100 protein-coding genes, 1 other RNA gene and 8 pseudogenes (2 of these 109 cut by a window edge) are annotated in these 114,099 nt (G+C 61.6%); 68 read left to right on the top strand and 41 right to left on the bottom strand.

Annotated elements, in window-relative coordinates:
• On the top strand, positions 1-38 hold the final stretch of the coding sequence (locus PSH87_RS27450) for a YaiI/YqxD family protein (RefSeq protein WP_124526870.1). It extends 418 nt beyond the left edge of the window; the window shows 38 of its 456 coding nt (coding positions 419-456); its start codon lies off the left edge, out of view; it ends in the stop codon at positions 36-38.
• Here PSH87_RS27450 and elbB read toward each other — a convergent pair.
• Positions 35-700 carry an isoprenoid biosynthesis glyoxalase ElbB gene (gene elbB, locus PSH87_RS27445; RefSeq protein ID WP_305431792.1) on the bottom strand — a complete coding sequence of 222 codons (666 nt, stop codon included), beginning with the start codon at positions 698-700 and terminating at the stop codon, positions 35-37. The two genes, PSH87_RS27450 and elbB, sit on opposite strands and share 4 nt — an antisense overlap.
• A 117-nt stretch (positions 701-817) precedes the next feature.
• Between elbB and PSH87_RS27440 the strand changes: the two genes are divergently transcribed.
• On the top strand, positions 818-2,053 hold the full coding sequence (locus PSH87_RS27440; protein ID WP_305431790.1) for a sterol desaturase family protein: 1,236 nt from the start codon (positions 818-820) through the stop codon (positions 2,051-2,053).
• Here PSH87_RS27440 and PSH87_RS27435 read toward each other — a convergent pair.
• Entirely contained in the window at positions 2,034-2,669 is a 636-nt protein-coding gene (locus PSH87_RS27435; RefSeq protein WP_017736959.1) for a DedA family protein, read from the bottom strand. The two genes, PSH87_RS27440 and PSH87_RS27435, sit on opposite strands and share 20 nt — an antisense overlap.
• A gap of 209 nt (positions 2,670-2,878) precedes the next feature.
• On the opposite strand from PSH87_RS27435, the gene hemB reads away from it, so the two are divergent.
• Together hemB and ppk1 are read left to right on the top strand one after the other, a co-directional pair.
• A complete protein-coding gene (gene hemB, locus PSH87_RS27430) occupies positions 2,879-3,892 on the top strand; it encodes a porphobilinogen synthase (RefSeq protein ID WP_017736958.1) in 1,014 nt (337 codons plus the stop codon).
• Positions 3,893-3,910: 18 nt separating this feature from the next.
• Positions 3,911-6,133 carry a polyphosphate kinase 1 gene (gene ppk1 / locus PSH87_RS27425; RefSeq protein ID WP_017736957.1) on the top strand — a complete coding sequence of 741 codons (2,223 nt, stop codon included), beginning with the start codon at positions 3,911-3,913 and terminating at the stop codon, positions 6,131-6,133.
• A 136-nt stretch (positions 6,134-6,269) separates the two neighbouring features.
• Here the strand turns inward: ppk1 and ppx are convergent, their stop codons facing one another.
• The gene (ppx, locus tag PSH87_RS27420; RefSeq protein WP_305431789.1) at positions 6,270-7,772 is read right to left on the bottom strand and encodes an exopolyphosphatase; all 1,503 of its coding nucleotides are present in this window, start codon (positions 7,770-7,772) and stop codon (positions 6,270-6,272) included.
• A gap of 446 nt (positions 7,773-8,218) precedes the next feature.
• On the opposite strand from ppx, the gene PSH87_RS27415 reads away from it, so the two are divergent.
• From PSH87_RS27415 to PSH87_RS27400, 4 genes are all read left to right on the top strand, one after another.
• Entirely contained in the window at positions 8,219-8,881 is a 663-nt protein-coding gene (locus PSH87_RS27415; protein WP_026136810.1) for a DUF1120 domain-containing protein, read from the top strand.
• A gap of 104 nt (positions 8,882-8,985) precedes the next feature.
• A complete protein-coding gene (locus tag PSH87_RS27410) occupies positions 8,986-9,702 on the top strand; it encodes a fimbria/pilus chaperone family protein (RefSeq protein ID WP_157356512.1) in 717 nt (238 codons plus the stop codon).
• A 7-nt stretch (positions 9,703-9,709) separates the two neighbouring features.
• The gene (locus PSH87_RS27405; protein WP_305431786.1) at positions 9,710-12,193 is read left to right on the top strand and encodes a fimbria/pilus outer membrane usher protein; all 2,484 of its coding nucleotides are present in this window, start codon (positions 9,710-9,712) and stop codon (positions 12,191-12,193) included.
• Positions 12,183-12,725, top strand: a complete 543-nt coding sequence (locus PSH87_RS27400) for a hypothetical protein (protein WP_305431785.1) — start codon at positions 12,183-12,185, stop codon at positions 12,723-12,725. Before PSH87_RS27405 ends, PSH87_RS27400 begins: the two co-directional genes overlap by 11 nt.
• Here PSH87_RS27400 and PSH87_RS27395 read toward each other — a convergent pair.
• Genes PSH87_RS27395 through PSH87_RS27380 form a run of 4 tightly spaced genes read right to left on the bottom strand, consistent with a single transcriptional unit; the run spans position 12,706 to position 15,545 of the window.
• A complete protein-coding gene (locus tag PSH87_RS27395; RefSeq protein ID WP_017736951.1) occupies positions 12,706-13,443 on the bottom strand; it encodes an amino acid ABC transporter ATP-binding protein in 738 nt (245 codons plus the stop codon). The genes PSH87_RS27400 and PSH87_RS27395 overlap by 20 nt on opposite strands.
• The gene (locus PSH87_RS27390; protein ID WP_124526860.1) at positions 13,430-14,080 is read right to left on the bottom strand and encodes an amino acid ABC transporter permease; all 651 of its coding nucleotides are present in this window, start codon (positions 14,078-14,080) and stop codon (positions 13,430-13,432) included. The genes PSH87_RS27395 and PSH87_RS27390 overlap by 14 nt, the downstream gene beginning before the upstream one ends.
• Complete coding sequence (locus PSH87_RS27385) at positions 14,077-14,745, bottom strand: amino acid ABC transporter permease (protein ID WP_017736949.1); 669 nt, start codon at positions 14,743-14,745, stop codon at positions 14,077-14,079. The genes PSH87_RS27390 and PSH87_RS27385 overlap by 4 nt, the downstream gene beginning before the upstream one ends.
• A 14-nt stretch (positions 14,746-14,759) precedes the next feature.
• Entirely contained in the window at positions 14,760-15,545 is a 786-nt protein-coding gene (locus PSH87_RS27380; protein ID WP_305431783.1) for a transporter substrate-binding domain-containing protein, read from the bottom strand.
• A gap of 262 nt (positions 15,546-15,807) precedes the next feature.
• On the opposite strand from PSH87_RS27380, the gene PSH87_RS27375 reads away from it, so the two are divergent.
• The 5 genes from PSH87_RS27375 to PSH87_RS27355 all read left to right on the top strand — a co-directional run bounded on the left by PSH87_RS27375 (position 15,808) and on the right by PSH87_RS27355 (position 21,004).
• Positions 15,808-16,503 (top strand): FadR/GntR family transcriptional regulator, encoded by a 696-nt coding sequence (locus tag PSH87_RS27375; RefSeq protein ID WP_305431781.1) that lies wholly within the window; start codon positions 15,808-15,810, stop codon positions 16,501-16,503.
• A 108-nt stretch (positions 16,504-16,611) separates the two neighbouring features.
• A complete protein-coding gene (trxA, locus tag PSH87_RS27370; RefSeq protein ID WP_017736946.1) occupies positions 16,612-16,941 on the top strand; it encodes a thioredoxin TrxA in 330 nt (109 codons plus the stop codon).
• A gap of 234 nt (positions 16,942-17,175) precedes the next feature.
• Positions 17,176-18,435: a transcription termination factor Rho gene (gene rho / locus PSH87_RS27365; RefSeq protein WP_016973082.1), complete on the top strand. Its 1,260-nt coding sequence runs from the start codon at positions 17,176-17,178 to the stop codon at positions 18,433-18,435.
• Between the two features lie 134 nt (positions 18,436-18,569).
• Entirely contained in the window at positions 18,570-20,036 is a 1,467-nt protein-coding gene (gene ubiD, locus PSH87_RS27360; RefSeq protein WP_017736945.1) for a 4-hydroxy-3-polyprenylbenzoate decarboxylase, read from the top strand.
• Positions 20,036-21,004 carry a CDP-6-deoxy-delta-3,4-glucoseen reductase gene (locus PSH87_RS27355; protein ID WP_017736944.1) on the top strand — a complete coding sequence of 323 codons (969 nt, stop codon included), beginning with the start codon at positions 20,036-20,038 and terminating at the stop codon, positions 21,002-21,004. Before ubiD ends, PSH87_RS27355 begins: the two co-directional genes overlap by 1 nt.
• Positions 21,005-21,126: 122 nt before the next feature.
• On the opposite strand, the gene PSH87_RS27350 is transcribed toward PSH87_RS27355, so the two are convergent.
• The gene (locus PSH87_RS27350) at positions 21,127-21,609 is read right to left on the bottom strand and encodes a hypothetical protein (RefSeq protein ID WP_017739545.1); all 483 of its coding nucleotides are present in this window, start codon (positions 21,607-21,609) and stop codon (positions 21,127-21,129) included.
• A gap of 326 nt (positions 21,610-21,935) precedes the next feature.
• On the opposite strand from PSH87_RS27350, the gene PSH87_RS27345 reads away from it, so the two are divergent.
• Positions 21,936-24,323 (top strand): TonB-dependent siderophore receptor, encoded by a 2,388-nt coding sequence (locus PSH87_RS27345; protein WP_305431778.1) that lies wholly within the window; start codon positions 21,936-21,938, stop codon positions 24,321-24,323.
• A 26-nt stretch (positions 24,324-24,349) separates the two neighbouring features.
• Positions 24,350-25,004, top strand: a pseudogene (locus PSH87_RS27340) (gamma-glutamylcyclotransferase).
• Here the strand turns inward: PSH87_RS27340 and glpT are convergent.
• Together glpT and PSH87_RS27330 are read right to left on the bottom strand one after the other, a co-directional pair.
• A complete protein-coding gene (gene glpT, locus PSH87_RS27335) occupies positions 25,001-26,338 on the bottom strand; it encodes a glycerol-3-phosphate transporter (RefSeq protein WP_005792400.1) in 1,338 nt (445 codons plus the stop codon). The pseudogene PSH87_RS27340 and the gene glpT overlap by 4 nt on opposite strands.
• A gap of 291 nt (positions 26,339-26,629) precedes the next feature.
• The gene (locus PSH87_RS27330; RefSeq protein WP_305431777.1) at positions 26,630-27,607 is read right to left on the bottom strand and encodes an NADPH:quinone oxidoreductase family protein; all 978 of its coding nucleotides are present in this window, start codon (positions 27,605-27,607) and stop codon (positions 26,630-26,632) included.
• A 150-nt stretch (positions 27,608-27,757) separates the two neighbouring features.
• Between PSH87_RS27330 and PSH87_RS27325 the strand changes: the two genes are divergently transcribed.
• Positions 27,758-28,165 (top strand): flagellar basal body-associated protein FliL, encoded by a 408-nt coding sequence (locus tag PSH87_RS27325; protein WP_017739078.1) that lies wholly within the window; start codon positions 27,758-27,760, stop codon positions 28,163-28,165.
• Between the two features lie 113 nt (positions 28,166-28,278).
• Here PSH87_RS27325 and PSH87_RS27320 read toward each other — a convergent pair whose 3' ends face one another.
• The 4 genes from PSH87_RS27320 to PSH87_RS27305 form a co-directional block, all read right to left on the bottom strand.
• The gene (locus PSH87_RS27320) at positions 28,279-29,397 is read right to left on the bottom strand and encodes an ABC transporter permease (protein WP_305431776.1); all 1,119 of its coding nucleotides are present in this window, start codon (positions 29,395-29,397) and stop codon (positions 28,279-28,281) included.
• The gene (rbbA, locus tag PSH87_RS27315; RefSeq protein WP_305431775.1) at positions 29,397-32,114 is read right to left on the bottom strand and encodes a ribosome-associated ATPase/putative transporter RbbA; all 2,718 of its coding nucleotides are present in this window, start codon (positions 32,112-32,114) and stop codon (positions 29,397-29,399) included. The genes PSH87_RS27320 and rbbA overlap by 1 nt, the downstream gene beginning before the upstream one ends.
• Positions 32,111-33,076 (bottom strand): HlyD family secretion protein, encoded by a 966-nt coding sequence (locus PSH87_RS27310; RefSeq protein WP_017739075.1) that lies wholly within the window; start codon positions 33,074-33,076, stop codon positions 32,111-32,113. Before PSH87_RS27310 ends, rbbA begins: the two co-directional genes overlap by 4 nt.
• 141 nt (positions 33,077-33,217) lie before the next feature.
• On the bottom strand, positions 33,218-33,667 hold the full coding sequence (locus PSH87_RS27305; protein ID WP_305431774.1) for an EVE domain-containing protein: 450 nt from the start codon (positions 33,665-33,667) through the stop codon (positions 33,218-33,220).
• Between the two features lie 194 nt (positions 33,668-33,861).
• Here PSH87_RS27305 and PSH87_RS27300 point away from each other — a divergent pair, with 194 nt between their 5' ends.
• On the top strand, positions 33,862-34,011 hold the full coding sequence (locus tag PSH87_RS27300; RefSeq protein ID WP_085986534.1) for a hypothetical protein: 150 nt from the start codon (positions 33,862-33,864) through the stop codon (positions 34,009-34,011).
• Between the two features lie 22 nt (positions 34,012-34,033).
• On the opposite strand, the gene PSH87_RS27295 is transcribed toward PSH87_RS27300, so the two are convergent.
• From PSH87_RS27295 to PSH87_RS27280, 4 genes are all read right to left on the bottom strand, one after another.
• Positions 34,034-34,648 (bottom strand): 5-formyltetrahydrofolate cyclo-ligase, encoded by a 615-nt coding sequence (locus tag PSH87_RS27295; protein ID WP_017739072.1) that lies wholly within the window; start codon positions 34,646-34,648, stop codon positions 34,034-34,036.
• A 56-nt stretch (positions 34,649-34,704) separates the two neighbouring features.
• Positions 34,705-34,883: non-coding RNA, 6S RNA (ssrS, locus tag PSH87_RS27290), on the bottom strand.
• 30 nt (positions 34,884-34,913) lie between these two features.
• On the bottom strand, positions 34,914-35,231 hold the full coding sequence (locus PSH87_RS27285; RefSeq protein WP_003176812.1) for a cell division protein ZapA: 318 nt from the start codon (positions 35,229-35,231) through the stop codon (positions 34,914-34,916).
• Positions 35,228-35,437 carry a TIGR02449 family protein gene (locus tag PSH87_RS27280; RefSeq protein WP_003177365.1) on the bottom strand — a complete coding sequence of 70 codons (210 nt, stop codon included), beginning with the start codon at positions 35,435-35,437 and terminating at the stop codon, positions 35,228-35,230. Before PSH87_RS27280 ends, PSH87_RS27285 begins: the two co-directional genes overlap by 4 nt.
• Before the next feature lie 138 nt (positions 35,438-35,575).
• Here PSH87_RS27280 and PSH87_RS27275 point away from each other — a divergent pair, with 138 nt between their 5' ends.
• From PSH87_RS27275 to gcvH, 9 genes are all read left to right on the top strand, one after another.
• Positions 35,576-36,133, top strand: coding sequence for a YecA family protein (locus PSH87_RS27275; protein WP_017739071.1), 558 nt, complete (start codon positions 35,576-35,578; stop codon positions 36,131-36,133).
• A gap of 20 nt (positions 36,134-36,153) precedes the next feature.
• Positions 36,154-37,476: a Xaa-Pro aminopeptidase gene (gene pepP, locus PSH87_RS27270; RefSeq protein ID WP_305431772.1), complete on the top strand. Its 1,323-nt coding sequence runs from the start codon at positions 36,154-36,156 to the stop codon at positions 37,474-37,476.
• Positions 37,473-38,660 (top strand): 2-octaprenyl-6-methoxyphenyl hydroxylase, encoded by a 1,188-nt coding sequence (ubiH, locus tag PSH87_RS27265; RefSeq protein WP_207040403.1) that lies wholly within the window; start codon positions 37,473-37,475, stop codon positions 38,658-38,660. Before pepP ends, ubiH begins: the two co-directional genes overlap by 4 nt.
• Positions 38,653-39,138 (top strand): DUF4442 domain-containing protein, encoded by a 486-nt coding sequence (locus tag PSH87_RS27260; RefSeq protein WP_305431771.1) that lies wholly within the window; start codon positions 38,653-38,655, stop codon positions 39,136-39,138. The genes ubiH and PSH87_RS27260 overlap by 8 nt, the downstream gene beginning before the upstream one ends.
• A gap of 9 nt (positions 39,139-39,147) precedes the next feature.
• Entirely contained in the window at positions 39,148-40,365 is a 1,218-nt protein-coding gene (locus tag PSH87_RS27255; RefSeq protein ID WP_305434374.1) for a 2-octaprenyl-3-methyl-6-methoxy-1,4-benzoquinol hydroxylase, read from the top strand.
• A 160-nt stretch (positions 40,366-40,525) separates the two neighbouring features.
• A complete protein-coding gene (locus PSH87_RS27250) occupies positions 40,526-41,530 on the top strand; it encodes an extracellular solute-binding protein (RefSeq protein ID WP_305431770.1) in 1,005 nt (334 codons plus the stop codon).
• A 180-nt stretch (positions 41,531-41,710) separates the two neighbouring features.
• Positions 41,711-43,327 (top strand): iron ABC transporter permease, encoded by a 1,617-nt coding sequence (locus PSH87_RS27245; protein ID WP_305431769.1) that lies wholly within the window; start codon positions 41,711-41,713, stop codon positions 43,325-43,327.
• Between the two features lie 156 nt (positions 43,328-43,483).
• Positions 43,484-44,566 carry a glycine cleavage system aminomethyltransferase GcvT gene (gene gcvT, locus PSH87_RS27240; protein ID WP_305431768.1) on the top strand — a complete coding sequence of 361 codons (1,083 nt, stop codon included), beginning with the start codon at positions 43,484-43,486 and terminating at the stop codon, positions 44,564-44,566.
• A gap of 53 nt (positions 44,567-44,619) precedes the next feature.
• Complete coding sequence (gene gcvH, locus PSH87_RS27235) at positions 44,620-45,003, top strand: glycine cleavage system protein GcvH (protein ID WP_017739062.1); 384 nt, start codon at positions 44,620-44,622, stop codon at positions 45,001-45,003.
• 140 nt (positions 45,004-45,143) lie between these two features.
• Here gcvH and PSH87_RS27230 read toward each other — a convergent pair whose 3' ends face one another.
• The 7 genes and pseudogenes from PSH87_RS27230 to PSH87_RS27200 form a co-directional block, all read right to left on the bottom strand.
• Positions 45,144-46,286: a DegT/DnrJ/EryC1/StrS aminotransferase family protein gene (locus PSH87_RS27230; protein ID WP_305431766.1), complete on the bottom strand. Its 1,143-nt coding sequence runs from the start codon at positions 46,284-46,286 to the stop codon at positions 45,144-45,146.
• Between the two features lie 156 nt (positions 46,287-46,442).
• Entirely contained in the window at positions 46,443-47,108 is a 666-nt protein-coding gene (locus PSH87_RS27225; protein ID WP_305431765.1) for an outer membrane protein, read from the bottom strand.
• 183 nt (positions 47,109-47,291) lie between these two features.
• Positions 47,292-47,606, bottom strand: a complete 315-nt coding sequence (locus tag PSH87_RS27220; protein ID WP_003176799.1) for a DUF2388 domain-containing protein — start codon at positions 47,604-47,606, stop codon at positions 47,292-47,294.
• Positions 47,607-47,674: 68 nt separating this feature from the next.
• Positions 47,675-48,121, bottom strand: coding sequence for an NfeD family protein (locus PSH87_RS27215; protein ID WP_017739058.1), 447 nt, complete (start codon positions 48,119-48,121; stop codon positions 47,675-47,677).
• Positions 48,122-48,131: 10 nt separating this feature from the next.
• Positions 48,132-49,052, bottom strand: coding sequence for an SPFH domain-containing protein (locus PSH87_RS27210; protein ID WP_017739057.1), 921 nt, complete (start codon positions 49,050-49,052; stop codon positions 48,132-48,134).
• 66 nt (positions 49,053-49,118) lie between these two features.
• Positions 49,119-50,799: pseudogene (locus PSH87_RS27205) on the bottom strand (GspE/PulE family protein).
• Between the two features lie 83 nt (positions 50,800-50,882).
• Positions 50,883-51,221, bottom strand: a complete 339-nt coding sequence (locus PSH87_RS27200) for a hypothetical protein (RefSeq protein ID WP_305431763.1) — start codon at positions 51,219-51,221, stop codon at positions 50,883-50,885.
• Between the two features lie 127 nt (positions 51,222-51,348).
• On the opposite strand from PSH87_RS27200, the gene PSH87_RS27195 reads away from it, so the two are divergent.
• Positions 51,349-51,819, top strand: coding sequence for an Lrp/AsnC family transcriptional regulator (locus PSH87_RS27195; protein ID WP_305431761.1), 471 nt, complete (start codon positions 51,349-51,351; stop codon positions 51,817-51,819).
• Between the two features lie 116 nt (positions 51,820-51,935).
• Here the strand turns inward: PSH87_RS27195 and PSH87_RS27190 are convergent, their stop codons facing one another.
• Positions 51,936-53,303: an inorganic triphosphatase gene (locus PSH87_RS27190; protein WP_305431759.1), complete on the bottom strand. Its 1,368-nt coding sequence runs from the start codon at positions 53,301-53,303 to the stop codon at positions 51,936-51,938.
• A gap of 158 nt (positions 53,304-53,461) precedes the next feature.
• On the opposite strand from PSH87_RS27190, the gene argE reads away from it, so the two are divergent.
• Together argE and argA are read left to right on the top strand one after the other, a co-directional pair.
• Positions 53,462-54,610, top strand: coding sequence for an acetylornithine deacetylase (gene argE / locus PSH87_RS27185; protein ID WP_305431757.1), 1,149 nt, complete (start codon positions 53,462-53,464; stop codon positions 54,608-54,610).
• Positions 54,611-54,746: 136 nt separating this feature from the next.
• Positions 54,747-56,045, top strand: coding sequence for an amino-acid N-acetyltransferase (gene argA / locus PSH87_RS27180; protein WP_026137088.1), 1,299 nt, complete (start codon positions 54,747-54,749; stop codon positions 56,043-56,045).
• A 118-nt stretch (positions 56,046-56,163) separates the two neighbouring features.
• Here argA and tauA read toward each other — a convergent pair.
• A pseudogene (gene tauA / locus PSH87_RS28950) lies at positions 56,164-56,269 on the bottom strand (taurine ABC transporter substrate-binding protein); the annotation flags it as partial.
• A gap of 545 nt (positions 56,270-56,814) precedes the next feature.
• On the opposite strand from tauA, the pseudogene PSH87_RS27175 reads away from it, so the two are divergent.
• From PSH87_RS27175 to PSH87_RS27140, 8 genes and pseudogenes are all read left to right on the top strand, one after another.
• Positions 56,815-58,223 (top strand): annotated as a pseudogene (locus PSH87_RS27175) (OprD family porin).
• Positions 58,224-58,496: 273 nt separating this feature from the next.
• The gene (locus PSH87_RS27170; protein ID WP_192297906.1) at positions 58,497-59,135 is read left to right on the top strand and encodes a peroxiredoxin; all 639 of its coding nucleotides are present in this window, start codon (positions 58,497-58,499) and stop codon (positions 59,133-59,135) included.
• A gap of 308 nt (positions 59,136-59,443) precedes the next feature.
• Complete coding sequence (gene ssuE, locus PSH87_RS27165; RefSeq protein ID WP_017739048.1) at positions 59,444-60,037, top strand: NADPH-dependent FMN reductase; 594 nt, start codon at positions 59,444-59,446, stop codon at positions 60,035-60,037.
• A 95-nt stretch (positions 60,038-60,132) separates the two neighbouring features.
• Positions 60,133-61,101, top strand: a complete 969-nt coding sequence (locus tag PSH87_RS27160) for a sulfonate ABC transporter substrate-binding protein (protein WP_305431755.1) — start codon at positions 60,133-60,135, stop codon at positions 61,099-61,101.
• A gap of 25 nt (positions 61,102-61,126) precedes the next feature.
• Positions 61,127-62,275: an FMNH2-dependent alkanesulfonate monooxygenase gene (gene ssuD / locus PSH87_RS27155; RefSeq protein ID WP_017739046.1), complete on the top strand. Its 1,149-nt coding sequence runs from the start codon at positions 61,127-61,129 to the stop codon at positions 62,273-62,275.
• An 8-nt stretch (positions 62,276-62,283) separates the two neighbouring features.
• Positions 62,284-63,072, top strand: coding sequence for an aliphatic sulfonate ABC transporter permease SsuC (ssuC, locus tag PSH87_RS27150; RefSeq protein WP_017739045.1), 789 nt, complete (start codon positions 62,284-62,286; stop codon positions 63,070-63,072).
• Positions 63,069-63,875, top strand: coding sequence for an aliphatic sulfonates ABC transporter ATP-binding protein (ssuB, locus tag PSH87_RS27145; protein WP_305431752.1), 807 nt, complete (start codon positions 63,069-63,071; stop codon positions 63,873-63,875). The genes ssuC and ssuB overlap by 4 nt, the downstream gene beginning before the upstream one ends.
• 28 nt (positions 63,876-63,903) lie before the next feature.
• Positions 63,904-64,119 (top strand): molybdopterin-binding protein, encoded by a 216-nt coding sequence (locus PSH87_RS27140; protein ID WP_003213899.1) that lies wholly within the window; start codon positions 63,904-63,906, stop codon positions 64,117-64,119.
• Between the two features lie 120 nt (positions 64,120-64,239).
• Here PSH87_RS27140 and PSH87_RS27135 read toward each other — a convergent pair whose 3' ends face one another.
• Together PSH87_RS27135 and PSH87_RS27130 are read right to left on the bottom strand one after the other, a co-directional pair.
• Positions 64,240-64,869, bottom strand: coding sequence for a TetR/AcrR family transcriptional regulator (locus PSH87_RS27135; protein WP_207040417.1), 630 nt, complete (start codon positions 64,867-64,869; stop codon positions 64,240-64,242).
• A 221-nt stretch (positions 64,870-65,090) separates the two neighbouring features.
• Positions 65,091-66,467 (bottom strand): glutamine synthetase family protein, encoded by a 1,377-nt coding sequence (locus PSH87_RS27130; protein ID WP_026137087.1) that lies wholly within the window; start codon positions 66,465-66,467, stop codon positions 65,091-65,093.
• A gap of 278 nt (positions 66,468-66,745) precedes the next feature.
• Between PSH87_RS27130 and PSH87_RS27125 the strand changes: the two genes are divergently transcribed.
• From PSH87_RS27125 to PSH87_RS27090, 8 genes are all read left to right on the top strand, one after another.
• Positions 66,746-67,525, top strand: coding sequence for a gamma-glutamyl-gamma-aminobutyrate hydrolase family protein (locus PSH87_RS27125; protein WP_017739041.1), 780 nt, complete (start codon positions 66,746-66,748; stop codon positions 67,523-67,525).
• A gap of 39 nt (positions 67,526-67,564) precedes the next feature.
• Positions 67,565-68,923, top strand: coding sequence for a glutamine synthetase family protein (locus tag PSH87_RS27120; RefSeq protein WP_017739040.1), 1,359 nt, complete (start codon positions 67,565-67,567; stop codon positions 68,921-68,923).
• Between the two features lie 58 nt (positions 68,924-68,981).
• On the top strand, positions 68,982-70,346 hold the full coding sequence (locus PSH87_RS27115; RefSeq protein WP_017739039.1) for an aspartate aminotransferase family protein: 1,365 nt from the start codon (positions 68,982-68,984) through the stop codon (positions 70,344-70,346).
• A gap of 183 nt (positions 70,347-70,529) precedes the next feature.
• Complete coding sequence (locus PSH87_RS27110; protein WP_305434372.1) at positions 70,530-71,624, top strand: polyamine ABC transporter substrate-binding protein; 1,095 nt, start codon at positions 70,530-70,532, stop codon at positions 71,622-71,624.
• A 241-nt stretch (positions 71,625-71,865) separates the two neighbouring features.
• Entirely contained in the window at positions 71,866-72,960 is a 1,095-nt protein-coding gene (locus tag PSH87_RS27105) for a polyamine ABC transporter substrate-binding protein (RefSeq protein ID WP_026137085.1), read from the top strand.
• A 64-nt stretch (positions 72,961-73,024) separates the two neighbouring features.
• Positions 73,025-74,167 carry an ABC transporter ATP-binding protein gene (locus tag PSH87_RS27100; protein ID WP_057006455.1) on the top strand — a complete coding sequence of 381 codons (1,143 nt, stop codon included), beginning with the start codon at positions 73,025-73,027 and terminating at the stop codon, positions 74,165-74,167.
• Positions 74,164-75,084, top strand: coding sequence for an ABC transporter permease subunit (locus tag PSH87_RS27095; RefSeq protein WP_105697207.1), 921 nt, complete (start codon positions 74,164-74,166; stop codon positions 75,082-75,084). Before PSH87_RS27100 ends, PSH87_RS27095 begins: the two co-directional genes overlap by 4 nt.
• On the top strand, positions 75,081-75,965 hold the full coding sequence (locus tag PSH87_RS27090) for an ABC transporter permease subunit (RefSeq protein WP_017739035.1): 885 nt from the start codon (positions 75,081-75,083) through the stop codon (positions 75,963-75,965). The genes PSH87_RS27095 and PSH87_RS27090 overlap by 4 nt, the downstream gene beginning before the upstream one ends.
• A 149-nt stretch (positions 75,966-76,114) precedes the next feature.
• Here PSH87_RS27090 and PSH87_RS27085 read toward each other — a convergent pair whose 3' ends face one another.
• Entirely contained in the window at positions 76,115-76,753 is a 639-nt protein-coding gene (locus PSH87_RS27085; RefSeq protein ID WP_017736707.1) for an HD domain-containing protein, read from the bottom strand.
• A 247-nt stretch (positions 76,754-77,000) separates the two neighbouring features.
• On the opposite strand from PSH87_RS27085, the gene PSH87_RS27080 reads away from it, so the two are divergent.
• Complete coding sequence (locus tag PSH87_RS27080) at positions 77,001-77,966, top strand: GlxA family transcriptional regulator (protein ID WP_305431746.1); 966 nt, start codon at positions 77,001-77,003, stop codon at positions 77,964-77,966.
• Between the two features lie 110 nt (positions 77,967-78,076).
• On the opposite strand, the gene PSH87_RS27075 is transcribed toward PSH87_RS27080, so the two are convergent.
• Positions 78,077-80,431 (bottom strand): penicillin acylase family protein, encoded by a 2,355-nt coding sequence (locus tag PSH87_RS27075; protein ID WP_305431745.1) that lies wholly within the window; start codon positions 80,429-80,431, stop codon positions 78,077-78,079.
• A gap of 30 nt (positions 80,432-80,461) precedes the next feature.
• The gene (locus tag PSH87_RS27070; RefSeq protein WP_017736705.1) at positions 80,462-81,037 is read right to left on the bottom strand and encodes a DUF6436 domain-containing protein; all 576 of its coding nucleotides are present in this window, start codon (positions 81,035-81,037) and stop codon (positions 80,462-80,464) included.
• 98 nt (positions 81,038-81,135) lie between these two features.
• On the opposite strand from PSH87_RS27070, the pseudogene PSH87_RS27065 reads away from it, so the two are divergent.
• A pseudogene (locus tag PSH87_RS27065) lies at positions 81,136-82,061 on the top strand (alpha/beta hydrolase).
• Positions 82,062-82,181: 120 nt separating this feature from the next.
• On the opposite strand, the gene PSH87_RS27060 reads toward PSH87_RS27065, so the two are convergent.
• Complete coding sequence (locus PSH87_RS27060) at positions 82,182-82,934, bottom strand: DUF2059 domain-containing protein (RefSeq protein ID WP_305431744.1); 753 nt, start codon at positions 82,932-82,934, stop codon at positions 82,182-82,184.
• A gap of 132 nt (positions 82,935-83,066) precedes the next feature.
• Between PSH87_RS27060 and PSH87_RS27055 the strand changes: the two genes are divergently transcribed.
• On the top strand, positions 83,067-83,699 hold the full coding sequence (locus PSH87_RS27055; protein WP_017736702.1) for a 2OG-Fe(II) oxygenase: 633 nt from the start codon (positions 83,067-83,069) through the stop codon (positions 83,697-83,699).
• Between the two features lie 2 nt (positions 83,700-83,701).
• Positions 83,702-84,196, top strand: coding sequence for a DUF523 domain-containing protein (locus PSH87_RS27050; protein ID WP_305431742.1), 495 nt, complete (start codon positions 83,702-83,704; stop codon positions 84,194-84,196).
• Positions 84,197-84,295: 99 nt separating this feature from the next.
• On the opposite strand, the gene PSH87_RS27045 is transcribed toward PSH87_RS27050, so the two are convergent.
• Positions 84,296-84,790 carry a transporter substrate-binding domain-containing protein gene (locus PSH87_RS27045; protein ID WP_017736700.1) on the bottom strand — a complete coding sequence of 165 codons (495 nt, stop codon included), beginning with the start codon at positions 84,788-84,790 and terminating at the stop codon, positions 84,296-84,298.
• Positions 84,791-84,924: 134 nt separating this feature from the next.
• Between PSH87_RS27045 and PSH87_RS27040 the strand changes: the two genes are divergently transcribed.
• Complete coding sequence (locus PSH87_RS27040; RefSeq protein ID WP_017736699.1) at positions 84,925-85,365, top strand: DUF4399 domain-containing protein; 441 nt, start codon at positions 84,925-84,927, stop codon at positions 85,363-85,365.
• Positions 85,366-85,429: 64 nt separating this feature from the next.
• Here PSH87_RS27040 and serA read toward each other — a convergent pair whose 3' ends face one another.
• Positions 85,430-86,659, bottom strand: coding sequence for a phosphoglycerate dehydrogenase (gene serA / locus PSH87_RS27035; RefSeq protein ID WP_017736698.1), 1,230 nt, complete (start codon positions 86,657-86,659; stop codon positions 85,430-85,432).
• A 205-nt stretch (positions 86,660-86,864) separates the two neighbouring features.
• On the opposite strand from serA, the gene PSH87_RS27030 reads away from it, so the two are divergent.
• The 4 genes from PSH87_RS27030 (at position 86,865) to PSH87_RS27015 (ending at position 91,146) form a co-directional block, all read left to right on the top strand.
• Complete coding sequence (locus PSH87_RS27030) at positions 86,865-88,259, top strand: FAD-binding oxidoreductase (RefSeq protein WP_017736697.1); 1,395 nt, start codon at positions 86,865-86,867, stop codon at positions 88,257-88,259.
• A gap of 22 nt (positions 88,260-88,281) precedes the next feature.
• Positions 88,282-88,947 (top strand): fumarylacetoacetate hydrolase family protein, encoded by a 666-nt coding sequence (locus tag PSH87_RS27025; RefSeq protein ID WP_257783803.1) that lies wholly within the window; start codon positions 88,282-88,284, stop codon positions 88,945-88,947.
• A 243-nt stretch (positions 88,948-89,190) separates the two neighbouring features.
• A complete protein-coding gene (locus tag PSH87_RS27020) occupies positions 89,191-90,117 on the top strand; it encodes an SdiA-regulated domain-containing protein (RefSeq protein WP_305431739.1) in 927 nt (308 codons plus the stop codon).
• A 120-nt stretch (positions 90,118-90,237) separates the two neighbouring features.
• Entirely contained in the window at positions 90,238-91,146 is a 909-nt protein-coding gene (locus PSH87_RS27015; RefSeq protein WP_017736694.1) for an SdiA-regulated domain-containing protein, read from the top strand.
• On the opposite strand, the gene PSH87_RS27010 is transcribed toward PSH87_RS27015, so the two are convergent.
• Both PSH87_RS27010 and rpiA read right to left on the bottom strand, forming a co-directional pair.
• Positions 91,147-93,093 (bottom strand): autotransporter domain-containing protein, encoded by a 1,947-nt coding sequence (locus PSH87_RS27010; protein WP_305431738.1) that lies wholly within the window; start codon positions 93,091-93,093, stop codon positions 91,147-91,149. It lies immediately after the preceding gene.
• A gap of 381 nt (positions 93,094-93,474) precedes the next feature.
• Complete coding sequence (gene rpiA, locus PSH87_RS27005; RefSeq protein ID WP_017736692.1) at positions 93,475-94,146, bottom strand: ribose-5-phosphate isomerase RpiA; 672 nt, start codon at positions 94,144-94,146, stop codon at positions 93,475-93,477.
• 138 nt (positions 94,147-94,284) lie between these two features.
• Between rpiA and ilvA the strand changes: the two genes are divergently transcribed.
• Both ilvA and PSH87_RS26995 read left to right on the top strand, forming a co-directional pair.
• Positions 94,285-95,799: a threonine ammonia-lyase, biosynthetic gene (ilvA, locus tag PSH87_RS27000; protein WP_017736691.1), complete on the top strand. Its 1,515-nt coding sequence runs from the start codon at positions 94,285-94,287 to the stop codon at positions 95,797-95,799.
• 41 nt (positions 95,800-95,840) lie between these two features.
• A complete protein-coding gene (locus PSH87_RS26995; RefSeq protein WP_305431736.1) occupies positions 95,841-96,254 on the top strand; it encodes a DUF2269 family protein in 414 nt (137 codons plus the stop codon).
• Between the two features lie 112 nt (positions 96,255-96,366).
• Here the strand turns inward: PSH87_RS26995 and PSH87_RS26990 are convergent, their stop codons facing one another.
• Positions 96,367-97,023 (bottom strand): HAD family phosphatase, encoded by a 657-nt coding sequence (locus PSH87_RS26990; protein ID WP_305431735.1) that lies wholly within the window; start codon positions 97,021-97,023, stop codon positions 96,367-96,369.
• A 143-nt stretch (positions 97,024-97,166) separates the two neighbouring features.
• Here PSH87_RS26990 and PSH87_RS26985 point away from each other — a divergent pair, with 143 nt between their 5' ends.
• The gene (locus PSH87_RS26985; RefSeq protein WP_003176750.1) at positions 97,167-97,646 is read left to right on the top strand and encodes an RNA pyrophosphohydrolase; all 480 of its coding nucleotides are present in this window, start codon (positions 97,167-97,169) and stop codon (positions 97,644-97,646) included.
• A gap of 22 nt (positions 97,647-97,668) precedes the next feature.
• A complete protein-coding gene (ptsP, locus tag PSH87_RS26980; RefSeq protein ID WP_017736688.1) occupies positions 97,669-99,948 on the top strand; it encodes a phosphoenolpyruvate--protein phosphotransferase in 2,280 nt (759 codons plus the stop codon).
• 105 nt (positions 99,949-100,053) lie between these two features.
• On the opposite strand, the gene PSH87_RS26975 is transcribed toward ptsP, so the two are convergent.
• The gene (locus tag PSH87_RS26975; protein WP_305431734.1) at positions 100,054-100,800 is read right to left on the bottom strand and encodes an NRDE family protein; all 747 of its coding nucleotides are present in this window, start codon (positions 100,798-100,800) and stop codon (positions 100,054-100,056) included.
• Positions 100,801-100,920: 120 nt separating this feature from the next.
• On the opposite strand from PSH87_RS26975, the gene PSH87_RS26970 reads away from it, so the two are divergent.
• The 3 genes from PSH87_RS26970 to PSH87_RS26960 all read left to right on the top strand — a co-directional run bounded on the left by PSH87_RS26970 (position 100,921) and on the right by PSH87_RS26960 (position 103,469).
• On the top strand, positions 100,921-101,703 hold the full coding sequence (locus tag PSH87_RS26970; RefSeq protein ID WP_257783956.1) for a sulfite exporter TauE/SafE family protein: 783 nt from the start codon (positions 100,921-100,923) through the stop codon (positions 101,701-101,703).
• 65 nt (positions 101,704-101,768) lie between these two features.
• The gene (lgt, locus tag PSH87_RS26965; RefSeq protein WP_124526802.1) at positions 101,769-102,581 is read left to right on the top strand and encodes a prolipoprotein diacylglyceryl transferase; all 813 of its coding nucleotides are present in this window, start codon (positions 101,769-101,771) and stop codon (positions 102,579-102,581) included.
• A 54-nt stretch (positions 102,582-102,635) separates the two neighbouring features.
• The gene (locus PSH87_RS26960) at positions 102,636-103,469 is read left to right on the top strand and encodes a thymidylate synthase (protein ID WP_071485350.1); all 834 of its coding nucleotides are present in this window, start codon (positions 102,636-102,638) and stop codon (positions 103,467-103,469) included.
• Between the two features lie 141 nt (positions 103,470-103,610).
• Here the strand turns inward: PSH87_RS26960 and cadR are convergent, their stop codons facing one another.
• On the bottom strand, positions 103,611-104,051 hold the full coding sequence (cadR, locus tag PSH87_RS26955; RefSeq protein ID WP_017734745.1) for a Cd(II)/Pb(II)-responsive transcriptional regulator: 441 nt from the start codon (positions 104,049-104,051) through the stop codon (positions 103,611-103,613).
• Between the two features lie 85 nt (positions 104,052-104,136).
• On the opposite strand from cadR, the gene PSH87_RS26950 reads away from it, so the two are divergent.
• The 7 genes and pseudogenes from PSH87_RS26950 (at position 104,137) to PSH87_RS26920 (ending at position 113,127) form a co-directional block, all read left to right on the top strand.
• The gene (locus PSH87_RS26950) at positions 104,137-106,383 is read left to right on the top strand and encodes a heavy metal translocating P-type ATPase (protein ID WP_305431731.1); all 2,247 of its coding nucleotides are present in this window, start codon (positions 104,137-104,139) and stop codon (positions 106,381-106,383) included.
• 16 nt (positions 106,384-106,399) lie between these two features.
• Positions 106,400-107,264 (top strand): annotated as a pseudogene (locus tag PSH87_RS26945) (LysR family transcriptional regulator).
• Between the two features lie 228 nt (positions 107,265-107,492).
• A pseudogene (locus tag PSH87_RS26940) lies at positions 107,493-108,558 on the top strand (putative 2-aminoethylphosphonate ABC transporter ATP-binding protein).
• A gap of 1 nt (position 108,559) precedes the next feature.
• Positions 108,560-110,272, top strand: a complete 1,713-nt coding sequence (locus PSH87_RS26935; protein WP_305431728.1) for a putative 2-aminoethylphosphonate ABC transporter permease subunit — start codon at positions 108,560-108,562, stop codon at positions 110,270-110,272.
• Positions 110,273-110,291: 19 nt separating this feature from the next.
• Entirely contained in the window at positions 110,292-111,314 is a 1,023-nt protein-coding gene (locus PSH87_RS26930) for a putative 2-aminoethylphosphonate ABC transporter substrate-binding protein (protein ID WP_305431727.1), read from the top strand.
• 126 nt (positions 111,315-111,440) lie between these two features.
• Positions 111,441-112,574, top strand: coding sequence for a TIGR03364 family FAD-dependent oxidoreductase (locus PSH87_RS26925; protein WP_305431726.1), 1,134 nt, complete (start codon positions 111,441-111,443; stop codon positions 112,572-112,574).
• Positions 112,574-113,127: pseudogene (locus tag PSH87_RS26920) on the top strand (phosphonate degradation HD-domain oxygenase). Before PSH87_RS26925 ends, PSH87_RS26920 begins: the two are co-directional and overlap by 1 nt.
• Here the strand turns inward: PSH87_RS26920 and PSH87_RS26915 are convergent.
• Positions 113,124-114,099, bottom strand: the 3' portion of a protein-coding gene (locus PSH87_RS26915; protein ID WP_305431724.1) for a DUF3482 domain-containing protein. 392 nt of this gene lie beyond the right edge of the window; 976 of the gene's 1,368 nt are visible here — the last part of the coding sequence; its start codon lies beyond the right edge, outside the window; the stop codon is at positions 113,124-113,126. The pseudogene PSH87_RS26920 and the gene PSH87_RS26915 sit on opposite strands and share 4 nt — an antisense overlap.

Raw genomic sequence — 114,099 nt, 5'->3', positions numbered from 1 at the left:
TGGACCGTATCCTGACCCGATTGATGCGGGCCGGTTAGTCGTTCTCGTGGGTCAACTCCAGCACCCGATCCACCAGCTTGTTGATGCCTGAAGCCACCTCGCTGATGCTCTTGCCCACCATATAGGCCGGCGTGCTCACCAGCTTGCGCGCCTTGTCTTCAACGATATCGTCCACTGCACATTCCTGGTGGGTGGCGCCCATCTTGTCCAGCGCCGCCGCCGTGTCGGCGCAGTTGCCGATGGTGCAGGTCACGCCGGGGCCGTAGATTTTTGCCGCCAGGGCCGGGGAGATGCAGATCAGCCCCACCGGCTTGCCCGCTTCGGCGAAGGCTTCGGCCAACGCCAAGACCTGCGGGTTGACGCTGCAACCGGCGCCTGCCACGGCAAAGTTGGACAGGTTCTTCGCCGCCCCAAACCCGCCCGGCACGATCAGCGCGTCGAAGTCGTCGGCGTTGGCTTCACCGATGTCCTTCACCTCGCCGCGGGCGATACGCGCCGACTCCACCAGCACGTTGCGGGTCTCGGGCATCTCCTCGCCGGTGAGGTGGTTGATCACGTGCAGTTGCGCAATGTCGGGGGCAAAGCATTGGACCTGAGCGCCGCGCTGGTCCAGGCGCAGCAGGGTGATCACGCTTTCTTGGACCTCGGCGCCGTCGTACACGCCACAGCCGGAAAGGATCACTGCAATCTTTTTGCTCATGGGCATTTCTCCTGGGTTCATGGCGTTAAATGTCTACTATATTTGTCACCTGTTGCCAATGGGCTCTTGCGCCGCTACACCTACTCTAGATGTAACAAAAATAGACCGGACTAGCCCATGGACTTCGTGCCTTACGCGGTACCGTTTTTCATCGCCTTGATCGTGGTGGAGCTGCTCGCCGACCGCTGGCGTGGCGAGCGCAACTATCGGGTGGCGGACGCCATCAACAGCCTCAGCACCGGTGTGCTGTCCACCACCACGGGGTTGTTGACCAAGGGCGTGGGCCTGTTGACCTACGCTTTCGCCCTCAAGCACCTGGCGCTGTTTGACTTGCCGGCCCAGAACCCCTGGACCTGGATGTTCGCCTTTGTCTTCTATGACTTCTGCTACTACTGGCTGCACCGCATGGGCCACGAGCGCAATATCCTCTGGGCCGCGCACTCGGTGCATCACCAGAGCGAGGACTACAACCTCAGCACCGCCCTGCGCCAGACCAGCACCGGCTTCCTGCTGAGCTGGATCTTCTACCTGCCGCTGGCCGTGGTCGGCGTGCCGCTGGTGGTGTTTATCAGCGTGGCCTCCCTCAACCTGCTGTACCAATTCTGGGTGCACACGCGCCATGTGCCGAAGCTTGGCTGGTACGAGTGGTTCTTCGTCACGCCGTCCAATCATCGGGCGCACCATGCACAGAACGCTCTCTACATGGATCGCAACTACGGCGGGGTGTTCATTATTTGGGACCGCCTGTTCGGCACCTTCCAGGAAGAAGACGACAACGAACCGGTGATTTTCGGCGTGACCACACCCCTGGCCAGTTGGAACCCGCTGTGGGCCAACCTGCAGTTTTATGCACAGCTGTGGAGTGATGCGCGGCGCACCGAGCGTTGGTGGGACAAGCTGCGCATCTGGTTCATGCGTACCGGCTGGCGCCCGGCAGATGTGAAGGCCAAGTACCCGTTGGCCAAGCACGACTTGAGTCAGTTCCGTAAGTTCGAGGTGGCGCTGGACGTGCGCCAACAGGTGTACATCGCCCTGCAGTTTGCCGCGTATGTGGGCTTTGGCAGCTACCTGATGAATTTCGGCGAGGGGTTGCCCACGGCCGCGCTGATCCTGGGTTGGAGTGCGATGGCGCTGGGCTTGTTTACCTTGGGCGTGGCCCTGGAGAACCGCCCGTGGGCATTGAAGGCCGAACTGGCGCGGCTGGCGCTGAACGTGCCGCTGGTGTGGCTGGCACCGCAGGTGGGGCTGTGGCCGGCCAGCAACCTGGGCTGGCTGGGCCTGCTGAGCTACAGCCTGCTCAGCGTGATCGGCCTCTACTGCTGTAGAAGCCGGCTTACTCGACTGGCGTCTTAGTCGTTTCGACCGGGGCCGGCTCGGCGGCGAGCCGGGCCTTGGCGTCGGCACACGCCTCGCGGGCGATACGCGCGTTCTTGAAGCGGCGACGCAGCCACAGGCCGAAGCCCAGGACCAGCAAGGCGCCCAGCACCCACAGCTCGTACTTCTTGACGCTGCCCAGCATGCCTTCCAGCACCGCGCCGAAGTGGTACGCCGCGGCGCCCAGTGCGGCCGCCCAGATCGCCGCGCCAATCCCGTTGAGGATCAGGTAGCGCAACGGTGGGTAGCCGGACAGGCCAATCGCTACCGGCATGACCGTGCGCAATCCGTAAACAAAGCGGAAGCTCAATACCCAGAGATCCGGGTGCTTGCGGATATGCCCCAGGGCCTTGTCGCCCATCAATTGCCAGCGGGGCTTGCGGGCCAACAATTTGCGCCCGTGCTTGCGGCCCATGTAATACCAAAGCTGGTCGCCGGCGTAGCTGCCAAAAAAGGCAACGACCACCACCAGGTTGATATCCATGTACCCACGGAACGCCAGGAAGCCTGCGAGAACCAGGATGGTCTCGCCTTCAAAGAAGGTGCCCAGGAAGAGCGCAAAGTAGCCGAAGTCATGCAGAAATTGTTGAAGCATGGTCTGGGGGTGCTGGCGAAATGAACGCGCAGCCTACGCCTTCGTGAACATTCGTGAAAGTATCGAGATGTGTCACGAAGTGAACAATTCCTACATAAACCGCGAATGCGGCTACAGGTCGCACCGATAAGCACAACTGTCATTCATTCGTCATAATGCCCGCTTATAACTGCAACGCTCGCCCGTAAACGCGGGCTCAGGAGTCTGTCGTGAGCTTTACCCCTGCCAATCGCCTGTTCCCCGCAACCCGTCTGCGTCGCAATCGCCGTGATGATTTTTCTCGCCGCCTGGTCCGTGAAAACGTGCTGACGACGAATGATCTGATCCTGCCGGTGTTTGTGCTCGACGGCGAAAATCGCCGGGAAGCGGTGGCCTCGATGCCGGGTGTAGAGCGCTTGACCATTGATCAACTGCTGATCGAAGCGGCAGGCTGGGTCGAGTTGGGCATTCCGGCGCTGGCGCTGTTCCCGGTCACGCCGCCTGAACTCAAGTCCCTTGACGCTGCCGAAGCCTGGAACCCCGAGGGCATCGCCCAGCGCGCCACCCGCGCCTTGCGCGAGCGTTTCCCGGAGCTGGGGGTGATCACCGACGTCGCGTTGGACCCGTTCACCACCCACGGCCAGGATGGCATTCTGGACGAAGACGGCTATGTTCAGAACGACATCACCGTCGATGCGCTGGTCAAGCAAGCCTTGTCCCACGCGGCGGCGGGTGCCCAGGTGGTTGCGCCGTCGGACATGATGGACGGCCGCATCCAGGCGATCCGCGAAGCCCTGGAGCTGGCCGGCCACGTCAACGTGCGGATCATGGCCTACTCGGCCAAGTACGCCAGCGCCTATTACGGCCCGTTCCGCGATGCGGTGGGTTCGGCGCTGAACCTGGGCAAGGCCAACAAGGCTTCGTACCAGATGGACCCGGCCAACAGCCAGGAAGCCCTGCACGAAGTGGCGGCCGACCTCGCCGAAGGCGCCGACATGGTGATGGTCAAGCCCGGGATGCCGTACCTGGACATCCTTTACCGGGTCAAAGAGGAATTCAAGGTGCCGACCTTTGTCTATCAGGTCAGCGGTGAATACGCCATGCACATGGCCGCGATCCAGAACGGTTGGTTGAGTGAAGGGGTGATCCTTGAATCCCTGACTGCCTTTAAACGTGCCGGCGCTGATGGCATTCTGACTTACTTCGCCGCCCGCGCTGCCCAATTGCTTAGAGAGCAACAATAGCCCTCACAGGAACACTCGATGAATACCGAAGGACTCACAGAAGTTGCCGTAAAAGACGCTCACCCGGTGGTTGAACCCGTCACCGAGACCCCGCCAGAGCTGGAGCCAGCACCGCCTGCCGTGGTGGTCGAAGCCCCGGCGCCAGCGCCGGTGGTCGCGGTGACCAACCTGGATGACAGCAGCCTGTACATCCACCGCGAGCTGTCGCAACTGCAATTCAATATCCGCGTGCTGGAGCAGGCGCTGGATGAGTCCTACCCGTTGCTGGAACGGCTGAAGTTTCTGCTGATCTTCTCCAGCAACCTGGACGAGTTCTTCGAGATCCGCGTCGCCGGCCTCAAGAAGCAGATCACCTTCGCCCGTGAACAAGCCGGCGCCGACGGCCTGCAACCCCATCAGGCCCTGGCGCGCATCAGCGAGCTGGTACACGGCCATGTGGACCGCCAATACGCGATCCTCAACGACATCCTGCTGCCGGAACTGGAAAAGCATCAGGTCCGCTTTATCCGTCGCCGCCACTGGACCACCAAGATCAAGACCTGGGTGCGTCGTTACTTCCGTGACGAGATTTCGCCGATCATCACCCCGATCGGCCTCGACCCGACGCACCCGTTTCCGTTGCTGGTAAACAAGAGCCTCAACTTTATCGTCGAGCTGGAAGGCATCGACGCCTTCGGCCGCGATTCCGGCCTGGCGATCATTCCGGCGCCGCGTCTGTTGCCACGGATCATCAAGGTACCGGAAGAGGTGGGGGGCGCTGGCGACAACTATGTATTCCTTTCGTCGATGATCCATGCGCATGCGGACGATCTGTTCCAGGGCATGAAGGTAAAAGGCTGCTACCAGTTCCGCCTGACCCGTAACGCCGACCTGGCGCTGGACTCCGAAGACGTCGAAGACTTGGCTCGCGCCCTGCGCGGCGAGCTGTTCTCGCGGCGCTACGGTGATGCGGTGCGTCTGGAAGTGGCGGATACCTGCCCGAAACACCTGTCGGACTACCTGCTCAAGCAGTTCAACCTCGCAGAGTCCGAGCTGTATCAAGTCAACGGCCCGGTGAACCTGACGCGCCTGTTCAGCATCACCGGCCTGGACAGCCACCCGGAACTGCAATACACGCCGTTCACCCCGCAGATCCCGAAGCTGCTGCAAAACAGCGAGAACATCTTCAGCGTGGTGAGCAAGCAGGACATCCTGCTGCTGCACCCATTCGAGTCCTTCACCCCGGTGGTCGACCTGCTGCGCCAGGCCGCCAAGGACCCGCATGTATTGGCCGTACGCCAAACGCTTTACCGTTCCGGCGCCAACTCGGAAATCGTCGATGCGCTGGTGGATGCCGCGCGTAACGGCAAGGAAGTCACCGCGGTGATCGAACTGCGCGCGCGCTTCGATGAAGAATCCAACCTGCAACTGGCCAGCCGCCTGCAAGCGGCGGGCGCGGTGGTGATCTACGGCGTGGTCGGCTTCAAGACCCACGCCAAGATGATGCTGATCCTGCGCCGCGAAGCCGGTGAGATCGTGCGCTACGCCCACTTGGGCACCGGCAACTACCACGCCGGCAACGCCAAGCTCTACACCGACTACAGCCTGCTGACGTCCGACGACGCCTTGTGCGAAGACGTCGGCAAGTTGTTCAGCCAGCTGATCGGCATGGGCAAGACCCTGCGCATGAAGAAGCTGCTGCACGCGCCGTTCACCCTCAAGAAGGGCATGCTCGACATGATTGCCCGCGAGACCCAGTTCGCCCTCGACGGCAAACCGGCGCACATCATTGCCAAGTTCAACTCGCTGACCGATCCGAAGATCATCCGCGCGCTGTACAAGGCCAGTCAGTCCGGCGTGCGCATCGACCTGGTGGTGCGTGGCATGTGCTGCCTGCGCCCGGGCATTGTCGGCGTGTCGCACAACATCCACGTGCGGTCGATCATCGGCCGCTTCCTGGAGCACACGCGGGTGTTCTACTTCCTCAATGGCGGCGAAGAGCAGATGTTCCTCTCCAGCGCCGACTGGATGGAGCGCAACCTCGACAAGCGTGTGGAGACGTGCTTCCCGGTGGAAGGCAAGAAGCTGATCATGCGCGTCAAGAAGGAGCTGGAAAGCTACCTGACCGACAACACCCACAGCTGGAGCCTGCAATCGGACGGCCGCTACGTGCGCAACACGCCAACCGGCAACCAGAACCCGCGCAGTGCGCAGGCGACGTTGCTGGAGCGGTTGGGTAGCCCGATCCTGACGGTGAACTAACCCCCGGCGATAACCCAATGTGGGAGCGGGCTTGCCCGCGATAGCGGTAGGTCAGTCAAAGATGCATTGACTGATACTCCGTCATCGCGGGCAAGCCCGCTCCCACATTTGTTTTTGCAATGTTCGTTCGAGCGTCTCAGCGCACGTTCAGCGTGAACCCCACCCGCGTCAGCCATTCCGCTTCCTGGGCAAAATCCGCCTGGGTCAGCTGGTTCTCATCCAGCCAGCCTTTGGGGAACACCACGTCCAGGCTCTCGCCGTTGGCGCGCAGGGTGACCTGGGGCATTTCCTGGGTGCCACGGATGTGGTGGAACAGGATTGCGAAGCGCAGCAGTACGCACAGGCGGATCAGCTTGCTGCCTTCGTCGCCGAACTCGGCAAACTTGTCCTTGGGGATATTGCGACGATGGCCGCGCACCAGCAGGGCGAGCATTTGCTGGTCTTCGCGGGAGAAACCGGCGAGGTCGGAGTGCTCGATCAGGTAGGCGCCGTGCTTGTGGTAATGGTAGTGGGCGATGTCCAGGCCCACTTCATGCACCTTGGCCGCCCAGCCGAGCAGTTCGCGCCAGACGCCGTCTTCCAGGTCCCAGTCCTCGGCCACTTGGTCGAAGGCGTGCAGGGCTTTGCGCTCCACCCGGGCCGCTTGCTCCAGGTCGACGTGGTAACGCTCCATCAGCGAGCTGAGGGTGCGCTCACGCACGTCTTCGTGATGATGGCGGCCGAGCAGGTCGTAAAGCACGCCTTCACGCAGGGCGCCGTCACAGTGGTCCATGCGTTGCAGTTCGAGGGCGTCGAAGATCGCTTCGAGAATCGCCAGGCCCGCGGGGAAAATGGTGCGACGATCAGGCTTGATGCCGTCGAAGTCGATCTTTTCCGCATCGCCCAGCTTGAACAGCTTGCGCTTGAGCCACGCGAGGCCTTCGGCGTTGACTTCACCGGTGCCATGGCCGCCAGCCTTGAGGGCCAGGCCGATGGCGCGGATGGTGCCGGAGGAGCCGATGGCCTCATCCCACGTCAGGCGGTGCAGGGCGTGTTCGATGCTCATGATCTCCAGCCGCGCCGCCGTATAGGCCTGGGCGTAGCGGGCCGGGGTGATCTTGCCGTCCTTGAAGTAACGCTGGGTGTAGCTGACGCAGCCCATTTGCAGGCTTTCGCGCAGCAGGGGCTCGAATCGTTGCCCGATGATGAATTCGGTGCTGCCGCCGCCGATGTCGGCGACCAGGCGCTTGCCCGGGGTGTCGGCCAGGGTGTGGGACACGCCGAGGTAGATCAGGCGCGCTTCTTCACGGCCGGAGATGACTTCTACCGGGTGCCCGAGGATCTCCTCGGCGCGGCGGATGAATTCGCCGCGGTTGCGTGCTTCGCGCAGGGCGTTGGTGCCGACGATGCGTACGGCGCCCAGGGGCATGCCGTTGATCAGTTGGGCAAACCGCTTGAGGCAGTCGAGGCCGCGCTGCATGGATTCTTCATTGAGCTGGCGCTCGTCGTCGATCCCGGCAGCCAGTTGTACTTTTTCGCCGAGCCGCTCAAGGATGCGGATCTCACCGTTCTGGGCCTTGGCCACGACCATGTGAAAGCTGTTGGAGCCCAGGTCGATGGCGGCGATCAGGGACAGATTCTTGGCTTGGGATTGCGGCATGGTTTGGGGGTCTCGGTCGATAACCTTGCCATCGTGCCACGATCGACCGCTGGAGCCAACGCGTTGTGCTCGGGTAATTTCCCGGGTGCTGTCTGCGGGGAAATACTGTGGGATATGTAGGATGTTGTTTCGCGTGCCGGTTGAGTTTAACTAGTTTGTTGTAAGGAGACTGGTCTAAATCTTCCCTTGTGCAATGAGTAACTTTCCCTACAGGTTAAGGTTTAGTGTTCTATGTGTTATCTGGTGTTGGACTACCTTTGAACTCTACTTGGTTGTCGGTCTATGTTTATCGGTCCCACAATGATTGAGGTGCTGGCTTATTTTTTAGTTGGGCGGCTTGGCGGCAGACTGTCACTCGGCGATTTTGCCGTGGTGTTATTTATTTATGATTTTTATCGATCAACACAAAATAAATGCACCTGAAAACTTTCAGTGATAGGTCGAATATGAAGAAAATTATTGGCTTGACCCTCGGTATCGCATGCTTGGCCGCAGCTCTCGGCGCTCATGCAACCACTGCTGCCGAGCTGAGCGTCAGGGGGACGATCAAACCTGCCGCCTGCAACCTCACCCTGACCGGGGCGGGCGTTGTGAATTACGGCGACATTCCCTCGGGCACGCTGCTGCCGGGAGCGTTCACCCCACTTCAAGAAAGGACCGTTCCCCTGAGTATTACCTGCGCCAGCGGCGCGACCAAGTTCGGGCTGACCTTCAAGGACCTTCAGTCCGCCAGCAAGGTGCCGGGCATTCTGAACGCTCTTGGTACCGGCTATACCGAGGCGCACAACTACGGTTTGGGGATGGTGTCGGCCCGGAAAACCGGCGGTTTTGCGATCACCCTCAGGGACCTCAAGTCGTCGGGTACAACGTTGTTCCCCATCATGCGTGCGAGCGCCAGCACGACCAGTTGGCAAACCAGCGATGGCAAGGCCGCTCAGTCCCCTACCCAGCACTCCTGGCGCAGTGGCACGCCATTTATACCGGCCACCATCTCTCAGTTGAGCGGCACTATCGCCGTGAGGGCGGTTATCAATAGGCCCCAGGACCTGGACCTGAGTCGTGACGTTACGCTTGATGGCCGCGCGTCGCTTGAGTTGAATTACATCTAAGTGATTTAAATACAGCCGATCGAAAACCCAGCGTTTTTTGTCGGCTGTTTTTACGTGGGCGCATGGATGTCAATAGTTCACTCAATGGTCGTGGGGAATACTGAGTGCGTAGTCTTTCAGTTTTAAATAGTGTGCTGCTGTTGAGTGTAAGTGGGTACTTATGTTTTGCCGGTGTAGCGGTCGCGGAGGGCATGTTGCCGGAAACTTCGGTGGTTATACTTCATGAGGAGCAGGGCGAGGCCACGATAAACATCAAAAATACCGATGAGGCCCCCGCGCTGCTTCATTCGGTTGTTGAGAATGTGCCCGAGGACGTTGAGCCGCTATTGATTGTCACGCCGCCCATTACACGGGTGGAGGCGGGTGAAACCCAGCTGGTGCGTTTCATCGCCACGCTGAAGACGCCGCTGAAGACCCAGCGTCTGAAGCGCGTGACGTTCGAGGGCATTCCCCAGGCGCGTGCTGCCGGGGGGGCGACCATTGGTATCACCATTCGACAGAATTTGCCGCTGATCCTGCATCCAAAGGGCCTGCCTCGGCACGACGCGCCCTGGGAATTGCTGACCTGGAGTCGGTCGGGTGAGCGCCTCGCGGTGCATAACGACAGTGCCTATGTGGTGCGTCTGGCGGCAGATGTGCATTTGCTGCCCCAGGGGCGCATGGCAACGTTGCCGCGCACCTACATCCTGCCGGGGGAGACCTTGGCAGCAAGGGTGGAGGGGGCCCTGGGCGACTTGACCGAAGTCGAGATCCAGCCCGCGACGGTCTATGGGTTTTCGGTGGATAGCTACCGGACCTCGGTCAATGCCGATGGAAGGTGATCGAATCATGACCTATCTGTCGAGCAACAGGCTTCCGGTTCCCACGCTGCTCATGGGGTTCGCCACGCTATGGGGCGCCCCGGGCTTTGCCTCCGCGCTGGAGTTGGGGGAGGGTTTTGACCTGGCGGCACTGACCACCTACGGCATTGACCCCAAGGTCTCGGACTACTTCCGCAGTGCAGCGCGTTTTCGCGAGGGTAGCCATGTGGTGGGGCTACGGGTCAATGGCAACCCGCTCGGGCTGGTGGATGCGCAGTTCGATGCGCAGGGGCAATTGTGTTTCACCCCAGGACTGTTGGAAAAAGCCGGGTTGGTGTTGCCCCGGGAGATCGTTCGTAAAGGGGCCACTGCGGACCAGGCCTGCCACGACTTCCTTGGTGCCTTCCCGACAACGATGGTGCGGTTGCGCCCGGGTATCGATGAAGTGGCGCTGGTGGTGCCAACCCAGTCATTTCGAGAGCCGCAATGGGAGGCGGGGCATTTTTCCCAGGGCGGCATGGCGGCCCTGTTCAACTACGACGTGCTGGGCTTCGACAGCCGTTCACGCGGCGGGACCAGTCGGTTTTTGTCGGCCTACAGCGAGGCGGGCTTCAACCTGGGTGATTGGATTGTGCGCAGTCGCCAGTTCTATGTGTCTGACAATGGCGACACCCGTACGGAACACCTGTATGCCTATGCCCAGCGGGATATCGCCACGCTGCATTCGACCTTCCAGGTGGGCCAGATTGCCAGCAACAACCCGTTGTTTGGTGGCGTCCAGCTGTCGGGCGTACAGTTTTCCCCCGATGGCCAGTCACGCGCGCCAGCAGGCAGTAACAATGCCGTGGTGGAGGGGCTGGCCCAAAGTCAGTCACGGATTGAGGTGCGCCAGTCCGGCGTGTTGATCCACAGTACGCTGGTGCCTGAAGGGCCTTTCCGGTTGACGGGGCTGGCGTTGCTCAATGGCACCAGCGACCTGGACGTCAGCGTGATCGATGTACAGGGTGCCAAGCGCAGTTTCGTGGTGCCCGCAGCGTCGTTCGCGGGGGCTGCGCCGACAGCGCCGGGTTACTACTTCTCCCTCGGCAAGATGCGGGAAAACATGGGGGAAGAGGGGCCCTCGCCGGTGGTTGCCATGGGCAGTGGCACGTGGGGCCTGGGGCGCGACTCGTCTGCGGGCTTTGGTTTGTTGAGCACGGATGAATATGCGTCGGCCGGTGGCGCTCTGAGCAGTGTGTTTTTCCAGCGGGTTTCCGTGGGCGCCCGCCACAACCTGTCCCGGGCCAGTCGCAACGCCGTATCCGGGGCACGCAGCAGCGTGACCGTGAGCAGCCCGGTGGTTGCCAATATCGACGTCAGCCTCAGCGCAACCCTGCAGAACCAGGGCTATCGTGAGGTATTCGAGGCGGGCCGTTCGGCCCGGGCCGATGAGCTGGGTTCGCGCTTCAAGCACCAATACACGGCGGGCTTGAGCTGGCTGGACCCTACGCTGGGCGGCTTCTCTGTGGGCTATACCCGCAGCGCCCAATTCGATGCGCAAATGACCGAGCATGTATTTGCCTCATGGAACAAGACGTTCCGCTACGCCGATGTCGCACTGATCGCCGATTCGCAGGTGGGCGGGAGTCATGTTCGCCGTGACACCCCGCCAGCCAGCCGTGGGCGCGACGCCGCGATGGACGAGGACCTGTCGGTGCGCCTGCAAGTCAGCGTGCCCCTGGGCGCGGATCGCCGTGTGAAAAGCTATATCAGTCGTCGTGGCGACCAGTCCCGCGCCGGTACGGCCCTCAGTGAGCGGGTCAATGACTATGTGAATTACGAGGTGGGCGTCGAGCGTGATCTCAGCGCCCAGGAGCAATCGACGCGTGGCCAGATCGACCTGATGCCTCGTTATGCCCGGGTTGGCCTTGGCGTCAGTCGTGCCCCATCAAGCACCAGTTACACGGGGCAGCTGCAAGGTGGTGTCGTGGTTCACGAAGGTGGGTTGACATTCTCGCCCTACCCCGTGGGGGACACGTTCGGCATCGTGTCGGTGGGGGATATCGGCGCCGCAAAGGTCGATACCCCGCAAGGGCCGGTGTGGACGGATTTTACCGGGCAGGCGGTGATTGCCAGCTTGCCCGCCTATGCCAACAGCCGCGTCGAAGTGCAGACCCAGTCCTTGCCCAAGCGCGTTGACTTGAAAAACGGCACCCAGGTGCTCGCCGCGGGCCGAGGGTCTTTCAGTACCGTGGCGTTCGATGTGGTGAAGGTGCGCCGGGTCTTGCTCAATGCCAGCGATCAACAAGGTCGGCAACTGCCCCAGGGCGCCTCGGTGTTTGGCAAGGATGATCGTTTCCTGACCAGCGTGGTGGGCGAGGGCATGATTTTCCTGAACGACGCGAGTGAAGCGCAAACGCTGCGGGTTTCATTACCGGACTCTTCCACCTGCCTGATCAGCCTTGATTCCGGTACCCGGCCTGACAATGACATGTTCTATGAGACTCAATCGGCGGTGTGTCATGGTCGGTAACCTGAAGCGTATGGGCTTTGTGCTGTTCTTTGCGATGGTGACAGCGCCGGGGGTGCACGCCGAGAATTGCCGGTTAACCGTGAGCCAGCCGCGCATCGACTATGGTGTTATCCATCGGGAAGCGCTGGTCGAGAAGCCCAACCTGGCGCTTGGCACTCGCACGGTGCAGTTGAACGTAACCTGCGCAGCGCCTGCGGCAATGGCGTTGCGGTTCATCGGGGCGGCAGACGGCAGAGGTTTTCTGTTCGGTCGCCAGGGGCGTTTCCATCTGAGGCTCAAGCACGCTCAGGTGGATGGGCGCACCGTTGAGTGGCAGGTGGCCCATCTGCCCGGTGAGACGACGGCCAGCGGTGAACTGTTGCCAGGCCAGATCCTGGTGGCCCGGGCCTCTGGAGCCCCGGTGACGGGGCAGCGATTGAGCGCTCAGGTCGAGGTCGAAACCACCCTGCCGTCCGCTGCCCTACAGGTACGCAATGAAGAGCGGCTGGAAGGGCAGGGTACGTTCGAGCTGGTCAGCCCGGCGGCTCCGTAGAGCCGATGAAGTTGGCCAACTCGGCGGTTTGCGGGTTGGCGAACAACACCTTGGGGTCCCCCACTTCATGCACCTTGCCTTGGTGCATGAACACCAGCTTGTCGCCGACTTCCCGGGCGAAGCGCATTTCGTGGGTGACCATGATCAGGGTCATGCCGTCCTGGGCCAACTGGCGCACCACACTGAGCACCTCATTGACCAGTTCCGGGTCCAGGGCCGAGGTGATTTCGTCGCACAGCAGCACCTTGGGCGACATGGCCAGGGCGCGGGCGATGGCAACACGTTGCTGCTGGCCACCGGACAGGCGATCAGGGAAAGCGTCGAACTTCTCGCCCAGCCCTACGCGCTCCAGCATTTGCTTGGCCAACTGGGCGGCCTTGGCCTTGGGCACTTTCTGTACGACTTGCGGCGCGAGCATGACGTTTTCGCCGACGGTCAGGTGCGGGAACAGGTTGAACTGCTGGAACACCATGCCGACTTTCTGCCGCAGGCTGCGCAGGTCGGCGCGGGCGGCGTCGAGGTATTCGCCGTCGACTTCGATCACGCCGTCGTTGATCGATTCCAGGCCATTGAGGGTGCGCAGCAAGGTGGACTTGCCCGAGCCGCTGCGGCCGATGATCGCCACCACCTGGCCTTCTTCAACCGTCAGGTCGATGCCTTTGAGGACGTGGTGATCGCCGTAATACTTATGCAGGGCGGAAATTCTAAGCAGAGGCATGCAGTCTCCTTTCCAGGTAGCGCGCACTGAGGGACAAGGGGTAGCAGAGCAAAAAGTAACCAAGGGCCACCAGGCCGTAGACCATAAAGGGCTCGAAGGTGGCGTTGGCGAGCATGCCGCCGGTCTTGGTCAGTTCGGTGAAGCCGATGATCGAGGTCACGGCGGTGCCTTTGACCACCTGCACCGAGAAACCCACAGTGGGTGCCACGGCAATGCGCAGGGCCTGGGGCAGGATCACGTAGCGCAGCTGTTCCAGCGGGTTCAGCGCCAGGCTGGCCGAGGCTTCCCATTGCCCGTGGGCGATGGAGTCGACGCAGCCGCGCCAGATTTCGGCGAGGTAGGCGCTGGTAAACAGGGTCAGGGCAATCGCGGCGGCGAGCCACGGCGAAATATCCACACCGAGCAGGGCGATGCCGAAAAACACCAGGAACAGCTGCATCAGCAACGGCGTGCCCTGGAACAGTTCGATATAGGTGCGCGCAAGGTTGCGCGCGAAGGCCTTGCTGCTGATGCGCATGGTCATTACCAGCAAGCCGATCACGCCGCCGCCGATAAAGGCTACCAACGACAGCAACAGCGTCCATTGCAGGCCGGTGAGCAGGTTGCGCACGATGTCCCAGAACGAAAAATCACTCATCGGCTATTCCTCATCACGAAGCGGCGGCCGATCCAGTTGAGCAGTTGGCGAATCATCAACGCCATGCACAGGTACACCAGGGTGGTCAGGGCGTAGGTTTCAAAGGCGCGGAAGTTGCGGGACTGGATAAAGTTGGCGGCAAAGCTCAGCTCTTCGGTGGCGATCTGCGAGCACACTGCCGAGCCGAGCATGACGATGATGATCTGGCTGCTCAGGGCCGGCCACACCTTGCCCAGCGCTGGCAGCAGCACCACATGGCGGAAGGCTTCGAAGCGTGTCATCGCCAGCGCCGCCGCGGCTTCCAGCTGCCCGCGCGGGATGGCCTGGATGCCGGCGCGGATGATCTCGGTGGAGTAGGCGCCGAGGTTGATCACCATCGCCAGCACGGCGGCTTGCCACTCGGTAATCTTCAGCCCCAGGGACGGCAGGCCGAAGAAGATGAAAAACAGCTGCACCAGGAACGGCGTGTTGCGGATCAACTCGACGTACACCCCGAAGAACCAGGCGAACGGCTGGATCTTCCACGCCCGTACCACGGCGCCGACAGTGCCCAATGCGACGCCGAGGATGGCGCCGATGGCTGTCAGCTCAAGAGTGAACAGTGCGCCGCGCAACAGCAGGTCGGTATTGGCCAGCACGGGCACAAAGTCGAATTGATAGGCCATGGGTCAGCTCCGCCTCAGAGGTCAGCCGGCAGTGGCTCTTTGAGCCATTGCAGCGCGTTCTTTTCCAGGCTGCCGTCGGCCTTGGCTGCAACGAGGATCTGGTTGACCTTCTCCAGCAGCGCCGGCTCGTTCTTGTTCACGCCCACGTACACCGGCGAGTCCTTGAGTTTCACCTTCAGTGCTGGCACACGTTTCGGGTTGCGTTCGCTGATCGCCACCATCACCACGTTGCCGCTGGCGATCAGGTCGACCTGGCCGGCGAGGTAGGCGGCGATGGTGGAGTTGTTGTCTTCGAAGCGCTTGATCGTGGCTTCCTTGGGGGCGACGGCGGTCAGCTCGATGTCTTCGATGGCGCCACGGGTCACGCTGATGGTCTTGCCCTTGAGGTCGTCGAGGCCGGTGACAGGCGCATCAGGCGGGCCGAACACCGCCAGGTAGAACGGCGCGTAGGCCCTGGAGAAGTCGATGACCTTTTCCCGCTCGGCGTTCTTGCCCAGGCTGGAGATCACCAGGTCGACCTTGCCGGTGGTCAGGAACGGAATGCGGTTGGTGCTGTTCACCGGCGTCAGTTCCAGCTTGACCTTGAGCTGTTCGGCCAACAGCTTGGCGGTGTCGATGTCCAGGCCGCGCGGCTTCATGTCCGGGCCGACCGAGCCGAACGGCGGGAAATCCTGGGGCACGGCGACCTTGAGGGTGCCACGGGCGACGATATCGTCCAGACCATTGGCCTGGGCGGGTGCCTGGCTCAGCATCAAGCTGGCAAACAGGGCAGTGAGCAGGGCGCTGTAGCGCTTGGTCATGGCAACTCTCCGAAGGGCGAAGGAATGTTCTGGATTTGACTCATGGGGTGATTGCACAGCCCATGCCATGACGTGTGGGATTAGCTGGAACCCAGGGTTTTGTTGCGTTGCGGTGGTCTTACTGGTCTGAACAGTGGCTGCATTTTTCGCACCCTTTTCGAGCGCCGCCAAAACCCTGCGAGCCCCTTTGGGGCGTGGCTTGCCGCCCGCTGCGAATAGCTTTACAACTAGCCACTCAGTTGACTGGAACCTTGAGTTTTTTATGAATTCCATCGCCCAAGCCGTACCGGAAGCGGCCCTGCAAGCCATCCGCAAACTGATCAAGGAACAAGGCTTCGGCCCGGGCGATGCGTTGCCCTCCCAGCGCGATCTGGCGGTGCAACTGGGCGTGAGCCGGGCGTCGTTGCGCGAGGCGCTGTCGTCATTGAGCGCCTTGGGCGTGGTCAGCGTGCAGCCGGGCAAAGGCGTGTTTGTACAGGCAGCGGAGGAGGCGCCGGGGTTTGCCTGGCCCTTCGCCGCGCAGGCCACGCCGTTGGATATCTTCCAGCTACGCTATGCCCTTGAAGGTTTTGCGGCGGGGCTGGCGGCGGTGACGCTGAGCACGGCTGAGCTGGACAGCCTTGAGGACAATGTCGAGGCGATGCGCAAGGTGCTCAAGGCCGGCGATTTTGACGCGGCGGCACGGCTGGATTTCGAATTCCACCAGCGCATCCTGCTGGCCAGCGGTAACCAGGCGATGGTGAGCATCCTCAGCGCCAGTGCGGAGGTGTTCCTAGAGAGCCAGAAACTACCGTTCATCCGGCCGGAACGGGCCATGGAAACCTGGCAGGAACATCGCAAGATCCTGCGCGCCCTGGCCCGGCGTGCCAGTGCCGCGGCGCAGAAAACCATGCAGGAGCACGTGCGCAATGCCGCGCTGCGCACCGGGATTGCCTTCGTCACGCCCGTAGCGCCTTGAGTTGGGCTATACCGGTCATAGCAAGACTCAATCAGAGGCGGCTTCCTGAACGGTGGAAGGGCGGCTATGATGGGCCACGTTTTTTTTGCTTACAAACCGGAGACATCCATGAGCAACGATCTTATCAAGCACGTCACCGACGCGACCTTTGAGGCCGAAGTACTCAAGGCTGCTGGCCCGGTGCTGGTTGACTACTGGGCTGAATGGTGCGGCCCTTGCAAAATGATCGCGCCTGTTCTGGACGACATTGCTACTGCTTACGAAGGCAAACTGACCATTGCCAAGCTGAACATCGACGACAACCAGGAAACCCCGGCCAAGCACGGCGTGCGTGGTATCCCGACGCTGATGCTGTTCAAGGATGGTGACGTTGCAGCCACTAAAGTAGGCGCACTGTCGAAGTCCCAGCTGCAAGCTTTCCTCGACGCGAACATCTAAACGTCGTCAAAAAAGCCCCGCAAATTGCGGGGCTTTTTCGTGAAACAGGGCTAGACGCTCCGAAACTCAGGTGGTACATTCGGCCCCGCACTGGTTTCTCCACTGCCCCCTGCATGCCGTCGCCGACGCACTCCTTTTCGATTAGTACGCGATCCTGTCGCCTTCTCTGCGGCGCGGCCTCATTAAGCCAAAAGCTTAATTTCCCCCCTCCATAAATGATTACGTCATTCCTATATGAATCTGACTGAACTCAAGCAAAAGCCGATTACCGACCTGCTCCAGCTGGCCGAAGAAATGGGCATAGAAAATATGGCCCGTTCGCGCAAGCAGGACGTGATTTTCTCCCTGCTGAAAAAGCACGCGAAAAGCGGCGAGGAAATCTCCGGTGATGGCGTGCTGGAGATTCTCCAGGACGGCTTCGGCTTCCTCCGCTCTGCTGACGCCTCCTATCTCGCCGGCCCAGACGACATTTACGTCTCGCCGAGCCAGATCCGTCGCTTCAACTTGCGCACCGGTGACACCATCGTTGGCAAGATCCGCCCTCCAAAGGAAGGCGAGCGTTATTTCGCCCTGCTCAAGGTCGACACGATCAACTTCGATCGTCCCGAGAACGCGAAGAACAAGATTCTCTTCGAGAACCTGACGCCGCTGTTCCCGACCGTGCGCATGAAGATGGAAGCCGGCAACGGTTCCACCGAAGACTTGACCGGCCGTGTGATCGACCTGTGCGCGCCGATCGGCAAGGGCCAGCGTGGCCTGATCGTCGCACCGCCGAAAGCCGGTAAGACCATCATGCTGCAGAACATTGCAGCGAACATCGCACGTAACAATCCTGAAGTTCACCTGATCGTATTGCTGATCGATGAACGTCCGGAAGAAGTGACCGAAATGCAGCGCACCGTGCGCGGCGAAGTGGTTGCCTCGACGTTCGATGAGCCGCCAACCCGCCACGTGCAGGTTGCCGAAATGGTGATCGAGAAGGCCAAGCGCCTGGTCGAACACAAGAAAGACGTGGTGATCCTGCTCGACTCCATCACCCGTCTGGCCCGTGCCTACAACACCGTGATCCCGAGCTCCGGCAAGGTATTGACCGGTGGTGTCGATGCCCACGCCCTGGAGAAACCGAAGCGTTTCTTCGGCGCCGCGCGAAACATCGAAGAAGGCGGCTCGCTGACCATTATCGCCACCGCACTGGTTGAAACCGGTTCGAAGATGGACGAAGTGATCTACGAAGAGTTCAAGGGTACCGGCAACATGGAACTGCCCCTGGACCGTCGCATCGCGGAAAAACGCGTGTTCCCGGCGATCAACATCAACCGTTCCGGCACCCGCCGCGAAGAGTTGCTGACCGCCGACGACGAACTGCAGCGCATGTGGATCCTGCGCAAGCTGCTGCACCCGATGGACGAAGTCGCCGCCATCGAGTTCCTGGTCGACAAGCTGAAAACCACCAAGACCAACGACGAGTTCTTCCTGTCGATGAAGCGCAAGTAATACCGCGTTTCAGGTCCGAAAGAATGGCGCCCTCAGGGGCGCCATTTTTTTTGCGCCCGCTTTTTCAGCGCCCGGCAGCCAAATGCCCCTCGGAGCAGGTAGGATGTACGCCTATTTTACGGGTGGCATGGTTAATGAAATTCAAGGATCTTCGGGATTTCGTGCAGCAACTTGAGCAGCGCGGAGAGTTGAAACGTATCCAGATGCCGGTGTCCCCGGTCCTGGAAATGACTGAGATTTGCGACCGCACCCTGCGCAACAAGGGCCCGGCGCTGCTGTTCGAAAACCCGACCGGCTATGACATCCCGGTGCTCGGCAACCTGTTCGGCACGCCCGAGCGCGTGGCCTTTGGCATGGGCGCCGAATCGGTCAGCGAACTGCGCGAGATCGGCAAGCTGCTGGCCTTCCTCAAGGAACCCGAGCCGCCCAAGGGTTTGAAGGATGCCTGGTCGAAGCTGCCGATCTTCCGCAAGATCATTGCCATGGCGCCCAAGGTGGTCAAGGACGCGGTGTGCCAGGAAGTGGTCATCGAAGGCGATGACGTCGACCTGGCCATGCTCCCGGTGCAGACCTGCTGGCCCGGCGACGTCGGCCCGCTGATCACCTGGGGCCTGACCGTCACCAAAGGCCCGAACAAGGACCGCCAGAACCTCGGCATCTACCGCCAGCAAGTGATCGGCCGCAACAAGGTGATCATGCGCTGGCTGAGCCACCGTGGCGGCGCGCTGGACTTCCGTGAGTGGTGCGAGAAGCACCCGGGCCAGCCGTTCCCGGTATCGGTCGCCCTCGGCGCCGATCCAGCCACCATCCTCGGCGCCGTAACCCCGGTGCCCGACAGCCTGTCCGAGTACGCCTTCGCCGGCCTGCTGCGCGGCAACCGCACCGAGCTGGTGAAGTGCCGTGGCAACGACCTGCAAGTGCCGGCCACCGCCGAAATCATCCTTGAAGGCGTGATTCACCCGGGCGAAATGGCCGATGAAGGCCCGTACGGCGATCACACCGGTTACTACAACGAAGTCGACAGCTTCCCGGTGTTCACCGTCGAGCGCATCACCCACCGGATCAAGCCGATCTACCACAGCACCTACACCGGCCGTCCGCCGGATGAGCCGGCGATCCTTGGCGTGGCGCTCAACGAAGTGTTCGTGCCGATCCTGCAAAAGCAATTCCCGGAAATCACCGACTTCTACCTGCCGCCCGAAGGCTGCTCGTACCGCATGGCCATCGTGACCATGAAGAAGTCGTACCCGGGCCATGCCAAGCGGGTAATGCTCGGTGTGTGGTCGTTTTTGCGACAGTTCATGTACACCAAGTTCGTTATTGTCACCGACGACGATATCAACGCCCGCGACTGGAACGACGTGATCTGGGCCATCACCACGCGCATGGACCCCAAGCGCGACACGGTGATGATCGACAACACGCCGATCGACTACCTCGACTTCGCCTCGCCGGTGTCGGGCCTGGGCTCGAAGATGGGCCTGGACGCCACGCACAAGTGGCCGGGTGAAACCACCCGCGAGTGGGGCCGGGTGATCGTCAAGGATGAAGCCGTCACGGCCCGTGTCGATGCCATGTGGAAAGAATTGGGAATAGATTGATGCGTGTAACCCTGCAACCTTCCGGCGCCATCCTGGAGCTGGTCCCCGGCGAGCGAATCCTCGAAGGCGCGCGGCGCCTGGGCTACGAATGCCCCCAGGCCTGTCGCAACGGCGTGTGCCATATATGCGCCGCGCTGCTGGTGGAAGGCCGGGTGCAGCAAGCCGGTGAGGTGCGCGACCACGGTGAGTTCTACACTTGCATTGCCGAGCCGCTGGAAGATTGCATCGTGCTGTGGGATGGCGTGCTGGCACCGGGAGAGTTGCCGTTGCGCAAGTTGTCGTGCCAATTGAGCGAGTGCGTGGACGTCGGTGGCGACGTGTGGCGCGTGCGCCTGCGCGCGCCGGCCGGCAAGGCGGTGCGTTACCACGCCGGGCAATACCTGATGATCGAGCGGGACAATGGCGAGAAGTCGGCGTTCTCCCTGGCGTCGGCGCCCCACGGCGGGCGTGAGCTGGAACTGCATGTGCTGGCCCGTGAAGACAGCGCCCGCAGCCTGCTGGCGCAGCTGCAGCGCGACCAGATGGCACGCATCGAACTGCCCTTTGGCGACACCCACCTGGCCGAATTGCCGGACGGGCCACTGGTCTTGATCGCCGCCGGCACCGGCATGGCGCAGATGCACAGCCTGATCGAACACTGCCGCGCTTCCGGCTTCAAGCACCCGGTGCACCTGTACTGGGGCGTGCGGCGCCCGGAAGACTTCTACGAGATCGAACACTGGGACCAGTGGCAGCAACTGCCCAACCTGTTCCTGCACAAGGTCGTCAGCGACCTGTGCGGCTGGGAAGGGCGCTGCGGGTTGTTGCATGAAGCGGTGTGCGAAGACATCAGCGACCTCAAGGCCGTGCACGTCTACGCCAGCGGTTCACCGGCGATGATCTACGGCACTCTGGATGCGTTGGTCGAGGCCGGGATGGATGCGCACCAGATGCGCGCCGACGTGTTTGCCTACGCCCCACGCCCCTGAAGCCTACGCTGAACCCCTGTGGGAGCTGGCTTGCCTGCGATAGCGGTATGCCAGCCAACCCATATTTTCCTGACCCACCGCTATCGCAGGCAAGCCAGCTCCCACAGTGATTTGCAGTGTTTTCAGAAACGTACGCCAGTGGTCACCATCGCCGCATTGAACCCCAGCAACACCAACTCCGCCGCCACCGGCCCGTAGTGGGTTCCCACTGACGGAATGATCACCGGCGCCACACCAAAACGGTTCAACGGGATCTTGTCGCGGTATTTGCCGCGATAACCCTGGATCGCCCCGCCTGTCAGCTTCAAGTACACCGGATAGTCGGCCATGTCGTAGCGCTTGCCCGCGTACGCATAGTAAGAGCGCTGCCTGAACGAGTTGCGAAACGTCGCCCCGCCATACACAAAGCCTGAGGCCTCATTGCGCTCCAGGCCAATCAGGTCCTGATTATTGTTGTGCTCGGGGTCGGGCGCGAAGTGCCGGGTGTAGACGCTGGTCTGCGCATACCAGAAGCCTTTGTCATCGCTGGTAACCGGCGCTTCGCCCGCCAGTGCCGTGGTGGCCTGGGCCAGGAACAGCAGGCCAGGCAGTCGGAATTTTTTCATGGGTGCGACCTCGATAGTCGGTTTGAAGGGCGGCTAGGTGGGTCGTTGTGTGCGCTATTTTGACGACTTGCTGCGATCCCAGGCTGAACCGGGGCTGAAAGTAGCGGGATTGGTGGACTCAATCCTGACGAGTGGGGCGGTTTGCTTATGCATTCGCTTATGCTTTAAAGGTATTTAATTTGTTACATAGATATCATTAAGCTATATCGCAACGGACTACCGACTTTCTGCCAACCACCAATAACTGACCGCCACCGCCCGCCAGCCGGATCGATCGTACGCATTCAGGGCATGACGCTCTGAGTCTTGATTCCAAGGGGAGCGGTATGGGGAGCTACAAAAAACACGCGCTGTACTCGGCGATTTTGTCGGCCAATTTGCTGACCGCCGCAGGCTTCAATCCAGTATTCGCGGCAGAAACGTCTGCCACCGACGCACCTAAACTCGACACCGTGATCGTCACCGGCACCCGCGCCCAGGAGCGCACCGCCAGCGCCTCGCTGTCGCCGGTTGATGTGATCTCCGGCGATACCCTGCGCAGCACCGGCTCCGATGAGTTGGGGGCGGTATTGGCGCGCTTGATCCCATCGATCAACTTCCCACGCCCAAGCCTGGTGGATGGCGCCGAGTTGGTGCGCCCGGCGCAGTTGCGCGGGCTGTCGCCGGATCAGGTGCTGGTGCTGGTCAACGGCAAGCGCCGTCACACCAGCGCCTTCGTCAACCTCGGCGGTGCGGTGGGCCGTGGCTCGGCGCCGGCGGACCTGAACGCGATCCCGCTGTCGGCCGTTGACCACATCGAAGTGCTGCGCGACGGCGCCTCGGCGCGCTACGGCTCTGACGCGATTGCCGGGGTGATCAACGTGATCCTCAAGCACGCCGACCATGGCGGCTCGATCTCCAGCAAGTTCGGCCAGTACAAGAAGGGCGACGGCATCCAGCGCAACATCAGCGGCAACACCGGGCTGGCGCTGGGCGACAACGGTTTTATCAGCCTTTCCGGCGAAGGTGCCGACAACGATTACACCAACCGTGCCGGCAAGGATTACCGCGCGGCCAGCATCGGCTCCACTACCTATGGCCAGCAGGTGTTCCGCCAGGGCGAGCCGGCGACCAATGAAGGCAAGTTCCAGTTCAACTCCGAATATGCCTTCAACGATGCCGCCGAGTTCTACAGCTTCGGCGGCTACAGCAAGCGGCGCGGCGAGACGGCGGCGTTCTACCGGGCGAGCAATGCGTCGAACAATATCGCGGCGCTCAACCCCAATGGCTACCTGCCGCTGATCAAGGGCAACCTCGAAGACACCTCGCTGGTGGTGGGCCTGCGCGGGTTGCTGGCCTATGACTGGCATTACGACCTGTCGGCCAACTACGGCAAGAACCAGTACGAACTCAGCACCGAAACCATCAACACCTCCCTGGGCCTGACCACACCGCGCAAGTTCGACAACGGCACCCTGAGCAACGACCAGAAGCAGGTCAGCCTGGACCTGTCCCGTGAGTTCGACGTGGGGTTCCTGCCGTACCCGGTATCCGTGGCGTTTGGCGGCGAATACCTGCGCCAGGGTTATGAAATCGAAGCGGGTGACGCTGCGTCCTACTACCAGACTGGCAGTTCGGGCCTCGGCGGTTTCCGTGAGGCAGACGCCGGCAGCAGTTCACGCCACAACTGGGCGCAGTACCTGGACCTGGAAACCAACTTCACCGAAAAACTCAGCGCCTCCGCCGCCGTGCGGCATGAGGACTACAGTGACTTCGGCTCCAACGTCAGCGGTTCGCTGTCGGCCCGCTACGACTTCACCCCGCAAGTGGCCTTGCGCGGCAGTATCTCCAACGGCTTCCGCGCGCCGTCCCTGGCCCAGCAGAACTTTGCGTTTACCTCGTCGCAACTGATCGGCAGCGAAATCCGCGAAGCCGGCACGTTCCCGGCCTCCAGCCAGGTCGCGCGCCTGCTCGGCGCAGAAGACCTGAAGGCCGAGAAATCGCGCAACTACAGCCTTGGCCTGGTGCTGGAACCCGCCGATGACCTGACGCTGACGGTGGATGTGTACCGCATCGATATTCGCGACCGCATCAGCCTGTCGTCCAACCTCAACCTGAGCCCGGCGACCCAGGCCTACCTGCAAGCCAACGGCGTCGGCAACATCAACTACACCACCGCGCGCTACTTCACCAACGCCACCGACACCAGCACCGACGGCGTCGACCTGGTGGCCAACTACCGCTACCAGTTCGATAACGGCATCCGCTGGAACAGCACGGTGGGCTACAACTACAACCACACCAAAGTCACGGACGTGAAGGCCAACCCGGCGATCCTCGACAGCCTCGGCGCCAACCTGGTGCGCGTGGACCGTCGCGAGAAAAGCGGTTTGCTCGGCGACACCACGCCGGAACACAAGCTGAGCCTGGGCAACGACTTCACCTTCGGCAATTGGGCGCTGCACAGCAATCTGGTGCGCTATGGTGAATTCACCAGCTATCAGGCGGACAAGGTCAACGACCAGACTTTCAAGGCGGCGTGGGTGCTGGACCTGTCGGCGGACTACAAGTTGCAGAACTGGACCTTCACCCTGGGCGGCGACAACGTCACCGACAAGTACCCGGAAAAGGTCAACGCGTTCGCCAGCAGCGGCGGCAACCTCGCCTACAGCACTTTTTCGCCGTACGGTTACAGCGGCGCGTTTTATTACGGTAAAGTTGCTTACAACTGGTAACAAACAGGCGACCTAAGCGATCTGCCATGACCGTTATTGAATCCGATCTTATGCAATTGGCTTACCCTCCGCGGCTCGATCTTGGGCCGCAACTCACTCACGAACAGTTGATGAGCTCGATGCAGGCCACCATGGCCCGGCATCAGGGTGGGCCGGTCTGGCTTTTTGCTTACGGTTCGCTGATCTGGCGCCCGGAATGTTCCTCGACGCAACGGGTGCGGGCACGGGTCCACGGTTATCACCGTGGCCTGTACTTGTGGTCCCACGAGCATCGGGGTACGCCGGAAGTGCCGGGGTTGGTGTTTGGCCTGGATCGCGGCGGCTCGTGCAGCGGGTTTGCCTACCGCTTGCCGGAAGATCAGCTGGAAGCCTCGTTGTACGCTCTGTGGTGCCGCGAAATGCCCTATCCCTCGTACCGGCCACACTGGCTCAGCTGCCGTCTGGAAGATGGCAGTCAGGTGCAGGCGTTGGGGTTTGTGTTGGAGCGGCACTTGCCCAGCTACGCCGGCAACTTGCCGGACATTGTGCTGAACCACGTGTTGCAAAGCGCTTGCGGGCGTTACGGCACTACGCGCGATTATGTCGAGCAGACCGTCAACGCCCTGCGTAGCCACGCCATGCCCAGACAAGAATCTGGAGGCGCGGCTCAAGCGTTGTGCGAAGGATTGTTCAGGCGGTTAACGCGCCGAACTGACGCTGTTGGTGTGCCACAGCGTGGGGATCAGGAACGCAATCGCCAGCACGCACGCGCCGATCAGCAGCACAAAACCACCGTCCCAGCCGAAGTGGTCCACGGTGTAGCCCATGGCCGCACTCGCCGCCACCGAACCGCCCAGGTAACCGAACAAGCCAGTGAAGCCCGCCGCCGTACCGGCGGCTTTCTTCGGTGCCAGTTCCAGCGCCTGCAAGCCGATCAACATCACTGGGCCGTAGATCAGGAAGCCGATGGAGAACAACGCGATCATGTCGACCATCGGGTTGCCCGGCGGGTTGAGCCAGTACACCAGGGTCGCGACTGTCACCAAGGCCATGAACACGATACCGGTCAGGCCACGGTTGCCACGGAAGATCTTGTCCGACATCCAGCCGCACAGCAGCGTGCCCGGAATGCCTGCCCACTCGTAGAAGAAGTACGCCCACGACGACTTGTCGACGGTGAAGTGCTTGGCTTCCTTGAGGTACGTCGGCGCCCAGTCCAGCACGCCGTAGCGCAGCAGGTAGACGAAGACGTTGGCGAAGGCGATGTACCAGAGCATTTTGTTGCGCAGCACGTACTTGACGAAGATTTCCTTGGCGCTGAATTCGTCTTCGTGGCTGGCGTCATAGCCTTCCGGGTAGTCGTTCTTGTACTTCTCGATCGGCGGCAGGCCGACCGATTGCGGGGTGTCGCGCATGGTGATGAAGGCAAACGCCGCCACGGCCAACGCCACGGTGGCCGGCACGTAGAACGCCGCGTGCCAGTCGTTGAACCACGCCATGCCGAGCAGGAACAGCGGGCCGATCAAGCCACCGCCGACGTTATGCGCCACGTTCCATACCGACACCACGCCGCCGCGCTCTTTCTGCGACCACCAGTGCACCATGGTCCGCCCACTTGGCGGCCAGCCCATGCCTTGGGCCCAGCCGTTGATGAACAGCAAAATGAACATCATGGTCACGCTGGACGTCGCCCAAGGTGCGAAACCGAAAATGAACATCACACCCGCTGACACCAGCAGGCCGAAGGGCAGGAAATAGCGCGGGTTGGAGCGGTCGGATACCAGGCCCATGAGGAACTTGGACAGGCCGTAGGCAATCGCGATGGCCGACATCGCCAGGCCCAGTTCGCCACGGGTATAACCCTCGTCGATCAAGTAGGGCATGGCCAGGGAGAAGTTTTTGCGCAGCAGGTAGTAGCCGGCGTAACCGAAGAAAATACCGGCGAAGATTTGCCAGCGCAGGCGTCGGTAGGTGCTGTCTATTTTTTCTTCAGGCAGGGGTGCCTGGTGTGCGGCAGGTCGAAAGAAAGCAAACATTCAAGAGCTCCAAATTTCTTGTTTTGACTGCGGATGCGAATGTTACAGTTTCGTTACCGAAAATAGCATCGCCTCTTATCTGCAAACACAGGAAATGAGCACAAGTGCATGTTCTCTTACGAACATGTCGCGAATGGATAAGTGTGGGTCGTTTGATGCTCTTGAGAATGTAGGAGATCAAATGTGGGAGCTGGCTTGCCTGCGATAGCGGTCCATCAGCAAAACATGTGTTGGCTGACCCACCGCTATCGCAGGCAAGCCAGCTCCCACATTGACCGTATTTCACATGGGCTAGCGGGTTTGGACGACGACTTTCCCGACAGCCCGGCGCTGCCCCAAATCATTGATCGCCTGCGCCGCCTGCTCCAGCGGATACACCTGCGACACCAACGGCTTCAACTTGCCCTCGCCATACCAGGTAAACAACTGCTGGAAATTCGCCGCATTGTCCTGCGGCTGGCGCTGGGCAAACGAGCCCCAGAACACGCCGACCACGGCCGCGCCCTTGAGCAACGCCAGGTTCACCGGCAGCTCGGGAATACGCCCGCTGGCAAAGCCCACCACCAGTAAGCGCCCGTTCCAGGCGATGCTGCGGATGGCCTGGTCGAACAGGTCGCCGCCCACCGGGTCGTAGATCACATCGGCGCCGTTGCCGTCGGTGAGGCGCTTGATCTCGTCTTTCAGGCTGGTTTCGCTGTAGTTGATCAACTCATCCGCGCCGGCCGCCTTGGCCACCGCGAGTTTGTCGGCGCTGCTGGCGGCGGCGATCACGCGGGCGCCCATGGCCTTGCCGATTTCCACGGCGGCCAGGCCTACGCCACCGGAGGCGCCGAGGACCAGCAGGGTTTCGCCGGGTTGCAGGTGGGCGCGCTGTTTCAGCGCGTGCATCGAGGTGCCGTAGGTCATGCTGAAGGCGGCGGCGGTGTTGAAGTCCATGCTCGGCGGGATCGGCAATACGTTGTAGCCCGGCACCGCGACCTGCTCGGCAAAGCTGCCCCAGCCGGTCAGGGCCATGACCCGGTCGCCGACCTTGAGGTGGCTGACCTTCTCGCCGACTTCACTGACCACACCCGCTGCCTCGCCACCCGGCGAGAACGGGAAGGGCGGCTTGAACTGGTACTTGCCCTCGATGATCAAGGTGTCCGGGAAGTTGACCCCGGCGGCATGCACGTCCAGCAGGATCTCGTTCTTCTTGATCGCTGGGCTGGCGACCTCTTCCAGCACCAGGGTTTCGGCAGGGCCGAAGGCTTTGCACAGCACAGCTTTCATCGGACTATTCCTTTGGGCGTCGTGGCCGATAAGTGTAGAAGGGCAGGTCTGTGGGTCAACGAGCATGCTCGTGCCTGATAAGTCGCCATAAGCTTGTGCTCAGCGTTGCTAGCGTTATGCTAGCGCGCAACCGAATGTGAGGAATGAACTGTGAAAGCGTGGATCCTGTTGATGCTGGCCCTGACCCTGCCGATGGCGGCCCAGGCCGAAGAGGCCAAAGAAGGCGAGGCGCCGAAAGTCAGCTATATCAGCCTGACGCCACCGTTCGTGGGCAACTATGGCCTGGACGGCACGGCCAAGCTCAAGGTGTTCAAGGCCGACATCGCCCTGCGCGTGACCGGCACCGAAGCCGCTGCGGCGGTCAAAGCCAATGACGCGTTGATCCGCAACCAGTTGGTGGCGCTGTTTACCCAACAGACCAACGAGACCATGAGCACGGTCGAAGGCAAGGAGAAGCTGCGCCAGGAAGCCCTGAAACAGACTCAGCAAGTGATGAATGACGAGACCGGCAAGCCGGTGGTGGAAGACCTGTTGTTCAACAACCTCATCATTCAGTAACCGCGGCGCGGCCATCGCAGGCAAGCCAGCTCCCACAGTTGACCGAGTTCCAACGTTGGAATGCAGTCAACTGTGGGAGCTGGCTTGCCTGCGATAGCAATCTACCAGTCACCTCAGGATGCCAAGCTCTTTCTGAACCGCCCCAACGCCACCAAGAAAAACACCAACCCAATCCCCGCCAACGCCAGCAAATCCGGCCACACCACCCCAACCCCCGCATCCCGAAACAGAATCGCCGCACTCAAGCTCACAAAGTGTGTGGAAGGCGACCCCTGCATCACCCACTGCAACCACTCGGGCATACTGTCCAACGGTGTGCTGCCGCCGGACAACAACAGCATCGGGATAATCACCGGGATCGCCAGCAAGCCAAACTGCGGCGTCGAACGGGCCAGCGTGGCCAGAAAGATCCCCAGCGCCGTACTGGCAAACAGATACAGCGCCGTCACAAACAGGAACAGACTTAGGGACCCCGCCAGCGGCACGCCGAGCAAGCCCTTGACCACCACCTCCAGCGACACCCAGGTACACAACACCACCACCAGCATGTTGCTCCAGATTTTTGCCAGCATGATCTCCAGCGCCGTCAGCGGCAGCACCAGCAAGTGGTCAAGGGTGCCGTGTTCCCGCTCGCGCAGCAGCGCAGTACCGGTGAGCACGATGGCAAGAATGGTGATGTTGTTGACGATCTGAATCACCGCCAAAAACCAGCCGCCTTCGAGGTTGGTGTTGAACAGCGCCCGCGTCGTCAGCAGCGCCGGCGCCTGGCTGGCGGCGTCGGTCTGGCCGCCGTAGGCCAGCAGTTCGCGCTGGAAGATCCGCCCGATGTAACCGGCGCCCATGAATGCCTGGCTCATCGCTGTGGCGTCCACGTTCACCTGCACGCCGGGCTGGCGACCGGCCAACAGGTCGGCCTGGAAGTTCGCCGGCACGTTGATCACGAAGGTGTATTCGCCGCTGTCCATGACCTTGTCCAATTGGTCGTAGGGCAACGGCGCGGGCGCCTGGAATTCGGGTGGTTGCAGGGCCTCGGCCATCTGCCGCGAGAGTGCGCTGTGGTCTTCATCGACAAACGCCACGCTGGCGTTATGCACGCCAATCACCGAACCGGCGGCGGGCATGTAGATAGCCACGGTGAAGGCGTAGAACAGAAACAGCAGCAACACGCTGTCATGGCGCAGGCTGGTGAGTTCCTTCAGACCCAGGCGCAGGATGTGCGCGAACTTATGCATCAGGCCTCCTGCTTCTTGAGCATGATCAGGCTCAGCCCGGTAAACGCGACAAAGAACCCGAACAGCGCCAGGCATTGCGGCCACAACTGGCGCAGGTCCAGGGCTTTGGTAAAGGTGCCCACGGCGATATCAAGGAAGTGCCCGGCCGGAAACAGCATACCCATCAAGGCTGCCGCACCTTCCAGGGACGAGCGCGGCACGATCAGCCCGGAGAACTGGATGGTCGGCAGGCTGGTGATGATCATGGTGCCGAGGATCGCCGCGATCTGGGTGCGGGTGAACGCGGAAATCAACAGGCCCATGCCGGTGGTGGCCAGCACATACAGCAGGCCGCCGAACGCCAGCGTCAGGCCGCTGCCTTTGAAGGGCACGCCGAACAGCCAGCGGTTCATCGCCACCAGCAGCGCCAGGTTGACCAGGCTCACGGCCAGGTACGGCGCCTGTTTGCCCAGCAGGAACTCCAGGCGCGTCAGCGGCGTGGCGTAGAAGTTGGTGATCGAACCCAGCTCTTTTTCCCGCACGATGCCAAGGGCGGTGAGCATCGCCGGGATAAACGCCAGGATCAGCGCCATCACGCCGGGGCCGATGGCGTTCACGCTGACCACGTCCTGGTTGTAACGAAAGCGCGTCTCCAGCTTGGCGGCCGCCTGGCTGTGTTGCGGCTGGCTGCTCAGTTCGCCCAGTTGCTGGAGGTTGGCCTGGTGCACGGCTTCGACATAGTTACGGCTGGTTTCTGCGCGAAACGGCATGCCGCCGTCGAGCCACGCCGCCACGGTGGGTTGGCGCCCGGCGTAGAGGTCGCGGCCAAAGCCCGGTGGAATCTCCAGGGCCAGTTTGATTTCCGAGCGTTGCAGGCGCCGGTGCAGTTCGTTCGAATCCTGAATCACAGGCTGCTCGGCGAAGTAGCGCGAGCTGCGGAACGCTTCCAGGTAGGCGCGGCTCTGTGGCGTCTGGTCCTGGTCATAGACGGCAAAGGCGAGGTTTTCCACGTCCAAGGAGATGCCGTAGCCAAAGATCACCATCATGAACATCGCCCCCAGCAGGGCAAACGCCATGCGCACCTTGTCCCGCAGCAGTTCCTTGCCTTCGCGGCTGGCCACCGCCAACAGGCGCGTCAGGCTGAAGCCGCGTTTGCTCACGGGCGGCGCGGCGGTTTCGCTGACGGTGGCGGTGGGTGCGCTGGGTTCGGGTTCGCCCTGGGCCTGTTCCAGGCAAGTGACGAAGGCGGCTTCCAGGGTGTCGCCGTGGAATTGCCGTTGCAGCGCGTCCGGCGTGTCGCAGGCGAGCACCTTGCCCGCGTGCATCAGCGAGATGCGGTCGCAGCGTTGGGCTTCGTTCATAAAGTGGGTGGACAGGAAGATCGTCACGCCCTGTTCGCGGGACAGTTCGATCAGCAAGCGCCAGAAATCATCCCGCGCCGCGGGGTCAACGCCCGAGGTCGGTTCATCGAGGATCAGCACTTCCGGGCGATGCAACACGGCAACGGCTAACGACAAGCGCTGGCGCAAGCCGAGGGGCAGTTCGCCGGAAGGTTGCTCGGCCACGTCAACGAGGTCGAATCGCTGGATCAGCTCATCGATACGCGGGCCGCTGGCGGCCTTGGGCAGGTCGAACAGCTGCGCATGCAGCACCAGGTTCTGGCGCACGCTGAGTTCGCCGTACAGCGAAAAGCTTTGTGACATGAACCCCACGCGCTTGCGGGTGGCCAGGTCCTTGGCGTTCACCGGGTTGCCCAGCAGCTTGGCGCTGCCTTCGGTGGCCGGCATCAAGCCGGTGAGGACTTTCATGGTGGTGGTCTTGCCGCAACCGTTGGAACCGAGGAAGCCGAAGATCTCGCCACGACCAATGGCGAAGCTGACCTGGTTTACCGCCGTGAAATCACCAAAACGCAGGGTCAGGTTGTGGGCTTCGATGGCGATGTCGGTGTTGTCGCTTTCCCGTGGCGGGATCACTAGCGCCTGATTGTTGTGGGCGCTGTCGCCCTGGAAGTGGGTGAAGGCCTCGTCCAGTTTGCCGCTGGGGGTGACGGCGGCCAGTTCGCGGCTGAGGCCGTCGGCGATCAGCCTGCCGCGATCGAGCATCAGGCAGTGTTCGAATTGTTCGGCTTCTTCCATGTAGGCCGTGGCCACCAGCAGCGTCAGTTGCGGGCGTTCGCTGCGTACGGTTTCGACCAGCTCCCAGAAGCGGCGGCGCGACAGCGGGTCGACGCCGGTGGTCGGTTCGTCGAGGATCAGCAGGTCCGGGTCATGGATCAGCGCGCAGCACAGGCCGAGTTTCTGCTTCATGCCGCCGGACAGCTTGCCCGCCGGGCGTTCGGCAAAACGTGCGAGGTCGGTGGCCAGCAGCAGGTTGTGCATGCGCTGGTCGCAATCGGCTTTCGACAGGCCGAACAGTGTGGCGAAGAAGCGGATGTTTTCGCTGATGGACAGTTCGGGGTACAGGTTGCCGCCCAGGCCTTGGGGCATAAAGGCGATGCGCGGGTACAGGCTGTTGCGGTGGCGGCGGTCCTGGATCGAACCACCGAGCACCTGCAATTCGCCCGCCTGGAGCTTTTTCACCCCGGCGATCAACCCCAGCAGGCTCGACTTGCCCGCGCCATCCGGGCCGATCAAGCCGCAGCGCGTTCCAGCGGGCAGGCTGAAGGCGATGTCGAGCAGGGCCTGTTGCTTGCCGTAGCGATGGTTGATCCCGGTGGCGTGCAGCGCCAGGCCGGTCATTGCAGGTTGGCCGGCCAGTCGATATCGGCCGTGCGCACGTAGCCGGCGCCGGGCATGCCCGGTTTGGCTTGGGGCACGGCGTCGGGGTGGGTCAGGCGCAGTTTGACGCGGAACACCAGTTTCTGGCGTTCGTCGCGGGTTTCCACTTCCTTGGGGGTGAACTGTGACTTGGCGGCGACAAAGCTGATTTTCGCCGGCAGCGGTTGCTGGGGCAGGGCGTCGAGCAGGATGCGCGCTTCACTGCCGACGGTCAGGCGACCGGTGACGGAGGCGGGCAGGTAGAGGTTCATGTACTGGTCATTCGGATCGATCAGCAGCAGCACGCGTCCGCCTGCGCCGAGCACTTCACCGGGCTCGGCCAGGCGCAGTTGGATGATTCCGTCGATGGGCGCGCGCAGGCTGCTGTCGTCGATTTCGCTGTTGAGCTGGGCGACCTGGGCCTGGGCGGCGCCGATGGCGGCTTTTACCGAATTGACCTGGGCTTGGGCTGCGATCACCGCCGCGTTGCCGGTGTTTTGCCGGGCTTGTTGCTGGTCGATCAATTGGCTGCTGGCGAAGCCGCGTTTGTACAGCTCCTGGGTACGCTTGAGTTCCTGGTTGGCCAGCAACTGCTCGCTTTGGCGCAGTTGCACATTGGCCTCGGCGGCGGCGAAGTTTTCCTTGGCGCGCAGCACTTCGGCTTCGGCCTGGGCGCGCTGGGCTTCGAGGGTGCGGGTGTCCATGCGCGCGAGCAGTTGGCCCTTGAGCACCTTGTCGCCTTCATCCACACGCACTTCGGCCAGGCGCCCGGGGATCTTCGCGGCGATCTGCACTTCGGTGGATTCCAGGCGCCCGTTGCCCATGCTCAGGCCTTCGGGCAGGCGGTCCTGGGTGGAGCGCCAGTAACCGAAGCCGCCGGCGCCGAGCAGCAGGGCGATCAAGGCGATGGCGAAAATACGGGAGGTGTGGTTGTTCTGCGACATGGCGGCTTCCTGCGGCATTAGCGTCCTAGTTTGACCGGGCGGCGCCCGCAGGCGGTTGATACCGGTCAAATGAAGCGCAAGCCTAACGCGCTTGGCGCACAGATGCATGCGCCAGGCGCGTGACCGCCGGGTTCTGCCCCGTTAACCCAGGGCCAGCACCGCCGCCCATTGCTCGGCGGTCACCGGCATCACAGACAACCGGCTGCCTTTTTGCACCAACGGCAACTCGGCGAGGGCGGTTTGTTGTTTCAGGTAACCCAGGCCCAACACCTTGGGAAAGGTTTTGATGTGGGCCACATCGATCGCGCTCCACGGGTTTTTCTCCGGGGTGGCCTTGGCGTCGAAATAGTGGCTTTCTGGCTCTAGCGCTGTGGGATCCGGGTAAGCCGCCTTGATGATTTTTCCGATGCCGGCAATTCCCGGCTCCGGGCAGCTGGAGTGGTAGAAGAAAAACTCGTCATCCTCGGCCATGGCGCGCAGGAAATTGCGCGCCTGATAGTTGCGCACCCCGTCCCAGCGAGCTACGCCGAGCTTTTCCAGGCCCTTGATGGAGAGTTCGTCGGGCTCGGATTTCATCAGCCAATAGGCCATTTTTGCGCTCCTGAAAATGGGATTGGGCAAGTTGTCAGGCAATTAAATGACAAACCGACAGTCGGTTGGCGCCAAGGTTTGCGTGTTGGTTCACGTTACCGCAGAATGCCCGCTTTTAAGCTTGACGCCGCTGCAACGGACTACTTTGGAACGTTGTTGTCATCGTGTACGAGGTGCCTGAAGGGGGGCAATCGATGCAACGTAAGCCGGATTTACTATGGATTTTGGTTATTTTGTTTGGTCTGGGCGTCGTGACCACCGGGTATGCCCAAAGCCTCTGGTCGAACAAGACCGATGCACCCATTGAACTGACTCAGCAACAACCGCAACCGTTCAAGCGCTGACCCTTCTTCCAGACGCCGCTGTTTACTGCGGCGTCTGCGCGATATACCACTGCTTATCCGTGACGGTGCCAGCCAACGGCACATCCCAGCTCGCCTGCGTCAACTTCTCGACCTTCTGACATTCATGGGCCAGGCCCAGCAGCGTCGGCTTGCGCCAGCTTTTGCGGCGCGCCAGGTAAGCGAGGCTGCGGTCGTAGAAACCGCCGCCCATGCCCAGGCGTCCACCCACGTCATCGAAACCGACCAACGGCAATAACACCAGGTCCAGCGCCCAGACCTTGCGCTGCTGGCCGATGTTCACCCGTGGCTCGAGGATGCGGAAGCGGTTGGGCCGCAACTTTTCCCCCGGCCGCACGCGCTGGAACACCATCTTGGTCCGTGGCCACGCGCTGAGCACCGGCAGGTAAGTGGCCTTGCCCCGGCGCTGGGCGGCGCGCAGCAGCAGGCGCGGATCGATTTCACCGTCCGTCGGTAGATACAAGGAAATATGTTTGGCCCGGCGAAACAGCGGCTGCTGTGCCAGTTGCCGATACAGGCCGAGGGCGGCCTTGCGCTGCTCGCTCGGCGAGAGTTCGCGGCGGGCTTTGCGCAACATGCGTCGAAGTTGCGGACGGGAAAGCGGCGCAGGTTCGGTCATGGTTTCGGCTCATAAAACAATGCCAGTCCGAAGACTGGCATTGAGTTTGGGAATTCAGGCTCCCCGACAGAGCCGCTGTCGACTTAGCCCTTGAACCCGAAAGTTCAAGGTGGAAGAAGCAGTAGGCTTTAAGGCTTTCCGTCTAGCGGACATGCACACCAGCCCAACGTGCAACTTCCAGGGTAGTGCGAATCGGCTCAGGGACATCGCCGACTGGCAAACACGCCAGGGAGTGGGGCGAGTATACCTTAAACGTCGGCGGCAATCAGCCCTTGGGTGCGTCTGAATCGCTGGAAAGCACCAGATCCACACGTTCCAGCAGGTCGCGCACCTGCTCGCGCGTCGAGCCGCTGGCCTGTACGTCAGGGCGTTCCTGCTTGTGCAGCAGATCGTGAGTGATGTTCAGCGCGGCCATCACGGCGATACGGTCGGCGCCGATGACTTTGCCGCTGCTGCGGATTTCACGCATCTTGCCATCCAGGTAACGGGCGGCGCTCACCAGGTTGTTGCGCTCTTCCTGGGGGCAGATGATCGAATACTCTTTATCCAGGATCTGCACGGTGACGCTATTGCTTGAACTCATGAGTCTTGCTCCAGGGCCTTCAGGCGCGAAATCATCGATTCGACCTTACGCCGGGCGATTTCGTTTTTTTCAATGAGGTGAGCGCGTTCCTCGCGCCAGGTTTTTTCCTGAGCTAGTAGGAGTCCATTTTGACTCTTAAGTTGCTCGACCCGATCAATTAGCAATTCGAGTCTGGCCATCAGCGCTTGCAGGTCGGTGTCTTCCATTGGGTTCCACTGGATTTGTCTGATGAATGGCAACTGCAGGATAAACGATCTGACGCCCTTGATAGTCTTGGTACGTCTGCCGGTGCTAGGATACAGCGCTCCATTCTAGACATTGCGCCGTCTGGCGCCTAGCTCACCATGCCCATTCAGAACTCCCCGTACGACGCTTTCTCCAAACTGCTGAGCACCAGCGGCCACCCTTGCTCGCCGGCCGAATTGCACGGCGTGTTGCTGGGCCGCAGCTGCACCGGCGTAGGCTTTGATGCCGACAACTGGCTGGCCGATGTGGCCGAGCTGCTGGAAACCGAGCCGACCGAGAACGTGCGAAACGCGCTGATCGGCCTGCAGGAAATGGTCAAGGGCGAGCTGACCGGTGACGACGTCACCGTGGTCCTGCTGCTGCCGACCGACGACGCGCCACTGACCGAACGCGCCGCCGCGCTGGGCCAATGGTGCCAGGGCTTCCTCCACGGTTTCGGCGTCAACGCCGGCGGCCTGGAACTGAGCACCGACGCCAAGGAAGTGTTGCAGGATTTGGCAGCGATCTCCCAGGTGCAAGACGCCCTGGAAGAGTCCGAAGACGGCGAAGGCGACTACATGGAAGTCATGGAATACCTGCGCGTCGCACCGCTGCTGCTGTTCACCGAGACCAAGAAGTCCGCTGAGCCCGCCGCACCCAAGCCGTCGCTGCACTAAGAAAGGACGCCCATCTGCCCATGATTCATATCCCCCGAGCGGAATACACCCGGCGCCGCAAGGCGCTCATGGCGCAGATGGAACCCAACAGCATCGCGATCCTGCCGGCCGCCGCCGTGGCCATCCGCAACCGTGATGTCGAGCACGTCTACCGCCAGGACAGCGACTTCCAGTACCTGAGCGGTTTCCCCGAGCCGGAAGCGGTGATCGTGCTGATGCCCGGTCGCCTGCATGGCGAGTACGTGCTGTTCTGCCGCGAACGCAACGCCGAGCGCGAACTGTGGGACGGCCTGCGCGCCGGCACCGAAGGCGCGATCCGTGACTTTGGCGCCGACGACGCGTTCCCCATCACCGATATCGACGACATCCTGCCCGGCCTGATCGAAGGCCGCGACCGGGTGTATTCGGCCATGGGCAGCAATGCCGAATTCGACCGGCACCTGATGGAGTGGATCAACGTGATCCGCTCTAAAGCGCACCTCGGCGCCCAGCCACCGAACGAATTTGTTGCCCTGGATCATCTGCTCCACGACATGCGCCTGTATAAATCGGCGGCAGAAGTGAAGGTGATGCGCGAAGCCGCGCGCATCTCCTGCGCCGCCCATGTGCGGGCGATGCAGGCCAGCCGCGCGGGGTTGCACGAGTACAGCCTGGAAGCCGAGCTGGACTACGAATTCCGCAAGGGCGGCGCGAAGATGCCGGCCTATGGTTCTATCGTCGCTGCTGGACGCAACAGCTGCATCCTGCATTACCAGCAGAATGACGCGCTGCTCAAGGACGGCGACCTGGTGCTGATCGACGCCGGTTGCGAGATCGACTGCTATGCCAGCGACATCACCCGCACCTGGCCGGTCAACGGCAGGTTTTCGCCGGAGCAAAAGGCGATCTACGAGATTGTGCTGGCCTCCCAGGAAGCCGCCTTTGCCGAGATCGCTCCCAATAAACATTGGAACCAGGCCCACGAGGCCACCGTGCAGGTCATTACCGCCGGGCTGGTCAAGCTGGGCTTGTTGCAGGGCGACGTCGGCGAGCTGATCGCCAGCGAAGCCTATAAAGCCTTCTATATGCACCGCGCCGGTCATTGGCTGGGCATGGATGTGCATGATGTGGGCGAGTACAAAGTGGGCGGTGAATGGCGTGTGCTGGAAGTCGGCATGGCCTTGACCGTGGAGCCGGGGATCTACATCGCGCCGGACAACCAGACTGTGGCAAAGAAATGGCGTGGCATTGGCGTACGCATCGAGGACGACGTGGTAGTGACCAAGCAAGGCTGTGAAATCCTGACCGGCGGCGTGCCCAAGACCGTCGCCGACATTGAAGCGCTGATGGCGGCTGCCCGATGAGCCGGGTCAACCTGGCGATCATCGGCGGCGGCCTGGTCGGCGCCAGCCTCGCGCTGGCCTTGCAGGCCGGGGCGAAGGCCCGTGGCTGGAAGATCCTGATGATCGAGCCGTTCGCCCCGGGCGACAGCTACCAGCCGAGCTACGATGCGCGTTCGTCGGCGTTGTCCTACGGCGCCAAGCAGATCTATCAGCGCCTGGGTTTGTGGCAGGACATTGCCCGCCGCGCCGAGCCGATCAAGCAGATCCATGTGTCGGACCGTGGGCGTTTCTCCACGGCGCGCCTGTCCGCCATGGAAGAGGGCGTGCCGGCGCTCGGCTATGTCGTCGAGAACGCCTGGCTCGGCCAATGCCTGTGGCAAGGCCTGGACAAAGACGTGGTCAGCTGGCGCTGCCCGGCCGAAGTCACGCGCATGGAGCCGCTACCCGACGGCTATCGCCTGACCCTCAACGATGAAACCGTGCTGGAATGCGACCTCGCCGTGCTCGCCGACGGTGGCCGCTCCGGCCTGCGCGAGCAACTGGGCATCGGCGTGAAGACCCGCCCGTACAACCAGAGCGCGCTGATCGCCAACATCACCCCCAGCGAAGCCCACAACGGCGAAGCCTTCGAGCGCTTCACCGATGACGGCCCGATGGCCCTGCTGCCGCTGCCGGACAACCGTTGCGCACTGGTATGGACGCGCATCGGCATGGACGCCCAGCGTCTGGCCAACCTCGATGAACGCAGCTTCCTCAGCGAATTGCAGGGCGTGTTTGGCTACCGCCTGGGCACGCTGAAGCAAGTCGGCGCGCGTCACCTGTATCCGTTGACCCTGGTGGAAGCCGAAGAACAAGTGCGTTCCCACCTGGCGATCCTCGGCAATGCCGCCCACAGCCTGCACCCGATTGCCGGGCAGGGCTTCAACCTGTCGCTGCGCGATGCCGTGGCCCTGGCCGAAGCCTTGCTGGCCGGGCCGCAAGTGCCGGGTGACCTGGCGACCTTGCAGGGCTACCGCGAACGCCAGCGCCTGGATCAGAAATTGACCGTGGGTTTCTCCGACCAGGTCACGCGCCTGTTTGGCAGCGCCCAACCGCTGGTCGCCCTGGGCCGCAACATGGGCCTGCTCGGCCTCGACCTGTTGCCGCCGGCCAAACGCTGGTTCGCCCGTCAGGCCATGGGCCTGGGCACGCGTCCCGATGCGTAAGTGGTTGATCGAGCGCCTGGGCAAGGCGCGGCTGTTGCGTTGGATCATGACCCTGTACCCGCCGTACCTGGGCGCGGGCGTCAGCGTGCAGCAGATGAGCGCCGATTTTCGTCACGTCAAAGTGCGCATGGGCCTGGGCTGGTACAACCGTAACTACGTCGGCACGCAGTTCGGCGGCAGCCTGTATTCGATGGTCGATCCGTTCTACATGTTGATGCTCATGGAGAACCTGGGCCGCGACTACATCGTCTGGGACAAGGCCGCCAGCATCGACTTCATCTCGCCGGGCAAAGGCCCGGTGTTTGCCGAGTTTTCCATCGACGACGCCTTGCTCGACGAGATCCGCCGGCAGACCGAAGGGGGCGAGAAGTACTTGCCCCACCTCAAGGTGCAGATTCATGACGGCGCCGGCACCCTGGTGGCGCGCGTCGATAAAACCCTTTACGTGCGGCGCAAGCCGCCAGCGAGACAGGCTTAAACCATGGACATGCGCGCAGATGTGCTGATTGTCGGGGCCGGAATGGTCGGAAGCGCCCTGGCGCTGGCGTTGCAGGGCAGTGGCCTGCAAGTGCTGCTGCTGGACGGCAGCCCGCTGAGTGTCAAACCCTTCGACCGTGACGCAGCCTTTGAACCCCGCGTGAGCGCGTTGTCGGCGGCCAGCCAGCGCATCCTCGAACGCCTTGGCGTGTGGGACGGCATTGTCGAGCGCCGCGCCAGCCCTTACGGCGAGATGCAGGTGTGGGACGGCAGCGGCACCGGGCAGATCCATTTTTCGGCGGCCAGCGTGCATGCCGAAGTGCTGGGGCATATCGTCGAAAACCGTGTGGTCCAGGACGCCTTGCTCGATCGTTTGCACGACTGCGACCTGGGCCTGTTGGCCAATGCGCGCCTGGAACAGATGCGCCGCTCCGGCGACGACTGGCTGCTGACCCTGGCCGACGGCCGCACCTTGCGCGCGCCGCTGGTGGTGGCGGCCGACGGCGCCAACTCCGCCGTGCGCCGCCTCACCGGCACCGCGACCCGTGAATGGGATTACCTGCACAACGCCATCGTCACCAGCGTGCGCAGCAGCCAACCGCATCAGCGCACAGCCTGGCAGCGTTTTACCGACACCGGCCCACTGGCGTTCTTGCCGTTGGTGCGGGACGGTCAGGAGGACTGGTGTTCGATCGTCTGGTCCACCACACCGGCTGAATCCGAACGCCTGATGGCGCTGGACGATGAGAGCTTCTGTCGCGAACTCGAGCGCGCCTTTGAAGGCCGCCTGGGCACGGTGATCAGCGCCGACCCGCGCGTCTGCGTGCCCTTGCGCCAGCGCCACGCCAAACGCTACGTGGCCGAAGGCCTGGCGTTGATCGGCGACGCGGCCCACGTGATCCACCCATTGGCGGGGCAGGGCGTGAACCTGGGCTTCCTCGACGCGGCGACACTGGCCGAAGTGCTGCTGTCAGCCAACGAACGCGGCCAGCGCCTGGCGGATGTGAAAGTGTTGAGCCGTTATGAGCGTCGGCGCATGCCGCACAACCTGGCGTTGATGGCGGCGATGGAGGGTTTTGAGCGCTTGTTCCAGGCCGACCAACTGCCACTGCGCTGGTTGCGCAATGCCGGGCTGAAGATGGTCGACCAGATGCCCGAAGCTAAAGCGGTGTTTGTGCGTCAAGCGTTGGGTTTAAGTGGCGACCTCCCAGACCTCGCCAAACCCTGACCTTGAAATACAGTCCCTGTGGGAGCGGGCTTGCCCGCGATGAGGCCATCAGCCCCACTACAAATCCCACTCATGCAACATCTGGTAACGCCTCCACCAAGCGCCAGCAAATGTGAGTCCTTATCATTTGCCCTCTTTTTGCAAATGAGAGACCGCCCCCATGTTGGCACCCAAGCGCCTCCTGACTGCCCTGGCACTCACCCTGATCGGCAGCACCACCGTGCAGGCAGCCGACGAAGTGGTGGTCTACTCCTCGCGCATCGACGAACTGATCAAGCCGGTATTCGACGCCTACACCCAGAAGACCGGCGTACAGGTGAAGTTCATCACCGACAAGGAAGCCCCGCTGATGCAGCGCATCAAGGCCGAGGGCGAAAACGCCACCGCCGACCTGCTGCTCACCGTCGATGCCGGCAACCTCTGGCAGGCCGAGCAGATGGGCATCCTGCAACCGTTCACCTCGCCGGTGATCGACAAGAACATTCCCCTGCAATACCGCTCCTCCAGCCACGCCTGGACTGGCCTGAGCCTGCGCGCGCGGACCATCGCCTATTCCACCGACCGCGTGAAACCGGGTGACCTGACCACCTACGAAGCCCTGGCCGACAAGCAGTGGGAAGGTCGCCTGTGCCTGCGCACGGCCAAGAAGGTCTACAACCAGTCGCTGACCGCCACCCTGATCGAAACCCATGGCGCGGCCAAGACCGAAGAAATCGTCAAGGGTTGGGTCAACAACCTGTCCACCGACGTGTTCTCCGATGACATTGCGGTGCTCGAAGCCATCAACGCCGGGCAATGCGACGTGGGTATCGTCAACACCTACTACTACGGGCGCCTGCACAAGCAGAACCCGAAGCTGGCGGTGAAGCTGTTCTGGCCGAACCAGGGCGACCGTGGCGTGCATGTGAACCTCTCGGGCATCGGCCTGACCAAGCACGCACCGCACCCGGAAGCGGCCAAGGCCTTGGTGGAGTGGATGACCACGCCTGAGGCGCAGAAGATCTTTGCCGACGTGAACCAGGAATTCCCGGCCAACCCGGCGGTACCGCCGTCGGCCGAAGTGGCGACCTGGGGCAAGTTCGTCGCGGACACCTTGCCGGTGGAAGTGGCGGGCAAGCGCCAGGCTGAGGCGATTCGCCTGATGGATCGCGCTGGCTGGAACTAAGTACACTCTGTAGGACACCGCAGCTCCAAATGTGGGAGCAGGTTTGTGTGGGAGCTGGCTTGCCTGCGATAGCATCACCTCGGTATCACTGATACACCGAGGTGCCTGCATCGCAGGCAAGCCAGCTCCCACATCTGTTAACGGCGGCTTCAAATCCTTCATTATTCTGAGAGCTTTTCCTTGGCCCACCCCGCCCAACGCCGCTGGTACCTGCCGGTCTTCACCGTCGCCGCCCTGGTGCTGCTGCCGCTGAGCGTGCTGTTGCTGTCCTGGCAAAGCATCGATGCGCAAATCTGGTCCCACCTCTGGGAAACCCAGATGCCGCGCCTGCTGGGCAACACCCTGACCCTGGTGCTCGGCGTCGGTGTCGGCGTGACCTTGCTTGGCGTCAGCCTGGCCTGGCTCACCAGCCTCTGCGAATTCCCCGGGCGACGCTGGCTGGATTGGGCGCTGATGCTGCCCTTCGCGATTCCGGCCTATGTGCTGGCTTTTGTGTTTGTCGGCCTGCTGGACTTCGCCGGTCCGGTGCAAACCCTCCTGCGCGAATGGTTCGGCAGCGGCCTGCGCCTGCCGCGTGTGCGCTCCACCAGCGGTGTGATCATTGTCCTGGTGCTGGTGTTCTATCCCTACGTCTACCTGCTGGCGCGCACCGCGTTTCTCGCCCAGGGCAAAGGGCTGATGGAGGCCGCGCGGGTGCTGGGGCAATCGCCTTGGCAAGCGTTCTGGCGCGTCGCCCTGCCCATGGCGCGGCCGGCGATCGGCGCGGGTGTGGCGTTGGCGCTGATGGAGACCCTGGCGGATTTCGGTGCGGTCTCGGTGTTCAACTTCGATACCTTCACCACTGCCATCTATAAAACCTGGTACGGTTTTTTCAGCCTGTCGAGTGCGGCGCAGTTGGCCAGCCTGTTGCTGCTGGTGGTGATGCTGGTGCTGTACGGCGAGCGCCGGGCCCGGGGCGCCAGTCGGCCGAGTAATGAGCGGCCACGGGGCAAGGCGCTGTATCACCTGCGCGGCTTCAAGGCCGCAGCAGCCAGCAGTTGGTGTGGTCTGGTGTTTGCCTGCGCGTTTGTCATCCCGATGCTGCAACTGGTCGCCTGGTTCTGGCAGCGCGGCCGTTTCGACGTGGATGAGCGCTATTCGGGCCTGATCGTGCATACCCTTTACCTGGGCGGTATCGCGGCGTTGATCACGGTCAGCGTGGCGCTGGTGCTGGCGTTCGCCAACCGCCTGGCGCCGACCCGGGCGATCCGCTCCGGCATCAGCCTGGCCAACGTCGGGTATGCCTTGCCGGGTTCGGTGCTGGCGGTGTCGATCATGTTGGCGTTCAGCTACCTGGACCGCGAACTGGTGGTGCCGCTGTCCGGCTCGTTGGGCGGTGCGGGCAAGCCGTTGCTGCTGGGCAGCCTGTCGGCGCTGGTGCTGGCGTATCTGGTGCGCTTTTTGGCGGTGGCCTATGGGCCGCTGGAAAACAGCCTGGCGCGCATCCGCCCGTCGTTGCCGGAAGCTGCCCGCAGCCTTGGGGTGAGTGGACCGCGACTGTTTTGCAAAGTGTATCTGCCGCTGTTGCTGCCGGGGACGCTGAGTGCGGCGTTGCTGGTGTTCGTCGACGTGCTCAAGGAAATGCCCGCGACCTTGCTGATGCGCCCGTTTGGCTGGGACACCCTGGCGGTTCGGATCTTTGAAATGACCAGCGAAGGCGAGTGGGCGCGGGCGTCATTGCCGGCGCTGACGCTGGTGTTGGTCGGCCTGCTGCCGGTGATCGGCTTGATTCGGCGCTCTGCCCGACAAATCGCTTAGGTGCCAGGCCCACGGCTTGCGGCTACAATGCGCGGCATTCGGTGCGCTCCGTCTTTCTGGTCGGGTTGCGGTATGTGGCTACAGGCCTTGTAACTCAAGGCATCCAGCGCATATGGCAACGCTGCGCACCTTCGCCAAGCCCGGAAGGAGAAACCCATGGGACAGCGTACGCCTCTGTATGACCTGCATCTCGCCCTCGGCGCGAAAATGGTCGATTTTGGCGGTTGGGATATGCCTCTGCATTACGGCTCGCAAGTTGAAGAACACCATCAGGTGCGACGCGACTGCGGGGTGTTCGATGTATCTCATATGACCGTGATCGATGTCAGCGGCCCCCAGGCCAAGGATTGGCTCCAGCACCTGCTGGCCAATGATGTCGAGCGTCTGCATGGCTGCGGCCGTGCGTTGTACAGCGCCATGCTCAACGACAAGGGCGGCGTGGTGGACGACATGATCGTCTACCGTACCGACGCCGGTTACCGGCTGGTGGTCAACGCCGCTACCCGCGACCAGGACATGGCTTGGATGCAGGCGCAATTGGGCGGCTTCCACGTGCAGCTCAATGAGCGGTCCGAGTTGGCCATGCTCGCCATTCAGGGCCCTCATGCCCGGCAGAAGATCGCCGAGCTGGTCACCCAGTCCCGCGGCGCCCTGATTCACCAGCTCAAGCCGTTCGAAGGCCTGGCCGATGGCGATTGGTTTATCGCCCGCACCGGTTATACCGGCGAAGACGGCCTGGAGATTGTGTTGCCTGCCGATCAGGCCCCGGGTTTTTTCAACGACCTGGTGGGCGCCGGCATTTCTCCTATCGGCCTCGGTGCCCGCGATACCCTGCGTCTTGAAGCCGGCATGAACCTGTACGGCCAGGACATCCACCAGGACGTTTCCCCGCTCGCCGCCAACATGGCCTGGAGCATTGCCTGGGAGCCTGCCGGGCGCAACTTCATCGGCCGCGCCGCGCTGGAGGCTGAATTGGCGGCCGGCGTGCAGTTCAAATTGGTCGGGTTGGTGCTGGAAGAACGCGGGGTTTTACGCGCTCACCAGGTGGTTCGTATCGCCAATGTTGGCGAAGGAGAGATCACCAGTGGTAGTTTCTCTCCTACGTTGAGCAAATCCATTGCCCTGGCGCGTGTACCGACGGCGACGGCCGATCGGGCTGAAGTGGAAATCCGCGGCAAGTGGTATCCGGTTCGAGTGGTCAAGCCGACCTTCGTGCGCCATGGCAAAACCTTGATCTAACCTATTTCCGGCAGGCCAATGGCCGCTGACATTACTTCTTGAGGACACAGACTATGAGCGATATCCCTGCCGACCTGCGTTTTGCCGAAAGTCACGAATGGGCCCGTCTGGAAGCTGACGGCACCGTGACCGTGGGTATCTCCGACCATGCCCAGGAAGCGTTGGGGGATGTGGTGTTTGTCGAGCTGACCGAAGTGGGCAACGTGTTTGCCGCAGCGGATCAGGCGGGTGTGGTTGAGTCGGTGAAGGCCGCTTCGGATATCTACTCGCCAGTGGCTGGCGAAGTGATTGCGGTGAACGAGGCCCTGAGCGGCGAGCCTGAGCTGCTGAACTCCGATCCGTATGGCGCCTGGATCTTCAAGCTCAAGCCAAGCAACCCGGCTGACCTGGAAAAACTGCTGGATGCTGCTGGCTACAAGGCTGCCATCGGCGAGTAAACGCTGGCAGTAGAAACAGCAGTAACCCCTGTGGGAGCTGGATTGCCTGCGATGCAGATACCTCGGTGTATTAGTTACACCGCAGTGATGCTATCGCAGGCAAGCCAGCTCCCACATTTGATTGGGGTGAGCCAGAGTTTTCAGTTCGCTTTCAGTACGGCTTTGACTGCCGCCACCGACCGCTCCACATCCGCCTCGGTCATCGCCGTGAACATCGGCAACGACACGATCAAACGCCCAACCTTTTCCGCCACCGGGAACATGCCTTCCTTGAACCCCTGTGCCCGATAAAGGCTGAGCAGGTGGATCGGCGGGTAGTGATAGCCAATGCCGACGCCGTGGGCTTGCATCTGTTCCATGAAGGTGGCGCGGGCCGGCAGGCCGTCCTGACGCTCCGGCAGCACCAGTTGGAACAGGTGCCAGTTGCTGTTTTCGAAATCCGCCGGCGGCAGTTGTGCGCCGTACTGTTCTTCGAAGTCGCTGCCGAAGCAATCGAAGTAATGCCGCGCCAGGTTCTGGCGATGGGCGGTGATCTTCTCGATATGGGCGAACTGCCCCAGGCCGATCGCCGCCGCGATATCGGTCATGTTGAACTTGCCGCCCAACACATCCACATCCAGGCCGTCGAAGCCGGTGCGGGTCACGCCTTGCAGGCGATACTTCTCGGCCAGGCGCGCTTCTTCGGCATTGTTCAATACCAGGCAGCCGCCCTCGGAAGAGGTGATGTTCTTGTTCGCCTGGAAGCTGAACGACACGAAATCCCCGGTGGCACCGATGCGTTCGCCATCCCAGCTGGAGCCCAGGGCCTGGGCGGCGTCTTCGACGATGCGCAGGTTGTACTTGTTGGCCAGCGCGTAAAGCATTGGCATATCCAGCGGCAGGCCAGCCAGGTAAACCGGGATGATTGCCTTGGTGCGCGGCGTGATTGCCGCTTCGACCTGAGCCAGGTCGATATTGCGGGTGACTGGGTCGATATCGGCAAACACCGGCGTAGCACCCACTTCCAGGATCACATTGGCCGTGGCGACCCAGGAGATTGGCGTGGTGATGACTTCATCGCCCGGGCCGATCCCGGCGATGCGCAGGGCGATCTCCATGGTGCAGGTGCCCGAGTTGAAGGTGCGCACCGGCCGGCCGCCGAAATATTCCGACAGCTGGGCTTCGAATGCCTGCACTTTCGGCCCGCTGGTGATCCAGCCCGAGCGCAGTACATCGCCGACTGCCGAGATAGTGGCTTCGTCGATGGTGGGTTTGGAAAACGGCAGGAAGGGCTGTTGGCTCATGACGACGAAGGCATCCGTTTCAGATTGGCGATGAGAAAAGGCTTATCAGAACCGGCATGGTTGCACGGCTCGACTGAATATAGCCTGTCGCCCGTGAATGAATCGTCATGGTGACGATGGAAATGCCGCTTGATGAGCGGCATTCCCTTTGGCAAGTCAGAAGGACAAGCGTGCCTCCAGAAACACATTCTGCTCCTTGAGTTTGCCTTTGAGCTGTTCATCCCGGGCATTTATTCGATTGGCGAAGGTGTTGTAGCCGGTTTCTACATCGCCCATGGCGACGTATCGGTATCCGGCGCCCAGGGTGAGTTGTTCGTTGGCCTTGGCCTCCAGGCCCATGCCCACACTGTAGGCGAAATTATGCTGGCGGTTATTGGCGAAACGGCGGGTATCAATGGTTTGGTAGCCCTTGGCTTCAATCCGTGCAACCCCCATCCCAGCCATGCCGTAAAACGACAGCCAATGGTTGATCGGAATGTCTTTGTAGCCATTGAGCATCAAGCGCTGGCTGTTGACCTGCAGGTTGTTGACGTTGGCATTGAAGGGCGCCCAGTAGGATTTGAACGCGGAGCTGTTTGGCATCGTGTATTCCCCTTCCATACGCCAGCCATCGGTAAAGGCATAACCCATTGCAAACGAGGCGACGAGTGACTTGGTGCTATCGGGGGCTTGCACTCGCTCGGTGACGCGGGGGCTGGTCAGTAACGCACTCGAGAGGTTTTGGCGGGCGCTGTTGAGTTTTGCCGACCCGTACCAGCTTTCTGCTTGCGCGTGAGAGGTTGTGAATGTCGCGAGAAGTATTGCGTAGACAAGCTTTTGCATGGGCAGTGATTCGCTTTGTATAAAAGGAATCCATAGCTTGTGATCTGGCCCCTGCCTGTCACGACAGGACCTATCTCGATCAGTTGGTGAAAAGCAGAATGTATGTGTAGTTATCAGCACTGATGGCTGTAAGAACGAATATAAGAATGCCGCTTAAAAGCGGCATTTTTTATGGGCCGAGTATTACTCGGTGACGGCATTTTTCGCGAGGATGGCGTTGGCCAGCTCCATGTCCGTGGCCTGCAGGCCAGGGTTGTCGGCGCGGACTTTCTGCATCGCGGCTTCCAGGTACGGGCCGCGGATGCCGCCGTCGCTGGCAACAAAGCTGCCCGCGTCATCTTGCGCAGCGACCACCAGCTTGTGGTCCTTGAAGGTCAGGTACGTCGAGCCAGTAGTGGCGCCCGACGAGATGACATTGCGCCAGAAACTGTCGGCCATGGCTGAACCGACAGGGAGGGAAAGCACAGCGAGGGTTGCGACAGCATATTTGAGACGCATGATGGGTGACTCCGGGTGGTTATCTGTACTTTATGATTGTAGTCAGGCCTCCCGAGTTCCATCAGTGACTAAACAGTTTCAACCTTTAAAATCACCCCGTCCTGGCCAACCACCCGGACTTGAGCGCCTGCAGGGCTGTCAGGACCGGTCACCATCCATACGCCATCGCCGACCTTGACCTTGCCCCGGCCATCGATAATCGGCTGATGCACCACAAAGACACGTCCGACAAGCTCCGAACCCCGTTCATTCAGCCCGGGCTGGTCGCTGGGCCTGGCGCTGCTGCGCAGGCGCTTCCACCAGCCCACTGCCGTCAGTAACGACAGCACCGCGAACAGCAGCAGTTGCCATTCCAGCCCCAGGGACGGCACCAGGAACTTGATCACACCCACGGCCGCCGCTGCGATACCCATCCACAACAGGTAACCGCCGGCACCAAAGACCTCAAGAATCAGCAGCACCGTGCCCAGTGCCAGCCAATCCCAAAACGACAGATGCTGCAGGAAATCCCACATGGTGGTCGCCTCAGCCTTTCTTGCTGTCGAAGGTCGCCTTGACGATCTCGCCGATACCGCCGACCGCGCCGATCACCTGGCTGGCTTCCAGCGGCATCAGGATCACCTTGCTGTTGTTGGCCGAGGCCAGCTTGCCGAGGGCGTCGATGTATTTTTGCGCGACGAAATAGTTGACCGCCTGCACGTTGCCCGAAGCAATTGCCTCCGACACTACTTGTGTCGCGCGCGCTTCGGCTTCGGCCTGACGCTCACGGGCTTCGGATTCGAGGAATGCTGCCTGGCGGCTGCCTTCGGCCTCCAGGATCTGCGCCTGCTTCTTGCCTTCGGCCGTCAGGATCGCCGACGCCCGCAGGCCTTCGGCTTCGAGAATCTGTGCACGCTTGATCCGCTCGGCTTTCATCTGGCCGGACATGGCGGCCATCAGGTCTGCTGGCGGGCTGATGTCCTTGATTTCGATCCGGGTGATCTTGATGCCCCATGGCGCGGTGGCTTCATCGACGGTACGCAGCAGTTTCTCGTTGATGCCGTCACGCTGGCTGAGCATCGCATCCAGTTCCATGGAGCCGAGGACGGTACGGATATTGGTTTGCAGCAGGTTGCGGATGGCGTGTTCGAGGTTGTTGACCTCGTAGGCGGCCTGGGCGGTATTGACCACCTGGAAGAAGCACACGGCGTCGATCTGCACGGTAGCGTTGTCGGCGGTGATGACTTCCTGTGGCGGGATATCCAGCACGCTTTCCATCACGTTGATCTTGCGACCGATGCGGTCCATGACCGGGATGATGATGTTCAGGCCGGGCTTGAGGGTGTTGGTGTAGCGGCCGAAACGCTCGACCGTCCATTGGTAGCCCTGGGGCACCACCTTGAAGCCCATGATGAGCAAGGCCACGGCCAAGCCCACGAAAATAAGCAGTACGGTTCCGATCTGCATAGCGATTCCCTATCCGATGTTGTCAGTGAGCGGAGTGTAACGGTGTTGTCACCGATAAAAACGGTTTCACGCCGCAACAATCAAAGGATTTGTTTCTGAATCCCCGGGTGTGACCCGCAACACTTCGGCCACTGTTGTCAGGCCGGCGCTGGCCTTTTTCCGTGGCGGCCATGCGCAGGCTGCACATGCCTTGGGCCATCGCGCTCTGGCGCAAGGCCTGCACGTCGGCGCCGGGGGTGATCAACGCCTTGAGGTGTTCGTCCAGCACCATGATTTCATAGACGCCGGCACGTCCCCGGTAACCACTGTTTCGACATTCCCCGCAGCCAACGGCCTCATGGGCGCCTTCGCGCATGCGTTTGCAGTGGGGGCACAACAGCCTTACCAAGCGTTGCGCCATCACTCCTATAAGGGTAGCCCTGATCAAATAATGAGCAATTCCCAGCTCCTGCAAACGGGCGACTGCACTGGGTGCGTCGTTGGTGTGCAGGGTGGCCAGCACCAGGTGCCCGGTCAGTGCTGCCTGGATCGCCATTTCTGCGGTTTCCTGGTCGCGGATCTCGCCGATCATGATGATGTCCGGGTCCTGGCGCAGCAGGGCGCGGATGCCGCTGGCGAAGGTCAGGTCGATATTGTGCTGCACCTGCATCTGGTTGAACGCCGGTTCGACCATCTCGATAGGGTCTTCCACGGTGCACAGGTTGACCTCGCGGGTCGCCAGTTGCTTGAGCGTGGTGTAGAGCGTGCTGGTCTTGCCGGAACCGGTCGGGCCGGTGACCAGGATGATGCCGTGGGCCTGGTGCGTCATGGTGTGCCAGCGCCGTTGGTCCTCGGTGGATAAGCCCAACTGGTCGAAGTCCTTGAGCAGCACCTGGGGGTCGAAGATGCGCATCACCAGTTTCTCGCCGAACGCGGTGGGCAGGGTCGAGAGGCGCAGTTCAACCTCGGTGCCGGTTGGGCCCTTGGTCTTGACCCGACCGTCCTGGGGTTTGCGTTTTTCCGCCACGTTCATCCGGCCCAGGCTTTTCAGGCGACTGACGACCGCCATCGTCACCTGCTGCGGAAATTGGTACACGTCGTGCAGCAGCCCATCGATGCGCAAGCGCACGCGGCCCAGTTCACCGCCCGGTTCTATATGGATATCGCTGGCGCGCTGGGCAAAGGCGTACTGCAACAGCCAGTCGACGATATTGACGATATGGGCGTCGTTGGCGTCGGGCTCCTGGTCGCTGGCGCCGAGGTTGAGCAGTTCGAAAGGGCCCGGTGCAGCCATCTTTTGATCGGCGCCGCTGACGGACTGCGCCAGCCGATAAAACTCACCGATGCAGCGCTGGATGTCCTGGGGATTGGCCACCACGCGCTTGATCGAGCGCTTGAGGACCTGGGCCAACCCCGCTTCCCAACCGGTGACGAATGGCTGGGCACTGGCGATGGTGACGCTGTGCGCATCCACCGCCACGGCAAGAATGGCGTGGCGTTGGGCGAAGGCGTGGGACATCAAGGGTACGACGGTGGCCGCGTCGATCTTCAGCGGGTCGATGCGCCAATACGCTTGCCTGGCATGTCCGGCCAGCCACTGGGTCAAGCGCTCCAGCGAGGGGCCCAGGGCGGCGATGCTTTCCAGGGGATGCAGGGTGTTGCTGGTCGCAAGCGCAGACAGGCGCTTTGCCATATCGGCAGTCACCAGCCCCGCGTCGATCAGGGGCGGCAACAACAGCTGCAATTCCAAGCGTTTATCAGCAGGCATCAAGGGTTTCCTGGGAGGTGTTGGACGTAATCCCAGGCTAGTCAGCCCCGAAAAATCTTCCTCCCAGGGTGTATTGCAGACTTTTACTGAGCCGCCGCCACCAGCGCCGCAGCCCGCACGGCATCAGCCGGCCACAGTTCCAGCGAACACACGCTGATCAGGTTTCGAATCTTTTCACCGATCACCTGGGCACGGTGCCAACTCAGGCCGTCCAGGGTGATGTCGATCGTCAGCAGGTCCTGTTCGCGGTTCACCGTCACCTGCTGTGGGGTGAGGCATTGCAGGGCGAAATAGTTGAGCACCCGGCACAGCACATCCGGCTCCGCTTCGGCGACGATCTGGTAATGCGCCTGGCAATGGGCGCTGTTGACGGCCCACACATCGGCGCGGGTAACAGAGTGGCTGGTTTCGACGGCGTGCATGGGAATTCTCCAGATTCGACTGGAGAAATTTTTACATTCGCCAGCGGAGATTTCTTATCTAAGATGAGCCTATATTTCGAATTATCGAATCATTCAATTCAAGATAAGCGCCATAGAAGGTATTTATATGCACAGTGAGCTGGACGCCTACGACCGTCGCATCCTGGCCTTGCTGCAAGAGGATTCCTCGCTCTCCAGTGCGCAGATCGCCGAACAGGTCGGCCTGTCCCAGTCGCCGTGCTGGCGGCGCATCCAGCGTCTCAAGGAGGAGGGGGTGATTCGCGCGCAGGTGACGCTACTGGATCGCAAAAAGATCGGCCTCAACACGCAGATCTTCGCCGAGGTCAAACTCAATGCTCACGGGCGCTCCAACTTCACTGAATTCACCGACGCGATTCGTGGGTTTCCAGAAGTCCTGGAGTGTTATGTGCTGATGGGGGCGGTGGATTTTCTGTTGCGCATCGTCACGGCGGATATCGAGGCGTACGAGCGGTTTTTCTTTGAGAAGTTGTCGATGGTGCCGGGGATTCAGGAGGTCAATTCGATTGTGGCGTTGTCGGAGATCAAGTCCACTACCAGCTTGCCGGTTTTGCGCTGACTGGGCTGGCCTCATCGCGGGCAAGCCCGCTCCCACACTTGACTGCATTCCAGAGTTGGAACGCGGTCAAGGTGGGAGCGGGCTTGTCGAATCGTCGCACCGCCGCGATAGCGTCCTTACAGACGCAACAAGGTCTTCCAAGCCCGGTTCTGATACACCGCAATCGCCTGGTGCATGCGCGCATCCAGCGACTCATCGGTGATCGGCTGGTTGGCCAGTTGCGCCAGCTTGTTCAGCTCGCCATACAGACGGTCCATTTCCGGGATGTCCACCACATGGCGGGCATGGTGCAGCCACGCCTGGATGCGTTCGATACGCGGCAGTTGCTCGGCCAGGTCTTCCGGTTGTTGCTGGTAGCGCGGCAGTTGCAGGGCAACGGCATCGTCGGCCAGCAGGCGCGGCAGCCAGTTGGTGATTTGCGCTGCGCCCTGGCGGTTGCCGCGCACATTGCGCTCGGCGGTCCAGGCGCGGGCCAGCAGCCAACGCGAGGTGTTCAGTGAGAACAGGCCCCAGCGCACGTCGTCCAATTCTTCAACGAATTGCTCAGGAGCGGCTTTGCGGATGTCTTCGTCGTCATCACCGGCTTGTACCAGTGGGCGCCAGTCTTCCAGCAGGGCATCCAGGGCGCTGCGCAGTTCGCTGGTGGATTGGCGCGGTGCGGCCTGGCCGAGGCTGCCGATCAGGGCGCGCAGTTCGCCGAGGTTGTCGACCCAGTCTTGCAGCAGGCGCCAGTGGCCATTGAAACGGTATTGCTCGGCCAGGCGCTGGCTGCTGCCGAGCAGGTGCCACATGATCGCGGCGAAGGCGTCGTCCAGCGGCATTTCGGCGTGGATCTGCGGCGCCGGCAGGCTCAGGGAGTAGCTGCTGGCGTCATACAGGCGGTAGCCGCGCTCGGCCTTGCTGATGTCGCACGGCATCAACGCCAGGGTCGCGGCCAGTTCGGCGGCCAGTTCCAGCAGGGCGGCCGGTTCACCTTCGCGCAGTTCCAGTTCCAGCTCGCAGATTTCTTCTTTCTGCTTGCCAACCACCACGTGGCCCAGGTCCAGGGCGGCTTCGATCACCACCTTGGCCTTGCCACGGCCCCAGGCGATTTCGGCGCGTTCACGCACGAAGTCGGTGGTGAAGATCGGCTTGAGGGTCTTTTTGTCCAGCTCGGCCAGTTGCTCGGGCCAGCATTCGCCGTCGAGTTTCTTCACGTCGAGCTTGGCTTTGGCCAGGTCCCAGTTGTACTCGTTGCGTTCCGACAAGCCGGCGACGCTCTGGCCACGGGTCTTGAGGGTCTGGATGATCTCGTCACCGTCCTTGCGCAGGCGCAGGGCGACTTTGGCCTGGGCCAGGTCGCGCTCGGGGGTGTCGAAATACTGGTTCATCAACTCACGGCGTTCCCAGCCACTTTTGTTGCGTTTTTTCAGTAGCGGGTGCTCACGCAGCGCGGCGAGGGTTTCGCGGCTGACGCGGAGCTTGATTTCGGTTTCTTTCTGCATGGCCGGAAAATCCAGGATCGGGAGCGCAGCCGGGAAAAAGAGTGGCTGCCAAGGCCGTGCAGTGTACAGGACTGAGCCCGGCAACGCGCCGCAACGGTTTATTGTGTCGTGCAGATGGCTCTATAGTGGGCTTCATCCGGGAAGTTGAGAGACCGCGCATGCCATTACCGTCTATGAAAGAGCAGTTCGCCGCATTGATTGCCGCGCCGTCGGTCAGTTGCACCCAGGCGTCTCTCGACCAGACCAACCGCCCGGTGATCGATTTGCTCGCCAGTTGGCTGGGGGACCTGGGTTTTGCCATCGACATCCAACACGTCAACCCCGGCAAGTTCAACCTGCTCGCCAGCTTTGGCAGCGGCCCCGGCGGCCTGGTGCTGGCGGGGCATAGCGATACCGTTCCCTATGATGCGGCGCTGTGGAAGACCGATCCCCTCAAACTGACGGAAGTTGACGGCCGCTGGGTGGGATTGGGCAGTTGCGACATGAAGGGCTTTTTCGCGCTGGCGATTGAAGCCGTGCTGCCGCTGCTGGATCAGCCGTTCAAGCAACCGTTGCTGATCCTCGCCACTTGCGATGAAGAAAGCTCCATGTCCGGCGCCCGCGCGCTGGCTGAAGCCGGGCGCCCGCTGGGCCGTGCGGCGGTGATCGGCGAGCCCACCGGCCTCAAGCCGATCCGCCTGCATAAAGGCGTGATGATGGAGCGCATCGACATCCTCGGCCGCAGCGGCCATTCGTCGGACCCGAGCCTGGGCCACAGCGCCCTGGAAGCCATGCACGATGCCATCAGCGAACTGCGCGGCTTGCGCCAGGTGTGGCAGGGCCAATATCGCAACCCGCAATTCAGCGTGCCGCAGCCGACGATGAACTTCGGCTGCATCCACGGTGGCGACAACCCCAACCGCATCTGCGGCCAGTGCTCCCTGGAGTTCGACCTGCGCCCGCTGCCGGGCATGGACCCCGAGGTGTTGCGCGCTGCCATCCGCCAGAAGCTCGAACCCCTGGCCGAGCGCCATCAGGTGCAGATCGACTACGCGCCGCTGTTCCCCGAAGTACCGCCGTTCGAACAGCCTGAAGACGCTGAACTGGTGCGGGTTGCGGAACGTTTGACCGGTCATCGTGCCGAAGCAGTAGCGTTCGGCACCGAAGCGCCTTATCTTCAGCGCCTTGGTTGTGAAACCCTGGTGCTCGGCCCTGGCGATATCGCCTGCGCCCACCAGCCGGGCGAGTACCTCGAAATGTCACGCTTGACGCCTACAGTGCGTCTATTGCGGGAACTGATCGAACATTACTGCCTGAAACCCGCATAAATTAACCCCTGCCTGTTCGTCCATATTGAGGAGAGTGAGCGTGTCGCCAAGCCTGTTCCGACGATAACCATCAGCCCGCTGTGCGCTTTCATGAATGATCCTTTTTCGGCTGCTTTTTATTACAGGCCCAGGTGTTATGCCCGACTACGTTAATTGGCTTCGTCACGCTTCTCCTTACATCAACGCCCACCGCGACTGCACCTTTGTGGTCATGTTGCCCGGCGATGGTGTGGAACATCCCAACTTCGGCAATATCGTCCACGACCTGGTGCTGCTCCACAGCCTGGGCGTGCGGCTGGTGCTGGTGCACGGTTCGCGCCCGCAAATCGAAACCCGTCTTGAAGCCCGTGGCCTGACCCCGGCTTACCACGAAGGCCTGCGCATCACCGATGCAGCGACGCTGGAGTGCGTGATCGACGCGGTCGGCCACCTGCGGATCGCCATCGAAGCACGCTTGTCGATGGACATGGCTTCGTCGCCGATGCAGGGCTCGCGCCTGCGCGTGGCCAGCGGCAACCTGGTAACCGCGCGGCCGATCGGCGTGCTGGAAGGCGTGGACTACCACCACACCGGCGAAGTGCGCCGGGTTGACCGCAAGGGCATCGGCCGCCTGCTGGACGAGCGCTCCATCGTGCTGCTGTCGCCGCTGGGTTATTCGCCCACCGGCGAGATCTTCAACCTGGCCTGCGAAGACGTCGCCACCCGCGCCGCCATCGACCTGGGTGCCGACAAGCTGCTGCTGTTTGGCGCAGACAAGGGTCTGATCGATGAAAACGGCCGCCTGGTGCGTGAGTTGCGCCCGCAACAAGTGCCGGCGCACCTGCAACGCCTGGGCAACAACTACCAGGCCGAACTGCTCGATGCCGCCGCCGAAGCGTGCCGTGGCGGGGTAGGGCGCAGCCATATCGTCAGCTACGCCGAAGATGGCGCGCTGCTCACCGAGCTGTTCACCCGGGACGGCGGCGGTACGCTGGTGGCCCAGGAACAGTTCGAGCAGGTGCGTGAAGCGGCCATCGAAGATGTGGGCGGTTTGCTGGATTTGATCAGCCCGCTGGAAGAGCAGGGCATTCTGGTGCGCCGTTCGCGGGAAGTGCTGGAGCGTGAGATCGAGCAGTTCAGCGTGGTCGAGCGTGAAGGCATGATCATCGCCTGTGCGGCGCTGTATCAGATCGCCGATTCGGACGCGGGCGAGCTGGCGTGCCTGGCGGTGAACCCCGAATACCGCCACGGCGCACGCGGCGATGTATTGCTGGAGCGCATCGAGACCCGTGCACGGGCGCAGGGCTTGAAGACCTTGTTCGTGTTGACGACGCGTACTGCGCACTGGTTCCGCGAGCGGGGCTTTGTGCCGAGCAGCGTGGACCGCCTGCCGTCGGCGCGGGCGTCGCTGTACAACTACCAGCGCAATTCGAAGATCTTCGAAAAGGCCCTCTGATCCAGCCCAGGCCTGGCTTCTGTGGGAGCAGGCTTGCCTGCGATGCTGACAACTCGGTCTTTCAGCAAGACCGAGGTGATGCAATCGCAGGCAAGCCAGCTCCCACAGGTAATCGCGTTTACTCTTGGATAAAGTTGTCGGTCGCAAAGGCCGAATAATCCGGCAGCACCCCCTCAACCTTCCCCCTGTTCCTTCAAGAACTTCGCCGCCCGTCCACTCGCCTTGCCAATGCTTCAGAAGTATTGATCTGCGCCGATACGTTTAGCGCGACGATGGGTAGATTGCGCACAGCGGTCACAACTCGCGGTTCAGTGTTGAATCGACGGCTTGGGTAGCAAAAAAAATATAAGCGATACAAAAACTGTAACAAATTGACGGGAGGATGCGCGTTTGGCCATGATGGCGTCGCCTTTTTGATCGTGGGTGACGTATGAAACCCTACGGCCACACTAAGCGATCTAAAAAAGTGCTAACAAATACCCTTTAGGAATTAGCTTATGGAACGGGGCGTCTACCCTGACCCTTCCGTGCCATGAAAAGGCTTATTCCCAAATCGTATGAAAAAGAATGAAACAATTCTTTTTGGGTGTATGAAAAACTCATTACCCTGCAGGGACCAAATCTAACTGCTGTTAGACGAAGGTAGTAGACACACAAGGTTACGATTGACTTGTCAGTCACTATCCGGTGCTAATCGCGCATCTGTGGATCGAGGGCGTCAGACCCGAGACCAAAGAAATACAAAAATTAGAAATGAGAGGAGCGGTACATGAATAAGTCCACCTTGGCTTTGGCTGTAGCTTTGGGCGCAATCGCCCAGCAAGCAGGCGCTGCCGGTTTCATCGAAGACAGCAAGGCCACTCTGGGGCCTGCGTAACTTCTACATCAACACTGACAACCGTGACGACGCTACCAAAGCGGCCGGCGCGCAGAACAAGCAGGAAGAATGGGGCCAGGCTTTCGACCTGCGCTTCACTTCCGGCTACACCCAAGGGCACCGTGGGTTTCGGTCTTGACGCTATCGGCCTGCTGGGCGTGCGTCTGGATTCGGGCGGCGGCACCAACGGCGCCAGTGGCAAGACTGCTACCAACTACGGTTCCTACGGCGGCACGGTTTTCCCGAGCAAGTCCAACGGCGAAGCTGTTGATAACTACTCCAGCCTGGGTCTGACTGCCAAAGCCAAGATCTCCCAGACCGAGCTGAAGCTGGGCACCCTGCAGCCTAAGCTGCCGGTTATCGTGACCAACGACGGTCGTCTGCTGCCGCAAACCTTCCAGGGCGGCCAGATCACTTCTGGCGACATCAAGGACCTGACACTGGTTGCCGGTCAGATCGAAAAAGCCAAGGGTCGTAACTCCAGCAACAACGAAAACTTGTCCATCGCTGGCGCGAACGGTCGTACCGCTTCTGGCCGTGATAGCAACAAGTTTTACTACGCCGGTGGTGACTACAAGATCACCAAGGACCTGACTGCCCAGTACTACTACGGCAATCTGGACCAGTTCTACAAGCAACACTTCCTGGGCCTGCTGCACAACTGGGCAATCGGTCCTGGCGTGTTGAAAACCGACCTGCGCTACTTCAACAGCCGCGCAGATGGTAACAACAGCAACGACGCGAACTACTACACCAGCGGTGACTACGGTACCAACGCCGCCGGTAACAACATCACCAAAGGTAAAGTCGACAACAACCTGTACAGCGGCTTGGTCCTGTACTCGGTGGCGGGTCACACGTTCGGTGGTGGTTATCAGGTCAGCAACGGCGACAGCGACTTCCCATGGTTGAACCAAGGCGACGGTTCGTCGGCTTATCTGACCACTGACTCGCAGATCTCCAAGTTTGCCCGTGCTGGCGAACGTACCTGGCAAGCTCGCTACGCGTTCGACTTCGCCAAGGTTGGCGTACCTGGCTTGACCGCTGGTGTGGTTTACCTGCGTGGCGACAACATCGACACCCGTGGTGCCGTCGGCGCTACAACACCGCAACGGACTGTGAACTCCAATGGCGCGAACGAGTGGGAACGTGACATCACTGTTGCCTACGTCGTACCAGAAGGCCCGTTCAAGAACGTCGGTGTAGCCTGGAAAAACGCCATGTGGCGCAACGACATTGCTGGTCAGCGCAATCAGGACGAAAACCGCCTGATCGTCAGCTACTCGCTGCCACTGCTGTAAGACTGTAAACCTTGCCCGGCGTAACGCCGGGCAAGGTGTCTTGCATTTTCAAGTCGGGCCAAACCCCCGCAAGCCCTTCCTAAACCCCTCTTTGTACAGCGTCTCAAGGCCTTCTCGAACCTTGAAACGGATGGTGCTCCTCGTCCGTTGTGGCGTCCAATGAACAGATTTTTAATATTCCTTTATCGTCTAGATAAATCGATATTTATTCTTTTTAAATAATCTGCAACCCATGCACAGTAGGCTCCATAAGCACTCACCAGGAGCCACACCATGAGCCTAAGACTGGGCGACATCGCCCCCGACTTCGAACAGGATTCCAGCGCCGGCAAGATTCGTTTCCACGAATGGCTGGGCGATAGCTGGGGCGTGCTGTTTTCCCATCCGGCGGATTTCACTCCGGTGTGCACCACCGAACTCGGCTTCACCGCCAAGCTCAAGGACGAGTTCGCCAAGCGCGGCGTCAAGGCCATCGCCCTGTCCGTCGACCCGGTGGATTCGCACCACAAGTGGATCGAAGACATCAACGAAACCCAGAACACGATCGTCAACTTCCCGATCCTGGCCGATGCCGATCGCAAAGTCTCGGACCTCTACGACCTGATCCACCCGAACGCCAGTGACACCCTCACCGTGCGCTCGCTGTTCGTGATCGATCCGAACAAGAAGATTCGCCTGACCATTACCTATCCGGCCAGTACCGGGCGTAACTTCCATGAAATCCTGCGGGTGATCGACTCGTTGCAGCTGACCGACAACTACAAAGTCGCCACGCCGGCCAACTGGCAGGACGGTGATGAAGTGGTGATCGTGCCGTCGCTCAAGGATGAGGACGAGATCAAGAAGCGCTTTCCGAAGGGTTACCGTGCAGTGAAGCCTTACCTGCGCCTGACACCTCAGCCTAACCGCTGATACCGCCATCGCGGGCAAGCCCGCTCCCACAGGGGAATGCGGTCAACTGTGGGAGCGGGCTTGCCCGCGATAGCGCCAGTCCAGGCACCACCGCCATCAAGCAGGACCCGTCTCACAATGCAGGGGTTTTCAGGCCGTTCTCACGGCCTTTTTTTTCGCCCGGCGTTTCATACAGCCCATATGCATTTAAAGAATAAACACATGAAAAAATAAGATTTAAAGATATATAAATCTGCTGATATGGTCTGTCCCATCTTGGCGCCATCGCCACACAGCGAACCGCCGGCACTAGCTCAAGGAATTCCTGAATGTTGGTCGTAACACTTGGAGGCAGTCCCAGCCAGCGTTCCCGCTCCGGGGTCTTGCTGGAAAAAACCCGTCAGTGGCTACAAGACAAAGGCGTGGAAGTGGTGAGTTACCAGATACGGGACTTCCCGGCTGAAGACTTGCTGCACGCCCGCTTCGACAGCCCCAAGGTCATCGACCTGCTGCAGCAAGTCGCCAACGCCGACGGCCTGGTGATCGCCACGCCGGTGTACAAGGCGTCGTTCTCCGGCGCGCTGAAAACCGTACTGGACCTGCTGCCCGAGCGCGCCCTGGCCCACAAGATCGTGTTGCCAATGGCCACCGGCGGCAGCATCGCCCACATGCTCGCGGTGGATTACGCCTTGAAGCCGGTGCTGTCGGCGCTCAAGGCCCAGGAGTTGCTCCACGGTATCTTTGCCGAAGACAGCCAGATCGCCTACGCCGAAGGCAGCGCCCAGGCGCAGTTGGTGCCGGTGCTCGAACAGCGTTTGCACGAGGCCCTGGAAACGCTCTACGGCGCCATGGCCCGCCGCCCGAAACCGCTGGACCCGAACCTGTTGAATGAACGTTTGTTGAGTGCTCGCTGGAGCATTTAAGCCACATCGAAACCTGGAAGTACTCACCTTACTCAGCCGCCAACGGCCAAGCAGGTGCAGCCAACCCCCTAAACGCATTGATTGGAGAGAGCGCCATGCGCACTGTCATCTTGCGTCGTGGTCTGGTCGCACTGTTTGCTGCGGCTGTGTCCTTCGGCGCCATTGTTCAAGCCCAAGCCGCCGAGACCCTGCGGATCGGTTATCAGAAATACGGCACGCTGGTGCTGCTCAAGGCCAAGGGCACGCTGGAGAAGCGCCTCGCTGCCCAGGGCGTGAACGTGCAGTGGACCGAGTTCCCAGGCGGCCCGCAATTGCTTGAAGGCCTCAACGTCGGCTCCATCGACTTTGGCGTCACCGGCGAAACCCCACCGGTATTTGCCCAGGCGGCTGGCGCCGATCTGCTCTACGTCGCCTACGAGCCGCCGGCGCCGACCAGCGAAGCGATCCTGGTGCCGAAAGACTCGCCGATCAAATCGGTGGCCGAGCTCAAGGGCAAGAAAATCGTGCTCAACAAAGGCTCCAACGTGCACTACCTGCTGGTGCGTGCGCTGGAAGACGCGGGCCTTAAATACACCGACGTGCAGACTGTCTTCCTGCCGCCCGCCGACGCTCGTGCCGCGTTCGAACGTGGCAGCGTGGACGCCTGGGTGATCTGGGACCCGTACCAGGCCGCCGCCGAGAAACAACTGCAAGCGCGCACCCTGCGTGACGGCACCGGCATCGCTGACAACCATCAGTTCTACCTGGCCACCAAGCCTTACGCGGAAAAACACCCGGAAGTGGTCAAGGCCCTGATCGAGGAAGTGCGCGCCGTGGGCGAATGGTCCAAGGCCAACCCGCAGGAAGTCACCGATCAAGTCGCGCCGCTGCTCGGCCTGCCGGCTGACATCACCCTGACCTCGGTGAAACGCCAAGGCTACGGCGCGCTGTTCCTTACGCCGCAAGTGGTCGCCGCCCAGCAAAAAATCGCCGACACCTTCTACCAACTCAAATTGATCCCGAAACCCTTGAGCATCAAGGACGTGATCTGGACGCCACCCGCCGCCGTTGCCAAAGCGCCGTAATCCGACTACTTCAGGAGACAACTCCATGAGCCTTAATATTTTCTGGTTCCTGCCTACCCACGGCGACGGCCATTACCTTGGCACCGCCGAAGGCGCTCGCGCCGTTGATCACGGTTATTTGCAGCAAGTGGCCCAGGCCGCTGATCGCCTGGGCTTCGGCGGGGTACTGATCCCCACCGGGCGTTCCTGCGAAGACTCGTGGCTGGTGGCGGCGTCGCTGATCCCGGTGACCCAGCGCCTGAAATTCCTCGTCGCCCTGCGCCCCGGCATCATTTCGCCGACGGTGGCCGCGCGTCAGGCTGCGACCCTCGACCGCCTGTCCGGCGGGCGTGCGTTGTTCAACCTGGTCACCGGCGGTGACCCGGAGGAACTGGCGGGCGATGGTTTGTTCCTCAGCCACGAAGAGCGTTATCAGGCCTCGGTGGAATTCACCCGCATCTGGCGCCGCGTGCTGGAAGGCGAAACCGTGGATTACGACGGCGAGCACATCAGCGTCAAAGGTGCCAAGTTGCTCTATCCGCCGATCCAGCAACCGCGTCCGCCGCTGTACTTCGGCGGGTCCTCCGAAGCGGCCCAGGATCTGGCAGCCGAACAAGTGGAAATGGTGCTGACCTGGGGCGAGCCGCCGGCGGCCGTTGCAGAGAAAATTGCGCAAGTACGAGCCAAGGCCGAGAACCTCGGACGCACCCTGCGCTTCGGTATCCGCCTGCATGTGATCGTGCGCGAAACCAACGAAGAGGCGTGGCAAGCCGCCGACAAACTGATCTCCCATGTGGACGACGACACCATCGCCCGCGCCCAGGCCTCGCTGTCGCGCTTCGACTCGGTGGGCCAGCAGCGCATGGCCGCCTTGCACGGCGGCAGCCGCGACAACCTCGAAGTCAGCCCCAACCTGTGGGCCGGCGTCGGCCTGGTGCGTGGCGGCGCCGGCACTGCGCTGGTGGGCGATGGCCCAACCGTGGCGGCGCGGGTGAATGAGTACGCGGCGCTGGGCATCGACACCTTTATCTTCTCCGGTTATCCACACCTGGAAGAGTCGTATCGCGTCGCCGAATTGCTGTTCCCCCACTTGGATATCGAACGTCCCGAGCTGCCCAAGGGCGCCGGGTATGTGAGCCCGTTCGGCGAAATGGTCGCCAACGACATCCTTCCCAAAGCTGCGTCGGCGAGCTGAGGCAGCCCATGAACTATGAAAAATTGAGCCATCGCGTGGCGCCTTGGGTGCTGCCGATTCTGTTGCTGGCGATCTGGCAGTTGTCGGTGTCGGCCGGTTGGTTGTCCACGCGCATTCTGCCGGCGCCGAGCGCAGTGATCGCAGCGGGCGTCCACCTGGTCGCCAGCGGCGAGATCTGGACGCACCTGGCCATCAGTGGCTGGCGCGCGGGCCTGGGTTTTGTCATCGGCGGCAGCATCGGCCTGGCCCTGGGCTTTATCACCGGCCTGTCGAAGTGGGGCGAGCGCCTGCTGGACAGCTCGGTGCAGATGATCCGCAACGTGCCGCACCTGGCGTTGATTCCGCTGGTGATCCTGTGGTTCGGCATTGACGAGACGGCGAAGATTTTCCTCGTCGCCCTCGGCACGCTGTTCCCGATCTACCTGAACACCTACCACGGCATTCGCAACGTCGATCCGGCGTTGGTGGAAATGTCGCGCAGCTACGGCTTGTCCGGCTTCAGCCTGTTCCGCCAGGTGATCCTGCCGGGCGCGCTGCCGTCGATCCTCGTGGGCGTGCGCTTTGCCCTGGGCTTTATGTGGCTGACGCTGATCGTGGCGGAAACCATTTCGGCCAGCTCCGGTATCGGTTACCTGGCGATGAACGCCCGGGAATTCCTGCAGACCGACGTGGTGGTGCTGGCGATTGTCATGTACGCCATCCTCGGCAAGCTCGCCGACCTCGCCGCCCGCGGCCTGGAGCGTGTGTGGTTGCGCTGGCATCCGGCGTATCAAGTGAACAAAGGAGGTGCGGCATGACGGCTCAACAACCTCCGCGCCTGCTCAAGGGCATCCCGTTGGCGGTGCGCAAACTGCGCAAGGCCTTTGGTGCGCGGGAAGTGCTCAAAGAGATTGATCTGCATATTCCGGCGGGCCAGTTCGTGGCCGTGGTCGGCCGCAGCGGTTGCGGCAAAAGTACCTTGCTGCGCCTGCTCGCCGGGTTGGACAAAGCCAGTGGCGGCGAGCTGCTGGCCGGCTCCGCGCCGCTGAGCGAAGCGCTTGAAGACACGCGGTTGATGTTCCAGGAAGCGCGCCTGCTGCCGTGGAAAAAGATCATCGACAACGTCGGCCTGGGCCTTAAAGGCAACTGGCGCCCAAAAGCCTTGGAAGCCCTGGAAGCAGTAGGCCTGGCCGAACGCGCCAATGAGTGGCCGGCGGCGTTGTCTGGTGGCCAGAAGCAACGCGTGGCACTGGCCCGTGCGCTTATCCACCAGCCGCGATTGCTGTTGCTCGACGAGCCGTTGGGCGCGCTGGATGCGCTGACCCGCATCGAGATGCAGCAACTGATCGAAAACCTTTGGCAGAAACACGGTTTCACCGTGTTGTTGGTCACCCACGACGTCAGCGAAGCCGTGGCGATTGCCGACCGGGTGATCTTGATCGAAGACGGCGAAATCGGCCTGGACCTGATCGTAGAACTGCCACGCCCACGTGCTCGCGGCTCACATCGCCTGGCCGCGTTGGAAGCCGAAGTGCTCAACCGTGTGCTGTCGCTGCCCGGCACGCCACCGGAACCCGAACCTGTTTCACCGCTGCCTACGCAATTGCGTTGGGCTCAATAACTCACGCGTCCCACGAAGAGAGAACGACATGACTATTAAAGCGATCAACGTACGTAACCAGTTCAAAGGCACCATCAAGGAAATCGTCGAAGGCGACGTGCTGTCGGAAATCGATGTGCAGACGGCGTCGGGGATTGTCACTTCGGTGATCACTACCCGCTCGGTCAAAGAGCTGGAGTTGGTGATTGGCAGTGAGGTGATTGCGTTTGTTAAGTCGACCGAGGTGTCGATTGCCAAGTTGTGATTGGCGGCGTAATTGAGGCCGTCATCGCGGGCAAGCCCGCTCCCACATTTGACTGTATTCACAAATCAAAATGTGGGAGCTGGCTTGCCTGCGATGAGGCCAGCCCAGCCACCACAAGACTCAACGCTTAGGCAGATAAGCCGGCAAATACAGCCCCACGTAAGCATCAAACACCCGCATCCCTTCCTCCGCCATGCGCGGCGTGATCAGCCCATGCTGATGCACCGAGCGCGCGTACACGCGGTCGCTCAGCTCCAGCGCCAGCGCAAACACATCCACATCGCTCGGCAGTGTCGGCACGTCAAAGTGCCGGTTGAACACGGTCAGCATCAGGTCGCCCAATTCCAGATCATGCTGACGATCCGCCTGGGTCACTTCCGTCAGCCCATGCTGCGCCAGGATCAACTGGCGTGCGGCGGCGTCGTGGTCGTAGATGGTCAGCATGCGCTGTTCAACGATGTAGGACAGGTCCCGCCAGTGCTTGAGTGAAGCATGGTCGATGGGGGCCTGGATCGCCGCGCGGAAGGCGGCGTGGACATCTGCCGTCAACGCTTCCAGCAGCGCCGGCACGCTGGCGAAAAAGTGATACACCGACGACGGCGGGATCTGCGCGCGCTCGGCCACGCTGTAGATCGACAAACTGGCCACGCCTTCGGCAGCCAGCAAGGTGCGGGCGGCGTCGAGGATCGCGTCGATCCGTGCCTGGCTGCGGGCACGGGGTTTGCGAGGGGCGGCGGGGCGGGTGGTCATGGATGTCTCCTACAAGGCAGCGGGCATTGTATGAGCAGTAATGGGTGTTGTCTTCAAGGCCGCCATCGCAGGCAAGCCAGCTCCCACACTTGAATGTGTTCACAAATCAAAATGTGGGAGCTGGCTTGCCTGCGATGAAGTCACCTCGGTCTACCTGAAGAAACCCATAAAAAAACGCCCCAGACCAAAAGCCTGCGGCGTTCTTTTAATGCAGCCGCCGTTTAGACGGTATGCAGGTACCAGTTGTACTCAAGGTCGGAGATGGAGTGTTCAAACTCTTCCAGCTCACTTTCCTTACAGGCGACGAAGATATCGATGTATTTAGGATCGATGTACTTGGCCATCACCTCGCTGTCATCCAACTCGCGCAGGGCATCACGCAGGTTGTTTGGCAGGCTCTGTTCGTTCTGCTCGTAGCTGTTGCCTTCCACCGGTGCGCCGGGCTCGATCTGGTTGGTCAGGCCGTGGTGCACGCCTGCCAGGACCGAGGCCATCAGCAGGTAAGGGTTGGCGTCGGCGCCGGCGACACGGTGTTCGATACGTACGGCGTCGGACGAGCCGGTCGGTACGCGAATCGCCACGGTGCGGTTGTCCAGGCCCCAGCATGGCGAGTTCGGCACGTAGAACTGTGCGCCGAAACGACGGTAGGAGTTGACGTTGGGGCACAGGAACGCCATTTGGGCGGGCAGGGTCTCCAGCACACCGCCGATTGCGTGGCGCAATGCGGCGTTCTGCTCGGGATCCTCGCTGGCAAAGATGTTCTTGCCGTCCTTGTCCAGAATGGAGATGTGCACGTGCAAACCGTTGCCTGCCTGGCCTGGGTAAGGCTTGGCCATGAAGGTGGTGTCCATCTCATGGTCGTAGGCGATGTTCTTGATCAGGCGCTTGAGCAGTACCGCGTAGTCGCAAGCCTTGATCGGGTCGGCGACGTGGTGCAGGTTCACTTCGAACTGCGCCGGGGCACTTTCCTTGACGATGGCGTCGGCCGGGATGCCTTGCTCTTTGGCACCTTCCAGGATGTCCTGGAGGCAATCGACGTATTCGTCGAGGTCGTCGATCAGGTAGACCTGTGTCGAGTGCGGGCGTTTGCCGGAGATCGGCGAGCGGGGCGGTTGTGGGCGGCCGTTCACGTTCTCCTGGTCGATCAGGTAGAACTCAAGCTCGAAGGCGGCGCAGATGGTCAGACCGAGGTCGTCAAATTTGCTTACAACTTGGCGGAGCACTTCGCGCGGATCGGCGAAGAAAGGTTCACCTTCAAGTTCGTGCATGGTCATCAGCAGTTGCGCGGTTGGGCGCTTTTGCCAGGGTTCATTGCACAGGGTGTCAGGGATCGGATAACAGATTCGGTCAGCATCACCGATGTCCAGACCCAGGCCGGTGCTTTCCACCGTCGAGCCGTTGATATCCAGGGCAAATAAAGAGGCAGGCAGGTTAATGCCCTTCTCGTAAACCTTGTGGAGGCTGGTGCGTTCGATGCGCTTGCCGCGCACCACACCATTCATATCCGCAATTAGAAGGTCTACGTACAGAACCTCAGGATGATCCTTAAGGAACGCGTTCGCTTCGTTAAGCTGAACGGCACGCGGGGGTACCGACATGATGCAACACCTTTGTTGTTAAAAATATCAATCATTGATCTTTTCTGGTTTCAGTCAACCCGAACGGCATGCCGAAGTCAAGCGAGGCCTTTTTTGCCCTAAAAAAGCGCCGCGAGGGCTTTTTTGCGGCGTTTTGGGGCGGTTTTATCGGTTTGAAGCGAGTAGGACTCGCGGGCTTGAGCGGGCCGTGTAGGATTTTTTACGGGGGTGTTGTGTAAAAAAATGAACAAGGCTAAGCTCGATTCAAACCCATAACAGCAATAATACCGGGGTGCTTCATGTCTCGCCTGCCGTTAATCGGCGTCACCGCCTGCTCCAAACAGGTCGGTCTGCATGCTTATCACATCAGTGGCGACAAATACGTCCGTGCAGTGGCCACCGCTGCCAAGGGCTTGCCATTGATCATTCCGTCCCTTGGGGATTTGTTCGAACCGGCCAATATTCTTGACGGTCTGGACGGCATTCTATTTACCGGCTCCCCCTCCAATATCGAACCCTTTCACTACGACGGTCCGGCCAGCGCGCCCGGGACTGCTCATGATTCTGCACGGGACCAGACCACGCTGCCGCTGCTGCGTGCCGCGATTGCGGCGGGTGTGCCGGTGCTGGGCATCTGCCGGGGTTTCCAGGAGATGAACGTGGCCTTTGGCGGCAGCCTGCACCAGAAGGTTCATGAAGTGCCCGGCATGATGGACCACCGCGAAGACGACACCCAGCCGCTGGCGATCCAGTACGGCCCGGCGCACGCCGTGGCGATTGCGCCGAACGGCGTTTTGGCCAGCCTGGGCTTGCCGCCGACGATTCAGGTCAACTCGATCCACAGTCAGGGCGTTGACCGCCTGGCGCCCGGCTTGCAGGTCGAAGCCACTGCGCCGGATGGCCTGATCGAAGCTTTTTCTGTAACAGCGGGCAAGGCTTTTGCTTTAGGAGTGCAATGGCACCCCGAATGGCAGGTAAGCTCTAACCCGCACTATCTCGCGATCTTCCAGGCATTTGGCACCGCCTGTCGAAAGCGGGCGATGCAACGCGACGCGGATGCTGCGTCAACCAACGCCTGACCTTTAATGGATGTCAGGAAACCCAGCCCAGAGGCATTTATGAGTAACAACCTCGACCAGCTCACCGATTGGTTGAAAGACCACAAGATCACAGAAGTCGAATGCATGATTGGCGACCTCACGGGCATCACCCGGGGCAAGATCTCGCCGACCAACAAGTTCATCGCCGAAAAAGGCATGCGCCTGCCCGAGAGCGTTCTGTTGCAGACCGTGACCGGCGACTATGTCGAAGACGACATCTATTACGAATTGCTCGACCCGGCCGACATCGACATGATCTGCCGCCCCGACCAGAACGCGGTGTACCTGGTGCCGTGGGCCATCGAGCCGACCGCCCAGGTGATCCACGACACCTACGACAAGCAAGGCAACCCGATCGAGCTGTCGCCGCGCAACGTGCTCAAGAAAGTCCTCCAGCTCTACGCCGACAGAGGCTGGCAGCCCATCGTGGCGCCGGAGATGGAGTTCTACCTGACCAAACGCTGCGAAGACCCGGACTTCCCGCTGCAACCGCCGATTGGCCGTTCCGGGCGCCCGGAGACCGGTCGCCAGTCCTTCTCTATAGAAGCGGCGAACGAATTCGACCCGTTGTTCGAAGACGTCTACGACTGGTGCGAATTGCAGGAGCTGGACCTCGACACCCTGATCCACGAGGACGGCACCGCGCAGATGGAAATCAACTTCCGTCACGGCGATGCACTGTCCCTGGCCGACCAGATCCTGGTGTTCAAGCGCACCATGCGTGAAGCCGCGCTCAAGCACAACGTGGCGGCCACCTTCATGGCCAAGCCGATGACCGGCGAGCCCGGCAGCGCGATGCACCTGCACCAGAGCATCATCGACATCGCCACCGGCAAGAACGTCTTCTCCAATGAAGACGGGACCATGAGCCAACTGTTCCTCAACCACATTGGCGGCCTGCAGAAATTCATCCCGGAATTGCTGCCGCTGTTCGCCCCCAACGTGAACTCGTTCCGCCGCTTCCTGCCCGACACCTCGGCGCCGGTCAACGTGGAATGGGGCGAAGAGAACCGCACCGTCGGCCTGCGCGTACCGGATGCCGGCCCGCAGAACCGTCGGGTGGAAAACCGCCTGCCGGGCGCCGACGCCAACCCGTACCTGGCGATTGCCGCCAGTTTGCTGTGCGGCTACATCGGCATGGTCGAAGGCCATAACCCGAGCGCGCCGGTCGTCGGCCGTGGTTACGAGCGACGCAACCTGCGCCTGCCGTTGACCATCGAAGACGCCCTGGAGCGCATGGAAAACAGCAAGACCATCGAGAAATACCTGGGTCAGAAATTCATCACAGGCTACGTCGCGGTCAAGCGGGCCGAGCATGAAAACTTCAAGCGCGTGATCAGCTCGTGGGAGCGGGAATTCCTGCTCTTCGCCGTCTGATGCGCCGGGCGCGCCCTTTAAACGGCGCGCCCTTCACTGAAAAGTCTAGGAGATTGGTATGTCCAGCAACAACCCGCAAACCCGTGAATGGCAAGCCTTGAGCAGTGAGCACCACCTGGCGCCGTTCAGCGACTTCAAGCAATTGAAAGAGAAAGGCCCGCGCATCATTACCAAAGCCCACGGCGTCTACCTGTGGGACAGCGAAGGCAACAAGATCCTCGACGGCATGGCCGGCCTGTGGTGCGTGGCGATCGGTTACGGTCGCGATGAACTGGCTGACGCCGCCGCCAAGCAGATGAAAGAACTGCCGTACTACAACCTGTTCTTCCAGACCGCTCACCCGCCGGTGCTGGAACTGGCCAAGGCCATTTCCGACATCGCGCCTGCCGGCATGAACCACGTGTTCTTCACCGGTTCCGGCTCCGAAGGCAACGACACAATGTTGCGCATGGTCCGCCACTACTGGGCGATCAAAGGCCAGCCGAACAAGAAAACCATCATCAGCCGCAAGAATGGCTACCACGGCAGCACCGTGGCCGGCGCCAGCCTGGGCGGCATGACCTATATGCATGAACAAGGCGACTTGCCGATCCCAGGCATCAGCCACATCGCCCAGCCGTACTGGTTTGGCGAAGGCGGCGACATGAGCCCGGAAGAATTCGGCGTGTGGGCCGCCAACCAGCTGGAAGAGAAGATTCTGGAACTGGGCGTGGACAACGTCGGTGCCTTTATTGCCGAGCCGATCCAGGGCGCCGGTGGCGTGATCGTGCCGCCTGCCACCTACTGGCCGCGCATCAAGGAAATCCTCGCCAAGTACGACATCCTGTTTGTGGCGGACGAAGTGATCTGCGGTTTCGGCCGTACCGGTGAGTGGTTCGGTAGCGATTTCTACGACCTCAAGCCCGACATGATGACCATCGCCAAGGGCCTGACCTCGGGTTACATCCCCATGGGCGGCCTGATCGTGCGCGATGAAGTGGTGGCGGTGCTCAACGAAGGGGGCGATTTCAACCACGGCTTCACCTACTCCGGCCACCCGGTGGCAGCGGCGGTGGCCCTGGAAAACATCCGCATCATGCGCGATGAAAAAATCGTCAGCCGCGTGCATGACGAAACGGCACCGTATTTGCAGAAACGTCTGAGGGAACTGGCGGATCACCCGTTGGTGGGAGAAGTTCGCGGTGTGGGCATGTTGGGCGCCATCGAGCTGGTGCAGGACAAGGCCACGCGCAAGCGTTACGAAGGCCGTGGTGCTGGCATGATCTGCCGCACGTTCTGCTTCGAAAATGGCCTGATCATGCGCGCCGTGGGCGACACCATGATCATTTCGCCACCGCTGGTGATCAGCAAGGCGGAAATCGACGAGTTGGTCACCAAGGCTCGCCAGTGCCTGGACCTGACTTTGGCGGCATTGCAGGGCTAAGTGCTAGGCTCAGGAGGCGCTGCTTCCGGGCGGTTATAAATGTAGGGGCTTTGGTTGAAAGCCGGCCCCTGAACTTGCCAGACTGTCGCCCTGTTTTGTTGCCCTTTAGACGGGCCGCAGAACTTAGTAAGCATGTGGCCCAAAAAAGAAAAATTGGAGCATCACCAAATGAAGGCATTAGGTTTGAAGAACGCTGGCAAGACCCTCCTCGCCTTGTCCCTGATGGGCGCAATGGCGGGCGCGGCCCAGGCCGACGATAAAGTGCTGCACGTCTATAACTGGTCCGACTACATCGCACCGGACACCATTGCCAACTTTGAAAAAGAGTCGGGCATCAAAGTGGTGTACGACGTTTTTGACAGCAACGAAACCCTGGAAGCCAAGTTGCTGGCAGGCAAGTCCGGCTACGACATCGTCGTGCCGTCGAACAACTTCCTCGCCAAGCAGATCAAGGCCGGTGTCTACCAGGAGCTGGACAAGTCCAAGCTGTCCAACTACGACAACCTGAACAAATCCCTGCTCAAAGCCGTGTCGGTCAGCGACCCGGACAACAAGCACGCCTTCCCGTACATGTGGGGTTCGATCGGTATCGGCTACAACCCGGAGAAGGTCAAGGCTGCGCTGGGCGTGGACAAGATCGACTCGTGGGACGTGCTGCTCAAGCCTGAGAACATCGCCAAGCTGAAAAGCTGCGGTGTGAGCTTCCTCGATTCGCCAACCGAAATGTTGCCAATCGCCCTGCATTACCTCGGTCTGCCGACCGACAGCCAGAAGCCGGACGACCTGAAGAAAGCCGAGGAACTGTTCCTCAAGATCCGCCCATCGATCGGCTACTTCCACTCCTCCAAGTACATCTCCGACCTGGCCAACGGCAACATCTGCGTGGCGGTGGGCTACTCGGGTGACATCCAGCAAGCCAAGTCCCGCGCTGCCGAAGCCGGTGGCAAGGTCAAGGTTGCCTACGACATTCCGAAAGAAGGTGCTGGCAGCTTCTTCGACATGGTCGCCATCCCTAAGGATGCCGAAAACGTCACCGGCGCCTACACGTTCATGAACTACCTGCTCAAGCCGGAAGTGATGGCTAAGATCACCGACTCGGTACGTTTCCCGAACGGCAACGAAAAAGCCACTGCCCTGGTGGATAAAGACATCACCAGCGACCCAGGCATCTACCCGCCTGCGGACGTGCAAGCCAAGTTGTATGCCATTGCTGATTTGCCAGCGGCAACCCAACGCTTGATGACGCGCAGCTGGACCAAGATCAAGTCGGGTAAATAACCCGTAGGACCTGTGGGAGTTTCTTTTGTGGGAGCGGGCTTGCCCGCGATAGCGGTGTATCAGTTGATACAGATGCTGGCTGACACACCGCCATCGCGGGCAAGCCTGCTCCCACATAAACCAGCTCCCACACATTAAATGACAGAAAGTTTTGCCGGATCGGTTTATCGAGGGTAAGTTGCGCGCCGGTTTTGTTGCCGGGCAACAACTTCAAGGCCCAACTATTTAAGAGGACCTCCACTTGCCAATTTCTTTATTTCGCCAAGCCATGCTGGTGGGTGCAGGTATCACGCTGACGCTGAGCGTGCAGGCCGCACCGACGGTGCATATTTATAACTGGTCGGACTACATCGGCACCGACACCCTGGCCAACTTCGAAAAGGCCAGCGGCATCAAGCCCGTGTATGACGTGTTTGACTCCAACGAAACCCTGGAAGGCAAGTTGCTGGCCGGGCGCACCGGCTATGACGTGGTGGTGCCGTCCAACCACTTCCTCGGCAAGCAGATCAAGGCGGGGGCGTTCCAGAAGATCGACAAGGCGCAGTTGAGCAACTACGCCAACCTCGACCCGGCGCTGCTCAAGCGCCTGGAAAAGAACGACCCGGGCAACCAGTACGCCGTGCCGTATCTGTGGGGCACCAACGGCATCGGTTACAACGTCGATAAAGTGAAGGAAGTGCTGGGCGTCGACAAGATCGACTCCTGGGCCGTGCTGTTCGAGCCGGAGAACATGAAGAAGCTGGCCACCTGCGGTGTGTCGTTCATGGACTCGGCGGATGAAATGCTGCCGGCGGTGCTCAACTACATGGGTCTGGACCCCAACAGCACCAACCCGGACGACTACAAGAAGGCCGAAGAAAAGCTGCTGAAAGTGCGGCCCTACGTGACCTATTTCCATTCTTCGAAATACATCTCCGACCTGGCCAACGGCAATATCTGCGTGGCCGCCGGGTTCTCCGGCGATGTGTTCCAGGCCAAGGCCCGCGCGGCCGAGGCGGGCAAGGGCGTGAACATCGCCTACGCAATTCCGAAAGAAGGCGGCAACCTGTGGTTTGACGTGCTGGCGATCCCCAAGGATGCCACCAACGTCAAGGAAGCCCACGCCTTCATCAACTATTTGCTGCAGCCTGAGGTGATCGCTCAGGTCAGTGATTACGTCGGTTATGCCAACCCTAATCCAGGGGCGGACAAGCTGATGGAGCAATCGATACGCACCGACGAAGCGGTTTACCCACCGCAGGCGGTTCTCGACCGGACATTTGTCAACTTCGAGCTACCCCCGAAAGTGCAGCGTTTAATGACCCGTAGCTGGACCAAGGTCAAGACGGGCAAGTAAAGCCCAAACTATCCAAGGTTCGCCTGCTTCGGGCGAACAGACATTTTTGTTGGGAGTTTCGTAAATGGCAGTTGCCTCCGGCGCCTATAAGAAAGCCCTCGAGGGCGACCAGACACCTAAGAAGGTGCTGGTCAAAATCGACCGGGTCACGAAGAAGTTCGACGAGACGATTGCCGTGGACGATGTGTCCCTGGAAATCAAGAAAGGCGAGATCTTCGCCTTGCTCGGCGGTTCGGGTTCGGGCAAGTCCACCTTGCTGCGCATGCTCGCAGGTTTCGAGCGCCCGACCGAGGGCCGCATCTACCTCGACGGCGTGGACATCACCGATATGCCGCCCTACGAGCGGCCGATCAACATGATGTTCCAGTCCTACGCCTTGTTCCCGCACATGACCGTGGCGCAGAACATCGCCTTCGGCCTGCAACAGGACAAGATCCCCAAGGCCGAGGTCGATGCGCGCGTGGCCGAGATGCTCAAGCTGGTACAGATGAGCCAGTACGCCAAGCGCAAGCCGCACCAGTTGTCCGGCGGCCAGCGCCAGCGTGTGGCCCTGGCCCGTTCCCTGGCCAAGCGCCCGAAACTGCTGCTGCTCGATGAGCCCATGGGCGCCCTCGACAAGAAGCTGCGTTCGCAGATGCAGCTGGAACTGGTGGAAATCATCGAGCGCGTCGGCGTGACCTGCGTGATGGTGACCCACGACCAGGAAGAGGCCATGACCATGGCCGAGCGCATCGCGATCATGCACCTGGGCTGGATCGCCCAGATCGGCAGCCCGATCGACATCTACGAAACCCCCACCAGCCGCCTGGTGTGCGAGTTCATCGGCAACGTCAACATCTTCGAAACCCAGGTGGTGGACGACGCCGAAGGCCACGCGGTGCTCAAGTGCCCGGACCTGGACCGCGACATCTACGTGGGCTACGGCATCGCCACGGCGGTGGAAGACAAGTCGGTGACCTACGCCATCCGCCCGGAAAAGCTGCTGGTGACGTCGGAAATGCCGACCTGCGAGCACAACTGGTCCAGCGGCAAGGTGCATGACATTGCATATCTGGGTGGCCACTCGGTGTTCTACGTGGAGCTGCCGAGCGGCAAGCTGGTGCAGTCCTTTGTCGCCAACGCCGAGCGCCGTGGCCAGCGCCCAACCTGGGGTGACCAGGTGTACGTGTGGTGGGAAGACGACAGCGGCGTGGTACTGCGCTCATGAACACAAAAAAACTCAAGCGACGCTTGCAGCGCATCGTCCCCAGCGGCAAGCAGGTGGTCATCGGGATTCCGTTCCTGTGGCTGTTCCTGTTCTTCGCCTTGCCGTTTTTCATCGTCCTGAAAATCAGCTTCGCCGAAGCCGACGTAGCGATCCCGCCGTACACCGAGATCTACACCTACGTTGAGCAGAAGCTGCAAGTGGTGCTGAACCTGGCCAACTACAGCTTGCTGGCGGGCGACGAGCTGTACATCGCGGCCTACCTGGGCTCGCTGAAAATGGCGTTCTTCAGCACGCTGCTGTGCCTGCTGATCGGCTACCCGATGGCCTACGCCATTGCCACCGCGCGCAAAGAGATGCAGACCGTGCTGGTGCTGCTGATCATGATGCCGACCTGGACCGCGATCCTGATCCGCGTGTATGCGTGGATGGGCATCCTCAGCAACAACGGTCTGCTCAATGGTTTCCTGATGTCCATGGGGCTGATCAACGAGCCGCTGCAGATCCTCAACACCAACATCGCGGTGTATATCGGCGTGGTCTATTCGTACCTGCCGTTCATGATCCTGCCGCTGTACGCCAACCTGGTGAAACACGACCAGAGCCTGCTGGAAGCCGCGTCCGACCTGGGTTCGAGCACCTTCAACAGCTTCTGGAAGATCACCGTGCCGCTGTCCAAGAACGGCATCATCGCCGGCTGCATGCTGGTGTTTATCCCGGTGGTGGGCGAGTTCGTGATCCCGGAACTGCTGGGCGGCCCGGAAACCCTGATGATCGGTAAAGTGTTGTGGCAAGAATTCTTCAACAACCGTGACTGGCCGGTGGCGTCTGCCCTGGCGGTGGTGATGCTGGCGATCCTGATCGTGCCGATCATCCTGTTCAACCGCAGCCAAGCCAAAGAGATGGAGGGCAAGATATGAAGCGCGTCAGTTTCTCAAGCTTCATGCTGGTGGCGGGGTTGTTGTTCATCTACCTGCCGATGCTGATCCTGGTGATCTACTCGTTCAACGAATCCAAGCTGGTGACGGTGTGGGGCGGTTGGTCGATCAAGTGGTACGTGGGCCTGCTGGACAACACCCAGTTGATGGGTTCGGTGATGCGCTCCCTGGAAATCGCCTGCTACACGGCGGTGGCGGCGGTGGCGCTGGGTACCTTGGCGGCATTCGTGCTGACGCGTATCAGCCAGTTCAAGGGCCGCACGCTGTTCGGCGGCCTGGTGACGGCGCCGTTGGTGATGCCGGAAGTGATCACCGGTCTGTCGCTGTTGCTGCTGTTCGTGGCGATGGCGCAGATGATCGGCTGGCCGCAAGAGCGTGGCATCGTCACCATCTGGATCGCCCACACCACCTTCTGCGCGGCGTATGTGGCGGTGGTGGTGTCGGCGCGCTTGCGTGAGCTGGACCTGTCGATTGAAGAAGCGGCAATGGACCTCGGGGCGCGGCCGTGGAAGGTGTTCTTCCTGATCACCATCCCGATGATCGCGCCGTCGCTGGCGGCGGGCGGCATGATGTCGTTCGCGCTGTCCCTCGATGACCTGGTACTTGCCAGCTTCGTGTCGGGGCCGGGTTCGACCACCTTGCCGATGGAAGTGTTCTCGGCGGTGCGCCTGGGGGTCAAACCCGAGATCAACGCCGTGGCCAGCTTGATTCTGTTGGCGGTGTCGCTGGTGACCTTCCTGGTGTGGTTCTTCAGCCGTCGTGCCGAAGAGAAACGCAAGAAAGCGATCCAGCAAGCGATTGAAGAAGCGGCGGCGGATGGCTGGCAACAGCCGGACAAGCGTCGGGCGCCTGCGCCGGTCTAATCAGGTCTACCTGAAGAAACCGGATCAAAATGTGGGAGCTGGCTTGCCTGCGATAGCGGTGTATCAGTAAACAAATCATTAACTGATAGACCGCTATCGCAGGCAAGCCAGCTCCCACAGTTGTTTTGTGGTGTTTGTCGGGTTGTGTTTCAGGCAGTCCAAGGGGATTTGCGGATCACCTCGACAAAATTCATCGGCCTGAACCCCGGCTCCTGATCCACCAGCACATCCGTCTTCACATTCCCAAACGTAGTCTGCGGACGATGGCGCAAGCCGTCGGCAAACGCGCAGATGATGCACTCCTTGAACCCTTCACCCCGTGGATGCGCATGCACCACCGCTTCGCGCTGCACGCTGGAAAAGGCCGCGTAGTCCATGCCCAGCACGTCCATCTCCACACCGGCGGTGACCAAGGCCACGGTCGGGCGCAGATGTTGCGGCACGCCCGGCGTAGTGTGCAGGGCGATGGACAGCCACACCTGTTCGATATCGTCATCGCTCAGCCCGTAAGGCTTGAGAAAGGCCGCCGCCGCATCGGCGCCATCCACTTCAAAACGCTCGTTGTCACTGCGATGGCCGGCCACCAGGCCCAGGTCGTGGAACATCGCGCCGACATAGAGCAGCTCCGGGTTGTAGGCCAGTTGCTTGCGCTCACCGCTCAACGCGCCGAACAGGAAGACCCGGCGGGAGTGGTGGTAGAGCAGGTCGGATTCGACGTCGCGGATGTATTCAGTGGTGGCCTTGGCGAGGGCGCTGTCGGGGATCTGGATGCCGGCGATGGTGGTCATGGTGGTTCTCCTGTGGAAGGATTCCAGTCTGGTCGCGTGCCTGCGAAGGGGCCATCGCCGTAAGGGTGCAATCCCGGCCAATGTGGTTGTACATCGCGCCAAGGGTGTACTCGGTCAACTGTGGGAGCTGGCTTGCCTGCGATAGCATCACCTCGGTATACCTGACAGACCGAGGTGCCTGCATCGCAGGCAAGCCAGCTCCCACAGGGGTTCTGTGTTTATCCAGTTAGAGAAGGTGTGCCTGTTCATGAGCAAAACCATCGCCATCCTGATCTTCCCCGGCGTCCAGTCGCTGGATGTCACCGGGCCCATGGATGTGTTCTGCGAAGCCAACCGCTTCCTGCCCAGCCAGGACCAATACCAGCTGGAAGTCATCGGCCTCGCTCACGGCAACATGTCCGCTTCCAACGGCCTGTCATTGCAAGCCCATCGGCATTACAGCGAAGCCTTGAGCGCCTACGACCTGCTGCTGGTCGCCGGTGGTCCGCAGTTGCCCTTCGAAGACTTTGGCGCGCCATTCGACGACTGGCTGCGCGGCGCCACCGCAAGGGCCCGACGCTTCGGCTCCATCTGCAACGGCGCCTTCATGCTCGCCCGCGCCGGTTTGCTGGATGGCAAAACCGTCACCACCCACTGGAACGACGCCGCCGACCTGGCGCGCCTGTGTCCCACGGCCCAGGTCGAGGCCGACCGTCTGTACGTGCAGGACGGCAACCTCTACACCTCGGCGGGGGTCACGGCGGGCATCGATTTGTCCCTGTATTTGCTGGCCCAGGACCATGGCCCGGAAGTCGCGCTGAGCGTGGCCAAGCGCCTGGTGGTGTTTACCCAGCGCTCGGGCGGGCAGTCGCAGTTCAGCCCGTTTCTGACGCCCCACGCCGAAACCACCTCGGCGGTGGCCTTGGTGCAGTTGTATGTGTTGGCGAACCTGACCGGGGATCTGACCATTGCCGACCTGGCCAAGGCGGCCAATATGAGCGCGCGCAATTTCTCTCGGGTGTTTGCCCGTGAGGCGCGCATCACCCCGGCGGAATTTGTCGAGCGGGCGCGGGTGGATGCGGCGCGGGTGATGCTTGAAAGCAGCCATGCACCGCTCAAGACCGTGGCCTATCAGTGCGGTTTTCGTGATGCCCAGCATATGCGCAGTGTGTTCAACCGCAGGCTTGGGGTGACGCCGCAGCAGTTCCGGCTCAATTTTGCCGCACCGGTCTGAAGCTCCACGCGGTCAAAAATGTGGGAGCTGGCTTGCCTGCGATAGCGGTGTGTCAGATACACCGCCATCGCAGGCAAGCCAACTCCCACACTGATTGGGTTTGCAGATGATTATCGGGCGGGCAGCAGTTTCAAGGTGCCACGGGTATTGGCGGTGATTTCTTCATCGGTGAAGTGCGCCTGTTCGTAACCGCCCTCGATATAGGTCTCCGCCTGGTCCCCATAATGCCGGTCAAACGGCACACCGCTTTGCCCCACCGGGTTGATGGTCAGGGCGTGGGCCACGTCGGCAAAGTCGATCAGGCGACGGGTCGAAGGCCCGTAGGTCACCGGCCACGGCGCCGGGCCGATATTCGCCGATTGGTTGTTCGGCACCTCGTGGCTGCCCGGTGCCGGGAACGGGCCGACGTTGAACACGAGGTCCAACGGCTTCTGCATGCCCAATGGATGGCCGTGGGTCAGGGTGTGGGCCTTGCCCCATTGCCACTGGCTCGGGTCATCGCCGAAGGTGCTCTTGAGGTGGGCGAGGCTGTTGTCCCAGGCGCGCTTGACGGTCTCGGCGCGCTGGCCGTTCCACCACGGTGAGTCCGGCGCTGCCGCCAGGCGCGGCAGCGCGGCGTCGATCACGCGGGTGCTGAGCAGGGTCTTGAACATGCCGTCGCCGAGCTTGGGGTGGAATGTCGCGTCGGCGAGGTTGAACAGGAACTGGTTGAACAGCGTGGCGCTGGTGGAATCCAGCGGGTAGTCGCCTTTCCAGGCGGCCAGTTGTTCGACCAGCTGCAATTGCGCCGGGTCCTTGACCACCTCGCGCAGCACCGGCAACAGCGGCGCCAGCAGGCGTGGGCCAAAGGCGGTGGTGGTGCCCAGTTGCAGGGCCTGGCTGTTGTTCACATCCCACTTCACGCTGTGGTCGCTCAACTGCGCGTTCAACTGCTGGCCACGGTCGGCCAGGTTGTAATAGCCGGGGATCTCCAGGCCGATGGGCGATACCGGCTGGGCATTCGCCGACACCACATAACCGCGCGCGGGGTTCTCTTCCTGGGGGTTGGCGCTGAACGGGTAGAAACCCAGCTTGTCGGCCTGGGCCGTGCTGCCATCGAGGATAAACCCGGCGTTGACCCCGGCCGGGCGGATTGGCAACTGCGCCGCCGCCCACCAGCCGATGTCGCCCTTGGCGTTGGCCCACACGATGTTCAACCCCGGCGCCGAGACCTTGGCCGCTGCCGCGCGGGCCTTGGCCAGGGTGTCGGCGCGGTTGAGCTGGTAGAAACCTTCGAGGATCGGGTTCTGCGTATCGAGGAACGCCCACCACATGGCAATCGGGGTCTTGCCGGCGTTGTCGCCGAGCACGTCATTGATGATCGGGCCGTGGGGCGATTGGCGCAGGGTGAGGCTGACCGGGGCCTGGCCCTTGACCTGGATCTGCTGCTCGGTGCGGGTCATGTCGACCCAGGCGTCGTGATACCAGACCTGGTTGGGGTTGTCCGGGTTGACCTTCTCGGCGATCAGGTCGAGGTCGTCGTTCTGGAACATGGTCAGGCTCCAGCCAAAGTCCAGGTTGTGCCCCAGGAACGCCACCGGCACCAGCGCGTTGTGATAGCCATACAACTCAAAACCCGGCGCCGACAGCTGCGCCTCGTACCACACCGACGGCACCGAGAAGCGGATATGCGGGTCGCCGGCCAGCAGCGGCTTGCCACTTTTGGTGCGGTTGCCGCTGATGGCCCAGGCGTTGCTGCCTTCGAACTGCGGCAGGCCGTTGTCGGCCAGCGCCTGTTCGCTCAGGGACGCGATTGCGCCGAGGGTCTGCCAATCGCTGGCGGCGAGGTTGAGGGCGCCCTTGGGTTGCCAGTCGAGGTCGAAGACTTTCGGGTAGTCGCTGCCCAGTTGGTCGCGTACGTAAGTCAGCAAGGGTTCGGTACGAAAGGCGGCGGCAAAGCTGTAGGCCATGTATCCGGCGACGCTGATGGTGTCTTCGGCGGTGAACGGCCGCCTGGGGATGCCCAGCACGTCGAACTCCACCGGGCTGGCGTGGCTGTCCTGATATTGATTGATCCCGTCCAGATAGGCTTGCAGGGCCTTCCAGTGCGCGGATTCATGGTCCAGCTGCGCGACGTAGGTGGCGGCGCGGTCGCGGATGCGCAGGTTGCGGAACAGCTTGTCGGTCTCCAGCACCTTGGGCCCGAGCACTTCGGCCAGCTCGCCACGGGCCAGGCGCCGCATGATCTCCATCTGGAACAGGCGGTCCTGGGCATGCACGAAGCCCAGGGCGCGATACAGGTCGGTCTCGTTTTCGGCGCGGATATGCGGCACGCCACGGTCGTCATACCGCACCGTGACCGAACCTTGCAGGTTGGCCAGCGTCACCGTGCCCTGGCGGGTCGGTTGCTTGCTGTAGAGGTACACGCCGGCGCCAACGGCGACCAACACCAGCAGAACCGCGAGAACCTGCAAGACGCGCTTCATGAACTTTCCTTAGCCAGAATGGGTAACGGACTACTGCTCTTTAGGCCACGAACAATAGCAGCCCACCGCCAGGGTGTGCGTGGCATTCACCTCGCGGCCGTCTTCCAGCGCCTGCAGGATCGGCTCGATAAAACTGTTGCTGGAATTGCACGTCAGCCCTTCGCTGTAGGGCCCGAAATACGCGAGTTTGCCCGTGCGATCCCAGATGCCCACGGCGGGGCTGGCCGGCACTTGATCGGCGCCGGGCAGGGCGGTGAGGATTTTCATCTGGCGCAGGTTGTCGGGCAGTTGGCCGTGGCTGCCGGCTTTTTGCAGGGCGTAGAACTCGACGCCCTGGGGCGCATAGTGCTCGATCAACTCGCCGAGGTGTTGCTGGTTGCCGACGTTGCACGGGCAGGCCGGGTCCCAGAAGTGCACCAGGCGGATCGGGCCGGGGCCGGCGAGGTCGGCGGGCAGTTGCAACGGGTCACCGGAAAACACCGCCGTGTGTTCGCTGAAGGCGCGCAGGTAGCGGCCCTGGAACCAGTCGTACGCCGCCCACAGCACGCCGGCGCAGAGGACCAGGAGCAGGCTGGCGAACAGGGCGGAACGGAAGGGCGGTCGCATTCAGATGTATCCTCGAAGGTCGCGTAGCTTGCCATGCTTGTCCTGACAGATGAATATCGCAGCTCGATATTCATCCGCGCCGTAGTCTGGAAGCCTTTATGCCCGTCACCTTTGACCCCGATCATCTGCGCGAAAGCTTGCAGCCCCTGATGGAGGCGCAAGCGCTGTCCGCCGAGGCGCGGGTCTACCAGCGTTTCTACGGGCTTGATCAGGCCGTGAGTCGCCTGGGGCGTTTCGAGGTGGCGGGGTTTGAGGTGGTTGCGCAAGTGTGGTGGCCGGCTGTGCCGGTGGCGACAATGTTCATGTACCACGGCTTTTACGACCACATGGGGCTGTATCGCCATGTGGTGAAGTGGGCGCTGGACCAGGGCTTTGTGGTGATCGCCTGCGATTTGCCGGGGGCATGGTCTGTCCAGCGGCGTGCGCGCCAGCATCGACGATTTCGCGGTGTACCAGCAGGTCGTGCAGGCGCTGTTTGCCGAGGCGAAAGCGCTGCAACTGCCGCAACCCCTGGCACTTGTTCGGGCAGAGCACGGGCGGCGCGGTGGTGGTGGATCATCTGCTCAACCATGGCGCCGACAGTCCGGCCCAGGGCAAGACGTTCCTGCTGTCGCCGCTGGTACGGCCACGGGCGTGGGGCTGGTCGCAACTCAGCTATTACTTGCTGCGGCCGTTCGTCAAAGGCATCGCGCGGCGGTTCAGCGATAACACCCACGACCCGGCATTTCGGCCGTTCCTCGAAGCCGACCCGTTGCAGCCGCGCCAATTGCCCACCGCCTGGGTCGGCGCCTTGGCGCGCTGGATCAAACGCATCGAAGCCGCACCGCGCAGCCCGCGGCGGCCGGTGATTGTGCAAGGCGAGGAAGATATGACGGTGGACTGGCAGCACAATCTGCAGGTGCTGCGGGGTAAGTTTGAAGAGCCCGAGGTGCTGATGCTGGCGCGGGGTAGGCATCATTTGGCGAATGAAATTGCGGAGATACGCGAGGAATACTTCAAGTACCTCACCGACCACCTGAAGTAACTCGGTCAAAAAATGTGGGAACTGGCTTGCCTGCGATAGCGGTGCATCAGTCCCTCATAAGTTGCTGACCCACCGCTATCGCAGGCAAGCCAGCTCCCACACAAACCTCACCCAGACTGATTACTGTGTCAGGCTTGAAGTGCTTTGGCCCACAGCAAGTCCCGCTCGGATCGCTGCTAATGCAGCCTGGTAATACGCCTTCCCCTCCGCCGACTCCGCAAACGTGGCGAATTCTTCCAGCTCCGGGTCAGACAAATCCCGATAGACGTACAGCAACGTATTGTTCAGGTCATTGCCAATCTGCTGCATCAACCGCTCACGCTGGCCATTCAACATGCCTTGCGCCTGACCACCGCCGAGCAGGCCGGGGATCATCTGGCTCAGGCTGTCGGCCGCCACGCCGGCAATCGCCAGGCTGACTTCCGCGCCGGCTTCACGGGCCGGCAACGCTTGCGCCAAATGACCAATGATCAGGCTGCGCGTCGCGTCGGCTTCGATTTTCGGCAGGCCCTGGGCGTTTTTCGCCAACTGGTCGCGGCGCGTGGAGAGCAACTCGGCGGCGACGATCTTGCGGCCCAACGGTGATTGGAAAAACGCCAGGGCCGGTGCCGGGTCCGCCAGGTTCTTGCGCAATTGCGCTTCGGCACGCTGGTCCATGGCCTGGGCGGCGAAGCGTTTATTGCTGTTGTCCACCAGCGCCTGGAACACCGCCGGCGGCAGGCTATTGCGGTAGCGTTGCTGGGCGGCGCTGAGGGCGTCATTGAAATGCGCACGTTGTTCGGCCCAGCCGGCGACCTTGTACAACTGGTCATGGCCGTCTGCCCAGGCGGGCAAAACGCAGAACATCAGCAAGGATAAAAACAAACGACGCATTAGGGACTCCTGTCAGTCGGCCACTATTGTCCGTGTCGGGCGTAGGATTTGTCGAGAAGTCCTATCAGTCACCTGACTAAAGTGTATGCAGACGCTCAACGGCGCTGTCGGATTTACAGGCGTATGGATACTATGCGCGCCATGCAAATACCCTTCGATCACCCGCTGTTGCAACGTATTGTCGACGACCTCGCCGAAAAGGGCTGGTCGCGGCAGGACGGCTTCCTGCCCCAGGCTCTGACCCTGGAACTGGCGGCTGAGTGCCGTAAACGTGCGGCCGAAGGTGAACTGGCCCCGGCGGCTGTAGGACGCGGGCCGGCCCAGGAAATTCGCGAGGGCATTCGCGGTGACCACATCCAGTGGCTGGAAGAGGGCGACGCGGCCGTCTGCGGCACTTACATGGCTGTGATGGACAGCCTGCGCCTGGCGATGAACCGCAGCCTGTTCCTCGGCCTGGAAGACTTCGAAAGCCACTTCGCGATGTATCCACCGGGGGCGTTCTACCTCAAGCACCTCGACCGTTTCCGCGATGATGACCGGCGCATGGTCTCGGCGGTGATCTACTTGAACGACGCCTGGCTGCCCGAACATGGCGGCCAGTTGCGCATGTACCTCAAGAGCGACGTCGAATACGACGTGGTGCCGGCCGGCGGTTGCCTGGTGGTGTTCCTGTCCGGCGAGGTGCCCCACGAAGTCATGCCCGCCACGCGCGAACGCCTGTCCCTCACCGGCTGGTTTCGCCGGCGCGGCAACGAGCCGTTTTAAGCATGGAAAAGATTCTGATCAGCCGCTGTTTGCTCGGGCACAAGGTGCGCTACGACGGTGGCGCCAGCGGGCCGTTCGATCAATTGGCGGCGTGGCAGGCCGAAGGGCGGGTGGTTGCGATCTGTCCGGAAGTGTCGGGCGGCTTGCCGACGCCGCGTCCGTCCGCAGAGATTCCCGGCGGTCAGGGCGTGGATGTTTGGGAAGGACGTGCGCAGGTTTTGACGGCCGAGGGCGAGGATTTCAGTGCGGCCTTTCTCGACGGTGCGCGGCAGGCGTTGGCGTTGGCGCAGCGGCATAACATCCGCATTGCTGTGCTCAAGGCGAACAGCCCGTCTTGTGGGAATTTGCTGACGTACGATGGCACGTTTAGTGGCGTGAAAGTCAGCGGCGAAGGCGTGACAGCGGCGCTGCTGAAACGCCATGGTGTACAAGTCTTCAGCGAGCTGGAGCTACCCGAGGCGGCGGTGGCCTTGGCCCATCTCTCAGAAAATGTGTAGTTCAATGTGGGAGCTGGCTTGCCTGCGATAGCGGTATATCAGTCCCACATCAGTTGCTGACCCACCGCTATCGCAGGTAAGCCAGCTCCCACATTTGATTTACTGTGCCTGGGCTGCCGGTGTCTCGCTTTCAAGCCACTTCTGCGCCAACGCCTTCAACCGCCCATCCTCCTTCACCCGCTGCAACGCCTTGTCCAAGCTCGCCTTGAACGCCGGGTTGCCTTTCTGGAACGGGATCGCCAGCTCCGGCTTTTCGTTGTACGCCTCACTGAAATCGAACCGATCCTGCAACAGGGCAGTCATAGCGATATGGTTAATGGCCACGTCGTACTTGCCGGTTTCCACTCCCGGCAGCAGATCGGCGTCGTCGGTGGTGATAAACGAGGGGCGTACGTCCATTTCCTTGGCCAGTTGCTCACCCAGTTCCACTTCAAACCCGGTGAGTTTGTCGCCCTCCTTGAAGTTGAACGGCGGGGTGTTGGCTTCAAGGGCGATACGCAGTTCGCCACGGTCAAATACGTCATCGACCAGTTCGGCGTGAGCCAAGGGGCTCATCAGGGGCAGCACAAGTAACAGGCCAGGCGAAAAGCGCATGGTCACTCCTAGAGAATTTTTATGTGCGAGGCGCCGTTCAGCATCGCTTTGCTATGGTGTTGAGTGCCTTGGACAGCAATTTGTCGCGAAGTTGTCATAACCCTACAGATTTCACCGAAAAACTGGAGAAGCGAATGAAAGCCCTTTTGTCCCGTGCAACGATTGCCAGCCTGCTGCTGGGTGCCTCGATGTTGGCCAACGCCGCAGACCTGCCGCGTACCCCAGCGCCTGCAGGTGCCGAAGTGTTTATCGTCTCGCCTAAAGACGGCGCGACCGTCGACAAGACCTTCACCGTCAAATTCGGCGTCAAGGGCCTGGACCTGGAGCCCATCGACAAGCAAGTGCATGGCGCTGGTCACCATCACCTGCTGGTCGATCGCGACGTGCAGTCGCTCAAGGCCGATGAACCGATTCCGGCCGATGCCACCTCGATCCACTTCGGCAAGGCCCAGACCGAAACCGAACTGACCCTGACCCCTGGCAAGCACACCCTGCAACTGGTGGCAGGCGATAACGTACACCGCCAGTTCGAACCTACTGTAGCCTCGAAAGTGATCACGGTTAACGTTAAGTAAGATTTGTTCAGATGCAAAAAAGGGAGCCCCGAGGGGCTCCCTTTTTGTTGGTGCCGTTGAAACCTTAGAACAACACGCGGCTACGAATCGTGCCTTTGATGTGCTGCAGCTTCTCTTGCGCCAGGTCCGAGTACTCGGCGTCGACGTCGATGACCACGTAGCCGACCTTCTCGTTGGTCTGCAGGAACTGACCGGAGATGTTGATGCCGTTTTCCGCGAAGACCTTGTTGATCTCCATCATCACGCCAGGGATGTTCTGGTGGATGTGCAGCAGACGGTGCTTGCCAGGGTGAGCCGGCAGGGCCACTTCCGGGAAGTTCACCGACGATACCGAGGTACCGTTGTCGCTGTACTTGACCAGCTTCTCCGACACTTCCAGGCCGATGTTGGCTTGGGCTTCGGCAGTGGAACCGCCGATGTGCGGGGTCAGGATCACGTTGTCCAGGCCACGCAGCGGGCTTTCGAAGATGTCGTCGTTGGAGCGTGGCTCCACCGGGAACACGTCGATGGCCGCGCCGATCAGGTGCTTGTCCTTGATCGCGTCGGCCAGGGCGTCCAGCTCGACCACGGTGCCGCGTGCCGCGTTGATCAGGATGCCGCCTTTCTTGATGGCGCGGATTTCCTTCTCGCCGATCATCCACTGGGTCTCAGCGGTTTCCGGGACGTGCAGGGTGACGATGTCGGACATGCCCAGCAGCTCGGTCAGGCTGGCCACTTGGGTGGCGTTGCCCAATGGCAGCTTGGTCAGGGTGTCGTAGAAGAACACCTGCATGCCCAGACCTTCAGCCAATACCGACAGCTGAGTACCAATGGAGCCGTAACCGACGATACCCAGCTTCTTGCCGCGGATTTCGAAGGAGTTGGCCGCGCTTTTGATCCAGCCGCCACGGTGGCAGGAAGCGTTCTTCTCAGGAATGCCGCGCAACAGCAGGATCGCCTCGGCCAGCACCAGCTCCGCAACGGAACGGGTATTGGAGTACGGTGCGTTGAACACCGCGATGCCGCGCTCGCGCGCTGCGTTGAGGTCGACCTGGTTGGTGCCGATGCAGAAACAGCCGACTGCCACGAGTTTCTTGGCGTGGTCGAAGATTTCTTCGGTCAGCTGAGTGCGGGAGCGAATGCCGATGAAGTGCGCGTCGGCGATCTTTTCCTTGAGTTGGGCTTCCGGCAGAGAACTGGTGATGTACTCAATGCTGGTGTACCCGGCGGCTTTCAGAACGTCGACAGCCGATGGGTGGACGCCTTCCAGAAGAAGGAACTTGATCTTGCTCTTATCGAGAGAAGTCTTGCTCATCTGCGTAAACCTGTATCCCGGAGAAAAATGGCAGGGAATCGAGCAGCACAAGCTGACCCGGACGGCAGGAAAGCCGTCACCGCAGAAACGCCCTTGGGCTCTGTCCTGCGGGGGCGGTATGCTAGCATACGCGCCCCGCTAAACACCTATTCCTGCGACGTGAAGCGTTCTCAGGATGACCATGAATTGTTCGAGAGTTCTGTCGATGACCCATCCTGCCCTGATTGATGAGCTGAAGACCCTGGTTGAGCCTGGCAAAGTGCTGACCGATGCAGACTCCCTGGAGGCTTACGGCAAGGATTGGACCAAGCACTTCGCACCCGCGCCGACCGCCATTGTCTTCCCCAAGACCATCGAGCAGGTCCAGGCCATTGTGCGTTGGGCCAATGAGCACAAGGTGGCACTGGTGCCATCCGGTGGCCGTACTGGCCTGTCCGCCGCCGCCGTGGCCGCTAATGGCGAAGTGGTCGTGTCGTTCGACTATATGAACCAGATCCTCGACGTGAACCTCACCGACCGCACCGCCGTGTGCCAGCCGGGCGTGGTCACCAAGCAATTGCAGAACGTCGCTGAAGAAAACGGCCTGTACTACCCGGTGGACTTCGCGTCGTCCGGTTCCAGCCAGATTGGCGGCAATATCGGCACCAATGCCGGCGGGATCAAGGTAATTCGCTACGGCATGACCCGCAACTGGGTGGCCGGCATGAAGGTCGTCACCGGCAAGGGCGACGTGCTGGAACTGAACCGCGACCTGATCAAGAACGCCACCGGCTACGACATGCGCCAGCTGTTTATCGGCGCGGAAGGCACCCTGGGCTTTGTGGTGGAAGCCACCATGCGCCTGGACCGGGCGCCGAAAAACCTCACCGCGATGGTCCTCGGCACCACCGATTTCGACTCGATCATGCCGGTGCTGCACGCGTTCCAGAACAAACTCGACCTGACCGCCTTTGAGTTCTTCTCCGACAAGGCCCTGGCCAAAGTCCTCGGCCGTGGCGATGTGCCGGCGCCGTTCGAAACCGAGTGCCCGTTCTACGCCCTGCTGGAATTCGAAGCCACCACCGAAGAAGTCGCCAACCACGCGCTGGAAACCTTCGAACACTGCGTGGAGCAGGGCTGGGTGCTGGACGGCGTGATGAGCCAGAGCGAAACCCAGCTGCACAACCTGTGGAAACTGCGCGAGTACATCTCCGAGACCATTTCCCACTGGACCCCGTACAAGAACGACATCTCGGTCACTGTGTCGAAAGTGCCGGCGTTCTTGAAGGAAATCGACGCGATCGTCGGCGAACACTACCCGGACTTCGAAATCGTCTGGTTTGGCCACATCGGCGACGGCAACCTGCACCTGAACATCCTCAAGCCAGAAAACCTGAGCAAGGACGAGTTCTTCGCCAAGTGCGCCACCGTGAACAAGTGGGTGTTTGAAACCGTCGAGAAGTACAACGGTTCGATCTCCGCCGAACACGGCGTGGGCATGACCAAGCGCGATTACCTGACTTACAGCCGTTCGCCGGTTGAAATCGACTACATGAAAGCCGTCAAAGCCGTGTTCGACCCGAACGGGATCATGAACCCTGGCAAGATCTTCGCTGTTTAATCGCCCCTGAAGGAGTCGTTCCATGAGCTACCAGCACAAGTATGTCGACGGCACCAACATCCACTTCCCGGTGGGCAAAGTGGTGTGCATCGGGCGTAACTACGCCGAACATGCCAAGGAACTGGACAACCCGGTGCCGACCGAACCGTTGCTGTTCATCAAGCCAGGCAGTTGCGTGGTGGCGTTGGAGGGCGGTTTCGCCATCCCTACCGAGCGCGGTTCGGTGCATTACGAAGCGGAAATCGCGGTACTGATCGGCAAACCGTTGTCGACCAAGCCGAGCCGTGAAGAAGTGCTGGATGCCATCTCCGGCTTCGCCCCGGCGCTGGACCTGACCCTGCGCGACAAGCAAGCCGAGCTGAAAGCCAAGGGCCTGCCGTGGGAAATCGCCAAGTCCTTCGACGGCGCGGCAGTGATCGCACCGTTCGTGGTCAGCAGCACCTTCCCCGACGTGACCGACATCGGCATTCGCCTGACCATCAATGGCGAAGTGCGCCAGGACGGCAACAGCGCGATCATGCTCAACCCGATCGTGCCGATGATCCAGTACATGGCTGGTTGCTTCTCGCTGCAAGCGGGCGACGTGATCCTCACCGGCACCCCGGCTGGCGTGGGCCCGCTGAATGTGGGTGATGAGTTGGTGCTGGAGTTGTCGGGCGTTAACCGCTTCGAAAGCCAGGTTCGCTGACGAAACGCGGTTATAAATGTGGGAGCGGGCTTGCCCGCGATGGCGGTCTATCAGTTACAGATGTGTTATCTGATCCACCGCTATCGCGGGCAAGCCCGCTCCCACATTGGTTCTCCATGTCTTTGTAATCTCCTTTTCTTTGCATTTTTTTCACACCCCATCCGGATAATCCTCAGCCTCTTGCGCGCGGGCTTCCCGATCCTGTGCTATCACCTAACGCTGACTTTCCGGAATAAGCGCCCCATGGCCGTCACCCTGCCCAGCAGTACCTCCAAGCCGCGTTCGCGTTTCGCCTTGCGCTGGTATTCCTGGCTGTTATTGGCGGGCGTGATTTCCTACGGCGTGGCCTGGGCCATGCACTGGGACGATCGCGGTGTGCTGTGGGTGCTGGAACGCTTCGAAACCCCCGCCGAACGCCAACAGAGCGTGTGGCTGCCGGACTATCACGCGGTGATCGATGGCAAGCTGTTGCCGGGGATGGAGAAGGATGAGGCTTCGGACGTCTCCTACAACCCGCAGACCAAAACCCTGTTTTCCGTCATGGGCAAAAACCCGTTTCTCGTCGAGTTGAGCCTGCAAGGCGACGTGCTGCGCAAAATGCCGTTGAACGGCTGGAGCAACCCGGAAGGCCTGACCGTCCTGGAAAACGGCCTGATGGCCGTGGTCGATGAGCGCGAACACAGCCTGACCATCGTCAAGCTCGATGCCAGCACCACCCAGTTGAACAAGGCCGATTTCCCCAGCTATGACCTGGGCCCGTCGAAAAACCAGAACAAAGCCTTTGAAGGCATCACCTGGGACAAGCGCAACCAGCAGATCGTGCTCGGTGAAGAGCGTCCACCGGCGCTGTTCACCTGGAAAAGCGACGGCAGCCAGACCCTGGTGGGCGACAAGCAAAAGCTGACCAGCACCGAACTGGACATGCGCAACCTGTCGGCCCTGGCGGTGGACCCACGCACCGGGCATTTGCTGGTGCTGTCGGCCGATTCCCATCTGCTGCTGGAACTGGATGAAAAGGGCGAGCAAGTCAGCTTCATGACCTTGCTGGGCGGTTTCAACGGGCTCAAGGACACCATTCCACGGGCGGAAGGCGTGACCATGGACGAAGACGGCAACCTCTACATGGTCAGTGAGCCCAATCTGTTCTATCGCTTCGAAAAGCAGAAATAGCACACCGGTTACGTCGGATAGTTCTCTAAGAGCGGCATCCACCAGACAGTAGGCCGTGTTTAAGTTTAAATTCAGACGGGCGTGATATTCATGCGCCACTTTTGACTTTGAGCACGCCCGATGCGCCGACTTGTCCGCCCCAAACCCATCATTTTCACGCTTGCGCTGATCGTCCTGATCAGCGCCGGGGTCGTTGCGCAACACTTTCGCCTGTTCGAGCGCGCCTGGTTCAACCTCCAGGCGTGGCGCCAGCCTGTCGGCGAGGCCTCGATTGGCCTGGCCGATTACCGCGTCGTCCTTGAAGCCCAGGTCATCGAGGGCCTCGACAGCGACGTGTCGGCGCTGACCTTCGACCCCGTGCGCAAAAGCCTGTTTACCGTCACCAATAAAAACCCCGAGCTGATCGAGCTGTCGCTGGACGGCAAGATCCTGCGGCGCATTGCCCTGGTGGGCTTTGGCGATGCCGAGGCGGTCGAGTTCATCAGCGAAGGCATCTATGTGATCAGCGATGAACGCCAGCAGCGGCTGATCAAGGTGCATGTGGACGACGACACCGAGTTCCTCGACGCCGCGGACGCGGAACAGATGACCCTGGGCTTGCACGTGGGCGGCAACAAGGGCTTTGAAGGCCTGGCCTACGACTCGGTGGGCAAGCGCCTGTTCGTGGCCAAGGAGCGCGACCCGATGCTGATCTACGAGATCCACGGGTTTCCCCATTTCAAACCGGAAAAGACCTACTCGGTGCACGTGGTCAACAACCCCAAGCGCGATGCCGGGTTGTTTGTGCGTGACCTGTCGAGCCTGCAATACGATGAGCGCAGCGGCCATCTGCTGGCGCTGTCGGATGAGTCGTTCCTGGTGCTGGAATTGGATATCGACGGTCGCCCGTTGAGCAGTTTGTCGCTGCTCAACGGGCGCCATGGCCTGAAAAAACGTGTGCCGCAGGCCGAAGGGATCGCCATGGACGATGACGGTACGTTGTACCTGACCAGTGAGCCGAACTTGTTCTACGTGTTCAAGAAGCCCTGATCAGAACATCCATTGCACCCCCAGCGAGTAGCCGGTCTGGCTGCCTTCGCTGTGGCCCAGGCGGCCATTGACCTCGGCAAACACGCCCAGTTGCGGGGTGATCGCCAGTTGGCTGCCGACTTGCGCACGCCCAAAACTCTTGTCCGCTGAACCCAGCTTGGCGGTGCGCGCCTGGCTGTCGGCGCGGGCGGTCAGTTGCAGGTCGTCCAGGCGGCCGTCGCCCAGCTCCTTGACCCAGGCGATGTCGCCGTAAGGCATCAGATTGAGGCCGTAGGGCAGGGCGACGGCGCCGCGCACACGCCAGCCGAGGCTGGCTTCCAGGGAATCGAAAGACTGTTCCTCATAGGTCAGGGCCGTGCGCAGGTCCTGCTTTTCGCGGAATTTGTCGATACGCGAGTGGCTGTAATCCAGGCCGGCGAAAGGCCCGCTCTTGATCGCGCCGAAGTCAAAGTCGTAACCGCCGAGCACGCGCGCGCCCAGGGTCAGGGCGTCGGTGTTGCCGGTCAGTTGCTGGTTGAGCAGGATCGGTCCGCCATTGGCCTGGATCAGCAGGTTGCGCTTGGACTCGAAGCGGCTGTGGCCGATGCTCAGGTCGCCGGCCAGCCAGCTCGGGCCGCCATCGTTGAGCAGGGCATAGGCCGCGGCTTGCCAGGTGTCGCTGTCGAGTTTGCCGCGGTGCTCAAGCTTGTCGCGGCCATTGAGGTAGCTGAGGCTGGCGCCGAGGTTCAGGCTCGGGGTCAGTTGATAGTCGCCCAGCGCATGCAGGCCCACGCGTCGCGCTTCGGGGTTGGGGGCGTTGTCGAAGCCGCTGTCCGGGTTGTATTCGCCGTCCACGCCGATCTCGCCATCAAAGCTGCCCGCCTCGCGGCTGGCCGACTGCAAGGTCAGCCAGCGCCGGTCATGCAGGCGCACCATGGCTTGGTGCTGGCGTTGCAGGTTGTCCTGCATATTGCGTGCGACGGCGCCGCCGGAGGCGGTGGAGGCCATCAGGTCGGCGTTGGTCAATTCCAGCACGAGGCGGCTGAGCAGGCGCGAATAGTCGCGCAGGCGCTGGTCGATGCGCGCCTGGCCGAAAGCGTCGGTGAGCACGGCCTTGTTATCTTCGGCGGGGTCGTGCCAGGTCGAGCCACCGGGGATCTTCGGGTTGTCGGTCTGGGTGTAGCCGTCGAGGTCGCCCAGTTCCCAGTTGGTGGCTTCTATATAAAGGATCGGGATGTTCAGCGGCTCGAAGGGCTCGCCATCGCTGCAGCAGCCGGTGCCTTTGGGGTATTGCGGGTCCAGGCCGGGGTTGGTGAACAGCGGGATGTTCAATTCCTTGGCGATCTGGAAGGTGTGCTCGCGCAACGACGCCAAGGCCGGGTTGGCGGTGCTGTTCTGGCCGGCGTGGGCGTACATCATGTCGCCGGTGATCAGGCTGTCGAGGTTGATCATCGCCAGCATGTTCGCGCGCTGGCTGGCGCTCAACGACGCGACAAAGGCCTTGGAGCCGCGCAGGCCTTCTTCTTCGGCGCCAAAGCCGACGATCTGCAAGCCGTTTTCCAGTTGCAGGCCGCCGAGGTTCTTCGCCACTTCCGTCAGCACGCTGGCGCCGGAGCCGTTGTCGTCCAGGCCTTGGAGGGTCGGGCGGCCGAAGAAGGTATCGAAGTGTGCGCCAATCACCACGTACTGCGGTTTGCTGCCGGCGGCGTAGGCCACCACGTTTTGCGATGCGCGACTGCCGCTGTTCCAGGTGAAATCCTGGCGACTGATGCTGTAGGCCGTACCCATCTGGCTCTGCATCCAATCGGCAGCCCCGGCGAAGTTGGCCGTGCCGCGATAACGGCCGGGGTAGTCGTTGATGAGTTTTTCCAGGGTGGTGTTGGCGTGCTCGCCGTAGTCGTAGGCCAGCAGGTGAGTCGGCAACAGGGCGCAGGCCGCGCTGATAACAAGGGCTAGGGGCTTTATCACAAGGTCTTCCTTGAGGTGATGGGGATGTTCAAGCCGAGACCCTTTGCACAATGTGCGCCTCATTCCCTGGGCGATTGTGAATTGGCGCATTGTTAAACGGGCGAGTCGCCTGGCTGTAATTTGTAACGGATTTGATACCAGCGGCGGTGTTGAGTGTCGTGACTTGGCGCACGATTTTGGCGAGGGGTGCTGCGAAAGGTAGCGTTTTTGTTACATGGAGCTTTTGGACAATGGAAACAAATGTGGGAGCTGGTTTATGTGGGAGCTGGCTTGCCTGCGATGCGGACAACTCGGTGTATCAGTTGGACCGAGGTGATGCTATCGCAGGCAAGCCAGCTCCCACACAAGCCAGCTCCCACACTCCCAGCAAGGCCGTGAGCCTTAGGCCTTGAGGGTTTTCACACCTTCGGCAGTGCCCAGCAGCAGCACGTCAGCCGGACGCGCAGCGAACAAACCATTGGTGACCACGCCGACGATGGCATTGATCTGGGTTTCCAGCTCCACCGGGTTGGTGATCTGCATGTTGAACACGTCGAGGATGATGTTGCCGTTGTCGGTCAACACGCCTTCGCGGTACACCGGGTCGCCGCCCAGTTTCACCAGCTCGCGGGCCACGTGGCTGCGGGCCATCGGGATCACTTCCACCGGCAGCGGGAAGGCACCGAGGACGGGCACCAGCTTGCTGGCGTCGGCGATGCAGATAAAGGTCTTGGCCACGGCCGCGACGATCTTCTCGCGGGTCAGGGCCGCGCCGCCGCCTTTGATCAGGTTCAGGTGCGCGTCGCTTTCATCGGCGCCGTCGACGTAGAACTCCAGGTCGCTCACGGTGTTGAGCTCGTACACCGGAATGCCATGGCCCTTGAGGCGGGCGGCGGTGGCTTCGGAGCTGGCCACGGCGCCGTCAAATGCGCCCTTGTGCTGGGCCAGTGCGTCGATGAAGCAGTTGGCGGTGGAGCCGGTGCCGACACCGACGATGCTTTTATCGTCGAGTTTGGGAAGGATTAAATCGACGGCGGCCTGGGCCACTGCCTGTTTGAGTTGATCCTGGGTCATGCGGGCTCCGGAACGGGCGGGGAGTTATCGAGGGGCGCGAGTATAACCCAACAAAACCTCGGGATTCGTGTGGTCGCCCGGCTAAAAGCCGGGTTAGACTCCTTGGCCCTGCCAAACCGTGAAAGTAGAAGCCCGCCGATGCTTGAACAGTACGTCAAAAAGATTCTCACCTCGCGCGTTTACGACGTTGCCGTAGAAACTCCCCTGCAGACCGCCCGCCAGCTCTCCGAGCGGCTGGGCAATAGGGTCTGGCTCAAGCGTGAAGACTTGCAGCCGGTGTTCTCGTTCAAGATTCGCGGCGCCTATAACAAGCTGACTCAACTGAGCAGCGAAGAGCGTGCGCGCGGCGTGGTCACGGCTTCGGCGGGCAACCATGCCCAGGGCCTGGCCCTGGCGGCCAAGGTGCTGGGGGTCAAAGCCACCATCGTGATGCCCAAGACCACCCCGGAGATCAAGGTCGAAGGCGTGCGCTCCCGTGGCGGCAAAGTGGTGCTGCATGGCGATTCCTTCCCGGAAGCCCTGGCCTATTCGCTGAAGCTGGTCGACGAAAAGGGTTACGTCTACATCCACCCTTACGACGATCCGCACACCATTGCCGGGCAGGGCACCGTGGCGATGGAAATCCTGCGCCAGCATCCGGGGCCTCTGGACGCGATTTTTGTCCCGGTGGGCGGCGGCGGGCTGATCGCCGGGATCGCGGCGTACGTGAAATACCTGCGCCCGGAGATCAAGATCATCGGCGTCGAGCCGGACGACTCCAACTGCCTGCAAGCCGCCATGGCCGCGGGTGAGCGCGTGGTGTTGCCGACGGTGGGGATCTTTGCCGACGGCGTGGCGGTGGCGCAGATCGGCCAGCACACGTTTGATATCTGCAAAGACTATGTCGACGAAGTGATCACCGTGAGCACCGATGAAATCTGTGCGGCGATCAAGGACATCTACGACGACACCCGCTCCATCACCGAGCCTGCGGGCGCGCTGGGCGTGGCGGGGATCAAGAAATACGTGGAAACTCGTGGCGTCACCGGCCAGACCCTGGTGGCCATCGACTCCGGCGCCAACGTCAACTTCGACCGCCTGCGCCATGTGGCGGAGCGCGCCGAGCTGGGTGAAGGCCGCGAAGCGATCATCGCCGTGACCATTCCCGAGAAGCCCGGCAGCTTCAAGGCGTTCTGCGAGGCCGTGGGCAAGCGCCAGATCACCGAATTCAACTACCGTTTCCACTCCGGCAGCGAGGCGCACATCTTTGTCGGCGTGCAGACCCACCCCGACACCGACCCCCGCAGCGCGCTGATCGCCAGCCTGACCGAGCAGGGTTTCCCGGTGCTGGACCTGACCGAGAATGAGCTGGCCAAGCTGCACATCCGCCATATGGTCGGCGGCCATGCGGCGCACGTCAGCAATGAAGTGGTGTTCCGCTTCGAATTCCCGGAACGCCCGGGGGCGTTGTTCAACTTTCTTAACAAATTAGGCGGGCGCTGGAACATCTCGATGTTCCACTATCGCAACCACGGCGCAGCTGACGGCCGTGTGGTCGCTGGCCTGCAAGTGCCGGCGAACGAGCGTCACCTGGTGCCGGCAGCCCTGGAAGCCATCGGCTACCCGTACTGGGATGAAAGCGATAACCCGGCCTACAAACTGTTCCTCGGTTGAGCGACTACGCTGATTGGGGCGGCCTTTAAGGAATACGAGAGATGGAAACCCTGATCACCCTGAAAGTTATCCACATTGCGGCGACGGTGTTGCTGCTGCTCAGCGGCCTGGGCCTGGCGCTGCTGGCCTGGCGCAAACGCAGCGCCGGCCCGGCGGTCACCGTGCAGCGCCCGTGGGTGTTTGTGTGGTTATTGATGGGGATTTGCGTGGTCAGCATGCCGTTTACCGGCTGGTGGCTGGTGCATTTGGTTGGCTGGCCGCTGGGGCAGACGTGGATTCTGGGTTCCAGCCTGCTCTACACCGTGGCGGCGCTGGCGTGGTTCTGGTTGGTGGCGCGGCTTAATCGTCTGCGTAAGGGCGAGGGTGGTAGCTTGAATTTCACCCTGGTGCTGGCGGTGGTCAGCCTGGTGGGGTTTGTGGCGATTGCGGGGCTCATGGGCGCCAAGCCGGTTTAGGGCTCTAGACAGAGTCGTCTGCATCGCAGGCAAGCCAGCTCCCACCTTTTGACCTCATTCTCATGTTGGAACTCGGTCGAGTGTGGGAGCTGGCTTGCCTGCGATAGCGCCATCAGCTGCGCAATGTAATCACCGGCCACCCACGCTTCTCCGCCTCAGCCCGCAGATTCGGATCCGGATCCACCGCTACGGGGTGCGTCACCTGCTCCAACAGCGGCAGGTCATTCATCGAATCGCTATAGAAATAGCTGTCTTCCAGGCTGAACCCGGTCTCTGCCAACCAACGATTCAAACGCGTCACCTTGCCCTCACGGAAGCACGGCACGTCGGTGCTGCGCCCGGTGTAGCGGCCGTTGTCCATCTCGCACTCGGTGGCGATCAGGGTTTCCACGCCCAGGCGTGCGGCAATCGGCGCGGTGACGAAACGGTTGGTGGCGGTAATGATCACCAGGGTGTCGCCGGCGGCGCGGTGCTTGGCCAGCAGTTCCACGGCCTTTGGCAGCATCAGCGGTTCGATGCAGTCGCGCATGAAGTCGCGGTGCCACTCGTCGAGTTGGGCCATCTCGGTGCGGCCGAGGATTTCCAGGCTGAAGTTCAGGTAGGCGGCGTTGTCCAGCTTGCCGGCCAGGTAATCCTGGTAGAACTCGTCGTTGCGGGCCTTGTAGGCGATGGGGTCGAGAATCCCGCGTTCACAGAGGTAATCGCCCCACGCGTGATCGCTGTCACCGCCGAGAAGGGTGTTGTCCAAGTCGAATAAAGCCAGGCGCATTGCAGTTACTCGCTGAAAAGTCTGTAAAAAGGCGTCCAGAATACGGTCTTTTCACAAGAGTGCACATAAGGTAAGAAGCCTCGTTGCCGCTGCAACAACCTTTGTGGAACAATGCGGCGACATGCGTTTGCGAGGTTGTTGCCGTGATCGACCCCGATGGTTTCCGTCCTAATGTCGGGATTATTCTTACGAATGATGCCGGACAGGTGCTATGGGCTCGCCGAATCAACCAAGATGCCTGGCAGTTTCCTCAAGGTGGAATCAACCCCGACGAAACCCCTGAAGACGCCTTGTACCGTGAGTTGAACGAAGAAGTCGGCCTTGAGCGCGAAGATGTACAGATTCTGGCCTGCACCCGTGGCTGGTTGCGTTATCGTTTACCGCAACGCCTGGTGCGTACCCACAGCCAACCGCTGTGTATCGGCCAGAAGCAGAAATGGTTTCTCCTGCGCCTGATCTCCAACGAGCAGCGGGTGCGGATGGATTTGACCGGTAAACCGGAGTTCGATGGCTGGCGCTGGGTCAGCTATTGGTACCCGTTGGGCCAGGTGGTGACATTCAAGCGCGAAGTTTATCGTCGCGCTCTCAAAGAGCTTGCCCCGCGCCTTTTAGCGCGCGACTGACGACGGAGTTCGACCCCGAGCCATGCTCAATACGCTGCGCAAGATCGTCCAGGAAGTTAACTCCGCCAAGGATCTCAAGGCGGCGTTGGGGATTATTGTGTTGCGCGTCAAGGAAGCCATGGGCAGCCAGGTCTGCTCGGTTTACCTGCTGGACCCCGAGACCAACCGTTTTGTGCTGATGGCCACCGAGGGCTTGAACAAGCGCTCCATCGGCAAGGTCAGCATGGCGCCCAATGAAGGTCTGGTGGGCCTGGTGGGGACGCGTGAAGAACCCCTGAACCTTGAAAACGCGGCCGATCACCCGCGTTACCGCTACTTTGCCGAAACCGGCGAAGAGCGTTACGCCTCGTTCCTCGGTGCGCCGATCATTCACCACCGCCGTGTTGTCGGGGTGTTGGTCATCCAGCAGAAAGAACGCCGCCAGTTCGACGAAGGTGAAGAAGCCTTCCTCGTGACCATGAGCGCGCAGCTCGCCGGCGTTATCGCCCACGCCGAGGCCACCGGCTCGATTCGCGGCCTGGGGCGCGAGGGCAAGGGCATCCAGGAAGCCAAGTTCGTCGGCGTACCCGGTTCGCCGGGCGCTGCGGTCGGTACGGCGGTGGTCATGTTGCCGCCGGCAGACCTGGATGTGGTGCCGGACAAGACCGTCAAAGACATCGACGCCGAAATCAAACTGTTCAAGACCGCCCTTGAAGGCGTGCGCGCCGACATGCGCAACCTGTCGAACAAGCTGGCCACCCAGCTGCGCCCCGAAGAGCGTGCGCTGTTCGACGTGTACCAGATGATGCTCGACGACGCGTCCCTGGGTAATGAAGTCAAGACCGTGATCAAGACCGGCCAGTGGGCCCAGGGCGCGTTGCGCCAGGTGGTCACCGATCACGTCAACCGCTTCGAAATGATGGACGACGACTACCTGCGCGAGCGCGCCTCGGATGTGCGCGACCTCGGTCGCCGCCTGTTGGCCTACTTGCAGGAAGACCGCACCACCAACATGGTCTTCCCCGACAACACCATTCTGGTCAGTGAAGAACTGACGGCCACCCAGCTGGGCGAAGTGCCGGAAGGCAAGCTGGTGGGCCTGGTCTCGGTACTCGGCTCGGGCAACTCCCACGTCGCGATCCTGGCCCGGGCCATGGGCATCCCGACGGTGATGGGCCTGGTGGACCTGCCGTACGCCAAGGTCGATGGCATCGACATGATCGTCGATGGCCATCGCGGCGAAGTCTTTACCAACCCCAGCGACGTGCTGCGCAAGCAATACGCCGAAGTGGTGGAAGAAGAGAAACAACTGGCCCTGGGCCTGGATTCATTGCGCGAACTGCCGTGCGTGACCACCGACGGCCATCGCGTGCCGCTGCTGGTCAACACCGGCCTGCTTGCCGATGTAGCCCGCGCGCAGCAGCGCGGCGCCGAAGGGGTGGGGTTGTACCGCACCGAAGTGCCGTTCATGATCAACCAGCGTTTCCCGAGCGAGAAGGAGCAGCTGGCGATTTATCGCGAGCAACTGCAGGCCTTCCACCCGTTACCGGTGACCATGCGCAGCCTGGATATCGGCGGCGACAAGTCACTGTCGTATTTCCCGATCAAGGAAGACAACCCCTTCCTCGGCTGGCGCGGCATCCGCGTGACCCTCGACCACCCTGAAATTTTCCTCGTCCAAACCCGCGCCATGCTCAAGGCCAGCGAAGGCCTGAACAACCTGCGCATCCTGCTGCCGATGATCTCCGGCACCCATGAGCTGGAAGAGGCGCTGCACCTCATTCACCGCGCCTGGGGCGAAGTGCGCGACGAAGGCGCCGACGTACCGATGCCGCCGATTGGCGTGATGATCGAAATCCCGGCGGCGGTGTACCAGGCTAAAGAGCTGGCACGCCAGGTGGACTTCCTCTCGGTGGGCTCCAACGATCTGACCCAATACCTGCTGGCCGTGGACCGTAACAACCCACGGGTGGCCGACCTCTACGACTACCTGCACCCGGCAGTACTGCAAGCCCTGCAACACGTGGTGCGCGACGCCCACGCCGAAGGCAAGCCGGTGAGCATCTGCGGTGAAATGGCCGGCGACCCGGCGGCGGCGGTGCTGCTGATGGCGATGGGCTTTGACAGCCTGTCGATGAACGCCACCAACTTGCCAAAGGTGAAGTGGATGCTGCGCCAGGTGGATCTGGGCATGGCCAAGGATCTGCTGGCGGAGTTGATGACCATCGACAACCCGCAAGTTATCCACAGCTCGTTGCAGTTGGCGCTGAAGAACCTGGGGCTGACGCGGATGATCAACCCGGCCTCTGCGAAAACCCTTTAGACCGAGTCGCCTTCATCGCAGGCAAGCCAGCTCCCACATTTGACTGTGTTCACAAATCAAACTGTGTGAGCTGGCTTGCCTGCGACAGCGCCAGCCCAAACACCGCTAGATCCTCAGTTCAACCTCGCCGAGCCGCCCACCATGTGGCCCAAAACTGCGCTCCACCATCCTTCGCGTCCCGTCGGCATGCACAATCAACGCCGTACTCGCCCGCGTCCCATAACTGGGGCTGGCGATAAACACACTGGATAACAGGCTCTCCGTCGCCAACCCCACGCCGGTATCCGGCAAGTCTGCAAACGGCGCTGTCAGCGGGTCACTCAAAATCTCCAGCAACGCCTCCGGTTGCGGATCATCCAGCAGCGCACTCAACGCCGCCTTGGCCTTGAGCAACTTGGGCCACGGCGTATCCAGCCCGGCATTCGACAGCCCATACACCCCGGCCTGCAATCGCGTCGGCGCCGTATGATTGGCGTTGTAGTGCCACAACTCATCCCGCGTGCCCACCAGCAGGTTAAACCCGGCATATTCAATCGAACGGCCGTTAACGTCGGCTAAATACTCGTCAATCGGTAGGGTTCCATTGAGAAAGCGCGCCACCAGTTCCCCGCGGGACTTGCGCGCTGGCGGCTGGTGCGGGTCGCGGATGTTGGTCAGGGCGGCAAAGCGCCCATCGGCATTCACCCCCAGCCAGGTACCACCGGCTTCTTGATCACGGCCGGCGTAGACCTCGGGCGCATCCGGCCACTGGGCCAGCGGCAGGCTGGGGCGGGCGTAGAACTCATCACGGTTGGCCGCGACGATCAGCGGCTGGGCATGCCCCGGCCGCCAGGCGAAAACAATCAGGCACATCAGGCGATCCCTTTTGTGTTTTTTGCCACTCTACGCACTCAAGCAGCGGCGTTCCATCGTCACCAGTTGGGTCGTATGCCTTCCATCCGTTAACATGCCGGACTTGTTCGGGGGGCTCCCATGGAATTTTTGCTGTATTTGGCGCTGGGCGCCTGTGCAGGCGTACTCGCCGGGCTGTTTGGCGTGGGCGGCGGCATCATCATCGTGCCGGTGTTGGTGTTCAGCTTCACCTTGCAGGGCTTCGACCCGCAGGTACTGACGCACCTGGCCGTGGGCACGTCCCTGGCGACCATCATCTTTACCTCGATCAATGCCGTGCGTGAGCACCACCGGCGTGGCGCGGTGCGTTGGCCGATCTTTGTGTGGATGACCGTGGGCATCCTCATCGGCGCCGGTTTTGGCGCGCTGACCGCCGAAGCGATCTCCGGCCCGCACTTGCAGAAGGTCATCGGTGTGTTTGCCTTGGTGATCGCCCTGCAACTGGCCCTGGAGGTCAAGCCCAAGGCCAGCCGCACGGTGCCCGGCAAGCTCGGCTTGACCCTGGCCGGCACGGTGATCGGCTGGGCTTCGGCAATTTTCGGCATTGGCGGCGGTTCGCTGACCGTACCGTTCTTGACCTGGCGCAGCGTGCCGATGCAGCAGGCGGTAGCCACGTCCTCGGCGTGCGGCCTGCCGATCGCCCTGGCAAGTGCATTAAGTTTCATGATTCTGGGCTGGCATGACCCGCTGCTGCCCGCTCATAGTCTAGGGTTCGTGTATTTGCCGGCGCTGCTGGGCATTGCCCTGACCAGCATGGTGTTTGCCCGCTTCGGCGCGCGCCTGGCGCACAGGTTGTCGCCGCGTTTGCTCAAGCGGCTGTTTGCCGCTTTGCTGTTTTGCGTCGGTTTGAATTTTTTGCTGTAACGCAGGCTTAATCGCAGCCCGGCATGGTCCGGGCGCCATAACGAATGATTTAACGAGGAGTCGCAATGCTGCCTTACCCGCAGATCGACCCGGTGGCCCTGGCCATCGGTCCGCTGAAAATCCACTGGTACGGGTTGATGTACCTGATCGGCATCGGCGGCGCCTGGCTGCTGGCCTCCCGGCGCCTGAACCGTTTCGACCCGACCTGGACCAAGGAGAAACTCTCCGACATGGTCTTCTGGCTGTCGATGGGGGTGATCGTCGGCGGGCGACTCGGTTATGTGCTGTTCTACGATCTGTCGGCGTACATCGCCAATCCAACGCTGATCTTCGAAGTGTGGAAGGGCGGCATGGCGTTCCACGGCGGGTTTATCGGCGTGATGATCGCTGCCTGGTGGTTCGGCCGTCGCAACGGCAAGTCGTTCTTCCAGCTGATGGACTTTGTCGCGCCGTTGGTGCCGATCGGCCTGGGCGCCGGGCGCATCGGCAACTTTATCAACGCCGAGTTGTGGGGCAAGCCGACCGATGTGCCGTGGGCGATGGTGTTCCCACCGTTCAGCGACCCGGCACAACTGCCGCGCCATCCGTCGCAGCTCTACCAGTTTGCGTTGGAAGGTGTGGCGCTGTTCCTTATCCTCTACATCTTCTCGCGCAAGCCACGCCCAACCATGGCCGTGTCGGGCATGTTCGCGTTGTTCTACGGGATTTTCCGTTTCATCGTCGAATTCGTGCGGGTGCCGGATGCACAGCTGGGTTACCTGGCGTGGGGCTGGGTGACCATGGGGCAGATCCTCAGCATTCCGATGATCCTCGCCGGCCTGGGTCTGCTGTGGTGGGCGTACAACCGTCCGCAACCGCTGAAGAACGCGACGCTTTAAATTCGAATGCCGAGGCTGTCGAGCAGCCTCGGCTTCAACGATACGGGTACTCAAATGAAGCAATATCTCGAACTACTGAACGACGTCGTGACCAATGGCCTGACCAAGGGCGACCGCACCGGCACCGGCACCAAGGCCGTGTTCGCCCGTCAGTATCGGCATAACTTGGCCGACGGCTTCCCGCTGTTGACCACCAAGAAGCTTCACTTCAAAAGCATCGCCAACGAACTGATCTGGATGTTGAGCGGCAACACCAATATCAAGTGGCTGAACGAAAACGGCGTGAAGATCTGGGACGAATGGGCCACCGAAGACGGTGACCTCGGCCCGGTGTACGGCGAGCAGTGGACCGCCTGGCCGACCAAGGACGGCGGCAAGATCAACCAGATCGACTACATGGTCGAGACGTTGAAGACCAACCCCAACAGCCGCCGCATCCTGTTCCACGGCTGGAACGTCGAGTACCTGCCCGACGAAACCAAGAGCCCCCAGGAAAACGCGCGCAACGGCAAGCAAGCCCTGCCGCCGTGCCACCTGCTGTACCAGGCCTTCGTGCATGACGGTCACCTGTCGATGCAGCTGTATATCCGCAGCTCCGACGTGTTCCTCGGCCTGCCGTACAACACCGCCGCGCTGGCGTTGCTCACCCATATGCTGGCCCAGCAGTGCGACCTGATCCCCCACGAGATCATCGTCACCACTGGCGACACCCATGCGTACAGCAACCATATGGAACAGATCCAGACCCAGCTGGCGCGCACGCCGAAGAAGCTGCCGGAGCTGGTGATCAAGCGCAAGCCTGCGTCGATTTACGATTACAAATTTGAAGACTTCGAAATCGTCGGTTACGACGCTGATCCAAGCATCAAGGCTGACGTCGCCATCTAAAAGGCTGCCTCGGCCATAAGCCATAAACTGTGGGAGCTGGCTTGCCTGCGATGGCGGTGTATCAGCAACATTGATGTTGCCTGACACTCAGCTATCGCAGGCAAGCCAGCTCCCACAGTTGGATTCGGTTGTCATCCAAGATTAGTGGCCGTGGCTTCTGCCCACGTGGGAAGGCTCGGCCTCACTGGCCGCCACACTGCCGCTGACCTCCAGTCGCTGCAAAATCCCGCACTGCTCCCCGCCGCCACAACGCTGGCGCAAGTCCAGCAACTGTTCCTGCAACACCAACAACCCATCGATCCGCGCCTTGACGTGCTGGATATGCTCGTCGATCAACGCATTCACGCTTTCACACTGGTCCTGAGGACTGTCGCGCAATCCCAGCAAGCTGCGGATTTCTTCCAGGGTCATGTCCAGGCTGCGGCAGTTGCGGATAAAGACCAGCCGCTCGGTGTGCGCCTGGGTGTACACGCGGTAATTGGCGTCGGTACGTGCCGGAGGTGGCAGCAGGCCTTCCTTCTCGTAATAACGGATGGTTTCCACCGGGCAGTCGGTCAGTTTCGCCAGTTCGCCGATCTTCATCGCAGCAATCTCCAAATGGGTGCTTGACCCTATAGTGGCTACAGGGTCTTTACTTGGCAACAGGCACCTCTACGGACGCGACAGAATGAGCGATTCCATCCACACCCCGCATAAACACGACCACGACCATGATCACGGCGAGAAAAAACTCACGCCTGTGCATAACCACGCTGGCTCCTGCTGTTCCGGCAGCGCGGCCCCGGCAAAGGTGACGCTCAACGAAGCGCCCACCGCCGGCTCCCGCCTGAGCACGTTCCGCATCGAAGCCATGGACTGCCCCACCGAGCAGACGCTGATCCAGAACAAACTGGGCAAGCTCGCCGGCGTGCAGCAGCTGGAATTCAACCTGATCAACCGCATCCTTGGCGTCACCCACGACCTGCCGAGCACCGCGCCGATCATCGACGCGATCAAAGCTATCGGCATGCAGGCCGATCCCATCGAAGAAGGCACCCCGGCTGCCGCGCCGCCCGCGAAGAAACACTGGTGGCCGCTGGCGTTGTCCGGCATCGGCGCGTTGGGCGCCGAAGTGCTGCACTTCACAGGCGCCGCACCGACCTGGGTGATTGCACTGGTGGCGCTGGTGTCGATCCTCAGCGGCGGCCTCACCACCTATAAAAAGGGCTGGATTGCCCTGAAGAACCTCAACCTCAATATCAACGCGCTGATGAGCATCGCGGTCACCGGCGCGGTGTTGATTGGCCAGTGGCCGGAAGCGGCGATGGTGATGTTCCTGTTCACCGTCGCCGAGTTGATCGAAGCCAAGTCCCTGGACCGTGCGCGCAACGCCATCAGCGGCTTGATGCAGATGACCCCGGAACAGGCCACGGTGCAGCAGGCGGACGGTTCGTGGGCTGAACAGGAAGTCAAAAGCATTGAAATGGGCGCCATCGTGCGGGTAAAGCCCGGCGAGCGCATCGGCCTGGACGGTGAGGTAACCGCTGGCCAGTCCACCATCGACCAGGCGCCGATCACCGGTGAAAGCCTGCCGATTGAAAAGACCGTCGGCGATAAAGTCTTCGCCGGCACTATCAACCAGGCGGGCTCGCTGGAGTACAAGGTCACCGCAGCGGCCAACAATTCCACCCTGGCGCGGATCATCCACGCCGTGGAGCAGGCCCAGGGCGCCCGCGCGCCGACCCAGCGCTTTGTCGACAGCTTCTCGAAGATCTACACCCCGGCGGTGTTCCTGTTTGCCCTCGGTGTGGCCCTGATTCCGCCGCTGTTCATGGCCGGCGCGTGGTTCGACTGGATCTACCGCGCCCTCGTCCTGCTGGTGGTCGCGTGCCCGTGTGCGTTGGTGATCTCCACCCCGGTGACCATCGTCAGCGGCCTCGCGGCAGCGGCGCGCAAAGGCATCCTGATCAAGGGCGGCGTGTACCTGGAGGGCGGTTACAAGCTCGACTACCTGGCCCTCGACAAGACCGGCACCATCACCCACGGCAAGCCGGTGCAAACCGATTACCTGGCGTTGTTCCCCAACGTCGAAGACAGCGCACCGGCCCTGGCCGCCAGTTTGGCCGGGCGCTCCGACCACCCGGTGTCCCTGGCCATCGCCAACGCGGCTGTGGATAAAAACCTGCCGAGCCACGTTGTGGATAACTTCGCGGCCCTGGCCGGTCGCGGTGTGCGCGGTGATATCAACGGCGAAACCTACCACCTGGGCAACCACCGCCTGGTGGAAGACCTCGGCCTGTGCTCGCCGGAGCTGGAAGAAAAGCTCTTCGCCCTGGAAAAACAAGGCAAGTCCGTGGTGCTGCTGCTCGACAAGTCCGGCCCGCTGGCGCTGTTCGCCGTGGCCGACACGGTCAAGGACAGCAGCCGCGAAGCCATCCAGCAGCTGCATGAGCTGGGGATCAAGACCCTGATGCTCACCGGCGACAACACCCACACCGCCCAGGCGATTGGTGCCCAGGTCGGCATCGACCAGGCCCGTGGCGACCTGCTGCCCACCGACAAACTGCAAGCCATCGAAACCCTCTACGGCCAAGGCCATCGCGTCGGCATGGTCGGCGACGGTATCAACGACGCCCCGGCCCTGGCCCGCGCCGAGATCGGTTTTGCCATGGCCGCCGCGGGTACCGACACGGCTATCGAGACCGCCGACGTGGCGCTGATGGACGATGATTTGCGCAAGATCCCGGCATTCATTCGGCTCTCCAGGCAAACGTCGAGTATCCTCAAGCAGAACATCGCCCTGGCGCTGGTGATCAAGGCGATCTTCCTTGCCGTGACCTTCCTGGGCATGGCCACCATGTGGATGGCGGTGTTCGCCGACATGGGCGTGAGCCTGCTGGTGGTGTTCAATGGCCTGCGCCTGCTGCGCAAATAGATGATGTGAGGGTGGTGTGCTGAGTGCTGAGCTAAAGGCGTTTTTCATGGTCGCGCGACTGGGCAGCATTACCCAGGCGGCGAAAAAACTCGGCCTCAGCCAGCCCACCGTCACTACGCAGATCCGCAACCTGGAAAGCCAGTACGGCGTTGAGCTGTTCTACCGTGGCGGGCGCCGCCTCACCGTCAGCGACGAGGGCGCGCGGCTGCTGCCGATGGTCAAGGCACTGTTGCAGCAGGAAGCGGACATCGAGTTTTTCCTGCGCAACAACGGCCAGGTCCAGGGCGCATTGCGGATTGCCGCGACGGCGCCGTACTACATCCTCGACCTGGTCAAAGCCTTTCGCGAACGCCTGCCGCAAGTGGAAGTGTCGGTGGAAATCGGCAACTCCCAGCAGGTGCTGGAAGCGCTAGACGATTACCGCGTCGATGTCGCCGCATCCTCGCAACTGCTGGAAGACCCGCGCCTGATCCGCCGCGTGCTCGGCACCGACCCGCTGGTGCTGGCGGTGCATCGCAACCATCCCTTGGCCAAGCTCGACCATGTGCCCCTCAGCGCGTTGGCCGGGCACACCTTGTTGATGCGCGAAGCCGGTTCGACCACACGGCGGCTGACGGAGGAGATGTTGCACGGCGCCAACGTGAGCTACGGGCCGCTGCTGGAAATCGGCAGCCGCGAGTCGATCCGCGAGGCGGTGTTGCGCAATATCGGCATCAGCATCATTGCCCGCCAGGAAGTGCCCCATGACCCGCAGTTGCGCGTGCTGACCATCGAGAACGCACCGCAGATTCCCGAGTATTTGTACTGCCTCAAGGAACGCAAAGGCGCGCGGTTGCCGGCGGCGTTTTCTGGGGTTGGCGCAGGAAATGTCGCCCCTCTGAAACGGCTTGGTGGCCTTCAGACCGCTATCGCAGGCAAGCCAGCTCCCACATTTTGACCGTGTGAACCCGATCAAGTGTGGGAGCGGGCTTGCCCGCGATGAGGCCCGCCCAGACAACCCATATCCCCAAATCCACCAATACCACTATCACCACCTTTTGCCTTCCTGCCACACCAGCGACGCATTGCCCTCCTAGCATGACCCTCATTCGTTTGATGAGGTGCCTTGCATGAACACTGCCCTGACCCAACCCGGCGCACCCGATGAAGGTGCGCAATGTGCAGAAACGCTTCGGCGCCTTCACTGCGCTGGACAACGTGTCCCTGGATGTCGCCGCCGGTGAGCTGGTGTGCCTGCTGGGTCCGTCCGGCTGTGGCAAGACCACCTTATTGCGCTGCATCGCCGGCCTGGAGCGCCAAGACAGCGGTGAGCTTTACTTGGGCAACCGCGACGTTTCCCTGCTGCCACCCCAGGCGCGGGACTACGGCATCTTGTTCCAGTCTTACGCGCTGTTTCCCAACCTCACCGTCGAAGCGAACATCGGCTACGGCCTCACCGGCAGTGGCCGCGACGAAGTGCGCAAGCGCGTCGGGCAGATGCTGGAACTGGTGGGCCTGCTGGGCAGCGAAAAGAAATACCCCGGCCAACTCTCCGGTGGCCAACAACAACGTGTGGCCCTGGCCCGCGCCTTGGCGCCGGCACCTTCGTTGTTGCTGCTGGATGAGCCGATGTCGGCCCTCGACGCCCGGGTGCGTGAGCACTTGTGTACCGAGCTGCGCCAACTGCAACGGCGCCTGGGCATCACCACGCTGATGGTGACCCACAACCAGGACGAAGCCATGTTGATGGCCGATCGTATCGCCGTGATGAACAACGGCAAGGTCGAGCAATACGCCACGCCCCAGGAAATCTACGACCGCCCGGCCACGCCGTTTGTGGCGGAGTTTGTCGGCCAGGGCAATTGGCTGCCCTTCAGCCGCAACAGCGCCAGCCATGCCCAGGTCGGAGGGATGAACATGCGCCTGGCCGATGATGCCGGCGTGGCCAAGTCCGGGCGCCTGTTCTGCCGCCCGGAAGCCATCAGCGTCAACCCGCCGGTGCATGAAGAAAACCTGTTCCCGGCCAAGGTCCGCGAGATCACGTTTCTCGGCAACCGCTGCCGCATGAGCTTCGAACTGGAGCAACTTCCCGGCCACGCATTACTCGCCGAACTGGCCCCGGAAGCCATGCCACGCCTGGGCGCCCAGGACATCTGGGTGGCCTTGCCGCCGCGCAGCCTGCAGGTGTTTGCCTGAGATGGGCGCTGTCATGACCTTGCCGGCCGCGCGCCAGGCGTCCCGTGCCGAACTCGGCGACCGCCTGTTTGTGGTCGGCGGCAAACTGCTTTGGCTGTGCTTGCTGGGCGTCGCCGTCTTGCTGCCGTTGCTGGCGATCTTCTGGCGCGGTTTCAGCAGCGAAGCCGGGCAGGGCGGTGGTCTGGTTGCTGCCCGAGAATTGATCACCAGCGCCAACTTCCACTGGCTGCTCGGCAATAGCCTGAAAGTTTCCCTCAGCGTCGCGGCCATTGTCGTACCGCTGGCCTACCTGTTTGCCTACGCGCTGCAACGCACGCTGATTCCCGGCAAGGCGCTCTGGCGCGGCCTGTCCCTGTTGCCGTTGATGGCACCGTCGATGCTGCCGGGGATTGCACTGGTCTATCTGTTCGGCAACCAGGGCATGCTGCGTGGGTTGCTCTCGGACAATATCTACGGCTTCTGGGGCATTGTTCTGGGTGAAGTGATCTACACCTTCCCACACGCCCTGATGATCCTGCTGTCGGCGCTGTCCCTGGCGGATGCGCGTCTGTTCGACGCCGCTTCCAGCATGGGCGCCAGCCCGGCCCGGGCGTTTCGCAGCATCACCTGGCCGGCCACGCGTCAGGCGGTGTTCGCGGCGTTCTGCCTGGTGTTCACGTTGACCATCACCGACTTCGGCGTGCCCGTGGTGGTGGGTGGCGATTATCAAGTGCTGGCACTGGAAGCCTACAAGGCAGTGGTCGGCCAGCAGCAGTTCGGTCGCGGCGCGTTGATCGGCATGGTGTTGCTGCTGCCGGCGCTGTTCAGCTTTGGTGTGGATGCGTGGCTGCGCCGCCGTCACGGCGATGCCATGAGCGGCCGCGCGCAAGTATTCCAGCCAGTACCATCACGCGTCAGAGACGCCTGCTACCTGGCCATCGTCCTGCTGATCTGCGCCGTCTTGCTGCTGGTGTTCGGCATGGCGGTGTACTCCTCGCTGGTGAAGTTCTGGCCGTACAACCTGTCGCTGTCGCTGAACCACTACCAGTTCGAAGACACCGCCGGCGGCGGTTGGCTGGCCTACCGCAACAGCCTGACCATGGCCTTGTGCACCGCGTTGATTGGCAGTGTGCTGATCTTCACCGGCGCCTACCTGATGGAAAAGACCAAGGGCCAGAAGGGCCTCAACCTCGCGCTGCGCATGCTCAGCTTCGTGCCGATGGCCGTGCCGGGGTTGGTGCTGGGCCTGGGCTACGTGTTCTTTTTCAACCTCAACGGCAACCCGCTGCATGTGTTCTACGGGACCATGACCCTGCTGGTGGTGTGCACCATTGCGCACTACCTGACCACCGCACAGATGACCGCCACCACCGCGTTGCGCCAACTGGACGCCGAGTTCGAAGCCGCCGCGCTGTCCCTCAAGGCGCCGCTGTACCGCCATTACCTGAAAGTCACGGTGCCGATCTGCCTGCCGGCGTTGCTGGACATCGTGCGCTACCTGTTTGTGTCGGCGATGACCACCGTGTCCGCCGCGATCTTCCTCTACAGCCCCGACACCATCCTCGCCGCCGTCGCCGTGTTGAACATGGACGACGCCGGCAACGTGGGCGGTGCGGCGGCCATGTCGACCCTGATCCTGTTCACCTCGGCCGGCGTCTCGCTGCTGCTGGCGTGGGCGTCACGTGGCGCACTGCGTCGCTCCCAAGCCTGGCGCCAGACCGCGCCCGGCCAATAATCCCGATAGGAGGTGTTCCATGTTCAAGCCCCTGGCGCTGGTCGCTGCCGTACTGTCTGCATTCAGCCTGAATGCCTTCGCCAAGACCGACCTCACCGTGTACACGGCCCTCGAAGCCGAGCAGTTGAAGACCTACAAGCAGGCCTTCGAAAAGGCCAACCCGGACATCGAGATCAAGTGGGTGCGTGACTCCACTGGCATCATCACCGCCAAGCTCTTGGCCGAGAAAGACCGCCCGCAGGCCGACGCGGTCTGGGGCCTGGCGGCGTCCAGCCTGGCGATCCTCGACCAGCAAGGCATGCTGGACAACTACGCACCCAAGGACCTGGACAAGATCGGCAAGAACTACCGCGACCCCGCCAACCCACCGGCCTGGGTGGGCATGGACGTCTGGGCTGCGACCATCTGCTTCAACACCGTCGAAGCCGAGAAGCAGGGCCTGAGCAAACCCGTGAGCTGGCAGGACCTGACCAAGCCCGAGTACAAGGGCAAGATCGTCATGCCCAACCCGGCCTCGTCCGGCACCGGCTTCCTGGACGTGAGCGCGTGGTTGCAGACCTACGGCGAGAAACAAGGCTGGCAGTACATGGACGACCTGCACCAGAACATCGGCCAATACGTTCACTCCGGCTCCAAGCCGTGCAAGTTGGCGGCGTCGGGTGAGTTCCCGATCGGCATTTCCTTTGAATACCCGGCCGTGCAGCTGAAACGCCAGGGCGCGCCGCTGGACATCATCCTGCCGAAAGAAGGCCTGGGTTGGGACATTGAAGCCACGGCGATCATGAAGGGCACGGCCCATGCCGACGCGGCTAAAAAGCTCGCTGACTTCTCTGCCAGCGCCGCTGCCATGGATTTGTACAAGGACAACTTCGCCGTCCTCGCCCAGCCGGGGATTGCCAAGCCGCAGACCGAATTGCCGGCTGACTATGAGCAGCGCTTGATCAAGAACGACTTTGCCTGGGCGTCGAAGAATCGCGACAGCATCCTGACCGAGTGGCGCAAGCGCTATGACGGCAAGTCGGAGAAGGTTGCCGGTCAGTAAGGTTTTCGTTAGGGCTACTGGCCTCATCGCAGGCAAGCCAGCTCCCACATTTTGACTTGTGAATACCTTCAAATGTGGGAGCTGGCTTGCCTGCGATAGCGGTCTCAAGTACAGGAACAGCACAACATGACACACCCCACCGACCTGCTAATAGTCGGCGCCGGCATCCTCGGCCTGTCCCATGCCTATGCCGCCGCCAAGCGCGGCCTCAAGGTCAAGGTTTTCGAACGCAGCGCGACACCGTTGGGCGCCTCGGTGCGCAACTTCGGCCAGGCCCTGGTCACCGGCCAGCCACCGGGCCCGATGCTCGACCTGGCGCGGGAAAGCCGCGATATCTGGGGCCACTGGGCCCAGGTCGCCGGCTTGCAACTCAAGCGCAACGGTTCGTACCTGTTTGCCCGCTCCGAGGCCGAAGAGCATCTGCTGGAAGCCTTCTGCGCCGGTCGCGCCAAGGAGCACGGCTACCACGTCGAACTGCTGCAAGGCGCCGCGCTGAATGACCTGTACGGCGGCCAGTTCCGCCATCACCGCGCCGCGCTGCATGGCCGCGACGATCAGCAGCTGTATTCGCGCGAAGCGATCCCGGCGTTGATCCACTACCTGCGCAACGAATTGCAGGTGGAGTTTCACTTTTCCACCCTGGTGCGCGACGTCGAACCCGGCCAGGTCCACACCACGGCGGGCAGCTTTCGTGGCGAGCAGATCATCGTCTGCTCCGGGCATGACTACCAAACCCTGCTGGCCGACGCGATGGCCACGCTCAACCCGAGCATCTGCCGCCTGCAAATGCTGCGCGCACGGCCAGCGGCGAACCTGAACCTGCAACACGCCTTGCTCACCGGCTTGAGTTGCGTGCACTACGGCGCCTTTGCCGACCTGCCCGAGGCGGCAACGGTGCAGGCGCAAATCCTGCGGGAAGCGCCGCACCTGCATGAACACGGCATCCACTTGCTGATCAGCCCCACGCCTCACGGTGAACTGATCATCGGCGACTCCCACGACTACGGCAGCGATGCCTCGCCGTTCAATGCCGAGCAGGTGGATGACTGGATGATCGAACTCGCGGAGCAGACCTTGGGGTGCAAGATCCAGGTGGTCGAGCGCTGGCAGGGTGTGTACGGCTCACGTGGGCCGGGGCCGTTTTCGTTCCTGCGGGCGGCCTCTGGGGTGAGCGCGGCACTGATGCACACCGGCGTGGGCATGAGCGTCGGGCCGGCGTTGGCCGAGCGCAATATCAGCCTGTTGTGGGGCGCAGCGTGATGAGCCCGGAACAGGCGATTGCCGAAGTGTTCGGCTTGTATGAACAGCACGGCGCGGCGGATTACATCGGCGAGCCGGTGTCGCAGATCGAGCACATGTCCCAGGCCGCACAACGGGCGATGGCCGAAGGTTTCGACGATGAAGGTGTTGGCGGCGTTTTTCCATGACATCGGCCATCTGTGCGGCCAGGGCGGCGCGAACATGGGCGGTTACGGCGTGGTCAGCCATGAACCGGCTGGGGGCGGATTACTTGCGCCGCGCAGGGTTCAGTGAGCGCATGGCCAGGCTGGTTGAGTATCACGTGCAGGCCAAGCGCTACCTGACGTTCAGCCAACCGGATTACTACGCGCGCCTGAGTGAAGCCAGTCGCCGCACCTTGGGCTACCAAGGCGGCGTGATGAGCGCCGAAGAGGCCCGTGCGTTCGAACAGGACCCGCTCTGTGCCGTGAGTTTGCGCATGCGTCATTGGGATGAGCAGGCCAAGGCCATGCACGTGCCGGTGCTCGACCTTGAACTGCTCAAGGCCAAGGCGCGGCAGGTGCTGGCGGCTTAGGTTTCGTCGAGGCGCTGGGCCAGGGCTTCGATCTGTTCCTGGCGCTCGGCCTGGCTGAGCTTGGCGTGGGGGTTGAGGGACGACCACTGCGGATGGGCGCGCGCCTTGTGCAGCGCGTCCGGCAACTTGCCTTCGCGCCAGCTTTTGTCCTGGGGCGTATCGACCTTGATGCTGTGCATCGCCGCATGCCCGCGCTGGTTCAGGGCCTTGAGCAACTGGCGCTGGCGCAGGGCGAGCAGGCGCAGCACGCCGTCGTCCACGGTCAGTTCGCGCTGGCCCTTGATCTTGCCCAGCAGGCGGCCGCCGTAGCTGCGCGCGGTTTGCAGCGCACCACCGGCAATCGCCCCGGCCAAGGCCGCGGCGCCGAGGGTCAGGCCGCCGACCAGCAGATCCACACCGGCCCCGGCCGCCGCGCCTGCGGCGATCCCGCCGCCGACGCGCACGCCGAGTTGCTTGAGGGTTTCCGGGTTGAACAGGTCATCGCCCCAGCGACCGTCCAGCAGCGGCAAGTCGCTGGCGGCGGCGTCTTGCGGGCGGAAGCCGAACAGTTTGAGCAGGGCTTCCACACACTTCTGTTCACGCTGGCGCACGGCTTTGCGCAGCTCGTTGACGGCTTGCGGTTCGTCCTCGGGCACCACGCTGCGCCGGCATGCGGCGCAGTCGATCAGCAGCTCGGCGATCAAGCGTGCAGCGCTTTGCTGACGGGCTTGGCGTTGGGCTTCTTGATCAAGAATCAGCCGCTCCAATTGTGGCCGCGCGCTTTCCAGCAGCAGGGCGAGGCTTTCATACAGGCGCCGCTCGCCGTCTTCCGGTGGCGCGACGCTGTCGAAACGCACCAGCGCATGCAGGCCCAGGCGGGCCAGGGCTTCGCGCCAGTCCGGCTCGCGGTGGTCGCTGCTGCTGACGAAGTTGAGCACCGGCAACAACGGCTTGCCGCAGCTGGCCAGCACTTGCAGCTCGTCGCGGTACTTG

This window comes from Pseudomonas sp. FP453 (genome assembly GCF_030687495.1).
Classification (GTDB): domain Bacteria; phylum Pseudomonadota; class Gammaproteobacteria; order Pseudomonadales; family Pseudomonadaceae; genus Aquipseudomonas.
The sequence above is the reverse complement of the archived record's forward strand: the minus strand, read 5'-3'. Positions and strand labels throughout refer to the sequence as shown.

Bases quoted from the DNA above. Each gene is read 5' to 3' on its own strand.
- PSH87_RS27070 (WP_017736705.1), bottom strand. From the start codon at position 81,037: ATGCGACCGCCCTTCCGTTCCGCCCTGTTCGCCAGCCTGCTCCTGGTC.
- PSH87_RS27055 (WP_017736702.1), top strand. From the start codon at position 83,067: ATGCGCGCCATGCAAATACCCTTCGATCACCCGCTGTTGCAACGTATT.
- PSH87_RS27295 (WP_017739072.1), bottom strand. From the start codon at position 34,648: ATGACCGAACCTGCGCCGCTTTCCCGTCCGCAACTTCGACGCATGTTG.
- PSH87_RS27020 (WP_305431739.1), top strand. From the start codon at position 89,191: ATGGCCGTCACCCTGCCCAGCAGTACCTCCAAGCCGCGTTCGCGTTTC.
- ssuD (WP_017739046.1), top strand. From the start codon at position 61,127: ATGAGCCTTAATATTTTCTGGTTCCTGCCTACCCACGGCGACGGCCAT.
- PSH87_RS27285 (WP_003176812.1), bottom strand. From the start codon at position 35,231: ATGAGTTCAAGCAATAGCGTCACCGTGCAGATCCTGGATAAAGAGTAT.
- PSH87_RS27275 (WP_017739071.1), top strand. From the start codon at position 35,576: ATGCCCATTCAGAACTCCCCGTACGACGCTTTCTCCAAACTGCTGAGC.
- PSH87_RS27215 (WP_017739058.1), bottom strand. From the start codon at position 48,121: ATGTGGGATTTCCTGCAGCATCTGTCGTTTTGGGATTGGCTGGCACTG.
- PSH87_RS27125 (WP_017739041.1), top strand. From the start codon at position 66,746: ATGTCTCGCCTGCCGTTAATCGGCGTCACCGCCTGCTCCAAACAGGTC.
- PSH87_RS27380 (WP_305431783.1), bottom strand. From the start codon at position 15,545: ATGACCAAGCGCTACAGCGCCCTGCTCACTGCCCTGTTTGCCAGCTTG.
- rho (WP_016973082.1), top strand. From the start codon at position 17,176: ATGAATCTGACTGAACTCAAGCAAAAGCCGATTACCGACCTGCTCCAG.
- PSH87_RS27135 (WP_207040417.1), bottom strand. From the start codon at position 64,869: ATGACCACCCGCCCCGCCGCCCCTCGCAAACCCCGTGCCCGCAGCCAG.
- ptsP (WP_017736688.1), top strand. From the start codon at position 97,669: ATGCTCAATACGCTGCGCAAGATCGTCCAGGAAGTTAACTCCGCCAAG.
- argE (WP_305431757.1), top strand. From the start codon at position 53,462: ATGCCATTACCGTCTATGAAAGAGCAGTTCGCCGCATTGATTGCCGCG.
- PSH87_RS27060 (WP_305431744.1), bottom strand. From the start codon at position 82,934: ATGCGTCGTTTGTTTTTATCCTTGCTGATGTTCTGCGTTTTGCCCGCC.
- PSH87_RS27050 (WP_305431742.1), top strand. From the start codon at position 83,702: ATGGAAAAGATTCTGATCAGCCGCTGTTTGCTCGGGCACAAGGTGCGC.
- PSH87_RS27045 (WP_017736700.1), bottom strand. From the start codon at position 84,790: ATGCGCTTTTCGCCTGGCCTGTTACTTGTGCTGCCCCTGATGAGCCCC.
- PSH87_RS27300 (WP_085986534.1), top strand. From the start codon at position 33,862: ATGCAACGTAAGCCGGATTTACTATGGATTTTGGTTATTTTGTTTGGT.
- PSH87_RS27025 (WP_257783803.1), top strand. From the start codon at position 88,282: ATGAGCTACCAGCACAAGTATGTCGACGGCACCAACATCCACTTCCCG.
- ssuB (WP_305431752.1), top strand. From the start codon at position 63,069: ATGACGGCTCAACAACCTCCGCGCCTGCTCAAGGGCATCCCGTTGGCG.
- PSH87_RS27255 (WP_305434374.1), top strand. From the start codon at position 39,148: ATGCGCGCAGATGTGCTGATTGTCGGGGCCGGAATGGTCGGAAGCGCC.
- PSH87_RS26960 (WP_071485350.1), top strand. From the start codon at position 102,636: ATGAAGCAATATCTCGAACTACTGAACGACGTCGTGACCAATGGCCTG.
- PSH87_RS27120 (WP_017739040.1), top strand. From the start codon at position 67,565: ATGAGTAACAACCTCGACCAGCTCACCGATTGGTTGAAAGACCACAAG.
- gcvT (WP_305431768.1), top strand. From the start codon at position 43,484: ATGGGACAGCGTACGCCTCTGTATGACCTGCATCTCGCCCTCGGCGCG.
- PSH87_RS27280 (WP_003177365.1), bottom strand. From the start codon at position 35,437: ATGGAAGACACCGACCTGCAAGCGCTGATGGCCAGACTCGAATTGCTA.
- PSH87_RS27160 (WP_305431755.1), top strand. From the start codon at position 60,133: ATGCGCACTGTCATCTTGCGTCGTGGTCTGGTCGCACTGTTTGCTGCG.
- PSH87_RS27350 (WP_017739545.1), bottom strand. From the start codon at position 21,609: ATGAAAAAATTCCGACTGCCTGGCCTGCTGTTCCTGGCCCAGGCCACC.
- PSH87_RS27395 (WP_017736951.1), bottom strand. From the start codon at position 13,443: ATGCCTCTGCTTAGAATTTCCGCCCTGCATAAGTATTACGGCGATCAC.
- gcvH (WP_017739062.1), top strand. From the start codon at position 44,620: ATGAGCGATATCCCTGCCGACCTGCGTTTTGCCGAAAGTCACGAATGG.
- PSH87_RS26925 (WP_305431726.1), top strand. From the start codon at position 111,441: ATGACACACCCCACCGACCTGCTAATAGTCGGCGCCGGCATCCTCGGC.
- PSH87_RS27385 (WP_017736949.1), bottom strand. From the start codon at position 14,745: ATGGCCTATCAATTCGACTTTGTGCCCGTGCTGGCCAATACCGACCTG.
- PSH87_RS27210 (WP_017739057.1), bottom strand. From the start codon at position 49,052: ATGCAGATCGGAACCGTACTGCTTATTTTCGTGGGCTTGGCCGTGGCC.
- PSH87_RS27390 (WP_124526860.1), bottom strand. From the start codon at position 14,080: ATGAGTGATTTTTCGTTCTGGGACATCGTGCGCAACCTGCTCACCGGC.
- PSH87_RS26930 (WP_305431727.1), top strand. From the start codon at position 110,292: ATGTTCAAGCCCCTGGCGCTGGTCGCTGCCGTACTGTCTGCATTCAGC.
- PSH87_RS27330 (WP_305431777.1), bottom strand. From the start codon at position 27,607: ATGAAAGCTGTGCTGTGCAAAGCCTTCGGCCCTGCCGAAACCCTGGTG.
- PSH87_RS27310 (WP_017739075.1), bottom strand. From the start codon at position 33,076: ATGTCGCAGAACAACCACACCTCCCGTATTTTCGCCATCGCCTTGATC.
- PSH87_RS26990 (WP_305431735.1), bottom strand. From the start codon at position 97,023: ATGCGCCTGGCTTTATTCGACTTGGACAACACCCTTCTCGGCGGTGAC.
- ubiH (WP_207040403.1), top strand. From the start codon at position 37,473: ATGAGCCGGGTCAACCTGGCGATCATCGGCGGCGGCCTGGTCGGCGCC.
- PSH87_RS27140 (WP_003213899.1), top strand. From the start codon at position 63,904: ATGACTATTAAAGCGATCAACGTACGTAACCAGTTCAAAGGCACCATC.
- PSH87_RS27405 (WP_305431786.1), top strand. From the start codon at position 9,710: ATGACCTATCTGTCGAGCAACAGGCTTCCGGTTCCCACGCTGCTCATG.
- PSH87_RS27095 (WP_105697207.1), top strand. From the start codon at position 74,164: ATGAACACAAAAAAACTCAAGCGACGCTTGCAGCGCATCGTCCCCAGC.
- PSH87_RS27355 (WP_017736944.1), top strand. From the start codon at position 20,036: ATGCGTGTAACCCTGCAACCTTCCGGCGCCATCCTGGAGCTGGTCCCC.
- pepP (WP_305431772.1), top strand. From the start codon at position 36,154: ATGATTCATATCCCCCGAGCGGAATACACCCGGCGCCGCAAGGCGCTC.
- PSH87_RS27220 (WP_003176799.1), bottom strand. From the start codon at position 47,606: ATGCGTCTCAAATATGCTGTCGCAACCCTCGCTGTGCTTTCCCTCCCT.
- PSH87_RS27130 (WP_026137087.1), bottom strand. From the start codon at position 66,467: ATGTCGGTACCCCCGCGTGCCGTTCAGCTTAACGAAGCGAACGCGTTC.
- PSH87_RS27230 (WP_305431766.1), bottom strand. From the start codon at position 46,286: ATGAGCCAACAGCCCTTCCTGCCGTTTTCCAAACCCACCATCGACGAA.
- ppx (WP_305431789.1), bottom strand. From the start codon at position 7,772: ATGCCGCAATCCCAAGCCAAGAATCTGTCCCTGATCGCCGCCATCGAC.
- serA (WP_017736698.1), bottom strand. From the start codon at position 86,659: ATGAGCAAGACTTCTCTCGATAAGAGCAAGATCAAGTTCCTTCTTCTG.
- rpiA (WP_017736692.1), bottom strand. From the start codon at position 94,146: ATGACCCAGGATCAACTCAAACAGGCAGTGGCCCAGGCCGCCGTCGAT.
- PSH87_RS27260 (WP_305431771.1), top strand. From the start codon at position 38,653: ATGCGTAAGTGGTTGATCGAGCGCCTGGGCAAGGCGCGGCTGTTGCGT.
- PSH87_RS27075 (WP_305431745.1), bottom strand. From the start codon at position 80,431: ATGAAGCGCGTCTTGCAGGTTCTCGCGGTTCTGCTGGTGTTGGTCGCC.
- PSH87_RS27320 (WP_305431776.1), bottom strand. From the start codon at position 29,397: ATGCATAAGTTCGCGCACATCCTGCGCCTGGGTCTGAAGGAACTCACC.
- PSH87_RS26935 (WP_305431728.1), top strand. From the start codon at position 108,560: ATGGGCGCTGTCATGACCTTGCCGGCCGCGCGCCAGGCGTCCCGTGCC.
- rbbA (WP_305431775.1), bottom strand. From the start codon at position 32,114: ATGACCGGCCTGGCGCTGCACGCCACCGGGATCAACCATCGCTACGGC.
- glpT (WP_005792400.1), bottom strand. From the start codon at position 26,338: ATGTTTGCTTTCTTTCGACCTGCCGCACACCAGGCACCCCTGCCTGAA.
- ppk1 (WP_017736957.1), top strand. From the start codon at position 3,911: ATGAATACCGAAGGACTCACAGAAGTTGCCGTAAAAGACGCTCACCCG.
- cadR (WP_017734745.1), bottom strand. From the start codon at position 104,051: ATGAAGATCGGCGAACTGGCGAAACTGACCGACTGCCCGGTGGAAACC.
- PSH87_RS27415 (WP_026136810.1), top strand. From the start codon at position 8,219: ATGAAGAAAATTATTGGCTTGACCCTCGGTATCGCATGCTTGGCCGCA.
- PSH87_RS27030 (WP_017736697.1), top strand. From the start codon at position 86,865: ATGACCCATCCTGCCCTGATTGATGAGCTGAAGACCCTGGTTGAGCCT.
- PSH87_RS27250 (WP_305431770.1), top strand. From the start codon at position 40,526: ATGTTGGCACCCAAGCGCCTCCTGACTGCCCTGGCACTCACCCTGATC.
- PSH87_RS27190 (WP_305431759.1), bottom strand. From the start codon at position 53,303: ATGCAGAAAGAAACCGAAATCAAGCTCCGCGTCAGCCGCGAAACCCTC.
- PSH87_RS27400 (WP_305431785.1), top strand. From the start codon at position 12,183: ATGGTCGGTAACCTGAAGCGTATGGGCTTTGTGCTGTTCTTTGCGATG.
- PSH87_RS27305 (WP_305431774.1), bottom strand. From the start codon at position 33,667: ATGGCCTATTGGCTGATGAAATCCGAGCCCGACGAACTCTCCATCAAG.
- PSH87_RS27225 (WP_305431765.1), bottom strand. From the start codon at position 47,108: ATGCAAAAGCTTGTCTACGCAATACTTCTCGCGACATTCACAACCTCT.
- ilvA (WP_017736691.1), top strand. From the start codon at position 94,285: ATGCTTGAACAGTACGTCAAAAAGATTCTCACCTCGCGCGTTTACGAC.
- ubiD (WP_017736945.1), top strand. From the start codon at position 18,570: ATGAAATTCAAGGATCTTCGGGATTTCGTGCAGCAACTTGAGCAGCGC.
- PSH87_RS27435 (WP_017736959.1), bottom strand. From the start codon at position 2,669: ATGCTTCAACAATTTCTGCATGACTTCGGCTACTTTGCGCTCTTCCTG.
- PSH87_RS26950 (WP_305431731.1), top strand. From the start codon at position 104,137: ATGAGCGATTCCATCCACACCCCGCATAAACACGACCACGACCATGAT.
- argA (WP_026137088.1), top strand. From the start codon at position 54,747: ATGCCCGACTACGTTAATTGGCTTCGTCACGCTTCTCCTTACATCAAC.
- PSH87_RS27440 (WP_305431790.1), top strand. From the start codon at position 818: ATGGACTTCGTGCCTTACGCGGTACCGTTTTTCATCGCCTTGATCGTG.
- ssuE (WP_017739048.1), top strand. From the start codon at position 59,444: ATGTTGGTCGTAACACTTGGAGGCAGTCCCAGCCAGCGTTCCCGCTCC.
- PSH87_RS27170 (WP_192297906.1), top strand. From the start codon at position 58,497: ATGAGCCTAAGACTGGGCGACATCGCCCCCGACTTCGAACAGGATTCC.
- PSH87_RS27195 (WP_305431761.1), top strand. From the start codon at position 51,349: ATGCACAGTGAGCTGGACGCCTACGACCGTCGCATCCTGGCCTTGCTG.
- elbB (WP_305431792.1), bottom strand. From the start codon at position 700: ATGAGCAAAAAGATTGCAGTGATCCTTTCCGGCTGTGGCGTGTACGAC.
- PSH87_RS27115 (WP_017739039.1), top strand. From the start codon at position 68,982: ATGTCCAGCAACAACCCGCAAACCCGTGAATGGCAAGCCTTGAGCAGT.
- PSH87_RS26970 (WP_257783956.1), top strand. From the start codon at position 100,921: ATGGAATTTTTGCTGTATTTGGCGCTGGGCGCCTGTGCAGGCGTACTC.
- PSH87_RS27375 (WP_305431781.1), top strand. From the start codon at position 15,808: ATGAATTCCATCGCCCAAGCCGTACCGGAAGCGGCCCTGCAAGCCATC.
- PSH87_RS27100 (WP_057006455.1), top strand. From the start codon at position 73,025: ATGGCAGTTGCCTCCGGCGCCTATAAGAAAGCCCTCGAGGGCGACCAG.
- ssuC (WP_017739045.1), top strand. From the start codon at position 62,284: ATGAACTATGAAAAATTGAGCCATCGCGTGGCGCCTTGGGTGCTGCCG.
- PSH87_RS27345 (WP_305431778.1), top strand. From the start codon at position 21,936: ATGGGGAGCTACAAAAAACACGCGCTGTACTCGGCGATTTTGTCGGCC.
- PSH87_RS27040 (WP_017736699.1), top strand. From the start codon at position 84,925: ATGAAAGCCCTTTTGTCCCGTGCAACGATTGCCAGCCTGCTGCTGGGT.
- PSH87_RS27085 (WP_017736707.1), bottom strand. From the start codon at position 76,753: ATGACCACCATCGCCGGCATCCAGATCCCCGACAGCGCCCTCGCCAAG.
- lgt (WP_124526802.1), top strand. From the start codon at position 101,769: ATGCTGCCTTACCCGCAGATCGACCCGGTGGCCCTGGCCATCGGTCCG.
- PSH87_RS27200 (WP_305431763.1), bottom strand. From the start codon at position 51,221: ATGCACGCCGTCGAAACCAGCCACTCTGTTACCCGCGCCGATGTGTGG.
- PSH87_RS27090 (WP_017739035.1), top strand. From the start codon at position 75,081: ATGAAGCGCGTCAGTTTCTCAAGCTTCATGCTGGTGGCGGGGTTGTTG.
- PSH87_RS27015 (WP_017736694.1), top strand. From the start codon at position 90,238: ATGCGCCGACTTGTCCGCCCCAAACCCATCATTTTCACGCTTGCGCTG.
- PSH87_RS26995 (WP_305431736.1), top strand. From the start codon at position 95,841: ATGGAAACCCTGATCACCCTGAAAGTTATCCACATTGCGGCGACGGTG.
- trxA (WP_017736946.1), top strand. From the start codon at position 16,612: ATGAGCAACGATCTTATCAAGCACGTCACCGACGCGACCTTTGAGGCC.
- PSH87_RS26975 (WP_305431734.1), bottom strand. From the start codon at position 100,800: ATGTGCCTGATTGTTTTCGCCTGGCGGCCGGGGCATGCCCAGCCGCTG.
- PSH87_RS27080 (WP_305431746.1), top strand. From the start codon at position 77,001: ATGAGCAAAACCATCGCCATCCTGATCTTCCCCGGCGTCCAGTCGCTG.